Origin of the sequence: Paenirhodobacter ferrireducens, from assembly GCF_004022265.1 — a bacterium.
In the GTDB taxonomy this organism is placed as follows: domain Bacteria; phylum Pseudomonadota; class Alphaproteobacteria; order Rhodobacterales; family Rhodobacteraceae; genus Rhodobacter; species Rhodobacter ferrireducens.
In genome coordinates, this window is sequence record NZ_SAVB01000008.1 from 57,672 (window position 1) to 163,767 (window position 106,096).

A 106,096-nucleotide genomic window follows, 5' to 3' on the forward strand; every position below is an offset into this window, starting at 1 on the left:
GCCCGGGAAGACGGCGCGCGCGCCCTCGCGGCCCTTGAGGAACAGCTTGCGGCGCAGCGGGTGAGTGTCGAACAAAGCCTTGGCGCCGCCGGGGCGGAACTCGCGGGGCTGGAGGCTGAGCGGGCCTCCGTCAAGGCGGAGCTTGAACAGTTCGTCACCCTGCGCGACCGCATCGGCATCCGGCTTGTCGAGAGCCACACCCGCCCGGTCATCGTTGTCCCGGAAGGATACGAGCTGAGGGGCTGGCGGGCGGCCGGGCTGTCCGATCTCGCCCGCTACAACGGCCGGATGTACCGGGTGATGGCGCGGAAATGACGGGGCGCGGCCATGGGGCTGACCGCGCCACCCCGTTACAGATCCATGTTCGAGGCCTTGGCCGTCCCGGTCAGGGCCTCGTTGATCTGGCGATCCGTTTCCTCGCGGGCCTTGCGCGCCCGTGCGAAATCGGTGAGCGAGAACCGGATCTTCGATTGCCCGGCCTTCGAGTCGTAAACGACCTGATAGCTGGCCGAACATCCCGGTGCGATGGGCTTGTCGCTGTTCAGCTTTTTGTAATCCACCTGCATCGTGCCGAAGCCCGAGGACACGCAGGGGACGTATTCTGTCGTCGAGGTCCCGGATCTGGTCGTCTCCTCCATCTCCAGCGGGGCCGCCTGATCCAGCGCGGTCAGCTTCGCGCCCGCCTCGTCCCAGCCGTAAAGGATCGTCATCTTCCCGCCGTGATCGACCTCCACGAGCGAGGGCTCGCCATATTCCCCGGTGAGCTGCGCGAGCAGCTCTTCCGGCTTCGGCAGATCGGCGTTGCTGCCCTGGATCATGCGGCCGACCGAGATGACCCTGCCGCCAAGCGCGCCCAGATCCACCGTGCCGCTGACCTCCTCATAGCCGGCCCCGGACATGCGCGTGCTGAGGCCCACGCCGGCCGTGCCGAACTTTGCCACGGTCGACAGATCGAAGGTCTTGCCTTTGGGCGAGGAGGCACGCAGGTCGACCTTCCCGGTCGACAGCTCCATGCCGCGTTTCGCCATCGCTGCGCGGGCCTCGTCCAGCGTCATACCCGGAACGATCCCGATCACGGCGAGCTTGCCGGAGGCCGGCGGTGCGGAATAGTCCACCTCTTTCAGCGTGTCGGCGGACACCAGACCGGGAAACAGGACGGCGCAGACCGAGGCGGCAAGGCATTTCTTCAACATAATGGACTCCTGACGATACGATGGGGTGCAATCCGCGGCATCGGTGGCTGAAACGCGCCCCGTCATTTCACGAAGCATCCGCGCCCCCCTTCAAAGGACAGCAGGCTCGACACGCCGCCGACCTTCGCATCATCGGTGACGCGCGTGGGTCTGGGCGGTGCTTCACCATCAAGTTCGGCGGACAGGATATTCGCGAAGAAGAAGTTCTTCTTCGCACCGCCCGGCATCGTGCCGCCCATTTCCCATTCGCCGGCGATGGCTTCGAGCTGCCGACTGCCCTCCTCGAAGATCAGGGCATCGGTGTCGGAGAAATTGATCTTCGCGTCCCACATGGCATTGTTCTTGAGATCGCCGTCTCCGTTCGGCTTGTGATGCGTGATCAGAAGATTATCCCGGCCCCACCTGGAGCAGACCTTGAACCCCGCTGCCTTGAAATCGGCACGCGCCTGATCATCCAAGAACATGTCGCCATAGACGCCGACCGCCACCCGCGACTTGATCGGCGCGAGGATCTTGATCGCCTCGTCGATCTTCTCGCGCGAGACCGCGCCGTAGATCAGCCAGACAGCTTTTCCGTTGGACGCCATCGCCCGGTCCAGATCCTGCCGGATCGGAGCCAGATCGAGCCCTTCGGCATAGGCGGGCGACGCGAGGGCCAGCAGAAGCCCGACCACAATTTTCTTCATTATCAATTCCTCAAACCAAAATCGTCGCAGTCGGGACCTATCCGTCGATCAGCCCCGACTTCGCACCGCCGGTGTTCGCGGGCAGACCGAGCTGGAACCGTTCCGCGTGGCTCAGCACGCGCCCGCTGCCATCCGCATAGACACCCGAGTTGCGATAGCTGGCTTCCGCCTCGGCCTTCCGACCGGCCATCGACAGGCGATGCGGCCTCGCCGCTTCCTCCGCCATTCGGGCCGCGTAGTTCGCATCCCGGCGCGCCTGATCTTCGGCCATGGCAGCACTGACAGCGGCGCGCGACAGCTCTCTGGTCGCATCGCTCCACTGCTCGGCACGGAGAATGACCAGCCGCTCGACCAGCGCCTCCCGGCGGGATGCCGGATCGGAAGGAAATCTCTCGTCCACATAAGCCCGGTAGATTGCAGGGCCTTCCCGCAGCGACTCCTGATTGAGAACCCAATAATCCTCGCGCCACAGGTGCGCGGGCATCGGGACAGCAGCCACGATCTCTTCCAGCATGGCCTTCGGCAGAGCCTTCGCCCACGCCTTCGCTTCACGCTTCGCGGCAGCCTGCTCCGCCCGGGTCCGGAACCAAAGTCCCACGCCGGCCAACAGATCGTTTGCAGCAGAGATGGCGTCTTTCATTGCGGACCTCCAATCGTCACCCCCATTTTGGGGTTAAACCCATAATGGGGTCAATAGCTGAACCTGTCGAAATCAAAGGCAGGCGGACTATTGGCGGGCAGCGTTCATTCAGATGCGTATCGCAGTCTTCTGAAGGCGCTGATTGCCCTTCGGACGGAGCGCGCCATGTCGCAGGCCGATCTGGCCGCTAAGCTGCACAAGCCGCCGTCCTTTGTTGGAAAATATGAGCTGGGCGAGCGCCGGCTTGACGTGATCGAGCTGATGGTGATCCTGCGCGAGCTTGATGCAGATTTCGAGAGCTTCTGGACCCACGCCGCGATCACGCTGCCGGATCGGCTGTAACGGCAGCTCTTGCGGGCTATTGACCCGGCCCCCGCTGGTGCGGCACAACCGCGGCCCCGCCTGCAACGGATCTTTCACGATGACGCATTGGTACACTGCCGACCCGCATTTCGGGCACGAGAACATCATCCGGAACGCGCATCGCCCGTTCCGGGACACGAGCCATATGGACTCGGTGCTGATCGAGCGGCTTTGGGAGAAGGTCGGTCCCGAGGATGACCTGTGGATCGTCGGAGATTTCGCCTTCGGCCCGCAGGCCAAGGATGAAAGCTGGCTGCTGACGATCTTCGGACAGCTTCCCGGAGCACGCCGGCATCTGATCGTCGGCAACCACGACGGCGCCCTGACGCAGGCGCTGCCCTGGGACAGCGTAGCGCTTCTGGCCGAGGTGGAGGATCCGTCGGCGGAGCGACCGGTGACGCTCTGCCACTACCCGATGATGACCTGGAACCACGCCCGCAAGGGCGTGCTGCATCTGTTCGGCCATGTGCATGGCAACTGGAAGGGAAGCGCGAACGCGGTCAATGTCGGGGTAGACGTCTGGGATTACTACCCCGTCACGTTGCAGGACGCCGCCCGGCGGGCAAAGGCATTGCCGGCGAACCGCCACTGGAAGGATGTCGAGCCGAGGGCGTGAAGACACGCTGGTCTGGCTCGGCCGGCGACATGGGCAATGAAAAGGGAATAGCAACATTCCGCAATTTGCTTCCGTTCGCACGTCCCGCCGGGCAACCCAGCTAGCGCCCGGCCCAATGCCGACATTCAGGTGTCCTGCGGCGGAAGTCCGGTCCCAGCCCAAAGCGGGCGGAGGTGCCGGGCGCAGCATGGCATGTCTCGCTGGATCGGAGGGCGGGTCGCTGCGGGAACTAGATTGACGGTGTGGCCGAGCGACAACGCCATCGCTCAGCCCATCAGCAGGCAACCCGGACAGATACCCTGTAAACCGACCCAACCCTCACCTCATCTATCCGGCACCTACTTTCGATAAATGTTCAGGCGTAAGTAAACCGAAAGCACAAAAGGATGAGCTTACTTCCGGAAATATGCTTCGGCCGTGTCTATCTTCCTCCTAGCTTCGGAAATTTCACCATCCGTGAACAAGTTAGCCTTCGTGAATATGGCGCGCGCCTTCCCAAAATCATGGGTTTCCGTGAAGAACTCCGCCTGCGTCTCAAGATACATGCGATAGTTCTGCCGCGATTCGTCGCTTCGACCTTGAGTGGTTCGCTCACGCATCCAATTCAGCTCTGTTTGAGCAGGCCCAAATCTTCTTGCGGCAATAAGTATCTGCGCACTTATCCGATGTGCCTCAAACACATTAGGAGTCATGTTAAGTGCCGACCGTATAGTATTCGTTGCGCCAGAAATATCTCCAGTGACGAGCTCAAGTTCGGCGCGCCTCGTGAGAAAGAAGGATCGGCCGTCTTCAGCCGACAGCACCTCCAACTTCCCCAGAATATCCTGAAGCTCCCAATTCTCTTGAGCGTTTTTCCCAAGTTTCCTAATCAGTGCGGCCGCGAGGACATCGTAGATGAATGAGTTCGTGGATCCAGCGGCGAGGACTTCTCTCGCAAATGATTCGGCATCCTCAAGCAACCCGCGTGCAAGACAGATTGACGCAAGCTCGCGAGCGGGAGATGCGCTGCCTGGCGATAGCCGGTAGGCCTCACGGAAGAAATTCTCGGCGATTGGCAAATTCCCTTTCAACCTTTCACGAAAGCCCTTCAAGAAGTTGATGTTGCTCTGCGCAAATGCGTCACCTCCATAACCTTCCAATAACTCGATGCCGCGCGTAAATTCATCATCATCAAATCGCCTGGACGCTGCTAGGCACAGATACCGACATGCCGTAACGCGACCTTTGAAGGAAAGACGTTCAGACCTATTTAGGGCTTCTTTGGCTAGCCTTATAGCTTCCGTATAATCGCCCTGATCGTATTTCTCCTTCATCAACCAAACGAAATGAGATGGGAGAATAAGAGCGGATACGTAGGACTGCGCCTCAATGCCGGAGTCGATCGAAGAGATGATCGCGGTATCAAGAAGCTGAATCGGTGCAGTTCCATCCCCGAAGCGAACATTTAGGCCGTCTGCAATTGCACTCACTGCTCGACGCACCTCCGACGTCGAAGCCGCAGCCCGAGGATCTTTTTCGGCCGCAATTCTCAAGGGGGGGGCAATTTTGTATACAGACCCGGCTGTTTCCAAAACATGAAGGTCGATCAGCCGCTCGAGAGCCTTAGCTACTTGTTCAGGGGCCAAGTCGCATCCGGCGACCAGCGTCTCAAAGTCTAGACTCGGAACCATTGTTAGGACTGCAACTACCTTTCTCTCATCATCGTTTAGCTCAATCTGATGAAGATATTCCGTTCCCTGCCGATGTTTCCAAATATAAAACTCATCCGCTTCCGCCAAGAACACGTCGAGCGTGCGGGCCTGGATTTCCTCAACTATCCGGTAGTGATTGTATGGGTGACCCTCGCTCATCTCCGTCAGTTGATCAACCTGAGCGGGATTTGCCGAAATGCCCGCTGCCGATATAACTTTTGACATTAACCGGCGCGATGTTTTATGGTCGAATGATGTTAGATTGGCATAGGCAACATCATTTCGTCGAAATCGCATTGGCATCATTCTGCGCGCCACAACGGCAAGTGGCGGGTGCGGGCGGTTGGCTATCTCTTTGATAACCGACTCCGCATCCGGGGTGAAATCGCCAGAGTCCTCTAATAGCCCGCCCTCATCCTCCATAATTAAGGCTTCTCCTTGCGAGATAAACGAACTAATTAGATCTGCTACTGTTTTGGCTTTTTTCTCGGGCGCCTGCATCGAGAAGTCAAGGTCATACGCCTGAAGATTTTTTACAGAAATATTTGGATGGGCTGCGAACAAAACCAATCTAAATAATTCTTCAATACCCACATCGGATGGAATAGAAACTTTGGGAAAAACCTGGTTCACTTCAGGAAACTGGTCGGAGTAAAACTTTCGCACAAGAGTGCGGCGTCCAGACCCATAGATTCCAGATACATATAGCGCCTTGGATGGCGGCCGATTTGGGTCAGCTGTTTGCGCCTCCAGTGCTTCAATTTCCCTCTCTCTCCCAATGAATGGATGCGCGCCCATTTGCTTTTCAGAACCAACTGAAATCATGGTTCCTTGAATCAATCTGGCGGCGCTTTCTGGCGATATTTGTTTGCGAACAATATTAAATAGCTTAAGCACAGACGATGCACGCTGGAAGGATGTCTCATCGAGGCATATTGGCAAAATGCGTTGAATCGTTCCCCTTGCGGCGAGCTCTATCGCCAATCCCGTCTCGAAGTCTACATAATGTGAGTCAATCGCCGGGCCGCTAAGAAAAATACAAAATATATCTGCACGATTTAGAGCCTTGATGATTGCTGCTGAGTTCAAGATTCCCGCGTCGAACGTCTCGGAATCAAGCTCGTAGGTTCCAGGCTTCAGTTCATGTGCAACTGCCTCAACGAAGCCTTTGTCTACAGAGGAATGGGAAAGAAACACACGCATCATTTTACCTTTCGTGGACAGCCGGTATCGTCTGATGGGCGGCCTGAAATAGCAAGCATGGGATTATCTGGGCACGCCTGTGCTGCTGAGAAAGACCAACAAGGCAGGGTGCTCGGCACCTCACTCATGATGATCCACCTGCGTCGCCATCTCCGGATCGTTGGCCAGATTGACGCGGCGGTGGGAAGCGCGGTGCCCGGAAAGCATGTCCGCGTCCTGCGCACAGCCGACGTTCGTGTCGCGCGCGGCGAACGGCTGCTCCCCGCCCTTAGTGACTGCGACGAGAGGTGTGACGTCGGCTGCATTTCGCCCCCACCCGCCCCATCAGGCGACACCGCGCCAGGCCTCCAGGTTCGGCTGCACGATCTCATCGCAGAACCGCCGGAAGGTCAGGACGTTTTGATGTCCTGCATATTCGGTCTCTCTGGCGTCCATCAGACTTTCGGGGATCACCAGCTGCACGCCAATCCCTTCCATGTCCTGGATTGCATTGCCGGCGATATTTTCATCCACCGTCGTCAGGTAGAGCCTGCGGTTACCTTTCTCTCGCTCGACCTGTTTCCAGCGCTCGCGCAGTGTCGTTTTGGCGCTCAGGATAAGCCCCGTCGCGGCGAGGGCATCCGCCCTGCTGACGAAGGCTAAAGACGGCAGAATGAAGTCGGGGCGTTTCTTTGCTTCGATCACCACCTGCTTTTCAAACGGGATCTGCCCACCGCGCAGCATGGCCTCGATGTGGTGCTCATAAGAGTAGCCGGCCCGTGACTTTCGTTGCTGGCTCGCAGACAGCATCAGCGCGTCGATCCGGGGCAGCTCGTTGACAAGCTGCCGGATCATCTCTGCGACGGTCATCCCCCGGGGGGCATCGCCCAGAACGATCCGCACCAGGTCGACCGCGCGCTCGCGCCGCTGAAAGGTCCGGAACATTTCCCATTCGATGCTGCGGCTGATCTCGCGCAGGGCATCTCCGGGGCGTTCGATGGCAAAGGGGTCGAGAACTTCCAGTCCATGGATCTCAAGGTACCGTGCAAGCGCCCGGCGGGCGAGGTCCTCGGTCCCGGGCATGGCGGAGGTCCGGGCAAAATCTGCAATCGTCCCGGCCTGCCATGCCGCAATCAGCTCGGAAGCAAAGTCCAGAACGCGGTCCTGTTCCTGTGCCCGGATAGCCGCGGGCTCGAACTCTCCGATCAGAAAATCCGGTGGGATGTCGAGTTGTGCAAGGAGCAGCTCGGCTTCATCGCTCGCGGAATCCACGGTCAGGCATTCGTAAACGGTGCCTTGCTCCTTTCCGTATCGCCCCATGACAAGGAAGGATGCCGGTGAAAGCTGTCCGAAGCACTCCTTCGGCAGCCGGGTCATATGCGTCTCAGGGCCCTTGCTCGTGTAATGCACGATCCGGGCTTTCCTGTTCTGCCTGCCATCCAGAGCCTGAGGCCAGACAGTATCGAACAGGGCCTCCCGGATCGGCCTGGCGGCCGGATCCTCGCGTTCCTTTTCCTCCAGGGCCGGGAAAAAGCCGCCGTCTCGATGGTCCGCCGGAATGTAGATCCCGGCCTGGTGCTTGTTGGCATACCGCGCCCAGTCCCGGTCATTGTTCGAGAGTTTCTTGACAAGGACACGTTCTGCCCGGCCGAGCAGGTCCGTCAGAAGTCCGGCCTGTCCGGAACCCTCGCCGTCGAAATCAAAAATGCCTTGCTCGTTCAAAGTATTAACTGCCTGCTTCTGTTTTCAGGCCTGCAAGTGTCAGCCTCTGACCGTCAGAACACAGCCAATCGGACAGCGAGTCAATCACGGCGTCCGCCGGCAGTTTTCCGCGGCCCTTCAGAGCGCATTCCCAGATCGTGGCGATGCGCCAGCCGCCAGCGAGGAGCATGGCGTCATTCCGGGCGTCCCGCTCCATGTTGCCGGTGATCTTGACGCGCCAGAATTCCTGCCGCGTTGCGGGCCAGCGGAACAAAGGGCAGCCGTGGCCGTGCCAGAAGCAGCCGTTCACGAAGATCACGGCATGATGTTTCGGAAGCACGAGGTCGGGCGTCCCCGGCAGCCTGCGGTCGTGAAGCCGATAGCGAAACCCCCGGGCATGCAGTCCGCGCCGGATCTGCATCTCTGGCCCGGTGTCGACGCCCCGGATGGCCGACATGTTGCGGCTCCGGGTCTTGTCGTCGTGAACGTCAGCCAACTTTCCTCAGCCGTTCTGCGCCGATCAGAGACAGGATATGCGGTGCCATGACCCGCGCGACTTCGGCAAAAACCGGCACCGCGACCGAGTTGCCGAACTGCTTATAGGCCTGGGTGTCCGAGACCGGGATGCGGAAATCGTCCGGATAGCCCATCAGCCGCGCGCACTCGCGCGGGGTCAGCCGGCGCGGGTTCTGGCCCTCGCCGCGGCTGACCAGAATCTCCGAGCCATCCTTGTAATAGCGCGCGGACAGCGTGCGCGAGATGCTGTCGCCATCCACCATCCCGAAGCCAAAGCCGTTTCCCTTGGCCTTATGTTTTTCGGCATAGGCCTGCAGATAGGCCCAGAGCTTGTCGGTCAGAGTGTATTTGTCACTCACCACGGCATCCGGCCCGACGGTGTAGTGGCTTTCCGGGCGCTCCGTTCCGTTTTCGGGGTGCAGGATGTGGCGCAGACGCCTGTTGCCATAGGCCGGCAGCTTTACATCGTCGAAGCTGAACCCGGTGGCTTCCCGGAAGCCAACCATGACGATCCGCTCGCGGTGCTGCGGGACAAAATGCCCGGCATCGATGATCCGGGTCTCAAGGGTATAGCCGAGCTCTTCGGTCAGCTTGCGCCGGATCACGTCGAATGTCCGGCCTTTGTCATGGCTTTTCAGGTTCTTGACGTTCTCAAGCATGAAGGCCGCAGGGCGGTGGTGCATCAGGATGCGCAGCACGTCGAAGAACAGCGTGCCCTGGGTCTCGTCATCAAAGCCATGAGCCCGGCCGAGCGCATTTTTCTTCGAGACGCCGGCAATCGAAAACGGCTGACAGGGGAAACCTGCGACCAGAACATCGTGCGGGGGGATCTCTGCCGCATCAATCGCCCGGATATCCCCGACAGGCGGATGGTTGTCGGGGAAGTTGGCCATGTAGGTCTGCTGGGCGTATTTGTTCCACTCCGACGTGAAGATGCACCGGCCGCCAGCGCTTTCCATCGCGCGCCGCAGGCCACCGATCCCCGCAAACAGGTCGATGAAGGTAAAGGTCTTTCCGGCATCCGCGGCGTTGCGTTTGCGCTCGATCTCCATGTTCAGCAGGCGGATGACGCCTTCGCGGGGGATTTCCTCGCCGCGCTTCCAGCGATAGATGTGCCCCTCAGAGTAACCAAGGGCGCGCGCGGCTTCGGGGACAGAGTATCCGGCCTGGGCCAGAAGTGTCGAGAAATCAGCCTGCATGTGCCCGCGTCCATCTGGGAATTTTTCTGACATAATGTCGCGATGAAGTGTCAGCTGCAAGAACAAACATCGAATTAACGGCGCTTGAAATTGGCCGGACTGGCGCATGCCGTCGTCGGCAACCGGCTCTGGAGCCCGCAATCGCTCGCTGATTTGCGTTGGCGGGGAGCGCCCTTCGGAGAAGGCACGCTCGACGCATTAAAGGCCGGGATCAGTCTTCACTTTCGTCAGGTTTGAACAGGGCATCATAGCAAAGCATGAGGCTGGCGCCGTCCACATCAGTCTCTCCCTCGGAGCGGCCCATGTAGAGCGTGACCAGCGCGTCGGCTTCCTCTGTCGTCAGATCCGGATAGGCTTCGGCGACGTGTCGCGCCACCTTCAGGGTGAGCCGGCTGAAGGCGGTTTTCCAGTCCTGCGAAGGTCCGTAAGGTGCTCCGGTGAACAGCTTGTGCAGGTCTATGCCGAAGCTCACGTATAGCGAGGAGAGGAAATCAGAAGTTGGGGGGCGCTCTCCGGTCTCGTACATCTGGAGGCTCCGCAGTGCGACGCCAAGGCGATCTGCCATTTCTGACTGACGCAGCCCAAGCCTGAGGCGAAGAGACTTCAGGTTTTCGGAGAGGCGCAGCTCATCCTGCCGCTCGGTTTTTCCGATATCCATCGAATCTTCGGCGAGTGTTTCCGCAAAGTGCTGATCTGCCAGTTCAGCCCATTGCTCGTCGGAGAGCTTGTCCTGACCGGGCAGCTTGCGTGGTTTTTTGAACCTAAATTGCTGTTCCGGCATGATTTTTCTCCAATCGCCTCTTATGCGCAGCATTATGCGTATTTTGTGTTGATGCTGCAAGCGATGTTTGCGCAAATACTGTACGCACGATCCTGCACATCTGTCTGATTCGAGGTTCGTCTGTTTCGAAAAATTCATATCCGGAGGTGCGTTTTCGGCGCGCCTCACTCTCTGCGACCATCTCGGGCATGGTTTTGTTTCCGCCCCTGAAAGAGCATCTGGAAGGCCTTTGGCAAATGGGAACTCAGCATCATAACTTCGCTGACATGATTGGATTGGTCGCGGTTGCTGATCTCGCACAGCTGTGGGGCTACTCCGGGCCCAATGATGCCTTCCGGACATTTTGCATGCGCATCGGCGTGCAGCATGTGCCGGGTCGCCCTGGCTGGTTTGATCCGCGCCATGTCCGGCATCGCCTTGATCTGGCCCATGGGATCATCTCTGAGGCACAGGTGAAGGATGAGAAGCCGCAGTCACTGGTTGAGAGAAGGAGGATGCGCCTTGGTACGAAGTAGGCTCCCGAAAGGAGTCCATGCAGTTCGCCGCCCCAAGATTGACGGTGTGACATTTCATTTCTACGCATGGCGTGGCGGGCCAAAGTTCTGGACCGATGTCCAGCACTACCCGACCACTCCCGCGTTCTTCGCTGCATATTCCGATGCGATAGAGAAGCCAAAGCCATCGGCCTATATGACGCCGCAGATGGTGGATGAATTCCTGAGCAGCGCTCATATGCCCCGTGGGGAGCGAACCCGGCAGGATTACCGAAAATGGGCACTGCGTTTCGCCGAAGCCTTTGAGGACGATCCGGTGGAGATGTTCGAGGAGCCCGAGTCCAGGGGCGAGGTGAACGAGTGGCGTAAACGATGGGCGCACTCGCCGCGCCAATATGACTATGCCGGGACCGTAGTTGCGCGGATTCTGAACTGGTTGTGGGAAGAAAAACGTGCGATCCGACAACACCATTGCGCCGGTTTTACCAAAATCTACAAGGTTGATCGCTCGGATATCGTCTGGACAAAAACGCAAAGGTCCACGCTTTGCAAGAAGGCTCCGAAGTGGGTTTGCCGTATCCTCACGACAGCTTGTGAAACCGGCCTGCGTCCAGGTGACCTGATCCGTCTCACATGGTCGCACATCGAGGATACGCCTAAAGGGCGCCGGATCCGCGTTCGTACCAACAAGAGAGGCCGAATAGCAACAATTCCGGTGACACCCGAGATGGCTTCAGTTCTTGATTCAACGCCACGTGACCGGGATCTCATCCTTGTCAGCGCCGGCGGCCGTCCGCTCACCGAGCACCGCGCATCGGAAGGGGTTCGGCAGTGGCGTGACAAGGCCGGTTTGACACCTGCCGCACTTGGATTCGATCTGCGCCTCCAGGATGCGCGTGGAACCGCGGCGACACGCCTGCTTAACGCGGGGCTCACGCTCGCTCAGATCGCGTCTTACATGGGCTGGAGCGTGAAGCATGCAGCAGCTGTTATTGAGCACTATGCTCGCGTGTCACCTGATGAAACAGATGCTGTTCTGGTGAAGCTGGCAGAAGCCACGCAGGGCGCCTGAATGAATGCTATTGTAAACGCGACTGTAAACGTGTCAGTCAACGAGCAAAACGGAGGTCGCTAAGTGATTGAAAAGATTTGGAGGCGGGTACCGGAATCGAACCGGTCTTCACGGATTTGCAATCCGCTGCGTAACCTCTCCGCCAACCCGCCAGCCTCAAGGTTGCCCCCACCTAAACAATCGCGCGCGCTCGCGCAAGTGGTCTTGCACAATCGCCTGCGCGGTGCCGCGGCATCTGTTGCCCCGCCTGTTTTTCTGTGGCACAACCGATCTCAGGCACACCAGACCGAAGAGTTCAAAAGATGCAAGATTTCGCCACGCGACGCACGATGATGGTGGATACTCAGGTCCGCCCAAATGACGTGACGAAATTCCCGATCATCGAGGCGATGCTCGCCGTGCCGCGCGAGGACTTCGTGCCCCCTGCGCGCCGCGAGGCCGCCTATATCGGGGAGAATGTTCCGCTGGCACCGGGTCGCGTCCTGCTCGAGCCGCGCAGCTTTGCCAAGATGCTCGACGCCCTCGACGTCCAGCCCTCCGATCTCGTCCTCGATGTCGGCTGCGGCCTCGGCTATTCGAGCGCGGTGATCGCGCGCATGGCCGAAGCCGTGGTGGCGCTTGAAGAGGGCGACATGGCGACGCTTGCCGAGGCCGCGCTCGCCCGCGTCGGCGCCGACAATGCCGCCGTCGTTGCCGCCCCGCTCGCGGCCGGCTCCGACAAGCACGGCCCCTATGATGTGATCCTTCTCGAAGGTGGGGTTGAGACCGTGCCTGCCGCGATTCTCGGCCAGCTGAAAGAAGGTGGCCGCATCGCCGCGATCTTCATGCAAGGCGCGCTCGGTGTGGCGCGGCTTGGCCGCAAAATCGACGGCGAGATCGCCTGGCGGGACATCTTCAATGCGGCCGCGCCGGTGATCCCGGGCTTCGTCGCGGAAAAAGAGTTCGTGCTCTGAGCCCGGCTTCGCGGTATTCAGGGCTCATATAGACGGATTGGAATATCTGGGCCGTGCTGCGGCCCGGAGCCCGGAGCGCCAAAAGAAGCGACCGGCACGCCCCCAAATGAGGACCCAGGCATGACGCGCAAGATCCTGAAACCGCTTCTTTTCGCCACCGTGGCGGGCCTCGGGCTGATGACGTCCACGCTTGCCGTCTCGGCCGAGACGCTCGCTGATGCGCTGGTCTCGGCCTATCGCAACTCGCACCTGCTCGAACAGAACCGCGCCACGCTGCGCGCCGCTGACGAGGATGTGGCGCAGGCGGTGTCGGCGCTGCGCCCGGTGCTGCAGTGGACCGCCGATTACGGCTATTCGGCGACCGACACGACGATTGCCACCTATCGGGCGCAGGGCAAGAGCTACGACCGGCTCACCGCCTATACCTCGCTTGTCGCGCAGATGACTCTTTATGATTTCGGCCGCACCCGGCTGGCCATCGACATGAAGAAGGAAGCCGTTCTGGCAACGCGCGAGGCGCTGCGCTCGGTCGAGCAGAGCGTGCTGCTGAGCGCGATCAGTGCCTATACCAGCGTCAAAAGCACCGCCGAGCAGGTCTCGATCAACGAGAACTCGGTGCATGTCTATGGTGAGGACCTGAAGGCCGCGCGGGACCGTTTCGAGGTCGGCGAGGTGACGAAGACCGACGTGTCGCAGGCCGAGGCGGCGGAGGCCGCGGCGCGGGCAGCGCTGGCGGCGGCGCGCGGCAACTATCAGATCGCGCGCGAGGCCTACAAGGCGTCGATCGGCCATTACCCCGACAAGCTGTCGCCGCTGCCGAAGGCGCCGACGCTGCCGAAGTCGCTTGATACCGCGCGTGAGACCGCGCTGCGCAATCACCCCTCGATCAAGCAGGCACAGCACACCGTCAGCATGTCGGAGCTGGGCGTTTCGGCCGCGGCGGCTGAGCGGCTGCCGACGATCGACGGTTCGGCCGGCTTCACAAAATACGAAGGCGGCAACAAGGCGACGAATGTCGGCGTCGGCCTGACGCAGACGCTCTATGCCGGCGGCAAACTGTCCTCGGCGCATCGCCAGGCGATCGCGAGCCGCGACCAGGCGAAGGCGGCGCTGAGCGAGGCGGGGGTCGAGATTGCCGATTCGGTGGCCCAGGCCTGGGCGCAGATCGGCGTCTATCAGGCGCAGATCACTGCTTATGACGAGCAGATCTCGGCGGCGAAGATCGCCTATGAGGGCGTGAAGGAAGAGGCGACGCTGGGCGCGCGTACCACGCTTGACGTGCTCGACGCCGAGCAGACGCTGCTTGACGCCCGGGCCTCGCGGATCACCGCAGAGGCCGATCTGCAGGTTGGCTACTATCAGCTGCTTTCGGCGATGGGTCTGCTGACGGTCGAAGATCTGAAGCTCGGGATCCCGACCTATGATCCGGCAGCCTATTACAATGCGGTCGAGAACGCGCCGGTCACCAGCGTGCGGGGCAAGAGCCTTGACCGTGTGATGCAGGCGATCGGCAAGAAGCCCTGATCGACCCGGAAGACCCGACCGGGCCCGTGTCGGCCCGGCCATGACCTGCCCCGGCCTTTGCGGTCGGGGCTTTCTGTCCTTGTCCGGGGCTGGACAGCGGCCCCGCCCCGTCGCAGGATGGCCAGCGTGATGAATGAGCCCGGAACCCATATCGAGATTGAGGACGTCCTGACGTCGATCCGTCGCCTGGTGTCGCAGGATGCGGCCAGCGCGCGAGCCCCTGCCGTACCGCATCGTGCCGCGGCACCGGTGGCGGTGGCGCCGCCGGAGGCCGAAGCCGAGGATGCGGCGCAGGACGCGGCCTGCCTTGTGCTGACGCCCGCGCTGCGGGTCGAACCGGAGGCGGAGGCTGCCGGTGAGGAGGCCGCGCCGGTGGCCGAGGTTCCCGACGCAGACATCGTCGAGGAGCTGAGCCGGCTCGAGACGTCTATTGCGGAAATGGAAGCGGCAGTGGCCGGGCATGGGGCTGAATTCGGCGCACAGGCCGGAGGCGAGGTTTCCTTTGAAGCCGATCCCCTGCCTGAAACCACGCCGGAGCCCGAGCGCGACGTCGCGCCCGAGGCCGGGGACGGTGCCGAGCCTGCGGACCTGTCCGGAGTGGAGCCGCTGCCGGCCGAGCGGCGCGATGACGGCGAAGAGGCCGAGGCGCCCTTCGCCGAGGATGTCGCGCCCGAGGATCTCGAGGCGCTTCTCCTCGACATGGCGGATTTTTCCGAGGCCGAAGTCGGTGTCGGTGTCAGTATCGAGGTTTCGGATCCCGATGCGGAGGGCGTGGCCGTCGAGGAGGCCGAGCCTGCGTCGGATCAGGCCGTGGGGGCTGTTGCCGGGGCGGAGGATGTCGCCGAGGATGACGAGGGCGACCCGGACCTGCGCGACGAGGCCTGGACCGAGGATCAGGGCGCGATGGACTGGGCCGAGGCGGCGCTGAACCTCGCATCGGCCGCCTCCGGCCCGCGTCGCCTGCACCTCTCTGACGCCCTCGAGGAGGATCGCCGGCCGGAGATCCTGCGCTCGAGCTATCAGACGCTGCGCGACGAATACGCGCGCGACGAGGACCTGTCGGGCATCGAGGCGGCGCTGGATGACGAGCCGCTGATGGACGGCGGCCTGATCGATGAGGAGGCGCTGCGGATGCTGGTGGCGCAGCTGATCCGCGAAGAGCTGCGCGGCGTTCTGGGCGAGCGCATCACCCGCAATGTGCGCAAGCTGGTGCGGCGCGAGATCCAGCGCGCGCTGATGGGCGAGGATTACGAGTGATCTGCCGTAGCCGGCCGGTTCCCAGCCCCTGAAATGCAAACGGCGCGCCAGTGGCGCGCCGTTTGATCAGGAGGATCCGCCCGGTCTCAGGCGGCCTCGGCCTCTTCCGCCGCCATGCGACGTTCGCTTTCCTCGCGCGACAGTGCGACCGAGGTGCGCACGCCCTTCGCGACGAATTCCATCAGGCCCTTCACAACGCGCTCGTTCGGGTCGATCCCGGCGCAGGACAGCACTTCGCGACCATCGCGCGAGCGCGCCCAGCGGGCGATCTGTTCCGGGCCATTGCCGTATTTCTTGTCATCGGCGATCGCATCGTCGAGAGCAGCGAGAACGACGGCGGCGAACAGCTTGCGCGCCCTTTGTCCCTGCTCATAGTTGAATGCGGAGCCGTCAACGAAATCGCGCATTATTCCGTCCTTTGTTATTGCTCTTGCGTTTCCTGGCGTGGCGGCCATCTAGGGCGCATGAGGGGCGATTCGATATGGCCTGCGAGGAATGCCTGCCATGCACCATGCGCATATGACGCCCTGTCCAACCCTTGGGGCCGGCCCCTGTTCCATGGCCAGTCGCGCATATATAGGCCCGCTTTGCCACCGATCAAGGCATTTATTTCCGGATTTCAGGCAAACTGCGAAGAAACCGCGGCTTTTCCGCGCAGCGCAGTGCAGCACGGCATGGCGGCGCAGGGCGCCGGGTCATGATCGGGGGACATGTCTCACGACAACGTGAAAACAGCCGGCGCCGGGGGCTATCCGAGGCTCTCTTCGAGGTGCAGCCGCGCCTCGCCGGCGGTCATCCTCCCGTCGGTCCGGTCGAAGCGCAGATGCGCGATCGCCCGCCCGCCGGACTGGGTGAAAAGCGTGCCGGCAGGGCGTCCCTCGGCCTCGATCGGGGTCCCGACCGGCGCCGCGCCGTCGATCGCAAGCCGCACGAGCCCCTTGCGCAGCTCGGTCTTGTGCTTCATCCGCGCCGTGACTTCCTGGCCGACGTAACAGCCCTTGCGGAAGTCGACGCCGTGCAGCCGCTCGAACCCCGCCTCGAGGATATAGGTCTCGGGCGTCAGCTCGATCCCGGTTTCGGGGATCAGATGCGCGACCCGGATCGCGTCCCAGTCGCTGCCGTCGTCGCCCTCGGTCTCGCCGTAAAGCCGCCAGCCAAGCGCCGGGTCGCGCGGGTCGGCGACGGCGCCTTCGGGGGCGGGGCCGGTGCCGCGAAAGACCTTCAGCGCCGAGGGGGTGATCGCCACGTCGGCGCGCAGCTTGTACATTGCGAGCCGCTTCACCGTCGCCTCGGCGATGCGGGCGTCGATGTCGAGAAGGATGGTCTCGCCCCGCGGCACCAGCAGGAAGTCCGCCAGATACTTGCCCTGCGGCGTCAGCAGCGCGGTATAGACCGGGCCGTCCTTCAGCCGCCGCACGTCATTGCTGACGAGGCCCTGCAGGAAATGCTCGCGGTCCGCGCCGGTGATCTCGTAGATCCGTCTTTCAGCCATGGCCTGCTTCTCCGTCATTCGACAAGCTGCATCCGGCACAGGCCGGCATAGGCGCCGCCCCGGGCAAGCAGCTCGTCATGCGTGCCCTGTTCCACCGCCTCGCCCTCGACGATCACCACGATCCGGTCGGCGTCGCGCACGGTCGAGAGGCGGTGCGCGATGACCAGCGTCGTGCGCCCTTCGGAAAGGTGCGAGAGCGCCTGCGCCACCTTTGCCTCGGAAGCGGTGTCGAGCGCCGAGGTGGCCTCGTCGAGAAGCAGGATCGGCGCGTTGCGCAGCACCGCGCGGGCGATCGCCACACGCTGGCGCTGTCCGCCCGACAGCGCCGAGCCGCGCGGGCCGGCGGGCGTTTCGAGGCCAAGCGGCATCGCGTCGGTGAACTCGGTCACATGCGCGACCTCAAGGGCCTTGGCCAGTGCCGCCTCGCTGACGTCGGTGCGGCCCAGAAGCACGTTCTCGCGGATCGTCTCGTCAAAGAGCGCCGCGTCCTGTGCCACCATCGAGAACATGTCGCGCAGCGTGCCGAGATCGAGCGTCGAGACCGGCACGCCGCCCACGGTGACCGCGCCACTGTCCGGATCGACGAGCCGGGTGAGCAGGTTGAAGACGGTGGTCTTGCCGGCGCCCGAGGGGCCGACGAGGGCGGTGGTCTTGCCCGCTTCGGCGGTGAAGCTGAGCCCGCGCAGCACCGGCTTGCCGCCATAGTTCAGCCGCACGTTGTCGAGCCGCACCTCGGTCGTCGCCGGGCGCGGGGCCGGCAGCGCTGGCGAACGGATCTCGGGGGTGATGTCGAAAACGCCATAGAGCCGTTCAAGGCTGGCGGCGGCGGTCTGCCAGGTGCCGGCAAGCCCGCCAAGCCGGCGCAGCGGCTGGAAGGCCAGCGCCATCGCGGTGAAGAAGGACATGAACTCGCCGACGGTGCGCTCGCCCTCGACGATCTCGGGGCCGCCAAGCACGAGGACGGCGAAGAAACCAAGCCCGGTCACCACGTCGATCAGCGCCGGAATCATCGACTGTGACACCGCCATCTTCACCATGGCGCGGCGGATGAAGGCCACCAGCGTCTCGAAGCGGCGCATCTGGTAGGGTTCCATCCGGTTCAGCTTGACCGCCGAGATGCCGTGGAACACCTCGTCGAGGCGGGTGGCGCGGGCGCTGGCCTGATTGCGCATCTGCCGCGTCTTCTTGCGGATGTAGCGCTGCGCCATGGTGGTGGGCAGCACCAGAAGCGGCGCGCCGATCAGCGCGGCGAGCGTCCAGCGCGGGTCGATCGACAGCGCCACGCCGAAGAGCGAGACAAGCGCGATCGCGTCGCGCCCGGCGCCGGTGATGAAGGTGGTCCAGACCCCCTGCACGGCAAGCGTATCGCCCTGCACCCGCTCGATCAGCGCGCCGGGCGGGTTCGCCTGGAAGAACGACTGGTCAAGCGTCAGGATATGCCGCACCAGATCGACCTGCATGTCCGAGGAGGAGCGCTGCGACACGTCCGACAGCAGCGCCCGCGAGCCGACCGACGTGACGGCGCGGATCAGGAACAGCCCGAAGATCGCACCGCCCACCCACCAGATCATCCCGGCCTGGCCCTTTACGAAGACGGTGTCGAACAGCGGCTCCAGCATTGCGCTGAGCGCGCCGAGGGTCGAGCCCTCGATCACCATCAGCACCATGGCGACGACCATCTTCGGCCAGTGCCGGCGCAGGTAGCGGTTCCACATCCGGGAAAAGAGCGTGTGCGAACGATAGGGAGTGTCGGGCCTTGCCACGGGAACCTCGCTGAGGGCGCCGGCGGGCGCGGGGTGAGCCCGATCTAGCGCGAAACCCGCCGCCGGGCAAGTTTGCCCGCCGGCGCCGGCCGGGGGAGGGGCTGCGGGCGTTGACCCGGCGGGGGCGGTTCAGTACCGAGGAAGGATCAGTTTCAGGAGACACCGATGAGCCTTGCGCAGGGCCGTACCTATCTCGCCATTCCCGGGCCCTCGGCCATGCCCGACCGGGTTCTTGCCGCGATGCACCGCGCCGCGCCGAACATCTACGAGGGCGACATCGTCACGATGACGCGGGGCATCGTGGCCGATCTGCGCCGCGTCGCGCTGTCGAGCAGCCATGTCGCGATCTATATCTCGAACGGCCATGGCGTGTGGGAGGCGGCGATCGCCAACCTGTTCTCGCGCGGGGATCGGGCGCTGTCGCTCGCCACCGGGCGGTTCGGCATCAACTGGGCGCTGCATGCGGCCGCCATGGGGGTCGCGGTCGAGACGCTCGATTTCGGCCTGAAGGCGCCGGTCGATCCGGCCCGGGTCGAGGCGGCGCTGCGGGCCGACACCGAGCAGACGATCAAGGTGGTGCTGCTGACCCATGTCGACACCGCGACCTCGGTGCGCAGTGACGTTGCCGCGGTGCGCGCGGCGATCGACGCGGCCGGGCATCCGGCACTGCTGGCCGTCGACTGCATCGCCTCGCTGGGCTGCGACGCGTTCCGCTTTGACGACTGGGGCGTCGATGTGATGGTCGCGGCCAGCCAGAAGGGGCTGATGGTGCCGCCGGGGCTGGGTTTCGTCTGGGTCTCGGACAAGGCGCTCGAGGCGAGCCGGGCGAGCGATCTGAAGACCCCCTACTGGGACTGGGCGCCGCGCCTCAACCCCGAGCACTACTATGAATATTTCGCCGGCACCGCGCCGACGCACCACCTTTTCGGCCTCGTCGAGTCGCTGAAGATGCTGCTCGACGAGGAGGGGCTGGCCCATGTCTGGGCACGGCACGCGACGCTCGCGCGTGCGGTCTGGGCGGCATTCGATGCCTGGGGAGAGGGCGGCGAGATCACGATGAATATCGCCGACCCGGCCGAGCGTGGCCATTCGGTGACGGCTGTGCGGATCGGCGGCGGTGGCGCGGCGCGGCTGCGGACCTGGTGCGAGGAGGAGGCAGGGCTCACCCTTGGCATCGGGCTTGGCATGGCCGAGCCGGGCACGCCCGAGGTGGCGAATTACCTGCGCATCGCCCACATGGGCCATGTCAACGCGCATATGACGCTCGGCGCGCTTGGCGTGATGGAGGCGGGGATGATCGCCCTTGGCATTCCGCATGGGGCGGGCGGCGTGGCCGCCGCTGCGGCCGTCTGCGCACAGGGCTGAGCGCGGGACTAAGGGCAGGCGGCGAGGGGAGGGAACACCCTCGCCGCCTGCGACACGACGCCGGGTCAGGGGAGACCCCGGCGCCGCAAGGCGGAAGGCTCAGGGATTGCCGTGCTTTTCGAGCCACTGCACCATCCAGTCGACCTCGGCCTGCTGGTTGGTGATGATGCCCTCGGCAAGCTTGCGCACGTCCGGGTCATCGCCATAGTCGCGCGCGATCCGCGCCATCTCGATCGCCCCTTCGTGATGCGGGATCATCGCGCGCACGAAGTCGATGTCGGCGTCGCCGGTATAGGGGACGTCCATCGCCGTGTGCATCTTGCGGTTCGCGGCCAGGAACGCCTCGGTCGAGGGGGCGGCATCGGCGGTCGCATTGGCGCCGCTCATCTTCTGGCCCTCGTGGACATCACTGCCGCCGCGGCCCTGGGCATAGGCGCCAAAGGCGATGGCGAAGGCGACGGGGCTGAGCATCGCGATCCGTCGGGTGCGGTTGATTCTGCTCATCTGCAACTCCTGTTCCCTTGGACAGGAGCCTGCGCCCGCGTCGCGCCTGCGGCAAATCACCACTGAGCGAGGGAAACGTGAGTCCCCGTGGACCTCACTGCGCCGCGCGGGCGCGCGAAAGCGCACCGGGAAGGGCCGCGGCAAAGGCCTCGACCTCGGCCTCGGGGCCGCAGGAGACGCGGATGCAGCGATCGAGCGGCGCCACGCCCGGCATCCGCACGAAGATGCCCGCAGAGGTCAGTTCCGCCAGCACGGCACGGGCGAAGGCGCCGTCGCGACCGCAGTCGATGGCGACGAAATTCGTGGCCGAGGGCAGGGGGACGAGCCCGTTTTCCCGCGCGATGGCGCCGATGCGGTCGCGCGAGGCGCCGATCAGTCGCCGCATGTAGGCAAGCCAGGTGGTGTCGGTCAGTGCGGCCAGCGCACCGGCCTGACCGATCCGGCTCATGCCGAAGTGATTGCGGATCTTGTCAAAGGCCGCAATCAGCGGCGCCGCGCCGATGGCATAGCCCACCCGCGCGCCGGCCAGCCCATGCGCCTTCGAGAAGGTGCGCATCCGGATCACCCGCGGATCATCGGCGTCGATCGGCGCTTCGGTGCCCTCGGGGGCGAGTTCCACATAGGCCTCGTCGACAATGAGCAGGCTGCCCTCGGGCACGCGCGGCACCATCGCGGCGATTGTCGCGCCCGGGTGATGCGAGCCCATCGGGTTGTCGGGGTTGGCGATGTAGATCAGCTTCGGCACGATCTGAGCGGCCAGGGCCAGCAGCGCCTCGGGGTCTTCGGCATCGCCCGCATAGGGCACCTTGTGCAGCACGCCGCCAAAGCCCGAGACGTGGAAGTTGAAGGTCGGATAGCCGCCTTCCGAGGTGACGACGGCATCGCCCGGCGCGATCACCAGCCGGCACAGATAGCCAAGCAGCCCGTCGATGCCTTCGCCCACCACGATGTTCTCGGGCCGGCAGCCATGGCGCGCGGCCAGCGCCGCCTTCAGCTCGTAATTCTCCGGGTCGCCGTATTTCCACGCCTCGCCCGCCGCCGCCGCCATCGCGGCGATCGCGCGCGGCGAGGGGCCAAAGCCGTTCTCATTCGCGCCCAGACGGGCAGCGAAGGGATGGCCCATGCGGCGCTCCTGCGTTTCCGGCCCGACGAAGGGCACGGTCGAGGGCAGGGTGTCGATCAACGGGGTGTAGCGAGGTCCGGTCATGATGCGAAATCCCTAGGAGCAAAGCCCGCCTCCGGCAAGGGGGCAGATTTCGTCGCGTCACCCGGGCGCGGGCCCGCTGCCATGCGCTGGTGCACCGCCTATACTGGGAAAAAGGCAGACAGGGAGGAAAACATGGCTCGGCTCACCACGGAAATTCGGGGCGGGATCGCCTATGTCACGCTCACGCGACCCGAGAAGATGAACGCCGTCGATTTCGAGATGATCGACGCGGTGATCGAGGCGGGTGATGGGCTTGCCACGCAGCCGGGGCTGCGCGCGGTCGTGCTGGCGGGCGAAGGGCGGGCCTTCTGTGCCGGGCTCGATGTCGCGAATTTCGCCCGCCTTGCGCAGGGCGGGGCCGAGGATCTGATCCTGCCGCGCAGCCATGGCGCGGCGAACCGGTTCCAGCAGTTTTCGCTGGTGTGGCGGACGCTGCCGGTGCCGGTGATCGCGGCGTTGCATGGCGTGGCCTTCGGCGCGGGCTTCCAGCTTGCGCTCGGCGCCGATATCCGCGTTGCGGCGCCCGGCACGCGGCTGTCGATCATGGAGATGAAATGGGGCCTTGTCCCCGACATGGGCGGCATGGTGACCCTGCCCGAGCTGACCCGCGCCGATGTGGTGCGGCGCCTGACCTATACCGCCGAGGAGATCGGGGCCGAGCAGGCGCGGGACTGGGGCCTCGTCACCGAGATCGCCGAGGATCCCTTCGCCCGTGCCTCCGAACTGGCCGAGACGATCGCGGCGCGCAGCCCCTCGGCGATCCGGGCGGCGAAGCGGCTGATCGCCACCGCCTGGGCGGCGCCCGCCGAAACCGTGCTGATGGCCGAAAGCCGCGAGCAGGTGGAGCTTATCGGCAAGCCCGACCAGCTCGAGGTGATCGCCGCCAATCTGCAGCACCGCGCGCCGGCCTTCTGACCTGCCGATTTTCCTTGGCGCAACTACTCCCGCCGAAGGCTCTGCCCGCGAGCGGGAGCCTCCGGCGGGAGTAGTTGATCGAGGAAAAACAGGAGGGAGCTCAGCCCTTCAGGAACTTGCGCCGCGATTCCTCGGCGATCGCCTGTTTCATCATCAGCTCGGACAGGCGCGCCATCAGGGCGCGGCGCGCCGTCTCGTCGGTTTCTGCGGCCAGCTCGGCGCGGACCGCCTCGACCTGCTTCTTCAGCACGATCTCTTCGGGCAGCACGCCCGCCGCCGCCATCATCCGGAAGCCGACCGCCTCGCCGGCATCGAGAAAGGCCTCGCCGGTGCGGTCGGGGAGGGGCTTGCCCTCCCCTGCAAGGCCCGAGAGCCTGCCCTCGGCCCGCGCCTTGAGCATCCGCCGTTCGGCGAGTTTCTCGAGCCAGCCCGCCATGGCTCAGCCGAGCTCGGCGAGCCGCTTCACCGCGGCGGCGACCTTGGCGGCCTCTTCCTCGCGGGCGGCGAGGTTCTCGCGGGCCTCGTCGATCACCTCCTCGGCCGCGTTCTCGATGAACTTCGGGTTCGAGAGCCGGCCGCGCAGGCCCGCCGCCTCCTTCTCGAGCTTGCCGAGGGTCTTCTCGAGCCGGGCCTTCTCGGCCTTGACGTCGATCACCCCCTCGAGCGGCAGGCCGAGGAGCGCGCCGGCGACCGGGATCGAGATCGCGCCCTTCGGGATCGCGGTCTCGGTCAGGCTGTCGAGACGGGCGAGCTTGAACACCAGCGCCTCGTTGCGGGCAAGCGCGGTGCGCGCGGCCTCGTCGGCCTCGGCCAGCACCATCGGCAGCTTCAGCCCCACCGGCACGCCCATCTGCGCGCGGCTCGAGCGGATCGTCTCAATCAGGTCGATGACCCAGTTCATCTCGCGGTCGGCCTCGGCATCGATCAGCTCGGCGCCATAGATGGGCCAGTCGCCATGCACCAGCATCTTGGCGCGGCCCTCGGCGGGGGCCGTCAGCGCCCAGAGCTCTTCGGTGATGAAGGGCATGATCGGGTGCAGCAGGGTATAGCACTGATCGAGCACCCAACGCATCGTGGCGCGGGTCTCGGCGGCTTCCTCGGTGTCGAAGAGGGGCTTGGCGAATTCCACGTACCAGTCGCAGACCTTGCCCCAGACGAAGGCGTAAAGCGCCTGCGCCGCATCGTTGAAGCGGTAGGCGGCAAAGGCCGCATCGACCGTCTCGCGCACCTTGGCGGTCTCGCCGATGATCCAGCGGTTCACCGTGTGCCGGGGCTGCGGCACGCCGGCGGCGGCCGGGCCCTCGAACACGCCGTTCATCTCGGCGAAGCGGGTGGCGTTCCAGATCTTGGTGCCGAAGTTGCGATAGCCCGCGATGCGGTCCTTCGACAGTTTCAGCACGCCGCCGATCGCCGCCATCGACGTATTGGTGAAGCGCAGCGCGTCGGCGCCGAACTCGTCGATGATCTCGAGCGGGTCGATGACGTTGCCCGCCGTCTTCGACATCTTCTTGCCCTTCTCGTCGCGCACCAGCTGATGCAGGTAGACGGTGTGGAAGGGCACCTGATCGACGACGGCAAGCTGCATCATCATCATCCGGGCGACCCAGAAGAACAGGATGTCGAAGCCGGTCACCAGCACATCGGTCGGGAAGTATTTCGAGGTGCTCTCGTCCCAGTTCGGCCAGCCGAGCGTGCCGATCGGCCACAGCCCCGAGCTGAACCAGGTGTCGAGCACGTCCGCGTCGCGCCAGACCGGATAGACCAGAACGGTCGGATCCTGGCTGACGTTATACTCGGCGAGGCTTGCCGCCAGCGTGTCGATCGCCGCCTGCTTGTCGGCCACCTCGACGATGCGCGCATGGCTGAGCGGGATCGGCAGATCGGCGATCTCGTCCTTGAAGGCCGCCGTCACCGCCTCGAAGGCCGGGGCGCAATGATAGACGTCATTGCGGTGCAGCATGCCGCCCTCGTTCAGGAGCCGGCCGAGTTCCACCTCGTCGAGCGCACCGTCGCCCTCGTCGTCGCGGAAGCCCGGCGCGCCGAGGTCGAGCCCGTACCACACCGGAATCTGATGGCCCCACCAGAGCTGGCGCGAGATGCACCAGGGCTCGATGTTCTCGAGCCAGTGGAAATAGGTCTTCTCGCCGGCCTCGGGCATGATGACGGTGTCGCCATTGCGCACCGCGTCCAGCGCCTTGCCGACGATCTTCTCGGCGTCGACGAACCACTGGTCGGTCAGCATCGGCTCGATCACCACCTTCGAGCGGTCGCCGAAGGGCTGCATGATCGGCTTCGCCTCGACCAGCGGGATCACGTTCGGCTCGCCCTCTTCGCCGGCCTTCGGGTTCGCGACCATCACGGCAAGGCCCTCGGCCGTGACCTGTTCGATCACCGCCTCGCGCGCGGCATAGCGGTCAAGCCCGCGCAGCTCCTCGGGCACGAGGTTGAGCGCGTCGACCTCGGCTTCGGTGAAGGACGCGCCCTTCGAGATCTCCATCGCGCGCTTCGCCGCCTCGGCATAGGAGAGCCCGTCGGTGCGCATCTGCGCGCGGGTGTTCATCAGCCGGTAGAGCGGCAGGCCCGCCCGTTTCGCCACCTGATAGTCGTTGAAGTCATGCGCGCCGGTGATCTTCACCGCGCCCGAGCCGAAGGTCGGATCGGGGTAGGGGTCGGCGATGATCGGGATCTGCCGGCGGTGTTCCTTCGGACCCACCGGGATCTCGCACAGCTTGCCGATCAGCGCGGCATAGCGCTCGTCAGTGCCGTTCACCGCGACCGCACCATCGCCCAGCATGGTCTCGGGGCGGGTGGTGGCGATCGAGATATAGTCGCGCTCTTCCTCGAAGATGACGGTGCCGTCCTCGTCCTTCTCGCGATAGGTGTAGGTCACCCCGCCCGCGAGCGGATACTTGAAGTGCCACATGTGGCCCGCGACCTCGATGTTCTCGACCTCGAGGTCGGAGATCGCGGTCTCGAAATGGGGATCCCAGTTCACCAGCCGCTTGCCGCGGTAGATCAGGCCCTTCCCGTACATCTCGACGAAGACCTTGATCACCGCGTCATGGAAGTTGCCTTCCTCGCCCGCCGGTGCGCCGGGCGCGCCCGACATGGTGAAGGCGTTGCGCGACCAGTCGCAGGACGAGCCGAGGCGCTTGAGCTGGTTGATGATGGTCGAGCCGTACTTGCCCTTCCACTCCCAGACCTTCTTCAGGAATTCCTCGCGGCCCAGTTCGACGCGGCCGGGCTGGCCGGTCTTCGCCAGTTCCTTCTCCACCATCATCTGGGTGGCGATGCCGGCATGGTCCTGACCGGGCTGCCACAGCGTGTCGAAGCCGCGCATCCGGTGCCAGCGCACCAGGATGTCCTGCACCGTGTTGTTGAACGCATGGCCGACGTGCAGCGCGCCGGTGACGTTCGGTGGCGGGATCATGATGCAGAAGGTTTCCGGGCGCGAGGCATTGGCGCCGGCCTTGAAGGCGCCGGCCTCTTCCCATTTCGCATAGATCCGAGGCTCGGCCTCGCGCGCGTCGAAGGTCTTTTCCATCGTCATCGGTCTTGTCCTTTCAGGGCTTGACGGCTGTTTAGCGCGCACACCCCGCAAGGAAAAGCCTTTCCGCGCGCTGCAAGGGGGGCGCTGCCCCCCTCACCCCCCGAGGTATTTATGGCAAGATGAAGGGATGAGAGCGCTTTTCATCTTGCCCGAAATACCTCGGGGGTCCGGGGGCGGCGCCCCCGGCCGTGCCGCCTAGACCGCGCGGTCGAGTTTGGTCGACAGGTGGATCAGGCTTTCCGAGCTTTTCACCCCCTGCATCTCGCCGATCTGATCGAGCACGGCGTCGAGCTGCGCGGTCGAGTTCGCCGCGACCTGCAACAGCAGATCGACCCGGCCCGAGGTGGTCGAGATCCGCTCGACCTCGGGGATCGCCTTCAGCCGGGTCAGGATCGCGGGCTGGGCGCGCGGCTCGATGGTCAGCAGCACGGTGGTGCGCAGCCGCCCGGCCCGCGCCGCCTCGCCCAGCTTGACGGTATAGCCCGCGATGATGCCCGTCGTCTCCAGCCGCTCGAGCCGCGCCTGGATCGTCGAGCGCGCCACCTTCAGCCGTCGCGCCAGTGTCGCCACCGACATCCGGGCATCGCCCGAGAGCAGGCCGAGGATCGCCGTATCGAGTTCATCCATGGGAGTGCCTGCAAATTGACCGAATATCTCGTCATTATAACGATGATATGCCGCACATCTACTCTTTTGATCGGTGAAAACGTGCCCCATTTAGCGCAAACTGAAAAGACAGGAAAAGGGCGCCTCATACGCACCTGGCCTGGTTGGTTGAAACGCTGTAAGCGTCTCCCGACCCGTGAAGCCGGGGCAAGAGGTGGCTGCAATTCTGTTGGCGAGGGAGAAGCCGATGGGACTGTCGAAGACGATCTGGGCGGCGCCGTCCGAAATCATCCGTCACAAGCAACCCGAGCACCCGGTGCTGGTGTTCTCGCCCGCCGCGTTGCAGGCGAGCGCGCGGCGCTTCATCCGGGGCTTTCCGGGTATCGTGACCTATGCCGTGAAGTCGAACCCCGACGAGATGGTGATCCAGAACCTCGTGGCCGCCGGCGTGCGCGGTTTCGACGTCGCCTCGCCGTTCGAGATCGACCTCGTCCGTCGTCTCGCCCCGGGAGCGGCGCTGCATTACCACAACCCGGTGCGCGCGCGGGCCGAGATCGCCCATGCGGTGAAGGCCGGGGTGAAGACCTGGTCGGTCGATTCCGGGTCCGAGCTCGAGAAGCTGATTGAGATGGTGCCGGCCGAGGGCTGCGAGATTTCGGTGCGCTTCCAGCTGCCGGTCGCGGGGGCAGCCTATCATTTCGGCGCCAAGTTCGGCGCGACGGCCGAGGCTGCGGCCGAACTTCTGAAGCGGGCTGCCGCGGCGGGCTTCATCCCCTCGCTCACCTTCCATCCGGGCACGCAATGCACCGATCCGATGGCCTGGGACGCCTATATCCGCACCGCGGCCGGGATCTGCACTGCGGCCGGGGTGACGGCGGCGCGGCTCAATGTCGGCGGCGGCTTCCCGAGCCATCGTCAGGAGGCGGCTGCGCCGGCGCTCGAGGCGATCTTCGCGCTGATCGACCGGGTCGCGACCGAGGCCTTCGGCGCCGATCGTCCGGTGCTGGTGTGCGAGCCGGGCCGCGGGCTGGTGGGCGATGCCTTCACCCATATCACCCGGGTGAAGGCGCTGCGCGACGGCACGCATGTGTTCCTGAACGACGGCGTCTATGGCGGGCTGGCCGAGCTGCCGCTGATCGGCAACATTGACCGCATCGAGGTGATCTCGCCCGAGGGGGCGCGCCGTGTTGGCGCACCGGTCGGCCGCACCGTCTTCGGCCCGACCTGCGATTCGGTCGACCGGCTGCCGGGGGAATTGCCGCTGCCGGGCGATCTGGCCGAGGGCGATTTCATCGTCTTTCATGGCATGGGCGCCTATTCCTCGGCCACCAACACCCGGTTCAACGGCTTCGGGGCGATGGAGATCGTCACCGCGCTGTCGCTGAAGGGCTGAGGGCGCGACCTTCGCCGGCGCCCCGAGCCGCGCACGACATCGTCAATGACCGTTTACCGACCTTGCCCTATGCTCGGGGCAAGGTCTTTTCACGCGAGGGGGAGATGGGCGCGGATTTCGCCACCCGCATCCCGGGAGGCTCCGGGTGATGCGCGGGTTGATCGAACGGCTGGTGGCCTTTGCGCGCCACCATCTGCACCGGCGACAGCCCGAGGCGGCGCCGCCCGCACCGCGCACGCGCGGGCCTGTCGATCACGTGCTGCTGCTCGACGGCACGCTCGGCGCGCTCGACCCGGCGCGGATCACCTCGATCGGGCTGATCTGGCGGTTCCTGCGCCGGCGGGTGCCGCGCGCCTCGATCTACTATGGCAAGGGGCTGCAGTTCCGCGAATGGCGCGACCTGACCGATGTCTGGTTCGGCTGGGGGGTGAATGCGCAGATCCGCCGTGCCTATGGCTGGCTGGCGATGCGTTATCGGCCCGGCGACCGGATCTTCGTCATCGGCTATTCCCGCGGCGCCTTCGCGGCGCGCTCGCTGGCGGGGATGATCGAGCGGGTCGGCCTCTTGCGCCCCGAGGAGGCGACCGAGCGCAATGTGACCCTGGCCTGGCGCCATTACGAGGGGGTGCTGTCGCCCGAGGCCTTCCGTCACGCCCATTGCCATGCCGAGACGGCGATCGAGATGGTCGGCGCCTTCGACACGGTGCGGGCGCTGGGCGTGCAGTTTCCGTTGCTGTGGATGCTGAGCGAACCGCGCTATCGTTTCCACGATCACCGGCTCGGTCCCTCGGTGCGGCACGGCTTTCACGCGCTCGCCCTGCACGAGACCCGCTCGGTGCTGGAGCCGCTGCTCTGGGCAAGCGAGAACACCGGCGCGGCGCGGATCGAACAGGTCTGGTTTCGCGGCTGCCATGGCGACATCGGCGGCCAGCTGGGCACGTTCGAGGCGGCGCGGCCGCTCGCCAACATCCCGCTGGTGTGGATGCTCGACCGCGCCGCGGAGCTGGGTCTTGCCCTGCCCGCGGGCTGGCGGGAGGAGTTTCCGACCGACCCGCTTGCCCCCTCGGTCGGCAGCTGGGGCGGCTGGGGCAAGTTGTTCTGGCTGCGCGCGCCGCGGGTGATCGGCCGCGACCCGTCCGAGAGCGTGCACGACACCGCCTTCATCGCCGGGCGGGAATGGTGGCTGACGATCCGGCCGTGGCTCTCCGAGAAGGGCGCCCGCATCCGCCGGCTCGGGCAGAGGCGCTCAGTGCGCCTCGCCCATGACGAAGCAGGTGGCGGTGCCGACGGCATAGAGCCGGTCGTCGGCCACGCCGCGGATCTCGCCGCGCGCGACCCCGGTTGAGCGGCCGAGGTGCTCGAGCCGGCCGATGCCCGCCACCTCGGTGCCCAGCGGGATCGCACGCAGCATGTTCACCTTGTATTCGAGGGTCGTCTGGAACTGGCCGCGCGGCAGGCCGGTGATGACGGCGCAGGTCAGGCAGGTGTCGAGGATCACCCCGTACCAGCCGCCATGCGTGCCGCCGAAGGCGTTGGTGTGGCGGAACTCGGGCGTGCCGCGGACCTCGACGAGGCCCTTCTCGACCGCGGTGATACGATAGTTCATCGACTGCGCCAGCGTCGTCGTCGGCACCTCGCCCGCCAGCATCTTGCGCATGAACTCGAGCCCGGTCATCGCGCGCAGCGCCTCGAGGGGCAGGAAATCGCCGGGGTCTTCGGCATACATCGGTTGGGTCATGGTCTCTCTCCCTTGTCGGGAGGCAGCCTGCCGTCTCGCATGCGCAGCGAAAAGGGGGCGCGAGGCCCCCTTTGTCAAAGTTCCGTGACGTCACGCGAGGCTCAGGCGGCCGCGGCCGCCGGCACCACGCCAAGCGCCGCGCAGACCGCCTGCGTCATCTGCGGCCGGTTCAGCGTGTAGAACTGCAGGTCCTCGACCCCGCCAGCGATCAGGGCCTCGCACAGTTCGATGCACAGATCGGTGGCGTGCTCGCGCTCGCGCCCGGCGGCGATCGCCGCCTCGAAGCCCTCGGCCACGCCCGCGGGAATCGCCGCGCCGCAGCGGCTGGCAAAGCCCTTCGCGCCCTTCCACGACTGGATCGGCAGGATGCCCGGGATGATCTTCGCGGTGATCCCTTCCTTCACACAGGCATCGCGGAAGCGGAAGAAGGTGTCCGCCTCGAAGAAGAACTGGGTGATCGCCGAGCTTGCGCCGGCCTCGGTCTTGCGCTTGAGCCAGCGCACGTCGGCCAGCGCGTCGGTGGCCTCTGGGTGCGGCTCGGGATAGGCGCCGCAGCGGATGGTGAAACGGCCGTCGGCGGCCAGCGCCTCGATCAGCTCGACCGAGCTGGCAAAGCCCTCGGGATGCGGGGTGAAATGCATGGCCCCCTTCGGCGGGTCGCCGCGCAACGCCACGATCTCGGTCACGCCGGCCTCGGCATAGGCGTCGACGATCTCCAGCGTCTCGGCCTTGGTCGCATCGACGCAGGTCAGGTGTGCGGCGACGTTCAGCCCATAGTTCTTGTGGATCGTCGCCACCGCCTCATGCGTCAGCTTGCGCGTCGTGCCACCGGCGCCATAGGTGACCGAGACGAAGCCCGGTTTCAGCGGGGCGAGCGCCTGCACCGTTTCCCACAGGCGGAACGACGCGTCGAGAGTCTGCGGCGGGAAGAATTCGAAGCTGACGGTCGGCGTGGTCATGGCGGCATCCTTGTTTTCTGCTGCCCTTGTGCCCGATTCCGGGATGTGAGACAAATTCATAATACTCAAGAACGTTATGAGTCTGTCAACAAGATGCACCTGGAGCTGCGACACCTGCGCACGATGAAGGCGATCCATGACGCGGGCGGGCTCGCCCGCGCGGCGGAGGTCCTGCACATCACGCAATCGGCGCTGAGCCATCAGGTGAAAGGGCTCGAGGAACAGGCGGGGGTCGAGCTGTTCGTGCGCCGCTCGAAACCGTTGCGGCTGTCGGCCGCCGGGATGAAGCTCCTGCGGCTGGCCGAACGCGTGCTGCCCGAGGTCGACGCCGTCGCCGACGAGTTCGAGGCGCTGCGGGCCGGCCGCGCCGGGCGGCTGCATATCGCGATCGAGTGTCATGCCTGTTTCGACTGGCTCTTTCCGGTGCTCGAGGCCTTTCGCCGCGACTGGCCCGAGGTCGACATCGACATCCGTCCGGGGCTCGCCTTCAACGCGCTGCCGGCGCTTGCACGCGAGGAGGTGGATCTGGTGATTTCCTCGGACCCTGAGAAGATCGCGGGCATCACCTTCAATCCGCTCTTCGACTATTCGCCGACCTTCATCGCCGCCTCGACCAGCCCGCTGGCCGCGAAACCCTATGTCACCGCCGAGGATTTCGCCGATCAGACGCTGATCACCTATCCGATCGACCGGACGCGCTCGGACGTGTTCTCGTTGCTGCTGGGCCCCGCGCGGGTCGAGCCGAAGGCGCATCGGCAGGTCGAGCTGACCGCGGTGATCCTGCTTCTGGTCGCGGCCGGGCGCGGCGTTGCGGTGCTGCCCGACTGGGTGCTGCGCGAGGTGAAGTATCAGCCCGACTACATCACCCGCCCGGTGACCGAGAAGGGCTTGCGCAAGCGCCTTTACGCCGCGACCCGGGACGAGGATCTGGGCGAGGGCTACATGGCCGACTTCCTGCGTCTGGCGCGGACCGAGCCGGTCAAGCTGCAGCGCGCGTGATGTAACCGTCACAATTCCGGGCGTGACGGAATGCCGCGGCGGGGGCTAGATCGGCGGGCAACCCCGAGGGACCGCCCGATGACCGCCATGCCGCAGCCAGCCCGTGCCAACGCGGGCGCGACCGTCTTCCCGATCCTGATCGCGATCTCGCTGTGTCACATGATGAACGATGTGATGCAGTCGATGCTGTCGGCGATCTATCCGATGCTGAAGACGGATTTCGCCCTCGACTACTGGCAGATCGGGCTGATGACGCTGGCCTTCCAGGGCACGGCCTCGCTGCTTCAGCCGGTGATCGGCATCTTTACCGACGCCCGGCCGCAGCCCTGGTCGCTGCCGCTCGCCTCGGTCTCGACCTTCCTCGGCGTGATGGTGCTCGCCTTCGCGCCAAGCTGGCCGCTGCTGATCGTCGGCGCGATGCTGATCGGCTTCGGCTCGGCGATCTTCCACCCCGAGTCGAGCCGGGTGGCGCGGCTCGCCTCGGGCGGGCGCTTCGGGCTCGCGCAATCGGTGTTTCAGGTGGGCGGCAATTTCGGCACGGCCATCGGCCCGCTGCTTGCCGCCTTCGTCGTGTTGCCCTTCGGGCGCGGCTCGGTCGCCGTCTTCGGCCTGCTTGCGGTGATCGCCGGCACCATCCTGACCCGGGTCAGCCGCTGGTATGGCACGCATCTGAAGACGCGCGCCCGCAAGGCGATGGACAAGACCTTGCCGCTGCCGCGCAACCGCGTGGTGCTGGCGCTGACGGTGCTGGCCTTCCTGACCTTCACCAAGAACATCTACATGGCCTCGATGAGTTCGTATTACACCTTCTACCTCATCGACACCTTCCACGTGGACACCCGCACCGCGCAGCTGATGCTGTTCCTGTTCCTCGGCGCCGTTGCCGCGGGCACGGTGCTGGGCGGGCCGGTCGCCGACCGCTGGGGGCCGATGGCGGTGATCTGGGTCTCGATCCTCGGCGTGCTGCCCTTCACCTTGGCGCTGCCGCATGTGGGGCTGGTTGCCTCGGGCGTGCTGACGGTGCTGATCGGGCTGATCCTCGCCTCGGCCTTCTCGGCGATCGTGGTCTTCGCGCAGGAACTGCTGCCCGGCCGCGTCGGCATGGTGGCGGGCATCTTCTTCGGGCTCAGCTTCGGCATGGGCGGCATCGCCGCGGCGGCGCTTGGGGTGCTGGCCGACCATCACGGCATCCGCTTCGTCTATCTGATCTGCTCGGGTCTGCCGGCGCTTGGCGTGCTCACCATCCTGCTGCCGCGACGGCGCGAGTTCCTGCGCGGCTGAATCCGCCCGGACCGGGCCGCAAACCCCTTGGATTCCGGCCTCCGCCCGTGTAAGGCAGCGGCCTGAACCGAAGGAGCGAACCGATGCAAGGCAGCGCCAACCTCAATCTGATGATCAAGGCCGCGCGCAAGGCCGGCCGCTCGCTGGTGAAGGATTTCCGCGAGGTCGAGAACCTGCAGGTCTCGGCCAAGGGGCCGGGCGACTTCGTCAGCCGCGCCGACCGCGAGGCGGAACGGATCATCAAGGAAGAGCTGCGCGGGGCGCGCCCTTCCTATGGCTGGCTCGGCGAGGAGACCGGCGAAGAGGCGGGCGAGGACCCGACCCGGCGCTGGATCGTCGATCCGCTCGACGGCACCACCAACTTCCTGCACGGCCTGCCGCACTGGGCGGTGTCGATCGCGCTCGAGCACAAGGGCGAGATCGTCTCGGCGGTGATCTTCGACGCCGCCAAGGACGAGCTTTACTGGGCCGAGAAGGGCTCGGGCGCCTTCATGAACGAGATGCGCCTGCGCGTTTCGGGCCGCAACCGGATGATCGAGTCGATCTTCGCCACCGGCGTGCCCTTCGGCGGCCGCTCGACCCTGCCCGCGACGCTGCAGGATCTGGCCCGGCTGATGCCGGTCTGTGCCGGCGTGCGCCGTTTCGGTGCCGCCTCGCTCGACCTCGCCTATGTGGCGGCGGGCAAGTACGAGGGCTATTGGGAGCGTGGCATCAAGGCCTGGGACATCGCGGCCGGCCTGCTGCTGGTGAAGGAAGCCGGCGGTTTCGTCGGCCCGGTGCGCGAAGGCCGCGACATCTTCGAGACCGGCAGCGTGATCGCCGCGAACGGCGAGCTGTTCGAGCCGCTGTGCAAGGTGCTGCGCGCCGAATGAGATCCGGCCCCGCCGCGGCATGACCGCGGCGGTCACCGTTGCGCCCGGCCTCAGTCGCGTTTCGGGATCAGCAGCCCGCGCTGCACCGCCGGACGGGCAAGGAAGCGCTCGAGATAAGCCGGCACATGGGCCAGATCGGCCCAGCCGGCCAGATCGGCGGCCTTGTAGAAGTCGCGCAGCGTGCGCAGCCAGGGCGCGATGGCGATATCGGCGATGGAATAGTCGCCCGCCACCCAGTCCCGGCCCGCAAGCCGCCCGTCGAGCACCTTCAGCAGCCGTGCCGCCTCGGTGCGGAAGCGTTCCTTCGGGCGCGGATCCTCGATCTCCTTGCCGGCGAAGGTGTGGAAATAGCCGAGCTGGCCGAGCATCGGGCCAAGCCCGCCCATCTGCCACATCAGCCATTGCAGCACCTCGTAGCGCTGCGCCTGCGGCAGCAGCATCCCGCTCTTCTCGGCCAGATAGATCAGGATCGCGCCGCTTTCGAACAGGCCGAGCGGTTCGCCCCCGGGCCCGTTCGGATCAAGGATCGCGGGGATCTTGTTGTTCGGTGCGAGCGACAGGAATTCGGGCGTCATCTGGTCGTTCGTGTCGAAGCGCACGAGATGCGGCTCGTAGGCGAGGCCGGTCTCCTCGAGCATGATCGACACCTTCACCCCGTTCGGTGTGGGCAGCGAGTAAAGCTGGATCGCCTCGGGGTTTTCCGCGGGCCAGCGCCTAGTGATCGGGAATTGCGTGAGATCGGTCATCGACACCTCCTGTTTGCGCCGAGCCGAGCACATTTCCGCTGCAAGGAAAAGATGCAGCCGCAGCAGGAGCATGCTACCCTGCGCCGGTCTGCGCCTGCCACAGGGGCGCTGAGAGGGGCATAACATGTTGCAAGAGTTCAAGAATTTCATCGCCCGCGGGAATGTCGTCGACATGGCGGTGGGCATCATCATCGGCGCGGCCTTCACCGCGATCGTCAATTCTCTGGTGGCGGATCTGATCAACCCGATCATCGGCGTCGTCACCGGCGGGCTCGATTTCTCGAACCTGTTCATCAACCTCGGTGCGGGTGACTATCCCTCGCTTGCCGCGGCGAAAGAGGCCGGCGCGCCGGTCTTCGCCTATGGCGCCTTCATCACCGCGGTCATCAACTTCCTGATTATCGCCTTTGTCGTGTTCCTGCTGGTGAAGCTGGTGAACCGGGTCAAGGACGCTGCCGAGAAGAAGGAAGCCGCCGCTCCCGCCGGCCCGAGCGAGCTCGACGTGCTGCTGGAGATCCGCGACGCGCTGAAGAAGTGATCCGGCACCGGCCGGAAGGGGAGGGGCCCGGTCCGCATGACCGGGCCCTTTGCGTCACAGCCCAAGCGCCTCGGCGCCAGAGATCACCGGCAGGCCAAGGGCGGCGCCGACCGGGGCGCAGGTCAGCCGCCCGGCGTGCACGTTCAGCCCGTCGAGGAGATGTGCGTCCTCCAGGCAAGCCTGCCGCCAGCCCTTGTCGGCGAGCGCCAGCACGAAGGGCAGGGTGGCATTGCCAAGCGCCTGCGTCGCGGTGCGGGCAACGGCGCCCGGCATGTTCGCCACGCAATAGTGGATCACCCCGTCGACTTCGTAGATCGGGTCTTCATGCGTCGTCGGGCGAGAGGTCTCGAAACAGCCGCCCTGGTCGATCGCCACGTCGACGAGCACGGCGCCCGGTTTCATCGTCTTCAGCATCGCCCGCGTCACCAGTTTCGGCGCTGCGGCGCCCGGGATCAGCACGGCGCCGATCACCATGTCTGCCGTCGCAACGAGTTCGGCAGTGGCGGCGCGGTCGGAATATTGCGTCGTCAGCCGCCCCATAAAGACGTCGTCGAGATAGCTTAGCCGCGGGATCGAGCGGTCGAGCACGGTGACATGGGCGCCCATGCCGGCGGCGACGCGCGCCGCCGCCGTGCCGACCACACCGCCGCCGATGATGACCACATGCGCGGGGCGCACACCCGGCACACCGCCCAGCAGCACGCCGCGCCCTCCATTCGCCTTCTGCAAAGCCCAGGCCCCGACCTGCGGTGCAAGCCGCCCCGCCACTTCCGACATCGGGGCCAGCAGCGGCAGCCCGCCCTTGCTGTCGGTCACCGTCTCGTAGGCGATGCAGGTCGCCCCCGAGGCGAGCAGGTCATGTGTCTGCGCCGGGTCCGGCGCGAGATGCAGATAGGTGAACAGCACCTGCCCCGGGCGCAGCATCGCGCGCTCGCCCGGCTGCGGCTCCTTCACCTTCACCACCATCTCCGCCGCCGCCCAGACTGCGGCGGCATCGGCGGCGATCTGCGCGCCTGCGGCGACATAATCGGCATCGGTGAAGCCCGAGCCGATCCCGGCACCGGCCTCGATCAGCACGGCATGGCCATGCGCCACGGCCTCCTGCGCGGCCGAGGGCGTCAGGCCGACGCGAAATTCCTGGGGCTTGATCTCCCTCACACATCCGATCTTCATCCGGTCCTCCTCCGATCCGAAATGCTCCTCCACCCCAGCCTGCGCCCGGGCGCGCAAAATTGCATCGAAAAGCGGTTGCGTTTTTCGGCCATGGGCGCGCATATCTTCGACCGTATGCCCTTCGCGGCGAAGAAGATTGCGTGACCATGACCCTTGACGCGACGGATCGTCGAATCCTCACCGTCCTGCAAAAGCAGGGGCGGATCTCCAATGCCGAGCTGTCCGAGCGGGTGAACCTCTCGGCCTCGGCCTGTCACCGGCGGGTGCAGCGGCTCGAGGAAGAGGGCTATATCCGCGACTATGTCGCGCTGCTCGATGCCCGCAAGCTCGGCCGGCCGACCACCGTCTTCGTCGAGATCACGCTGTCGGGGCAGGCGGACGAGGTGCTCGAGGCCTTCGAGCGCGAGGTGAAGAAGATCCCCGACGTGCTCGAATGTCACCTGATGGCGGGCTCGGCCGATTACCTGCTGAAGGTGGTAGCCGAGGACACCGAGGATTTCGCCCGCATCCACCGCGCGAAACTGGCGCGGCTGCCCGGTGTGCAGGGGATGCAGTCGAGTTTCGCGCTGCGCACGGTGTTCAAGACCACGGCGCTGCCGGTCTAGTCGCGCCAGAACCGCGGCAGGAACAGCACGAAGATCGCCAGCATGCCGAGCCGGCCGAGCAGCATGGCGAGGATCATGATCCAGGTGGCGGTGTCGTTGAAATCGACCATCGTGCCGGTGCGGGCCACCATCGGGCCGAGGCCGAAGCCGATGTTGCCAAGGCAGCCCCAGATCGCGAACAGCGACGAGGTCAGGTCGACCCCCGCCATCGACATCAGCACCGAGAGCACGCCGAGCGTCAGGATATAGCCCGAGACATGCAGCATCAGCGGGCCGAGCGTCTCCTCGTCGAGCGTTTTGCCGTCATAGCGCGGCTGCACCACCCGGTGCGGCGAATGGAGTTGCCGGATCGCGGCGCGGATCACCGACAGCACCACCTGCACCCGGAACACCGACAGCGCCCCCGAGCTCGACCCGGTGCAGCCGCCGATCAGGCCGAGCAGAAAGGCCACCACCATCGCGAAGGTGCCCCAGGGTTCGACCCCGCTGACGCCGAAGCCGGTGCCGGTCAGGATCGAGGCGAAGTCGAAGGTGGTCTCGCGCACGACCTGCTCGATGGGCAGGCTCTCGCGCCACAACCGGTAGCCGATCATGATCGTGCTGAAGAGGACGAACCAGCGCAGGAAGGCGCGCACCTGACTGTCGTGCCACAGCGGCCGCGTCTGGCCCTGCACCAGCTGGAAGAAGCGGATGTAGGGCATGGCGCCGAGCAGCATGAAGACCGTGCCGGCATATTGTGCGGGCACCGGCCAGACCGCGAAATTCGCGTCATAGGTGCCGAAGCCGCCGGTGGCGATCGCCGCCATCGCGTGGATTGCGGCGTCGAAAAGCGGGATCCCGCACAGCACGAAGACCACGGTGCAGATCACCGTCAGCCCGGCATAGACTTCGAGCAGCGAGATCGCGATATCGCGCGCGCGCGGCAGCACCTTGCCGAAGGTGTCGAAGCCCTCGGTCTGGAAATAGCGCATGCCGCCGATGCGCATGACCGGCAGGAAGATCATCGCGACGAAGGCGATGCCGAGCCCGCCCATCCAGTTCAGCATGCCGCGCCACAAGAGCACCGAGCGCGGCAGCTCCTCGAGCCCGGTCAGCACCGTGTAGCCGGTGGTGGTGATGCCCGAGACCGCCTCGAAATAGGCATCCGTCAGGCTGATCGAGGGCTCGCCATGGATGAAGGGCAGGGCGCCGAAGGCCGGCACCACCAGCCAGATCGCCGCGGTCAGCAGATAGGCCTGACGCAGGGTGAGCGGTTGCGGCTTTTCCGGACTCGCGGCGAGGGCCAAAAGCGTGCCGAAGAGAATCGTCTCGAGCGCCGCCTCGAACACCGCAAAGCCGTTCGGGTCGGCGGCCAGGACATCCACTGCCACCGGCGCAAGCATCGCGACCCCGAGCGCAAGCAGGATCAGGCCGAGATGATGAAAGACGGGTCCGAAATCGGTCATCGTGGTGCCAGCGATGCAGGCGGGCGGTGCGGCAGGCAATTCACGAAACCGTGAGATTGCCCCGGTGATGCCCTGCTGCGGTGGGTTCAACCTGTTCAAAAGAACCAAAAACCCCCGATGGCAGGGCCACGGGGGTCATCAGTGCGGGCAAGCCCGCCAGCGGTTCCAGTCGCTTAGAGCGCGCCTTCACGCTGCGCCTTTTTCCGCGCCAGTTTCCGGGCACGGCGAACGGCCTCAGCTTTCTCGCGCGCTTTCTTGACGGAGGGCTTCTCGAAATGCTGCTTGAGCTTCATTTCACGAAACACACCCTCGCGCTGAAGTTTCTTCTTCAGAGCACGAAGCGCCTGTTCGACGTTGTTGTCGCGAACGCTGACCTGCATGTGGTGTCACCACCTTCCTAAGTTAGAGTTGCATCAGATTGCAGGAGCGGGCCATATAACAGGGGACCGGAGTTTTGTCCACTCCCCGAAACGGGGCGTGGCGAAGGAATATGCCATGAGAAATGACCATCTCGACGTTGCGCGGATGCGGGCCGAGCTGCTTGCCGCGATCGAGCCGCACGTGCCCTTCGACGGCTGGTCCGAGCCCGCCTTCCGACAGGCGGTGGCGGATGTCGGGGTCGACCCGGCGCTGGCTCGTCTCGTCTGCCCGCGCGGTGCGGTGGATCTCGCCGTGGAATATCACCGCGCCGCCGACCGGGCGATGGTCGCGGCGCTCACGGATGCCGACCTTTCCGGCATGAAATTCCGCGACAAGGTCGCCCATGCGGTGACCCTGCGCCTTGGCCTTGTCGATCCGGAGCTTGTGCGTCGCGCCGCCTCGCTGTTCGCGCTGCCGCAGCATGCAGCGACCGGCGCCCGGCTGGTGTGGGAGACCTCCGATGCGATCTGGCGCGCCCTTGGCGACGAAAGCGAAGATTACAACTGGTACACCAAGCGGATGACGCTGTCGGGCGTGTTCTCCTCGACCGTTCTGTTCTGGCTGGGCGACGAGAGCGAGGGGCTGGCCGAGACCCGCGCCTTCCTCGATCGCCGCATTGCTGACGTCATGCAGTTCGAGAAGGTGAAGGGCGCGGTCATCCGCCTGCCGGGGCTGAAGGGCCTGCTCGGTGCGATCCGCGCGCCCCAGCCCGCCCCGCTGCCCGGCCATGAGGAGCACGCGCAATGACCCTTCCGCTGCAGATGCAGGCAATCGAGATTTCGGCCCCCGGCGGTCCCGAGGTGCTGAAACCCATCTCGCGCCCGGTGCCGCTGCCCGGTCCGGGCGAGATCCTGATCGAAGTGGCCTTTGCCGGGGTGAACCGCCCCGATGCGCTGCAACGTGCGGGCGCCTATCGTGCCCCGCCCGGCGCCTCGGACCTGCCCGGCCTCGAATGTGCGGGACGGATCGCGGCGCTCGGCCCCGGTGTCTCCGGCTGGCAGGTGGGCGATGCGGTCTGCGCGCTGCTGCCCGGTGGCGGCTATGCCGAATATGCGGTCTGCCCTGCCGCCCATGCCCTGCCGGTGCCCGAGGGCGTCAGCCTGCGCGACGCCGCCTGCCTGCCCGAGACCTGCTTCACCGTCTGGTCGAACGTGGTGATGCGCGGCGGGCTGAAGGCGGGCGAGCGTTTCCTCGTCCACGGCGGGTCCTCGGGCATCGGCACGACGGCGATCCAGATCGCGCGCAACCTGGGCGCCCGGGTCTTCGCCACCGCCGGCTCGGCCGAGAAATGCGCCGCCTGCGCGGCGCTCGGCGCCACCGCGATCAACTATCGCGAGGCCGATTTCGTCGAGGTCCTGCGCGCCGAGGGCGGCGCGAACCTGATCCTCGACATGGTCGGCGGCAGCTATATCCCGCGCGACGTCAAGGCCTTGGCCGATGACGGCCGGCTCGTCTTCATCGCCTTCCTCGAAAGCCCGAAGGCCGAGCTGAACTTTGCCCAGGTGATGCTGCGCCGGTTGACGATCACCGGCTCGACCCTGCGCCCGCAATCGGATGCCGCCAAGGCCGCGATTGCGGCCGAGCTGCGCGCGCAGGTCTGGCCGATGGTCGCCGCCGGCCGGCTGCGCCCGATCCACGACAGCACCTTCGCGCTGACCGAGGCCGCCGCCGCCCATGCCCGCATGGAAAGCTCGGCCCATATCGGCAAGATCGTGCTGCAGGTCCGTTGAACCCACCCCACGGAGGCACCATGACCAAGGGATATTTCGAGACGCTGCCGGGCCTGCCCGCCGACGTTCTGGCGATCGAGGCCAAGGGCACGATCGACGCCGAAGCCTATAGCCGCGACCTGATCCCGGCGATCGAGGCGAAGATCGCGGCCGAGGGGCGGCTGAAGCTCCTCTATGTCATCGGCGCCGAGTTCGAGAGCTACACCGCCGGCGCCGCCTGGGAAGACGCGAAGGTCGGGATGCTGCACCTGGGCGATTTCGCCCGCATCGCGCTCGTCAGCGACGTCGAATGGATCCGTCTTGGCGTGAAGGCCTTCGCGCCGATGATCCCGGGCGCGGTCAAGGTCTTCGCCCTTGCCGACCTCGCTGCAGCGAAAGCCTGGATCGCGGCGGATGGCCATGACGAGACCGGCAGCCCCGGCATCGCCGCCGATTACACCATCCCGCCGCTCGAGGACCGGATCCCGGAAGAGCCCTGATCCCTTTCTCCTTGCGGAAAATACCTCCGGGGGTGCGGGGGCAGGCAGCCCCCGCGCGTGCCACAGATACCCACGCCCAAAGGCTCAGCGCACCCGCTCCATCAGCGCGTCGTTCATCGTGCAGTCGCGGATCACGTCGGCGCCGCAGCGGCGCGGGCGCAGATCCTTCGTCAGGCAGATCCGCGCTTCCTGGATCCGGCCGGCGTTGCAGGTCACGGTGATCTCGTCGCGGGCAAGCCCCGGGTTCGCCTCGAGAAACGCCTCTTCGACCACGGCCGCGGGCAGTTTCACGTCGCGGCCGAGGCGGCGGAACACCTCGGGGATGGCGATCGTGCCATAGGCGCGGCGGGCGAGCGCGAAATAGTCGCCGGCCGACAGCCCCGAACAGCGCCCGTGCTTCTTCCACTGATACCAGGCGGCGCCGTCCGAGCCCATCACGTCTTCCATTGCCGCCGAGGCGCTGCGTGCGGGATCGCGTGCCGTGGTGCGGCAATAGCTCGGATAGCCGCGCTCATCCTGCGGCCAGAGCCCGTGCAGAACGAAGCTCGCATCGGTCGCCGGATCGCATTGCGCCGCACCGCGTCCAGCGCCGTCGGTCGCGCACCAGCCGGGTGCCCAGCTCAGCGACAGCACGTAATAGTCGAAATCGCCAGCCCGTTCGCCCTCGGCCAGTGCCGCACTCGCCCAGAACAGGCAGCCGAGAACCGCCGAAATCCGCATTTTCACTTCCCCTGTTGCCGTTTCCGCCCTATATAGCAGACCAATTCCCCACCAGAAATGGACCGCGGCCGGGGACCCCCGCGCCGCAGCCGGTTTCTCGGCCCGGGAGAGATATGTGCAAAGGACCGATCAGATGACGACGAACAAGCCCCTGATGGCCAAGGCAACCGCCGTTTGGCTGGTGGACAACACGACGCTGAGCTTCAAGCAGATCGCCGATTTCTGCGGCATGCACGAGCTCGAAGTGCAGGGCATCGCCGACGGGGACGTGGCGGTGGGCGTGAAGGGCTTCGACCCGATCGCGCACAACCAGCTCGACCAGAAGGAAATCGACAAGGGCGAGGCCGACCCGCTCTACAAGCTGAAGCTCAAGTTCAACGCCGCTGCCGTCGGCGAGGACAAGCGCCGCGGCCCGCGCTACACGCCGCTCTCGAAGCGTCAGGACCGCCCGAACGCGATCCTGTGGCTGGTCAAGTTCCACCCCGAACTCGCCGATGCGCAGATCGCCCGTCTCGTCGGCACGACGAAGCCCACCATCGCCTCGATCCGCGACCGGACGCATTGGAACATCCAGAGCATGACCGCGATCGATCCGGTGGCGCTTGGGCTGTGCCGGCAGTCGGAGCTTGACAGCGAAGTGCAGAAGGCCGCGAAGAAGCGCGCCGCCGAGGGCGTGATGTCGGATGACGAGCGTCGCAAGCTGGTCTCGACCGAGCAGTCGCTGGGCATGACCGAAGAGCCGCGTTTGCCCTCCTCGATCGCCGGGCTCGAGAACTTCACCCTCGGCACCGCCGAGGAAGAGCGCGAGAATCCGAAGGACTTCTCGGACGCGGACAGCTTCTTCAACCTGCCGCATGGCGAGGACGACGAGGACGAGGAAGACGATCGCGATCCGCGCCGCTGATCCTGCGTCGATCCGCATGCGCAGGGCCGTCCCGCCGGGGCGGCCCTTTTCGCTGCCGGCCTCCCGGGGAGTGTCAGGCGCGGGCAGAGAGCGAGGCGAGGATTGCGTCGAGGTCGGCACGCGCCCGTTCCGCCTCGGCGGCGTCGCGCGGCGCGGCGATCAGCTCGGCCAGGCGATAGGCTTCCTGCACATGCCGCAGATTGCGCCGCGCTTTGTGCGGGGCGGGCATGGGGAAGGCGAGGACGGTTGTTTCTTTGCTCAAGGTGCGATTCGTGCCTGACTGTCCAAGGGGCATAGCCGTCGCGGCGCCGTTTTTGCAAGACACATGCAAAAAAATAGGCAACTGCCTTGATCCGCGTCAAATCGTCACGAGGATTTTGCTGCGGGCGAAGCAGCTGGCTCCGCCCGCGGCCGCGCCGCCTCAGATCGAGAGGCAGATGTATTTCAGCTCGAGGTAATCCTCGACGCCGTGGTGCGATCCCTCGCGGCCGAGGCCGGACTGCTTGACACCGCCGAAGGGGGCGACCTCGGTCGAGATGATGCCGGTGTTCACCCCGACGATGCCGTATTCCAGGCCTTCCTGCACGCGGGTGATCCGGCCGATGTCGCGGGCGTAGAAGTAGGAGGCCAAGCCGAAGATCGTGGCGTTGGCCTTCTCGATCACCTCTTCCTCGGTCTCGAACTTGAACAGCGGCGCGACCGGGCCGAAGGTTTCCTCGGTGGCGACCTTCATCTCCTGCGTCACGCCGGTGACGACGGTCGGCTCGAAGAAGGTGCCGCCAAGCGCGTGACGCTTGCCGCCGGTGACGACCTGACCGCCGCCCTTGACCACGTCGGCGATGTGATCCTCGACCTTGGCCACGGCCTTGTCCGAGATCAGCGGTCCGGTGGTGATGCCGGCCTCGAGCCCGTCGCCCACGTTCAGCTTGGCAACCGCCGCGGCCAGCTTTTCGGCGAAGGCGTCATAGACCCCGGCCTGCACGTAGATGCGGTTCGCGCAGACGCAGGTCTGACCGTTGTTGCGGAACTTCGACATCATCGCGCCCTCGACCGCGGCGTCGAGATCGGCATCGTCGAAGACGATGAAGGGCGCGTTGCCACCCAGCTCCATCGAGCATTTCATCACCTGATCGGCGGCCTGACGCATCAGGATCCGGCCGACCTCGGTCGAGCCGGTGAAGGTCAGCTTGCGCACGGTGTGGTTCTCGCAGAACTCCTTGCCGATGTCCGAGGCCTTCGACGAGGTGATGACCGAGAAGATGCCCTTCGGCAGGCCGGCGCGTTCGCCCAGAACCGCCAGCGCCAGCGCCGACAGCGGGGTCTCGGCAGCCGGGCGGGCGACGAAGCCGCAACCGACGGCAAGCGCCGGGCCGCATTTGCGGGTGATCATCGCGTTCGGGAAGTTCCACGGCGTGATCGAGCCGACGACGCCGATCGGCTGCTTGATCACCTGGATGCGCTTGTCGCGCATGTGGCCCGGGATCGTCTCGCCGTAGATGCGCTTGGCTTCCTCGCCGAACCATTCGATGAACGAGGCGCCATAGGCGATCTCGCCCTTCGCCTCGGCGAGCGGCTTGCCCATCTCGGCGGTGAGGATCGCGCCCAGATCGTCCTGGTTCGCCATCATCAGCTCGAACCACTTGCGCAGCACCTGCGCGCGTTCCTTGGCGGTGCGCGCGGCCCATTCCTTCATCGCGATGCGGGCGGCCTCGATCGCGCGGGCGGTCTCGGCGCGGCCGAGGTCGGGCACGGTGCAGATCACGTCGCCGCGGGCGGGGTTGAGCACCTCGAAGGTGGTGCCGTCATCGGCGTCGACCCATTCGCCGGCGACATAGGCCTTGGTGGCAAGAAGGGTGGGGTCCTTGAGAAGGGATTTGAGATCGGTGGCGGTGTCGAGCATGGGTATCTCCCTGTGTTGGGCGTGGCGGCAAGGAAGCATGCGGGGCCGGCCCTTGTCCATCCGTCGCAGTGGCAACCCGCGCCGGCGCAGGTGACCGATCTGCGCGGTCTGCCTGCCAATATGGTGCATGGGGCCGCGGTGGAAAGGGCTCAGCCGAAGCGCGCGGTCCAGCTCGGCTGCAGGTCGCCCGGCATCGCCGTGGCGGCATGGACCGCGCGGGCGATGGCGCGGGCCAGACAGCTTGCGGCGGCATGGCCGAGCAGGAAGGTGTCGGCGACCGGATCGGCGAGCGGCTTGGCGCCGGTCGCCGCCGCAAAGACCAGATCGCCGTCGATCGGCGTGTGCGAGGGCACGAGCGCGCGGGCCATGCCGTCATGCGCCGCCGTCGCCATCCGCTGCGCCTGCGCCTGGCTCAGCGCCGCGTCGGTGGCGACGATGGCGATGGTGGTGGCCTCGCCCATCCGCTTCTTCGGCGCGGGCTCGGCAGCGGCGGGGTAGAGCAGTGCCGCACCGCGGCCGCCGAACTCGCCCTCGAGCTCCCAGGGTGCGGCCCAGAAATGCGGGCTGTCCTCGACCGTGGCCGAGCCGAGCGCGTTCACCGCGACCAGCGCGCCGACGGTCATCCCGTTTTCCAGCACCGCCGAGGCCGAGCCGAGCCCGCCCTTGAGCGTGCCGGTGAGCGCGCCGAAGCCCGCGCCCTCGCTGCCGATGGCGAAGTCGGGGCTTGCCGCCTCGAGCGCCGCGCGGCCGAGCGCGGAATAGGGGTTGGTGCCCCAGCCCTTGTCGCCGCCGTTCAGCAGGTCGAACAGGATCGCCGCCGGCACGATCGGCACGCGCATGTCGCCGACGGCAAAGCCGCGGCCGCGCGCGCGCAGCCCCTCGGCGACGCCCGAGGCCGAATCGAGCCCGAAGGCCGAGCCGCCCGACAGCACGATCGCATCGACCTCCTGCACCAGCCGGTCGGGGGCAAGCAGATCGGTCTCGCGGGTGCCCGGCGCGCCGCCCATCACCTGCACGGCGGCGGTGAAGGGGTGGTCCGCCAGCAGCACCGTGCAGCCCGAGCGCAGCCGCCCGCTGTGCGCATTGCCGACGCGCAGCCCCTCGATGTCGGTGATCAGATTCTTCGGTCCCGGCTGCATGACGCTCTCCTCGCTGCGCTGCAGCATTATGCGCCCGAGGCGGGGGGCGGATCAAGCGTGCTCCACGTCTCGGGCAGCCGCGGCGTCGCGGCGAGCAGCCGGCGGGTGTAGGGATGGCGCGGCGCGGTGAACAGATCCGCAGTCGGCCCTTCCTCGACGATCTTGCCCGCCTGCATCACCAGACAGCGCGTGGTGACGGCGCGCACCACCGACAGATCGTGCGAGATGAAGAGATAGGACAGCCCATGCGCGGCCTGCAGCCGGGCGAGCAGCGCCAGAACCTGCGCCCGCACCCGTACATCGAGCGCCGAGACCGCCTCGTCGAGCACGATCAGTCGCGGCCGGATGATCAGCGCGCGGGCGATGGCAAGGCGTTGGCGTTGACCGCCCGAGAATTCGTGGATGTAGCGGTCGCGGTCCGCGGGCGAGAGGCCGACATCGCTGAGCGCGGCGTCGATCCGCGCCTCGGCATCCGGCGGGCGGCCGGTCAGGTGGAAGGGCTCGGCGATCAGCCGCGCCACCGTCTGGCGCGGATCGAAGGAGCCGTAGGGGTCCTGGAACACCACCTGCACGGCGGCGCGCTGCGCGGGCGGCATGCGCGGCGAGACCGGCGCGCCGGCGAGCGTGATGCGCCCGCCCGAAAGCGGATCAAGGCCAAGGATCGCGCGGGTGAGAGTCGACTTGCCGCAGCCCGATTCGCCCACGAGCCCCAGCGATTCCCCGGGATGCAGCGCGAAGGACACGCCATCGACGGCATGCCGCGCGGGGGCGGGCGCGAACAGCGCGGGCCGGGGCAGGCGGTAGCTGCGGCGCGCGTCCTCGACCCGCAGCAGGGCGCCCGCGTCGGGTTTCGGGTCTTCTTGGCAGGAAAAAGCCCCCGTCGCTTTTCCTTGGTCCAAATACTCATCGGACAGCGGGGCAAGGCGCGCGGCGGCCAGAAGGGCGCGGGTGTAGGGGCGGGCAGGGGCGCGGAACAGCGCCTCGGTCGGCCCCTCCTCGACGATCCGGCCGTCCTGCATCACCGCGACGCGGGCGGCCATCTGCGCGGTCACCGCGAGGTCATGGGTGATCAGCAGAAGCGCCATCCCCTCTTCGTGCGCGAGCTCGCGCAGCAGGTCCAGCACCTCGGCCTGGGTGGTGACGTCGAGCGCGGTGGTGGGCTCGTCGGCGATCAGCAGCTGCGGGCGCAGCGCGATGGCCAGCGCGATCGCCACGCGCTGGCGCTGGCCGCCCGACAGCTCGTGCGGGAAAAGCGTCAGCGGAAAGCGCGGTGCGGGCAGGCCGACGCGGTCGAGGCGGTCGCGGGCAATCCGCCGCGCCTCGCTGCGGGCAAGGCCGCGGTGCACGATCAGCGTCTCGGCCACCTGATCGCCGATCGTCATCAGCGGGTTCAGTGCGGTCATCGGCTCCTGGAAGATCATCCCCACGCCGGCGCCGCGCAGCCGGCACAACTCGCGTTCGGCAAGCGTGGTGATCTCGCGCCCGGCCAGCCGGACCGAGCCGGTGGCTTGCGTCCCCTCGGGCAAGAGCCCCATCACCGCCAGCGCCGTCATCGACTTGCCCGAGCCCGATTCGCCGACAAGGCCGAGGATCTCGCCCGCCTCGAGCCGGAGCGAGACCTCGTGTAGCACCACGGTGGTGCCGATGCTGACGCCGAGGCGCTCGATCGCAAGCAGGCTCATGTCAGCCGCCCCCGCAACCGCGGGTCGAGCGCATCGCGCAGCCCGTCGCCCAGAAGGTTCAGCCCGAGCACGGTGAGCACGATCGCCAGCCCCGGGAACAGCGCCACATGCGGGGCAAGCGCCACCATCGTCTGCGCCTCGGCGAGCATCCGGCCCCAGCTCGCGGTGGGCGGCTGCGCACCAAGGCCGACATAGCTCAGCCCCGCCTCGGCGAGGATGCCGAGCGAGGCCTGGATCGTCGCCTGCACGATCAGCAGGCTGGCGATGTTGGGCAGCACATGTTCGGCCGAGATCCGGGCGCGGCCCTTGCCCGCCACCCGGGCGGCGCGGATGTAGTCGAGCGTCCACAGGCTGAGCGCGGCGCCGCGGGCGGTGCGGGCGAAGACCGGGATGTTGAACAGCCCGATCGCCAGCGTCGCGTTCAGCGCCGAGGGGCCGAGCGTCGCGGTGATCAGGATCGCGGTGACGAGGGCAGGGAAGGCGAAAATGAGGTCGTTCAGCCGGGCGAGCGTGGCGTCGAGCAGGCTGCCGCGGCTGGCCGCCGCGGCGAGCCCGAGCGGCGTGCCGATGCCGGCGCCGATCGCCACGGCGGCCAGCGCCACGGCGAGCGAGGTGCGCGCCCCCGCCATCAGCATCGACAGGATGTCGCGGCCGAAATGGTCGGTGCCCATCCAATGCGTGGCCGACGGCGGCTGCAGCCGCGCGCCGATCGCCATCGCCGCGGGGTCCCAAGGCGTCCAGACGAGCGACAGCGCGGCCGCGGCGACGGCCAGCCCGCTCAGCCCTGCGCCGATCAGCAGCGCGGGCCTCATGCCGGCCTCCGCAACCGCGGGTCGACCAGCGCATAGGCGAGGTCGGTGACGAAGCTGACGACGATCACCGCAACCACCAGCAGCATCACCGCGCTTTCGACGACGATCAGATCCCGCTGGGTGATCGCCTGGAAGATCAGCCGGCCCAGCCCGGGCAGATAGAACACGTTCTCGATGATGATCGCGCCGGCGAGCAGGAAGGAGAATTGCATGCCAAGCACGGTCAGCACCGGGATCAGCGCGTTGCGCAGCGCGTGGCGGGTGAGGGCGGCGCGCCGGCTCAGTCCCTTGGCGCGGGCGGTGCGGATGTAGTCCTGCGCCATCGCCTCGATCAGCGCCGAGCGCAGGATGCGGGCAAGGATCGCGGCCTGTGGCAGGGCGAGGGCGATGGCGGGCAGGATCAGCGCGCGCAGCGCCGCGGCGGGATGGGCCCAGCCCGGGAACCCGCCCGCCGGCAGCAGCTGCCAGCGCAGTGCGAAGAGCGCGACCAGCATCATCGCGAACCAGAAGTTCGGCACTGCGATGCCGATCTGTGCGAGCCCGGTGACGGCCAGATCGGCGCCCTTGCCGCGGCGCGCGGCGGCGATCAGCCCGGCGGGCAGGGCAAGCGCCGTCGACAGGATCAGCGCCAGCCCGGCGAGCGGCGCCGACAGGGCCAGACGTTCCGCGATCAGCCCGGAGACCGGGGTCTTGTAGGTATAGCTGATGCCGAAATCGCCCTGCAGCAGCCCCGCGAGCCAATGCAGATAGCGCCAGCCGAGCGGCTCGTTCAGGCCGAGCTGGTCGCGCAGCGCCGCCACCGTGTCGGGGGCGGCGTTCATGCCGAGCATGTAGGAGGCCGGATCGCCCGGCACCACCTCGATCGCCGCAAAGATGACGAGGCTCGCCGCCAGAAGCGAGGCCGCGAGCGAGAGGGTGCGAAGGAGAAGGAAGCGCGCCATTGCCGCAAGCTTGCCCGCTGCGCCGCAGCGGTCAAGCCCTGTCAGGCGGCCGAGCCGCCGACGGTGAGCCCGCCGATCAGCAGCGAGGGCATGCCGACGCCCACCGGCACCCATTGCCCGGCCTTGCCGCAATTGCCGATGCCGGGGTCGAGCGCCATGTCGTTGCCGATCGCGCGGATCCGGTGCAGTGCGGTCGGCCCGTCGCCGATCAGCGTCGCGCCCTTGACCGCGGCACCGACGACGCCGTTCTTCACCCGATAGGCCTCGGTGCAGTTGAACACGAACTTGCCGTTGGTGATGTCGACCTGCCCGCCGCCGAAGCCCACGGCATAGATCCCGTCCTTCAGATCTGCGAGGATCGCCTTCGGATCGGCATCGCCGCCGAGCATGTAGGTGTTCGTCATCCGCGGCATCGGCGCGTGGGCAAAGCTCTCGCGCCGGCCGTTGCCGGTGGGGGCGACCCCCATCAGCCGGGCGTTCTGCCGGTCCTGCATGTAGCCCACCAGCACCCCGTCCTCGATCAGCACGTTGCGCCCCGAGGGCGTGCCCTCGTCATCGACGGTGATCGAGCCGCGCCGGTCGGGGAGGGTGCCGTCGTCGAGGATGGTCACCCCCTTCGCCGCCACCTGTTGCCCCATCAGCCCGGCGAAGGCCGAGGATTTCTTGCGGTTGAAATCGCCCTCGAGCCCGTGGCCCACGGCCTCGTGGATCAGCACGCCCGGCCAGCCCGGGCCAAGCACCACGTCGAACTGCCCGGCGGGCGCGGGTTCGGCCGACAGGTTCACCAGCGCGATGCGCAGCGCCTCGCGCGCGACGGGCTGCCAGCTTGCCGGCTCGATCAGCCCGGACAGACCGAAGCGGCCGCCGCCGCCATGCCCGCCCGATTCGCGCCGGCCGTTCTCCTCGACGATGACCGAGATGTTGAGCCGCGCCATCGGCCGGATGTCCTGCACGAGGCCGCCTTCGGGGCGCAGGATGAATACCTCCTGATGCGAGGCCGCCATCGAGGCGGTGACCTGCACCACGCGCCGGTCGAGGCCGCGGGTGAAGGCGTCGATTTCCGACAGGATGTCGATCTTCGCGCCGAAGCCCGCGTCGGCCATCGGGTCGGCGTCGGTGTAGAGGTGGCGGTTGGTGCCGGCGGGCGGGGGCGCCATCACGCCACCGCCATCGCCCACGGCGAGCCGCGCCGTTTCGGCCGCGCGCTTCAGCGCCGGCTCGGAAATCTCGGTCGAATGGGCATAGCCCGCGACCTCGCCGTTTACCGCGCGCAGCCCGAACCCCTCGGAGGCGTCATAGGAGGCCGTGCGCAGCCGCCCGTCATCGAAGACCAGCGCCTCGGAGCGCCGGCGCTCGAGGAACAGCTCGCCGTCCTCGGCCCCCGCGGTGGCCCCGCGCAGCACCGCAAGTGCGGCGGCCTCGTCGATCTGCGTCTCGAAGGGGGCGAAACGGTCCTCGGTCATGGCGATCCTCTCTGACGGCCCGGTGCGGCGCAGTGTCGCAGCTTTTGCTTGCCGGACCGGGCTGAATGTGTATGCAATACCTACATAACGTCCGGATCGGTGAAGGGAAGCACCGGTTTGGGCGGGGCGGCTGGGGAGAGCCGTCCGAGGGAGGAAAACATGCGACTTGCGAGGCTCTGCCGCCCTTTGGCGGCCGGTTTCCTGCTGGCCTGTGTCAGCGGGCAGGTGATGGCTCAGGACATGATCACCGGGTTGCCGGTGATCGGTCAGCCGCATCTTGGCGGGGTGGGGTTCCAGCCCGCCTCGTCCGAGCTGGCCCAGGATCAGCAGTGGCTTGACCACATGCTGCTGACGATCATCACCGCGATCTGCATCTTCGTCTTCGCGCTGCTGATCTATGTGATGATCCGCTTCAACAGCCGGACGAACCCGGTGCCGAAGCGCTTCACCCACAACACCCCGCTCGAGATCGCCTGGACGCTGGTGCCGATCCTGATCCTCGTGGTGATCGGCTCGTTCTCGCTGCCGATCCTGTGGAAGCAGCAGGAGATCCCGAAGGGCGACATCGTCATCAAGGTGACCGGCAACCAGTGGTTCTGGAGCTATGAATACCCCGACGAGGGGATCAGCTTCGACGCCATGCCGCTGGAAAAGGCGGACCTTGCCGCGAACGGCTATGACCCGGATCAGTATCTGCTTGCGGTCGACAACGCGGTGGTGGTGCCGCTCGGCAAGCGCATCGTGATGCAGTTGACCGGCGCCGACGTGATCCACAGCTGGACGATCCCGGCCTTCGCGGTGAAGCAGGACGCGGTGCCCGGCCGCATCGCGCAGCTGTGGTTCGATACCGAGCGCGAGGGCGTCTATTTCGGCCAGTGCTCCGAGCTCTGCGGGCAGGGCCACGCCTATATGCCGATCGTGGTGAAGGTCGTGCCTGCCGAGATCTATGACCGCTGGCTCGCCCGCGCCAAGGCCGATTTCCCGGCCGGCGAGCGCATCGACGTCACCGCCTGGCACGCCGGGCGGCTGCAGGTCGCGGCGAACTGAGGGGGCGGGGATGAGCGACACCTCCTTTTCCTCCGCCGCCCCGGGCGAGGCGGGGCTGCGTGATTTCCTCGCGCTGCTGAAGCCGCGGGTGATGTCGCTCGTGGTCTTCACCGCCTTCGTCGGGCTGGTGGTGGCGCCGGTGCCGGTGCATCCCTTCGTGGCGGCGGTGGCGATCCTGTTCATCGCGCTCGGCGGCGGCGCCGCGGGGGCGCTGAACATGTGGTATGACGCCGATATCGACCGGCTGATGCGCCGCACCGAACGCCGCCCGGTCCCTGCGGGCCGGGTCAGCGAGGGCGAGGCGCTTGGCTTCGGGCTGGCGCTTGCGGGCATCTCCTGCGTGATGCTGGCGCTGGCCGCGAATGTCTTCGCGGGGCTGTTCCTGGCCTTCACCATCTTCTTCTACGTCGTCGTCTATACCGTCTGGCTGAAGCGGCGCACGCCGCAGAACATCGTGATCGGTGGCGCCGCCGGGGCCTTTCCACCGATGATCGGCTGGGCGGTGGCGACGGGCGGGATCTCGGCCGAGAGCCTTTTGATGTTCGCGCTGATCTTCCTGTGGACGCCGCCGCATTTCTGGTCGCTCGCCCTCTTCATGCGCGACGACTATTCCCGCGCCGGGGTGCCGATGCTGACGGTGACGCATGGCCGGCCGGCGACGCGCGGTTGGATCCTCGCCTATACGCTGGCACTGATTCCGGCCTCGCTCGCGCTTGCCTTCAGCACGGTCGGCGGGCCGCTGTGCCTGGCCGTCGCCGTCATCCTCGATGCGCTGTTCCTGCGCGGCGCGCTGCGGCTGTGGCGGCGCGACGAGGCCGTGGCCGAAGCGGATGGTTTCGCCGCCGAGAAACGCCTCTTCCGCTTTTCGCTCTTGTGGCTTTTCGGCCATTTCGCCGCGCTTCTGGCCGAGCGCGCGCTGCATCTGACGGGCTGGGGAGGCTGGGCATGACGATCGCACATGTGCACGAGCTGCATCGGCGCCGGCTGGGCCGCAACCTCGGCCTCGGCGCGGCGCTGCTGCTGTTCGTCGTGCTGGTCTTCGGGCTGACCTTGGTCAAGGTCGGGCAGGGCGACCGGATGCACGCGAATGACGCGCCGGGGGCGGCCCGGGCGGTCGCCGGGGGGCAGCCATGAGCGGGCGGGCGAACACGCGCCTTGCCGCGCGGCTGGTACTGGTGATCCTCGCCATGGGCGCGGCCGCCTGGGCCGCCGTGCCCTTCTACAGCTGGTTTTGCCGCACCACCGGCTATGGCGGCACCACCAATGTCGCCACGGTCGGTCCGGACGCGGTGCTCGACCAGACCATCGAGGTGCGTTTCGACGCCAATGTCGCGAAGGGCATGCCGTGGAAGTTCCGCCCCGCGCAAACCAGCATGACGCTGCGCATCGGCGAGACCGGGCTTGCCTTCTTCGAGGCCGAGAACACCTCGGACCGCACCGTCGCCGGCACCGCCGCCTATAACGTCGCCCCCGATACCGCGGGCTATTACTTCGACAAGATCCAGTGCTTCTGCTTCACCGAGCAGGTGCTGGCGCCGGGCGAAAAGGTCGAGATGCCGGTCTCCTTCTATGTCGACCCGGCGATGGTGAAGAACCCCGACACCGCCCGGATCCGCTCGATCACGCTGTCCTACACCTTCTTCGAGACCGACCTGCCCGAGCGGCAGGCCGCCGTTCCCGCCGCGCCCACGCCCGTCAACTGACAGGAGCCCCGACATGGCCCACAGCCGCAACCACGACTATCAGATCCTGCCGCCGTCGATCTGGCCGCTGCTGAGCGCGCTTGGCGCCTTCGTCATGCTGTTCGGCGCCGTGCTCTGGATGCAGCACGTCACCCCTTATGCCTTCGTCGCGGGGCTTTTGCTGGTGCTCTACTGCATGATCGGCTGGTGGTCCGACGTGGTGCGCGAGGGCGAGGCGGGCGAGCACACGCCGGTGGTGCGGATCGGGCTGCGCTATGGCTTCATCCTGTTCATCATGTCCGAGGTGATGTTCTTCGTCGTCTGGTTCTGGAACTTCTTCAAGAACGCGCTTTATCCGCTCGGCCCCGACTATCCGCTGAAGGACGGGGTCTGGCCGCCCGCGGGAACCGAGCTGTTCGACCCCTGGCACCTGCCGCTGATCAACACCGTGATCCTGCTACTCTCGGGTGTCACCCTGACCTGGGCGCACCATGCGCTGGTGCACGAGAACAACCGCCGCGACGCGATCAACGGGCTGGTGCTGACGGTCATCCTCGGCCTCAGCTTCACCGCGCTGCAGGGCTTCGAATACCTGCACGCACAGCAGGCGATCGGCACCGGCTCGCTCTACTGGGACACCTTCTTCATGGCGACGGGGTTCCATGGCGCCCATGTCATCATCGGCACCATCTTCCTGCTGGTCTGCCTGATCCGGCTGACCCGCGGGCAGATGACGCCCGAGCAGCATGTGGGCTTCGAGGCGGCCGCTTGGTACTGGCACTTCGTCGATGTGGTGTGGCTCTTCCTCTTCGCCTCGATCTATATCTGGGGCAGTGCCTGAGCCGACCGGCCGGCGCGACAGCTGACGCGGGGGGCGTTCCCCCGCGTCTTGCGTTCGAGAGGTGTCATGCGTCGTTACGTCTTCCCGCTGCTGCTTGGCCTGATCGGCTGTGCGATCCTGGTTTCGCTGGGCGTCTGGCAGGTCGAGCGGCTGCACTGGAAGCAGGCGATGCTCGCCGCGATCGAGGCGCGGATCGGCGCCGATCCGCAGGAGCTGCCACCCGAGGGCACCGACACGCGGGGGCTGAAGTATACCCCGGTGCGGCTGATGGGGGCGACGACCGGGGCCGAGATCCGGGTGCTGAGCGGCGAGAAGGGCACGGGGCCGGGCTTCGAGGTGATCTCGGCCTTCGAGACCGGCGACGGCCGGCATGTGCTGCTCGATCGCGGCTTCATCCCCGAGGAGCGGGCGGGCGATCCGCGTCCGACCACGGCGATGATCGTCACCGGCACGCTGCACTGGCCCGAGGAGACCGACGCCTATACCCCCGCGCCGGACACGAAGACCGGGATCTGGTTCGCCCGCGACGTGCCGGCGATGGCTGCGGCGCTTGGCACCGAGCCGGTCCTTGTCGTCGCGCGCACGGTTCAGGGCGACGCGCAGGGCGTGGTGCCGCGCCCGCTGGGCACCGAGGGCATCCCGAACGATCACCTCGAATACGCGATCACCTGGTTTTTGCTGGCGATCGTCTGGGCAGGGATGACAGCGTTCCTGTTGTGGCGTATCAGGCGGGGACGGAATTGAAGGGCGAAAGATGCGCTATATCTCCACCCGGGGGCAGGCCCCGGTTCTGAGCTTCGGCGAGGCGATGCTGACGGGCCTTGCACGGGACGGCGGGCTCTATGTGCCGGAAACCGTGCCGGTGATGACCGCGGACGAGATCGCGGCGCTTGCCGGGCTGAGCTATGAGGAGGTCGCCTTCCGGGTGATGCGCCCCTTCACCGGCGACACCTTCACCGAGGCCGAGCTGAAGGGCGCCATCGCGCGCGCCTATGCGGGCTTCGGCCATGCCGCGCGCGCGCCGCTCAAGCAGCTCGCGCCGAACCACTTCCTGCTCGAGCTGTTCCACGGCCCCACCCTCGCGTTCAAGGATTTCGCGATGCAGGTGATCGGCCAGCTGTTCCAGATCGAACTGGCGAAACAGGGCCGCCGCATCACCATCGTCGGCGCCACCTCGGGCGACACCGGCTCGGCCGCGATCGAGGCCTTCCGCGGGCTCGACAATGTCGATGTCTTCATCCTCTTCCCGCATGGTCGGGTGAGCGAGGTGCAGCGCCGGCAGATGACGACGCCGATCGAGGGCAATGTCCACGCGTTGGCCGTCGACGGCGATTTCGACGACTGCCAGGGCAAGCTGAAGGACATGTTCAACGACTTCGCCTTCCGTGACGAAGTGGGCCTTGCCGGCGTCAACTCGATCAACTTCGCCCGGGTGCTGGCGCAGATCGTCTATTTCTTCACCTCGGCCGTGGCGCTTGGTGCGCCGCATCGCAAGGTCAGCTTCACCGTGCCGACCGGCAATTTCGGCGACATCTTCGCAGGCTTCCTCGCGAAGGAGATGGGCCTGCCGGTCGAGCGGCTGGTGATCGCGACGAACCAGAACGACATTCTCGACCGCTGCCTGAAGGCGGGCGATTACACCAAGCACGGCGTCACCCCCTCGATCAGCCCCTCGATGGACATCGAGGTCAGCTCGAACTTCGAGCGTGCGCTGTTCTGGGCCTATGGCAAGGACGGCGCTGCCATCGCTGAGCTGATGGATGAGCTGAAGACCAGGGGTACCTTCACCGTCTCGGCCAATGCCATGGCGCATCTGCGCGACACCTATGACAGCGGCTCGGTCGGTGAGGCGCGCACGCTCGAGGTGATCGGCGAGACGCTGAAGGAGACGGGCGAACTCGTCTGCCCGCACAGCGCCGTGGGCGTCGGTGTGGCAGCCGGGGCGATCGAGCGCGATCCGGGCACGCCGATGGTGACGCTGGCCACCGCGCATCCCGCGAAATTCCCCGATGCGGTCGAGGAAGCCACCGGCCTCCGCCCGGCACTGCCGCCGCGCATGGCCGACCTCTTCGAGCGGCCCGAGCGCGTGACCCGCGTGGCGAACGACCTTGCCGCGCTCGAGGCGCTGATCCGCAAGGAGCGGCGCGCATGATCGAGACCACGACGCTGCCGAACGGGCTTCGGATCATCACCGAGCCGATGCCCGGGCTTGCCTCGGTCTCGGTCGGGATCTGGGTCATGGCCGGCGGCCGCCACGAGCGGCCCGAACAGAATGGCATCGCCCATTTCCTCGAGCACATGGCCTTCAAGGGCACGAAGACCCGCAGCGCGCTGCAGATCGCCGAGGCGATCGAGGATGTGGGCGGCTATATCAACGCCTATACCTCGCGCGAGATGACGGCCTTCTATGCCCGCGTGCTGGGGCCCGACGTGCCGCTTGCGCTCGACGTCATCTCGGACATCGTGTTGAACCCGGTCTTCGACCAGCGCGAGATCGAGGTCGAGCGCAACGTGATCTTGCAGGAGATCGGCCAGACCCTCGACACCCCCGACGACATCATCTTCGACTGGCTGCAGGAAGCGGCCTATCCGGATCAGGCGATGGGCCGCACCATCCTCGGCCCGGCCGAGAAGGTGTCGCGTTTCGGCCGAGAGGATCTGTCGCGTTTCGTGGGCGAGCATTACGGCCCCGACCAGATGATCCTGGCCGCCGCGGGCGATGTCGATCACGCCGCGATCGTGAAACAGGCCGAGGCGATCTTCGGTGGCCTGTCGCCGGTGCGCCAGCCGGCGCCGCAGCTGGCCCGCTGGGTCGGCAGCGAACGGCGCGAGCTGCGCGACCTCGAGCAGGTGCATTTCGCCCTCGCCTTCGAGGGGCCGACCTATCGCGACCGCGACCTCTACACCGCGCAGGTCTACACCACCGCCATGGGCGGCGGCATGTCCTCGCGCCTGTTCCAGAAGATCCGCGAGGAGCGGGGGCTGTGCTATTCGATCTTCGCGCAGGCCGGCGCCTATGACGACACCGGGATGATCACCATCTATGCCGGCACCTCCGAGGAGGAGGTGGCGAGCCTTGCCGCATTGACCATCGACGAGCTGAAGCGCGCGGCCGAGGACATGACCGAGGCCGAGGTGGCGCGGGCGCGCGCGCAGATGAAGGCGGGGATGCTGATGGGGCTTGAAAGCCCGTCGAGCCGGGCCGAGCGTCTGGCGCGCAACCTGGCCGTCTGGGGCCGGGTGCCGCCGCTCGACGAGATCGCGGGGCTGATCGACGCGGTCAGCACCGCCGACGTGCGCCGCTACGGCGAGGAGATGATCACCCGGGACCGCACCGCGCTTGCCCTTTACGGGCCCGCGGCCAGCGCCCCGGATCTTGCGGGGTTGCGCCAGAGGCTCGCTGCCTGATGCTCGTCCGTCGCCGGAAGCCGAAGGTCGAGACGGAACGCATGACGCTCCGCCTGCCGATGCATTCGGACTACCGGGACTGGGCGCTGCTGCGCGAGGAAAGCCGGGCCTTCCTGACGCCGTGGGAGCCCGCCTGGTCGCCCGATCACCTCGGGCGCAAGGCCTTCACCAACCGCGTCTACTGGGCGGCGCGGGCGGAGAGCGCGGGCACGGCACTGCCCTTCTTCCTGATCCGGCGCGAAGACGGGCGCGTCCTTGGCGCGATCACCCTCGACAACATCCGCCGCGGCCCGGCGCAGGCCGGCACCATCGGCTACTGGATCGGCGAGCGCTATGCCCGGCAGGGCTACATGCGCGAGGCGATCCGCGCCGTCGTGCATCATGCCTTCCACGTCCTCGACCTGAGCCGGGTCGAGGCCGCCTGCCTGCCCGAAAACGCCGCCTCGCGCGGGGCGTTGGAGAAATCCGGGTTCAAATACGAGGGCGTGGCGCAGAGCTATCTGCAGATCAACGGCCGCTGGCGCAACCACGTGCTCTATTCCAACCTGCGCGCCGACCGGCGCGGGCGCACCGACATCGGCTGAGACGGCCCCGGCGGGCCCGACAGAAGAAGGAGACCGCGATGCTGACCCCGGCAGATCAGGCATTTCTTGACCGGCTGCGTGCCGAGGGCGTCGAGGTGGGCGAGGCGGAGCCGCGCTACCTCGAGGAACCGCGCGGGCGCTGGCCGGGGCGCGCCGCGGGCGTGGCGCGGCCGCATTCGACGGAGGAGGTGGCGCGGGTGCTGCGCGCGGCCGCGGCGGAACGGGTGGCGGTGGTGCCCTATGGCGGCGGCACCGGGCTTGTCGGCGGGCAGGTGAAGGGCGAGGGCCCGCTGCCGCTGGTGCTCAGCCTCGAGCGGATGACGGCGCTGCGCGCGATCGACCCGCAAAGCCTCGTGGTCGAGGCGGGCGCAACGCTGCAATCGGTGCAGGAGGCGGCGCAGACGGTGGGGCGGCTCTTCCCGCTGACCATCGCCGCGCAGGGCACGGCGCAGATCGGCGGGTGCCTGTCGACCAATGCGGGCGGCGTGCATGTGCTGCGCTATGGCAATGCCCGCGCGCTCTGCCTCGGGATCGAGGCGGTCCTGGCCGACGGCACGGTCTGGAACGGGCTCACGCGGCTCAGGAAGGACAACACCGGCTATGACCTGCGCGATCTGCTGATCGGCGCCGAGGGCACGCTCGGCGTCATCACCGCGGCGGCGCTGCGGCTCTTCGAGCCGCCGGCGGTCACGGGCCTTGCCTTCTTCGCGCTGCCCTCGCCTGCCGCGGCGGTGGCGCTTCTCGGTCTGGCGCAGGGCCGCTTTGCCGGCTGCGTCTCGGCCTTCGAGCTGATCTCGCGCCAGGGGCTCTCCTTCCTGCGCGAGGTCGGGCCCGAGGTTCACATGCCCTTTGCCGAAGACCCGGACTGGATGGTGCTGATCGAGCTCGGTCTGCCCGCCGGCATGGACGCCGAGGCGGCCTTTGTCGAGCTCTTCGAGGCGGCGGAAGATCTGGTTCTCGATGCGGTGATCGCGCAATCGGGGGCGCAGGCCGCGCAGATGTGGGAGCTGCGCGAGAGCCTGCCGCTTGCCAACCGCCGCATCGGCGCGATCTCGAGCCATGACATCTCGGTGCCGGTGGCCGCGATCCCCGATTTCGTCGCCGAGGCGGGCGCGATGCTGGCCGCCATGGGCGATTTCCGCATCAACTGTTTCGGCCATGTCGGGGACGGCAACCTGCATTACAACGTCTTCCCGGCGCCGGGGCGGAACCGCAGCGAATACGACGCGCAGAAGGATGCGGTGAAGACCGCGGTGCATGACCTCGTGGTGCGCGGCTACAACGGCTCGGTCTCGGCCGAGCACGGCATCGGCCGGCTCAAGGTCGGCGACCTCGAGCGTTATGCCGATCCGGCGAAGCTGATGATGATGCGGTCGATCAAGACGGCGCTTGATCCCTTGGGCATCCTGAACCCCGGCGCGGTGCTGCGCGGCTGAGGGCTCAGGCGCCCTCGAACTCGCACAGCACGCTGATCGGCAGGCCGAGGCTTTCGAGCAGCTTGCGGCCACCGAGTTCCGGCAGGTCGACGATGAAGGAACAGCCGACGATCTCGCCGCCGAGCCGCTCGATCAGCTGCGTGCCGGCGCGGCAGGTGCCGCCGGTGGCCAGCAGGTCATCGACGATCAGCACCTTCTCGCCGGGCGCGATCGCGTCCTCGTGGATCTCCATGATCGCCTCGCCATATTCGAGCTTGTAGGCCTGGCTGATCGTCGCACCGGGCAGCTTGCCCTTCTTGCGCACCGGCACGAAGCCCTTCGAGAGCTGGTGCGCGATCGCGCCACCGAGGATGAAGCCGCGCGCCTCGAGCCCCACCACCTTGTCGATCTGCTCGCCGGCCCAGGGGGTCAGCATCTGGTCGACCGCCATGCGGAAGCCCTTCGGATCGGCAAACAGCGTGGTGACATCGCGAAACAGGATCCCCTCGTGCGGGAAGTCGGCGATGGTGCGGATGTAATCCTTGACGGTTTTCATTCTCGGCCTTTCAGGACGCGGCCCATCACGGGCATCAGCTGGGCGACGAGCGCGGGGTCGCGCTTCGCCGGATGGGTCATGATCGCGCTGTCGAGCGCGTGGGTGCAGCCCGCGGCGCAATCCTCGGCGGGGCCGGCGATACGGGCGGGGAGTGCCGCGACAAGGGCGCGCGCCTTGTCGGCATTGGCGATCGCCGTGGCCACCACCTGCGCCACGTCGACGGCGTCATGCTCGGGGTGCCAGCAGTCATAATCGGTGATCATCGCGATGCAGGCATAGCAAAGCTCGGCCTCGCGGGCGAGCTTGGCCTCGGGCATGCCGGTCATGCCGATCACGTCGGCCCCCCAGCTGCGATAGAGCCGGCTTTCGGCAAGCGTCGAGAATTGCGGCCCCTCCATCGCCACATAGGTGCCGCCCTCGTGCACGGTCAGGCCGAGGTCCCGCGCCGCGCCCGCGCAGAGCGCCGACAGGCGCGCGCAGGTCGGGTGCGCGAAGGGAACGTGCCCCACCAGCCCCGGCGCGAAGAAGCTTTTCTCGCGCGCGAAGGTGCGGTCGATATACTGGTCGACGATCAGGAAATCGCCGGGCGCATAGGCCTCCTTCAGCGAGCCCACGGCCGAGACCGCGATCAGATCGGTGACGCCGAGGCTCTTCATCGCGGCGATATTGGCGCGATAGGGCACCGAGGTCGGCGTGTGCACATGGCCGCGGCCGTGGCGCGGCAGGAAGACCATCTCGACCCCGCCGAGCGTGCCGGTCAGCACCGCGTCCGAGGGCGGGCCGAAGGGCGTGTCGACCGTGACCCAGGCCGCGTTCTCGAGCCCGGCGATCTCGTAGACGCCCGAGCCGCCGATCACCCCGATCTTCCGTTCCATCGCCCGCTCCTTGCTGCTGCGCGGCGAAGATTAGGCGCGTGGCGCGGGCAAGAAAAGGGCGGATTGCAGGAGGAGGCGGGGAAGGGAGGGGGCGCTGCCCCCTCGGCCTCACCCCGGGATATTGGGGGCGATTGGAAGCGGAAAGCGATCGTGCCTCAGCCCCCCGGCGGGCGGTCGAGCTCGAAGGTGTCGCGCACCGCGGCGTAATCCTTGTAGCCGAGCCGGCTGAGCCGGTCGGGCGGCAGATAACGGCCGTCGGTCAGGCAATCGGGGCGGATGTGGATGCCCGTCACCTCGCCATGGATCAGGAAGTTCGACTTGCCGAGCAGCGGGATCACCTGCACCAGCCGGCATTCGAGGGCGGCCGGGGCCTGCGCGACGCGCGGGCAGTCGATGGTCTCGCACTCGGCCTTCTCGAGGCCCGCGACGGTGAACTCGTCCGTTCCCGCGGGCAGCGGGGCCGAGGAGGCGTTCATCGGCCCGATCAGCTCGGAGGAGACGAGGTTGACGCAGAACACCCCGCTTTCGCGGATCTGCGCGAGGCTGTCCTTGGTGTCGCCGCGATCAGGTTTCGCCGCGGTCGAGGCGAAGGCGACCTGCGGCGGGGTATAGGCCACGGCGTTGAAGAAGGAATAGGGGGCGAGATTGTCGCCGAGGCTGCCGCGCGTCGCGATCCAGCCGATCGGGCGCGGCGCGACGATCGCGTTGAACGGATTGTGCGGCAGGCCGTGGCCATCGGCGGGGCGGTAGAACATGGCGGCAGGGATCCCTTTGATTTGAACCTGACATTATCGCGTGTTAGGCGCGTCTGACGAGGGATTCGGGGGCGCCATGTATCAGCTCGAGGAAGAGACCGAGGCCGACTGGTGGGAAGTCGAGGCGCTTTACGACCTGTGCTTCGCGCCGGGGCGCACGGCGCTGTCCTCCTATCGGTTGCGCGACGGGGTCGAGAAGGTCCATCCGCTGTGCCTGACGCTGCGCGAGGACGGGGTGCTGGCCGCCGTCATCCGCTACTGGCCGGTGAAGGTCGGCGGGCGGCGCGTGCTGCTGCTGGGCCCGGTCGCCGTGCACCCGACGCGGCAGGGCGAGGGGCTCGGTGGCATCCTGATGCACGAAAGCCTGGCCGAGGCGCGCCGGCTCGGCTGGGAGCGGGTGCTGCTGGTCGGCGATCTGCCCTATTATCAGCGCTTCGGCTTCTGGAAGATCGACGGTGTGATCATGCCGCCGCCGACCAACCCCGAGCGCGTCCTGGCGCTTGAATTGCAGCCCGGCGCCTGGGAGGGCGTGCGCGGCCCGGTGGAAAAGTTCACCGCCTGATTGGCGCCGGCCCGCCGCGCCCCCATATCGGGCAAAACGGAGGATGCGATGCCGCCCGAGATCCTGTTGCCCGTCACCGATCCGAAACTCGTGACCGAGCTCGATGCCCTTGCCCGGCGCCATCGCGGCGCCTCGGGGCCGGTGATGCAGGTGCTGGGCTTTCTCGGCGGCTCGGCCGAAGGGCTGGTGAACCGGCTGCCGGCGGGCGTGCGCACGGGGCTCGAGGGCGCGACCGAGCGCGCGCTCGACACCGCGATGGCGGCGGCGAGCCGCTCGCGCGGCGTGGTGGCGGACCGGCCCGACTGGGTGAACACCGCGCTTGCCACTGCCATGGGCGCAGCGGGCGGTTTCGGCGGGCTGCCCGGGGCGCTGGCGGAGCTGCCCTTCACCGTGACCATGCTGCTGCGCGCGATCCAGGGCATCGCGGCCGAGCACGGCTTCGACCCGGCCTCGGACGAGGTGCGGCTGGAATGTCTGCGCGTCTTCGCCTCGGCCGGGCCACTCGCGCGTGACGACGGCACCGACATGGGCTTCTTCACCGCCAAGGTGACGATCACCGGCTCCGGGCTGTCGGGGCTGATCGCCCGGGTCGCGCCGCGGCTGTCGGTGGTGCTGGGCGAGAAGCTTGCCGCGCAGACGGCGCCGGTGCTGGGCGCGGTGGCGGGCGCCGCCGTCAACTATGCGTTCACCAGCTATTATCAGGAAATCGCCCGCGTGCATTTCGGGCTCAAGCGCCTTGCCCGCGACAGCGGCGAGGATGAGGGGCTTCTGCGCGAGGAGCTGGTGGCGCGGATCACCGCCCGCCGCTGAAAAAGACGCCTCCGGCGGGAGTATTTCCGCCAGGAAAAGCCCGGGGGCCCTGAAGACCGCGAGGGGGCTTTTTCCTGGCCCAAATACTCCTCTTTCCCCACCGCCCGCGCGGCATGGGGCCTCAGAGTGTGGCGAGATAGGCCATCACCGCGGGGCGCACGCTTTGCGCGCCGGCCTTGCGCGCCTCGAGGATCACGCGGCGCAGCGCGTCGAGATCGGCACGGCGGATCAGGTGCTTGACCGGGCCGATCGAGGCCGGGCGCATGCTGAGCGTGCGGATGCCGAGCGCGGCGAAGGTCAGCGCCTCGACCGGGCGGCCGGCATCCTCGCCGCAGAAGCTCAGCGCCGTGTGCGACACGTCGCAGCGCGCGATGATCCGTTCGATGAAGGTCAGGAAGGCGCTGTCGAGCGTGTCGTAACGGCGCCGCACGCGTTCGTTCTCGCGGTCGGCGGCGAAGAAGAACTGCTTCAGATCGTTGCCGCCGATCGAGATGAAATCGCAGGCCTCGAAGAAGCTGTCGGGGGCGAAGGCGAGCGAGGGCGTTTCCAGCATCGCACCGATCTTCAGTACGGCCGGCACCGGGCGGCCGCGTGCGGCCTCGCGGTCGCGTTCGTGCAGAAGCGCGGCCTTCGCCTCGTGGAACTCGTCGGGGGTGGCGATGAAGGGGAACATCACCGAGAGCGGTCGGCCCTCGGCCGCGCGCAACAGCGCCTGCAACTGCATCCGCAGCACACCCGGCTTGTCGAGCCCGACGCGGATCGCGCGCCAGCCCATGGCCGGGTTCGGCTCGTCTTGCGGCTTCATGTAGGGCAGGACCTTGTCCGAGCCGATGTCGAGCGTGCGGAACTGCACGTGCTTGCCATCGGCCGCGTCCATCACCCGCTTGTACAGCGCAGCAAGCTCCCCGCGCCGCGGCACGCGCGAGCGGATCAGGAATTGCAGCTCGGTGCGGAACAGGCCGACGCCATCGGCGCCCGAGTTCATCAGCGAGGGCAGGTCGGCCATCAGCCCGGCGTTCATCATCAGTGCCACGGTCTTGCCAGACAGGTCGGTGGCCGGCAGGTCGCGCAGGTCGGCGTAGCGTTTCTGCGCCTCGGCAGCCATCGCGATCTTGTCGCGGAAGGCGACGGCGACGGTTTCTTCGGGGCGCAGATGGACGATGCCCTGATCGCCGTCGACGAGGATCGGATCGCCGTTCAACGCTTCCGTGGTGATCCGCTTGGCATGGATCACCAGCGGGATCGCCAGCGCGCGGGCGACGATTGCGGCGTGGGAGCCGACCGAGCCCTCTTCCAGCACCACGCCCTTCAGCTGCCGGCCATAGTCCAGAAGCTCGGCCGGGCCGATGTTGCGCGCGATCAGCACCGGATTCTCGGGGAGTTCCGCCCCGGTGTCGCGGCCCTGGCCGGTCAGCAGGCGCAGCAGCCGGTTCGACAGGTCGTCGAGGTCGTGGAGACGTTCGCGCAGGTAGGGGTCGGGGGATTGCTCGAGCCGGGCGCGGGCGCTCGACTGTTCCTTCTCGACCGCCGCTTCGGCCGAGAGGCCAAGCGCGATGTCCTCGCCCATCCGCCGCACCCACCCCCGCGAATGCGCCAGCATCTTGTAGGCCTCGAGCACCTGGCGCTGGTCCTTGTCCATCGCCACCGAGGCGGTCAGCATCTCGTCGATCTGCGCCTGCAGCGAGATCACCGCCTCCTCGAGGCGATGCTGCTCGGCCTCGGGGTCGTCGCCCACGGGGTTCGTGACCACGACGCGCGGCTCGTGCAGCCAGACCCGGCCCTCGGCGGCGCCTTCCTGGCCGGTGGTGCCGCGGAACATGACAGGGAAGCGATGCGTGGCGCCGATGCCGTTATGCTCGCCGGTGAAGGCGCCGAGCTCGGTCATTTCCGCGAGCACCATTGCCACCACCTCGAGCCCGTAAAGCTCGTCTTCGGAGAATTCGCGGGCCTCGCGCGACTGCACGACCAGCACGCCGAGCCGCTCGCCCACGCGCTGGATCGGCACGCCGAGGAAGCTCGAATAGATCTCTTCGCCGGTCTCGGGCATGTAGCGGAAGCCGGGCTCGGAGGGCGCGTCGCCGGTGTTCACCGGCACCCCGGTGCGCGCGACGCGGCCGACGAGACCTTCGCCAAGCCGCATCCGGGTGTGGTGCACCGAATCGGGGTTGAGCCCCTCGGTCGCGCACAGTTCGAGCGTCTCGGGGTCGCGGAACAGGTAGATCGAGCACACATGCGTGCCCATCGAATCCGCGATCAGGCTGGTGATCCGGTCGAGCCTGTCCTGCCCCCCGCCTGGGGTGGCAAGCGTGTCCCGCAGACGCCGCAGCAGGCTACGGCTGCGGCTGTCGCTCTCGCTGCGATCCGGCATCGACCTCGCGCGCCCCGCTTCTTGCATTCAGGGGCCTGACCCGGTCAGATCAGGCCGCTTTTTCCAGTCCGAAAGCATCATGGAGGGCCTGCACGGCCAGTTCCATATATTTCCGGTCGATCAGCACCGAAATCTTGATCTCGGAGGTGGTGATGACCTTGATGTTGATGTTTTCCGCAGCGAGCGCATCGAACATGCGTGCCGCGACGCCGGCGTGCGAACGCATGCCGATGCCGACGACCGAGACCTTCGCCACATCGGTGTCGATGATCAGCTCGTCATAGCGGATCAGATCGGCGGCCTTCGCATCCTCAAGCGCCTTCTGCGCGCGGGCGACCTGATTGATCGGGCAGGAGAAGGTCATGTCGGTGACGGCGCCGCTGTGGTGCTCGTCATAATCCTTTTCCGAGATGTTCTGCACGATCATGTCGACGTTCACGCCGGCTTCGGCCAGCGGCCCGAAGATCGCCGAGGCGACGCCGGGGCGGTCCTCGATGGTGAAGAGCGTGATCTTCGCCTCGTCACGGGAAAAGGCGATACCGGAGACGGCTTTCGATTCCATGATTTCATCCTCACCGCAGACAAGGGTTCCAGAATTTTCATCGGTGTCCTCGAAGGAGGACAGCACCCGCAGGCGCACATTGTAGCGCATCGCCAGCTCGACCGAGCGGGTCTGCAGCACCTTCGCGCCGAGCGAGGCGAGCTCGAGCATTTCCTCGAAGGCGATCTTGTCGAGCTTGCGCGCCTTCGACGAGACGCGCGGGTCGGTGGTGTAGACGCCGTCGACATCGGTGTAGATATCGCACCGTTCCGCCCCGAAGGCGGCGGCGAAGGCGACGGCGGTGGTGTCCGAGCCGCCGCGGCCGAGGGTGGTGATCCGGCCCTCGGGCGACAGGCCCTGGAAGCCTGCGACCACGGCGACCTTCATGCCCTCGGCGAATTTCGCGTCGATATTGGCGCTCGGGATGTCGACGAAGCGGGCCGAACCATGCGCCGAGGTGGTGTTGATCGGCACCTGCCAGCCCTGCCAGCTGCGCGCCGGCACGCCCATCTCCTGCAGGCGCAGCGCCATCAGACCGGCGGTGACATTCTCGCCCGAGGCGACGACCGCATCATATTCGCGCGCATCATAGAGGGGCGAAGTCTGCTCGACCCAGCCGACGAGTTCGTTGGTCTTGCCCGACATGGCCGAGACGATGACGATGACGTTATAGCCACGGTCGACCTCGCGCTGCACCTTCGCCGCCGCATTCGCGATCCGGTCGAGGTCGGCCACCGAGGTGCCGCCGAATTTCATGACGAGAAGCGGCATGATACCCCCCCTGAAACGCCGCGGCCCTCTGCCCCGGACTTTGCGCTTCTGCTAGCGGAAGGGGGCGGCGCTTGCAAGAGCGCGCCTGTGCCGCAAGGCGTGATCTGGCCGTCGTGCGATTGTCACGCCGCTGTCACCCGGCGGGCGTAGCCGGAACCGCGGGAAGCGAGGAGGATCGCGATGAGTCTTGCAGAGGTTGAAGGGCGCGAACGGCGCGCACAGGCGCGGGGGCTCTACCGGGCGCTCGAAGGACTGCGTGCCGACATGGCGCGACGGGCCGAGACCACGCTCGAGGCCTGGGACGGCAAGATCCTGCGGCCCGAATTCATGCCCTCGGCGCGCAACCTGGCCGATTATCTCGCGTTGCGGCGCGGCGACCTGGTGCCGTTCCAGGCGCCGCTGTCCTCGCTCGGGCTGTCCTCGCTCGGCCGCTCCGAGGCGCATGTGCGCCCCTCGCTCGATGCGGTGCTGGCGTCGCTCGCGCTCATCGGCGGCGAGGGGGTGGCCGAGTATCCGCCGGTCGAGATCTTCGCTGCCGGCCCGGCGCGGCTCGCGGCGCGCCGCGATGCACTCTTCGGCGCGCGCCGCGGCAATCCGAACACCCGGATCATGGTCACCCTGCCCTCGGACGCGGCCGAAGACGCCGCGCTCGTCGCCACGCTGATCGCGTCCGGCGCCGATTGCATGCGGATCAACTGCGCCCATGACGGGCCCGACGCCTGGTCAGCGATGATCGGCCACGTGCGCCGCGCCGCCGCCGCGGCCGGGCGGAGGGTGCCGGTGCAGATGGACCTGCCCGGGCCGAAGCTGCGGGTCGAGACGGTGGCGCCCGGCAGGGGCGAGAAGGGCGCGAAGAAGGAAAAGCTCGAGCCGGGCGAGACCGGGCGGCTGTTCGAGGGCGACCGCTTCGAGGTGGTCGAGACGCTTTCGACCAAGCCCGGCCTGCCGCAGATCACCCTCAGCCATCCGGCGCTGATGGCGGCGATGGAGGTGGGGGGCGCGCTCTGGATCAACGATGGCAAGATCCGCGCGAAGATCCTCGAGGTCAGCCCGGGCCGGGTGCTGGCCGAGATCACCGGCACGCCGGGCAAGGGGGCGAAGATCAAGGCCGAGAAGGGGGTGAACCTGCCCGGCGTCGACCTGCGGGTGCCGGCGCTGACCGAGGAGGACCTCGGCCATCTCGACTTCGTTCTGGGCCACGCCGACATCATCGGCTTTTCCTTCGTGCAGACCGGCGCGGACCTGCGCGCGCTTTTCGCCGCGCTCGCGGAGCGGGCGGAACCCGTGGGCGAACACGCGGGCCCCTCGCTGATGCTGAAGATCGAGACCCCGCTTGCGCTGCGCAACCTGCCGGCGCTGATTGTCGAGGCGGGTGGGCGGATGCCGGTCGGCGTGATGATCGCCCGCGGCGACCTCGCCGTCGAGATCGGCTTCGAGCGGCTCTCCGAGATCCAGGAGGAAATCCTGTGGCTGTGCGAGGCGGCGGAGGTGCCGGTGGTCTGGGCGACGCAGGTACTCGAAAGCATGGTCAAGGATGGTCAGGCGAGCCGCGCCGAGATGACCGATGCGGCGATGAGCCAGCGTGCCGAATGCGTGATGCTGAACAAGGGGCCGCATCTTGACGACGCGGTCCTTTTCCTGCGCGACGTGCTGGTGCGGATGGATCGCCATACCAACAAGAAATCGCCCCGGCTCGGCGCGCTCGGCCTCTGGCACGACCTCTGAACCTGTGCGGTCGGAGGGGCCGGGCAAGGGGGGCAACGCCCCCGCTTGCCTCAGAACGGGATCGGCGCGCCGTCCCAGGCCTCGAAACAGCCGGTGGTGTCGGGTCCGAGCGCGGCAAAGCGTGCGGCAAGGCCTGCGGCCGAGGTTTCGGCCTCGATCTGCGCCCCGGGGCCGCCCATGGCGGTCTTCACCCAACCCGGGTGATAGATGCCGACCGAGATCTCCTCGGGTTTCAGATCGACCGCAAGATTGCGCCCGAGGTTCAGCACCGCCGCCTTCGAGGCGCGGTAAATGTAGCTGCCGCCGGGGGCGTTTGCATCCGAGGCCATCGCCGAGGACAGGATCGCGATCTTGCCCTTCGCCGCACGCAGGTTCGGCAAAAGCGCCTGGATCGTCAGGAAAACGCCGGTGACATTGGTGGCGAAGCCCTGCGCCCAGAGGGGGGCGGCATAGCCGGTCTCGAGCTCCTGGCCCTTGTCGGGGTAGATCCCGGCGTTGCAGACGAGCAGGTCAAGCGGCAGCCCGTTCAGCCGCTGTGCCAGCGCCACCGCGCTTTTGGGCGCGGTGACGTCGAGCGGCAGCAGGTCGCCCTCGGGCTGGCGGGCGGTGCCGAAGGCGGCGCGGCCCGCCTCGCGATAGTGCGCGAGAAGCGCGGCGCCAAGGCCGCGGTTCGCGCCGGTGATGAGAATGGTCATGTGCTTCTCTCCCTTGTCCTTTTTCCCCAGAATGCGCCTTGCGGCGGCGGCTGCAAGGGGGTCAGTTCGTCTTGCGCGGCGGCAGGAAGGGCAGGGGCGTCACCGCGATCCCTTCCTCGAGCAGGGCGCGGGCCTCGTCCGGCCGGGCCTCGCCGCGGATCGCCCGCTCCGGTTTCTCGCCGGCATGCATCGCGCGGGCTTCGTCGGCGAAATCGCGCCCGACGTCATCGGAATTTTCCTCGATCACCCGGCGCATCTCGGCCAGTGCCGCCTCGAGCGCGCCCTGCGGTGTGCTGAGCGGATGCGCGGCGGTCGCGGGGGCGGTCTCCGCGGTGGTGTCGCGGGCGGGGCGCAGGGCGGGGGTCATCAGCGCCTTCTCGACCACGGCCGAGCCGCAGACCGAGCAGGCCACCATCCCGGCCGCGCGCAGCTTCTCGAACGCCTCGGCGGAGGCGAACCAGCTGTCGAAGCTGTGGTCCTGATCGCATTTGAGCGTATAGCGGATCATCGGCGGCCTGCGGGAAAGGGATTTCCCTGAGATAAGCGAAGCGGGGCCGAATGCAAGCCCGGGCCGGCTCAGCCGCGCGGCAACGCGCGCAGCAGCGTCGCAAGCTCGGGCTCGGCCACTGATTTCGCGGCCTTCTTCGCGGTCATCCATTTGCGCCGGCGCTGGCCCTTCTCGGGGAATTTCGCCGCCAGCCGCTCGACCCGCACCGGGTGCACCTCGACGCGCGAGGGCATCGGTTTGCCGGAAACGAGCTCCTTCAGCGCGCCATAGCTGCCGAGCGCCGCGCCGGCGAGATGGCCGACGACGCCCGCCTCTTCCCAGGCCTCGGTCAGCGCCGTCTCGCCCCCCGATTTGCCCGCCATCGGCCAGCCCTTGGGCAGGATCCAGCGCCCCGTGTCGCGAGAGGTGATGAGCAGCACTTCAATGCGCCCGGCCTTGCGGCGGGTGCAGAGGGCTGCGAACTGGACCGGAACCGCTCCCTGCGCGTCGCGCAGGAGGGCCAGCTTTCTTTCGAATTTCATGGCCTCGCCCGTGGTTGCGGCTGCTGTGCCGCTTGATCTTCTTGTGAACAAAAAAATAGGACGAAATGCCGCAGATTTCCATAACAGCCATGTAACGGTTCGGCGAAGAATTGCTGAAATTGTAGGGAAGTGCCCGTTTCAGCGGCGTTTCGGGGCGTCGATCCGCGCAAGAAGCGCCTGTGCCAGACGGGCGGGGGCGCCCTCGGCGGCGAGCGCGGCAAGGGCGCGGCGTGCCGCGCGGGCAAGATCGGCCTGCGCTGAGGGGGCAAGCGTGAATCCGGCAGCGAGGCTGTCGGCGTCTTCCACCCGGATCGCGCCCCGGGCGGCATCGAGGGCGGCGAAGGCGTCGGCATGGTTGAAGACCGAGGGGCCGTGCAGCAGCGCGCAGTCCTGGGCTGCGGGCTCGAACGGGGTGTGGCCGCCCTTTTCGACAAGGGTGCCGCCGATGAAGCAGATCCCCGCCGCGGCATACCAGTTCGCCATCTCGCCCATGGTGTCGGCGAGCAGCACCGGCGCCGCGGCGGGCTCGCCCGTCGAGCGGGTGGCGAAGGCAAGGCCGCGGGCGGCGATCAGCCGCGCGATCTCGGGCCCGCGCCGCGGGTGGCGCGGCGCGAGGATCAGCCGGAGTGACGGATTTGTCGTCCGCGCGCGGGCGAAGGCGTCGAGGACGATCTCCTCCTCGCCCGCGTGCGTCGAGGCGGCGAGCAGGGTCGTTGTGCGCGGCCAGCCGAGGCTGAAATCGGGTTCGGGCAGGCGCACGGCAGTCTTCAGGTTGACGACCGGCAGCGTCGCACGGGCGGGCAGGCCGAGGGCGCGGAACTCGGCCTCGGAGGCCGGGTCCTGCGCCGAAAGCGCGGTGATCGCGCGCATCAGCCGGGGGCCGAGCCCGGTCTTGCGCCAGCGCCGCGCCGAGCGTGCCGACATCCGTGCGCCGATCGCCAACACCGGCAGGCCGCACGCGGCACAGCCGAGCAGCCGGTTCGGCCAGAGTTCGTTCTCGACCACGATCAGCGCCGCGGGGCGGTGCCGTGCGAGAAACCGGGCCAGCGCCCAGCGGGTGTCGAGCGGCGCGGCCCGCACCGCGATCCGCTCGTCCCCCCAGCCAAGCGCCATCGCCCGGGCGGTGACGGTGTTCGTGGTGACCAGAAGCCGCAGCCCCGGCCGCGCGGCAAAGAGCGCGGCGATCAGCGGTTGCGCCGAGATCAGTTCGCCATTCGAGGCGGCATGGAGCCAGATCGCCCCCGGTGCCGAGGGCGCGCCGCCGCCAAGCCGTTCGGCGAGTGCCGCAGCGGGCTCGGCACCGCGCAGCACCCGCAGCCCGAGCCGGATCAGCAGCACGGGCAGGGCAAGCGACAGGAGCAGGCGATAGAGGAAGAGCACAGGGCAGATCCGGGGTGAGGTCGCGGCATCAAAGCGGGGCGGGGCGGCGGATGCAAGGGGGCGCGGCCGAAACGCAACTGCCCCCGGACGGGCCGGGGGCAGCGGGTCTTGTGCGACAGGGCAGGGGGCTCAGCCCGCAGCCAGCCGTTTCTCGCGCGCCTTTTGCATCGCCGCGTCCGAGGGCGCGATGAAGGTGTAGAACATCGGCACCACGAAGAGCGTGAACATCGTGCCGATCAGCAGGCCCGAGAACATCACGATGCCCATGGCCTCGCGCGCGGCGGCGCCGGCGCCCTTGGCGATGACCAGCGGCACGACCGCGAGCGCCATCGCTGCGGTGGTCATCAGGATCGGCCGCAGACGGGTCTTGGCGGCAAGCACGATCGCCTCGCGCCGGGTGTGGCCGTGTTCCTCGCGCTGCTGGTTCGCGAATTCGACCATCAGGATGCCGTGCTTGGTGATCAGCCCGACGAGGGTGATCAGCCCGACCTGGCTATAGATGTTCAGCGTGCCGAGCCCGAGGTTGAGCGGCAGGATCGCACCGAAGATCGTCAGCGGCACCGACATCAGGATGATGAACGGGTCGCGGAAGCTTTCGAACTGCGCCGCCAGCACGAGATAGATCACCAGCACCGCGGCGCCGAAGGCGAGCGCGATGGTGTTCCCCTGGCTCACCTCAAGCCGCGACTGGCCCGAATAGTCGATGAAGAAGCCCTCTGGCATCACCTCCTGGGCGATCTGCACGATCGTGGTGAGCCCGTCGCCGGTCGACTGGCCGGGCATCGGCAGCGCCGAGATCGTGGCCGAGTTCAGCTGGTTGAACTGCTCGACCGCCGAGGCCATCACCCCGGTTTCGATCTTCACCACCGAGGACAGCGGCACCATCTCGCCGGTCGAGGCGCGGACGAAATACTGGCCGAGCTGTTCGGGGTTCGAGCGGAACGACTTCGGCACCTGGGTGACGATGTCGTAGGAGTTCGAGTCGCGGTCGAACTGCGCCACGGCCGGGCCGCCGACCAGCAGGCCGAGGGTGTTGCCGATCTCGGCGACCGAGACGTTCAGCGTCGCGGCGCGGTCGCGGTCGATCGTCACCCGGACCTCGGGCGCATCGAAGTTGAGCGAGTTCTGCACCATGATGAACTTGCCAGACTGCTGCGCCTTGATGCGGATCTCCTCGGCCACCTCGGAGACGCGGTCGGGGGCGTGGATCGACTGGATCACCACCGAGATCGGCAGCCCGCCGCCGGTGCCCGGCAGGGTGGGCGGCGCGAAGGCAAAGCCCTTGAGCCCGGTCGAGGCGTCGATCGAGGCCTGGATCTGCGTCTGGATTTCCTTCTGGCTGCGGGTGCGGTCGGCCCAGTCCTTCAGCGCCCAGATGTAGATGCCCTGGTTCTTCTGGCCGCCGAACCCGGCGATCGAGAAATAGGTGCGCAGCTCGGGGATGTCCTTGGTGTCGGCGCCGATCCGGTCGATGTATTTCGCGGTGTAATCCGAGGTCGCATAGCGCGGCCCGGTCACCATCGCGATCACCGCGCCCTGGTCCTCTTCCGGCGCGAGCTCGGTCGAGGTGTGGATGAACATGAAGCCCATCACCGAGATCAGCACGACGACGATCATCACCGTCACCGGCCGATAGTCGAGCGAGCCGTTGACTCGCCGTTCGTACCAGCCGGCGAAGCGTTCGAAGGTCTTGTCGATCCAGGCCTGGAAACCCGAGGCATGGCCCGATTTCAGGATCCGCCCCGACATCATCGGGGTGATGGTGAGCGCGATGATGCCGGACAGGATCACCGAGCCCGCCAGGGTGAAGGCGAACTCCTTGAAGAGCGCGCCGGTCAGCCCGCCGGTGAAGCCGAGCGGAGAGAGCACGGCGGCGAGAGTGATCGTCATCGCGATCACCGGGCCGGTGATCTCCTTCATCCCCTGCACCGCGGCCGGGATCGGTTTCATCCCGTCCTCGATATGGCGGTGGATGTTCTCCACCACCACGATCGCGTCGTCGACGACGAGGCCGATCGCCAGCACCATGGCCAGCAGCGTGAGCAGGTTGATCGAATAGCCAAGCGCCAGCAGCACCGCCATCACGCCGATGAGCGAGAGCGGGATGGTGACGATCGGCATCAGCACCGAGCGCAGCGAGCCGAGGAAGAGCAGGATCACCACGATGACGATCGCCACGGCCTCGCCGATGGTCTTGAACACCTCGTCGATCGAGGCCGAGATCTGCTCGGTCGTGTCATAGACGAGTTCGATCTTCATCCCGTCGGGCAGGGCGTTGTTGATCGCCGGCAGCTCGTCACGCACCGCCTGCGCAGTGTCGAGCGGGTTCGCCGCGGGGGTGGGCGAAAGCCCGATGAAGGTGCCCTGACGGCCGGCGAAGGTGACGATCTCGCCCGAGTCGTCCGAGGCGAGCTCGACCTTGGCGACGTCGCGCAGCCGCACCACCTTGTCGCCGGTGGCACGGATCGGCAGCGCGCCGAAGGCCTCGGGCGACTGCAGCGTCGATTTCAGCGTGATCGACTGGGTGACGTCGATGTTCTCGGTCTTGCCCGGTGCCGACAGGAAGTTCGAGGCCTTGATCGCCGCCAGCACTTCGGAGGCGGTGACGTCGCGCGCGGCGAGCTTGTCGGGGTCGATCCAGACCCGCATCGTGTAATTCGCGGCGCCGATGATGCTGACCTCGGCGATACCCGAGATCGTCGACATCCGCGGCTTGATCACGCGCTCGAGGTATTCGGTCAGCTGCTCGGGCGTCATGTTGGGGTTGATCGCGGCGAGATACATCAGCGCGAAGGTACGCCCGGTGCCCTTCACGATCACCGGGTCATCGGCTTCGGAGGGCAGCTTGCCGCGCACCTGCTGCACCTTCGACAGCACTTCGGTCAGCGCGGCATCGGGGTTCGAGCCGAGCTTCATGTTGACGGACACCACCGAGGCCGAGTTGACCGACGAGGAGGTGACGTAATCGATGTTCTCGGTCGTGGCCACCGCCTCGGCGATCGGCGCGGTGATGAAGCCCTGGATCAGGTCGGGCGAGGCGCCGGCGTAGGTGGTGGTGATCGTCACCACCGTCTCGTCGACCTTGGGATATTGCCGGACCGGCAGGTTGAAATAGGCCTGGATGCCGAGCAGCAGCATGAAGGCGCCGACCACCGTCGACAGGACGGGGCGTCGGATGAAGATTTCGGTGAAATGCATCGCGCGTCCCTCAGTTGCCGGCGGCCGGAACGGCGGTGCCGTTCTCCTCGGCGATCTTCACGACCGCGCCCGAGGTCAGCTTGTTCTGTCCGGCATCGACGATCTTGTCGCCCGCCTCGACGCCCTTGACGATCTCGATCTTGTCGCCGGCGCGGCGGCCGAGGGTGACGAAGACCTGACGCGCCACGAGCTGCGCCTCGCTCGCGCCCTCGGGCGTTTCCGAGCGCACCACGAAGACCGAGTCGCCGTAGAGCGTCGAGGAAACCACCGTCTGCGGCAGCGCGATGATGCCCTCTTCCTCGGGCAGGTTCACCCGCACCCGCAGGAACTGGCCCGGGGTCAGGGTGGTGCCGGCGTCGGGCAGCTCGGCGCGGATGGTGACGAGGCGCGAGTTCGGGTCGATCTTCGGCTCGATGCCGGTGACGGTGCCGGCCAGCACGTCCTCGCCCGATTCCGGGGTGACGGTGACCGACATGCCGGGCTTGACGATGCCCGCCTGCTGTTCCGACAGGGTGAAGTCGACGCGCATATGGCGGATGTCCTGCAGCGTCGCATAGACGGTGCCGGGGGTGACATACTGGCCGACCTCGATCTGCGGAATGCCGATAGTGCCGGCGAACGGCGCATTCAGCTGCTTGGTTTCCAGCACCGCCTGCAGTTTCGCCACCGTCGAGCGGGCCGAGACCGCCTCGGCCTCGGCGCTGTCGAGCGTGGTATTGGCCGAGACGCCGCGGTCGCGCAGCTCGCGCGCGCGGGTGAGCGTGGTTTCGGCCAGATCGAGGGCGGCCTGCGCGGCGGCGAGATCGGCGCGCTCCTGGCGGTCGTCGATCTGCACCAGCAACTGGCCCTGCTCGACATGGTCGTTCGCCGCGAAGCGGATCTCGCGCACGATGCCCGAGGCCTCGGTCGCCAGATCGACGCCGCGGGCGGCCGAGGCGGTGCCGATCGCCTCGATCCCGGGCGTCCAGCGTTGCGGCACGGTATCGGTGACCGAGACCGCGACCGGCGCGGGCTTCATCGTTGCGAAGAACTGGGCGATCATCTTCGAACGGAACAGATTGAAGCCGACGATGCCGCCGCCGATGAGAACAAGTGCGAGAATCGCGATGATGAAACGTTTGATCATTGTCTGTCCCGGTTCGCTTCAAACAGAGAGCCAGCGTGGCACGTCCTGCCGCACTGGCTCCTTCCTGAACTCTAGGGTTCAGGAACTGGAGTGGAAGTCAATTGCTCTTGGAGGAGATCTGGCTGCCGTTGCAGAAAAGACAAGAGCCAGCCGCCAGGATCACGGCGGGATTGCGGAAATCGGCAGGGCATTGCCCGAAAGTCGCCCTTTCGCAGGCGCCGGAAAACCGTCATAAGCGGAACGGTTTTCCTCAGACGCAGCCCGGTGCGACACAGGAAGATACGGCCGAGGCCGGGGAACGGACGCGAGAGAGGGTAACGATGGACTATGAACCGATTTCGCCGGTGGCGCTGGCGCTGCAGGCCACCCGCATCGGCTTCGAGGCACAATCCGTGATCGCGATGCGCCTGGCCGGGATGGCAGGTCTGTGGGCGACGCCGCCGTCGGAATTTGCCCTGATGGTGGCGGAGAAGGCCCAGGCCGCCCTCGAGGCGGCGGAAGCCGCGGTGGTGGCTGCGCTGCGCGGTCAGGGCCCCGATGCGATGCTCGAGGCGAGCATGGTCGAGATCGGTCGCCACACCTCGGGCAATCTCGAGCGGCTGAGCCGCATGGGGCCGGCTTGGGGGCCGGTGTTCTGGTAAGCCCCGCGGCGGTGGCCCCGGCCATCCCTCGGTTAATTAACGCTCTGTTAACCGTGAATCGGGACACTGGCGGGGTTCAGCCCTCTGCGAGGTCCGATGCGCCTGCCCGCTCTGATCCTGCCTGTCGCCCTGATGCTGATGGCCTGCGGTGCGCAGCCGGGGCCGATGTTCTTCGGTGCCGAGCGGCATGACCTGACGCTCGACGGCATCCACCTCGTCGTCTTCCGCAAGGAGGATCATGTCGAGGTGATCCGGCTTGGCTATCTCTCCCGTGCCGAGCGCGATGCGGTGCCGGCGCTGATGGAGCGCGCGGCGGCGCAGGCGACGGGCTGCATGGTGGTCGGCCCGGGGCGGGGGATGTGGTCATCCCCCTCGCTGATCGGCGACAGCGGCGAGGCGACCTTCGAGCTTGCCTGCTAGGACTGCGACAGCACGCCGCGGGGGTGCAGGCTGCCCCGGCGCGCCGATCTGACCCAGATCAAGGTTCGCCCGGCGCAAATGATGATCTGTGGATGCATGAAACGCGCCTGAACGGAGACCTTTCCCATGATCCGCCTGATGGGCATCATCTACGCGCTTGCCGGCCCGACCCTTGCCGGTGTCCTCATCATCGCCGCGCTGACCATGAACATGTTCGACATGAAGTCGATGCTGGCCGCGGCGGCCATCGGCTTTGTCGTGGCGATTCCCGCCGCCTGGCTGGTGGCCCGGCAAATCGTCGCGAACGCCTGACATCGCGGCAAAGGTCCCTGCAACTGAGGTTGCAGGGCGCCTTTTCACTGGAATTGCAGGCTTGTCGGGGGCAATGCTGCATGGCAGCACTGTGCTATCCGAAACCGGAGGTCATCATGCCCGCCCCGCAAGGCTATTCCCGCCTGCACATCGTCCTGCACTGGCTTGTCGCCGTGCTCCTCATCCCGCAATTCCTGCTCAACGACGCCGTTGGCGAAGCCTTCGACGCCGGCCTCGAAGGCGAGCAGATCACCGCATCGATCCTCGCTCCGCTGCATGTGGCGACCGGGATCACCATTCTCGTTCTGGTGCTGTGGCGGATCGCCCTGCGCTTCAAGAACGGCGTGCCCGCGGCCCCGGCGAACGAACCGGCGATTCAGAAGCTGATCGCCTCCGCCACGCATCTGGGGCTTTACCTCGTGCTGATCCTCACCGTCGCCGCCGGCGCGGTGGCCTGGTTCGGCGGGGTCGAGGATGCGGGCGATCTGCACGGGGCGCTGACCACCGTGCTGCTCGTGCTGATCGGCCTGCATGTCGTTGGCGCGCTCTACCAGCAGTTCGTCGCCAAGACCAATATCATCGACCGGATGCGCACCGCGCGTCTGTGATCCTCTCCGTCGACGCAAGGGGCCGCTCCGGGAACCGGGGCGGCCCTTCTCCTGCCCGTAGTCCTCAACGCGACAGGAAGGCCTCGACCGCCGCCTCGACCTCGCGCGGGCGCTCGGCATGCAGCCAGTGCCCCGCCCCCTCGATGCCTTCGAACTCGGCCTTCGGAAACAGCGCCCGGATCGGCGCGTGATACTCGGGCCGGACATAGGCCGAGTTCTTGCCGTAAAGGAACAGCGCCGGCCCGGCAAAGGGATGGGCGGTGGCGGGCAGCGGGTCGGGCCAGGCCAGGATGCTGTCGAGGCTGTTCTTCAGTGCCTCGAGGTTGAACTTCCAGCGCACCGGGCCGTTGCGCAGCTCGAGCGACTGCAGCAGAAAGGCGCGCGTCGAGGGATCCTGCACCCGCTCGCTCAGCCGCCGGTCGGCCTCCGAGCGCGAGGTGATGTCGTCGATCCGCATCGACTGCATCGCGTCGATCAGGTAGCCGTGCGCGACGCCGTGGTCATAGTTCACCGGCGCCATGTCGGCGACCACGATGCGGTTCACCAGCCCGGGCCGGGTCAGGGCGAGCATCATCGTCGCTTTGCCGCCCATCGAATGGCCCATCACGTCGCAGGCCCGCCCCTGTGCCGAGATCACCCCGGCAAGGTCATTGGCCATCGCGGGATAGGAATGCTCGCCCGACCAGAAGCTGTCGCCGTGGTTGCGCATGTCGAGCGCCAGAACGAGCCGCTTTTCCGACAGCCGCTTGGCGACCACGCCCCAGTTGCGGGCGGAGCCGAAGAGGCCGGGGACGATGAGGAGCGGGGGCAGCTCGGTGTCGCTGCCATGGGCGATGACGTTCAGCATGGCGCATAGGTAGCGCGGCCCGCGCCGCTGTTCCAGTGGCAGCATTGCGGGGGGACGTTGCACGGGGGCGCCGGCACGGCTAGGCTTTGCGCCAGGAGGAGCGCCGATGGATCCGATCACCCTACGTCAGATGACCGGGCGCGTCTCGCAGCTTCTGGCCGAACGGCTGGGGGCGCGCGGACGCACGCTGCGCGACCGGCTCAAAAGCCGCTCCCGCGCCTTGCCCCGCAGGGTGCGCCGGGCGGCGGAACTGCTGGCCGAGGCCGAGGCGCTGGCCGCTTCGCCGCGGATGATGCGGCAGGCCGACATGGGCGAGATCGCCGAAGCCTATGACATCTGCGTCAACTACCTGCGTCCGCTCGGCAGCGGGGCGCGGGCGCAGGGGCTGCTGCGCTCGATCGCGGCCTCGGTGGTCTTCGGCCTCGTGGTGGTCGGGGCGCTGGTGCTGGCCGTGGGGCGGCTACGCGGTCTGTTCTGATCGGGCCGGCGCCGGCGCGCGGCCAAGCGCCGAGCGGCTGGCGATGGTCACCGTGACGAAGGCGACGTAGAGCAGCAAATACCACGCGCCGAGCTTGCCCCAGTTCACCACATGGCGCCCGGCATGGCCGGCATACAGCCAGGTTCCGCTCAGCGTGCCGACGTTTTCCGCGATCCAGAGCGCGAGGCTGACCAGAACCGCGGTGACCGGCATCGGCATCCACCAGCGCCGCTCCGAGATCCGGAAGCTGACCCGGGTACGCCCGAAGATCACGACCGAGAGCACGAAAAGCGCAATGCGGATGTCGGGCAGGAAATGGTGGGCGAAGAAGTTCACGTAGATCGCCGCGGCGAAGGCGACGGTCAGCCAGAACGGCGGATAGGGCGCAAAGCGCATGTCGAAGATGCGGATCACCCGGGCGATGTAGCTGCCGACCGAGGCATACATGAAGCCCGAGAAGAGCGGCACCGACATCACCTTGAAGAAACCGGGCTCGGGGTAGGTCCAGGAGCCCGCCGCGACCTTGAACCACTCCATCGCGGTGCCGGTCAGGTGGAACAGCAAGATGACCCGCGCCTCGTCCCAGGTCTCGAGCCCCTTCCACAGGAACACCGCCTGCACCAGCAGCGCAAAGACGAACAGCGCGTCATAGCGGGCAAGCGGCCAGTCCGCGGACCAGATCGTCCGGCTGAGCATGATCGCCCCGAGCAGCAGGCCTCCGAACAGGCTCGCCCAGCCCTGCTTGAGCACGAACATGACGAATTCGGCGAGGGCGAAGGGAAGACGGGCCCGGGCCCAGTCCCCCAGCCTCCGTTCGAGACGGGTACTGGCGGCAGCATGCGGTGACATGAACACTCTTGCAAAAAGGTCGAAATGAAAACGGGGCCGGACAAGCCGGCCCCGGGACGTGATCCGATCGGATCAGAGCGTCGGGTAGATCGGGAAGCGCGCGAGCAGCGTCGCGACCTTGGCCTTGACGGCCTCTTCGACCTCGGCGTTGCCCTCTTCCCCATTCGCGGCAAGCCCGTCGACGACTTCGACGATCAGCCGGGCGATCTCGCGGAATTCGGCCTCGCCGAAGCCGCGGGTGGTGCCGGCCGGGGTGCCGAGACGCACGCCCGAGGTCACGGTCGGCTTTTCCGGGTCGAACGGGATGCCGTTCTTGTTGCAGGTGATGTGGGCCCGGCCGAGCGCCTTCTCGGTCGCATTGCCCTTCACGCCCTTCGGGCGCAGGTCAACCAGCATCACATGGGTGTCGGTGCCGCCGGTGACGATGTCGAGGCCGCCCTTCATCAGCTCGTCGGCGAGCGCCTGCGCGTTCAGCACGACCTGCTTGGCGTATTCCTTGAACTCGGGACGCAGCGCCTCGCCGAAGGCCACGGCCTTGCCGGCGATGACATGCATCAGCGGACCACCCTGGATGCCCGGGAAGATCGCCGAGTTCACCTTCTTGGCGATCTCTTCGTTGTTCGTCAGGATCATGCCGCCGCGCGGGCCGCGCAGCGTCTTGTGGGTGGTGGTGGTGACCACATCCGCATGCGGGAAGGGCGAGGGATGCTGCCCGCCGGCCACGAGGCCCGCGAAATGCGCCATGTCGACCATCAGCCACGCGCCGACCTCGTCCGCGATCTTGCGGAACTCGGCGAAGTCGATCTGCCGCGGGATGGCGGAGCCGCCGGCGACGATCAGCTTCGGCTTGTGCTCATGGGCAAGCGCGCGGACCTGCTCGTAGTCGAGCCGGCTGTCCTGCTTGCGCACGCCGTACTGGATCGCGTTGAACCACTTGCCCGACTGGTTCGGGCGCGCGCCGTGGGTCAGGTGACCGCCGGCATCGAGGCTCATGCCGAGGATGGTGTCGCCGGGCGCGAGCAGCGCGTTGAACACGCCCTGGTTCGCCTGGCTGCCCGAGTTCGGCTGCACGTTGACGAATTCGCAGCCGAAGAGCTGCCTGGCGCGCTCGATCGCCAGGTTTTCGGCGACGTCGACGAACTGGCAGCCGCCGTAATAGCGCTTGCCCGGGTAGCCCTCGGCATACTTGTTGGTCATCACCGAGCCCTGGGCCTCCATCACCGCCTTCGAGACGATGTTTTCCGAGGCGATCAGTTCAATCTCGTCGCGCTGGCGGCCGAGTTCGTCGGTGATCGATTTCCAGATATCGGGGTCGCGGGAGGAAAGGCTTTCGGTAAAGAAGCCGGCGTCGCGTTGGGCGGTCATGGGCGTCTCCTGAACGGGATGGTCGCGGCCCGTTTATCGCAGAAATTCCGAGGCCGAAAGCGCTCAAAACGACGTCAGGACGTTTTGGCGCGGCATCCGTGCCCCCATTCGCGTCTTGTGTTTCCGATCGTCGCTTGTCACATCAGGACGGAAACCCGGGGGGCGCAGATGAACAGGCCGAACCACATCCATTTCGCCGCCGCCAATGCCGAAGCGGCGCAGGCCGCACTCGGGGAGTTGGTGGAACGCTACGGCCAGGTGCCGCGCTATGCGGCCGACGTGATCGTGGCGCTTGGTGGTGACGGCTTCATGCTGCAGACGCTGCACGCGGGGGCGGGGCTGCCGGTCTATGGCATGAACCGCGGCACCGTCGGCTTCCTGATGAACGACTATTCCCCCGACGACCTGCCGGCGCGGCTTGCCCAGGCCGAGGAAGAGGTCATCAACCCGCTTGCGATGCGGGCGATGACGGTCGACGGGGTGCTGCACGAGGCGCTGGCGATCAACGAGGTCTCGCTGCTGCGTGCTGGGCCGCAGGCGGCGAAGCTGCGCATTTCGGTCAACGGCAAGCTACGGATGGAGGAGCTGGTCTGCGACGGGGCGATCCTGTCGACGCCCGCGGGCTCGACCGCCTACAACTATTCCGCGCACGGGCCCATCCTGCCGATCGGTTCTGATGTGCTGGCGCTGACCGGCATCGCCAGCTTCCGGCCGCGGCGCTGGCAAGGCGCGATCCTGCCCTCCTCGGCGATCGTGCGCTTCGACGTGCTCGATCCGGCGAAGCGGCCGGTGATGGCCGATGCCGACTCGCGCTCGGTCAAGCCGGTGCTCTGGGTCGAGATCCGTTCCGAGCCGAAGGTCGAACACCGCATCCTCTTCGATCCCGGCCACGGGCTCGAGGAACGGCTGATGCGCGAGCAGTTCGCCTAATCCTTCCGCCAGGTGTCGAGCTTGCGATAGAGCGTCGAGGGCGCCACATCGAGTTCGCGTGCCGCGCGCGGCACCGATCCGTCGTGCCGGGCGAGACTGTCCTCGATCACCAGCCGCTCGATCTCGGCCAGGCTGCGTCCGGCGAGCGTGGTCATGTTCAGCCCGGGGCAGGGCGGTGGGTGCTCGGCGGGGAGGCGTATCTCCTCGGGTAGCATCTCCTCGGTCAGCTCGTCGCCGTCGTGGGTCACCGTGACGGCGCGCAGCACGTTCATCAGCTCGCGCACATTGCCGTTCCACGGCTGGGCGCGCAGCACTGCCTCGGCCGCGGGCGAGAGCCGGGTGAAGGCGCGGCCCTCGAGGATGGCGAAGCGGCGCAGGGTCTCGGTGGCAAGGGGGGCGATGTCGTCGGGCCGCTGGCGCAGCGGCGGCATCTCGATCGGCACGACGCGCAGCCGATAGTAGAGGTCTTCACGCAGCCGCCCGTCGCGCACCGCCTGCAACGGCTCATGCGCCGAGGCGGCGATCACCCGCAGGTCGACGCGCTGTGGTTGCGCCGCGCCGAGGGGCTGGATCGTCGCGCTTTGCAGGAAGCGCAGCAGCTTCGGCTGCAGCTCGGGGGCGAGATCGCAGATCTCGTCGAGGAACAGCGTGCCGCCATCGGCCAGCGCCGCGGCACCGGGCCGGTCGGTGACCGCGCCGGGAAAGGCACCGCGCAGATGGCCGAAGAGCTCGGATTCAAAGCGCTCGGCCGGGATCGCGCCGCAGTCGAGGGGGATGAAGGGCGCCGCGGCGCGGGGCGAGAGCGCATGGATCGCCTGCGCACAGAGCTCCTTGCCGGTACCGCTCTCGCCGGTGACGAAGACCGGCGCCATCGAGCGCGCGGCCGAGCGGATCCGGGCATAGACCGCGCGCATCGGGCCCGAGGTGCCGATGAAGCCGGCAAGAGGCGCCTCGCGCCCGGGCACCGCCTGCGGTCGCGACAGCTGGGCCGCGGCGCGGGCATTGCCGAGCGTGGTCATCAGCTGCGCCTCGGAGACCGGCTTGACGAGGAAGTCATGCGCCCCGGCGCGCATCGCTTTCACCGCGCGCTGGGTCGAGCTGTCGGCGGTGATCACCACCACCGCGGTATGCGGCTGCAGCGCCAGCATCTCGCGCATCAGGTCGATGCCATCGCGGTCGGGCAGCATCAGGTCGAGCAGCACGACCGCCGGGTCGGTCTTGCGAAACAGCGCCAGCCCCTCGGCCGCGGAGGCGGCCGAGAGGGTGACGAAGCCCGCGTTGCGCAGATGCGCGTCATAGATCGACCGGAGCGAGGGCGTGTCCTCGATCAGCAGGATGTCGGCGGTGCGCGGCGGGCCGGAGGCTTCGTTCACGGGCAGTCTCCCGCCCGGTCCTCGCGGGCGCTCAGTTCGTTGGCGGTGAAGGCGATGAGCTGCGCGATCCGCTCGCAGACCGCATGGCCAAGCAGCGCCGTGGTCTCGGCCCGGCCCTTGCGCAGGCCGGAGACGAGTGCGGCGGCGCAGTCGTAAAGCGACTGCGCCCCGAGCTCGCCCGAGATCGCGGTGAGGATATGCATCTCGCGCCGGATCGCCGCCGCGTCGGCACGGCCAAGCGCCGCGCGCAGCCGCGCGTCGATGCCACGCAGATCAGCCAGAAGCCGGTGCAGCAGCTCGCGCCCGCCATCCTCGCCGGCAATCGCCAGCAGCCGGGCGAAGCGCGCCGCGTCGACGATCAGCAGCCCGTCGACGAAACCCGGGTCGGTCTTGGCAGACTCGGGTTGCGGCCGCGGGTCGCGTTGCAAGGTGCGCTCGACGGCCGCGGCGAAGCGCGGAATGCTGATCAGCGGTTTCAGAACCACCGCGTCGGCGCCCATGGCAAGCAGCGCCTCGCGGGTCTCGGGCCGGGCGTCGGCGGTGCAGGCGAGGACCGGCAGCCGGCGCTGCGCCTCGCTGGCGCGCAGGGCAGCGATGACGCCGCGACCGTCGAGCTCGGGCATCTCGATGTCGATCACCACAAGGTCATAGTCGCGCGCGGCGAGCAGGGCGAGCGCCTCGCGGCCGTGGTCGGCGGTGATGCAGGTCGCCCCCATATCGTCGAGCATGTGGCAGATCACCGCCTGATGAGTGCGGCTGTCATCGGCGACGAGGACACGCAGCCCGCTCAGATCCGGCAAGGTCGGCCCCTCCTCGACGAGCAGCGGCAGGGTCGAGAGCATCGGCACGATCAGTGTGACGGTGGCGCCGCCGCCGGGCCGGTTGTGCAGCTCGATCCGGCCGCCGAGCCGCTCGGCCATGTCGCGGGCGATGGCGAGACCGAGGCCGTAGCCGGGCCTGTTCGGGGTGGAGCCGCGCTGGCCGGGCTCGAGCAGCCGGCCGAGCAGTTCGGGCGGAAAGCCCGGACCGTCGTCGCGCACGCGGATCTGCAGAAAACCGCCGGGGGTCAGGCGGAAGGATACCTGCACCATGCCCCTGCGCGCATATTTGAACGCGTTCGACAGCAGGTTCGAGATTGCGCGATCCAGCGCCAGCCGATCCACCACCAGAACCGGCGGCATGTCGGGGGCGAGGGTGAGCTGCAAGGTGATGCCCCGTTCGCGGGCATGGCCCGACCAGCGGATCTCGAGCTCCCGCAGCAGCCGGGCGGTCTGCACCTGTTGCGCACCGACCGCCTCGGCCTCCGCGGCCGCGAGCACGAGCCCTTCGTCGAGCAGCCGCGCGGTGAGGTCGCTTGCGATCCGCACCCGCTCGATCTGGCGCCGCGCGGCATCATCAAGCCTTTCGCGGCTGACGAGGCGCAGGGCAGCGAGGATGTCGGCGACGGCGGCGCGCAGATCGTGCCCGAGCAGGGCCATCTGTGCAAGTTTCAGCTGCGCATCAGGCGCAGGACCGGGCGGAACGGAAGGCGTGTCATGCGTCTTCATGTCGAAACCTTTCCCCGAAAGCCCGGGGTTTGCATCATAAAAGCAGAATCCGGAGAAATGTTTACGGGGAAAATGGCGCTTTCCGTCACACGACGCGGCGGAAAGCGGCGGAGCAAAGCGGCGGAGCCCTGAGCGGGCCCCGCCAGTCCGGTCATGCCGCCGGGTAGCCGATCGACTTCAGCGCCGCGGTGATCTCGTCGAGGATCGCCGGGTCGTCGATCGTCGCGGGCATCTTGTAATCCTGTCCGTCGGCGATCTTCACCATCGTGCCGCGCAGGATCTTGCCCGAGCGGGTCTTCGGCAGCCGGTCGACGACGACCGCAGTCTTGAAGGCTGCGACCGGGCCGATCTGGTCGCGCACGAGGGCAACGCATTCGCGCACGATTGCCTTCTCGTCGCGGGTGCAGCCCTTGTTCAGGCACAAGAAACCGATCGGGGTCTGGCCCTTCAGCTCGTCGGCGGCACCGATCACCGCACATTCGGCGACGTCGGGATGCGAGGCAAGCACCTCTTCCATTGCTCCGGTCGACAGCCGGTGGCCCGCGACGTTGATCACGTCATCGGTGCGCGCCATGATGTAGAGATAGCCGTCCTCGTCCTTGTAGCCCGCGTCGCCGGTCTCGTAATAGCCCGGGAAGTGGCTCAGATAGCTCTTCTTGAAGCGGTCCTCGGCATTCCACAGCGTCGGCAGCGTGCCCGGAGGCAGCGGCAGCTTGATCGCGATCGCGCCGAGCTCGCCGTCCTTCAGCGGGTGGCCGCCCTCGTCGAGGATCTGCACGTCATAGCCGGGCATCGCCACCGAGGGCGAGCCGAGCTTCGTGGGCAGCAATTCGATGCCAAGCGGGTTCGCCGCGATCGCCCAGCCGGTTTCCGTCTGCCACCAATGGTCGATCACCGGCACGCCGAGGTGCTCCTGCGCCCATTTCACCGTGTCCGGGTCGGCGCGCTCGCCGGCCAGGAACAGCGCCTGCATCTCGTGCAGCTTGTAGCGCTTGATCCAGTCGCCGTTCGGGTCCTCGCGCCGGATCGCACGCAGAGCGGTCGGCGCGGTGAAGAAGCTCTTGATCCGGTTGTTCTGGATCACCCGCCAGAACACGCCCGGGTGCGGCGTGCCGACGGGCTTGCCCTCGAACACCACGGTGGTCGCGCCGGCGATCAGCGGGCCATAGCAGATGTAGCTGTGGCCGACGACCCACCCCACGTCCGAGGCGGCCCAGAACCGGTCGCCCGCCTCGATGTTGTAGATGTTCTTCATCGTCCAGTTCAGCGCGACGAGATGGCCGCCGGTGGCCCGGATCACCCCCTTCGGCGCGCCGGTCGTGCCCGAGGTGTAGAGGATGTAGGCCGGGTGGTTGCCCTCGACCGCCACGCATTCGGCCGGGCGCACGCCATACTGGAAGCCGTGCCAGGAGAAGTCGCGGCCCTCGACCAGCTTCGCCACTTCCTGCTCGCGCTGGAAGATCACGCAGAACTCGGGCTTGTGGGTGGCGATGTCGATCGCCTCGTCGAGAAGCGGCTTGTAATGCACGACGCGGTTCGGCTCGAGGCCGCAGGAGGAGGCGATGATCGCCTTCGGCGTGCAGTCGTCGATCCGCACCGCAAGTTCATGCGCCGCGAACCCGCCGAAGACGACTGAGTGAATCGCGCCGATGCGGGCGCAGGCGAGCATCGCCTCGAGCGCCTCGGGGATCATCGGCATGTAGATGATGATGCGGTCACCCTTTTCGACGCCGCGCATGCGCAGCGCGCCGGCGAGTGAGGCCACGCGCTTTTGCAGTTCCTTGTAGGTGATGCCCTTGGTCGAATGGGTGATCGGGCTTTCGTGCATGATCGCGATCTGGTCGCCGCGACCGGCCAGCACATGGCGGTCGACCGCGTTCCAGCAGGTGTTGACCATGCCATCCGAGAACCATTCGTAGATCGGGGCCTTCTCGTCGAAGAGCGCCTTCGTGGGTTTCTCGACCCAGTCGATCTGCTCCGCCGCCTGCATCCAGAACCCTTCCGGGTCGGCCTGCCAGGCTGCGTAGACGTCCTTGTATGCCATTGTATGCCTCCTCCAAGCTGGTTTTCTTGTTACGGAGGCTAAGAGATTCCTGCAAGATTGTTACCGGGGAATGCGGCATTCCGACCGGAAAATTTTGCAGTTCCTCGGGCAATGCTTGCGCAAACTTTTGCAAAGCAGTGGTTTTTGTTGGCGCCGCGTGAGCGGTATAACGCAATTTGCAAAGTTTCTTCGCTTTGCATCCGGTGCGGGGCGCTTGTGCCCCGCACCGGCCGGGGTCAGCCGTAATGCGCGACCGGCGTGCCGGCGAGCGCCGAGATGTTCAGCAGCCCGCGCGTGGTGATCGAGGGCGTCACGATATGCGCCTTGTTGCCCATCCCCATCAGGATCGGGCCGACCTCGAGCCCGCCGGCCTTTGCCTTGAGGATGTTGCGCACCCCCGAGGCGGCGTCGGTATTGCCGAAGATCAGCACGTTCGCCGCGCCCTCGAGCCGGCTTTCGGGCATCAGCCGGTGCCGGATCTCGGGCGAGAGGGCGGCGTCGATGTGCATCTCGCCCTCATAGGCGAAATCGGGCTCGCGCGCGTCGAGCAGCGCCATCGCCGCCCGCATCCGCCGCCCCGAGTCGATGTCGAGGTTGCCGAACTGGCTGTGCGAGCACAGCGCCACCTTCGGCGCCAGCCCGAAGCGGCGCACGTGCCGCGCCGCGCCGATCACCGCGGCGGTGATCTCCTCGGGGGTCGGTTCGTGGTGGACATGGGTGTCGGCGATGAACAGCGGCCCGTCCTCGAGGATCATCAGGCTGAGCGCGCCGACCGGGTGCAGTCCGTCGCGCGCCAGCACCTGACGGATATAGTTCAGGTGCCACAGATATTGCCCGAAGGTGCCGCAGATCATGCTGTCGGCGTCGCCGCGATGGACGGCGATCGCGGCGATCGCGGTGGTGTTGGTGCGCAGGATCGCGCGGGCGAGGTCGGGGGTCACGCCGCGCCGCGCCATCAGCCGGTAATAGGTCTCCCAATAGTCGCGATAGCGCGGGTCGTTGTTCGGGTCGACGACCTCGAAATCGGTGCCCGGGCGCAGCGGCAGGCCGATGCGGTCAAGCCGCGCCTCGATCACCTCGGGGCGGCCGATCAGGATCGGCCGGTCGGTGGTCTCCTCGATCATCGCCTGGGCGGCGCGCAGCACGCGCTCGTCCTCACCCTCGGCGAAGATGATCCGGCGCGAGGCGGTGGCTGCCGCCTCGAACACCGGGCGCATCAGCAGCGCCGACTTGAACACCGAGCCCTCGAGCGCGCGCTTGTAGGCGGCGAGGTCCTCGATCGGGCGGGTGGCGACGCCGGTCTCCATCGCGGCCTTCGCCACCGCCGAGGAGACGACGCCGATCAGCCGCAGGTCGAAGGGCTTCGGGATCAGGTAGTCGGGGCCGAAGGTCATCTTCTCGCCGCGATAGGCCGCCGCCGCCTCGGCCGAGGTGGTGACACGGGCAAGCGCCGCGATGCCCTCGATGCAGGCAAGCTGCATCTCGTCGTTGATCGTCGTCGCGCCGACGTCGAGCGCGCCGCGGAAGATGAAGGGGAAGCACAGGACGTTGTTGACCTGGTTCGGGAAGTCCGAGCGGCCGGTGGCGATGATCGCGCCGGGGGCGACCGAGCGCACCTCGTCGGGCAGGATCTCGGGGGTGGGGTTCGCCAGCGCGAAGATGATCGGGCGGGGCGTCATCTTCGCCACATGTTCGGGCTTCAGCACGCCGGGGCCGGAAAGGCCAAGGAACATGTCGGCGCCGGCGATCACGTCATCGAGCGTGCGCAGGTCGGATTTCTGCGCATAGGCCGCCTTTTGCGGGTTCATGTCCTCGGCGCGGCCCTCGTAGACGAGGCCGTGGATGTCGCACAGCCAGACGTTCTCGCGCTTGACGCCCAGCTTCAGCAGCATGTTCAGGCAGGCGATGCCGGCCGCACCGCCGCCGGTCGAGACGATCTTGATCTCGTCGAAGCGCTTGCCCGAGATCCGCAGCGCGTTGGTCGCCGCCGCCCCCACCACGATCGCGGTGCCGTGCTGGTCGTCGTGGAAGACCGGAATGTTCATCCGCTCGCGGCAGATCTTCTCGACGATGAAGCAGTCGGGGGCCTTGATGTCCTCAAGGTTGATCGCGCCGAAGGCGGGTTCCATCGCGCAGACGATCTCGGCCAGCTTTTCCGGGTCGGGCTGGTTCAGCTCGATGTCGAAGGCGTCGATATTGGCGAATTTCTTGAAGAGGACCGCCTTGCCCTCCATCACCGGCTTCGCGGCAAGTGGGCCGATGTTGCCAAGGCCCAGCACCGCGGTGCCGTTCGTCACGACGGCGACGAGGTTGCCGCGCGCGGTGTAGCGCGCCGCGGTCGTCGGGTCCGCCTTGATCTCGAGGCTGGCATCGGCGACGCCCGGGGAATAGGCACGGCTCAGGTCGCGGCCATTGGCGAGCGGCTTCGTCGCGCGGATCTCGAGCTTCCCGGGCTTCGGAAATTCGTGGTAGTCGAGCGCGGGATGACGCGCGGGTTCGTGCCGTGACTCGTCCATGAGGGCCTCCCTGAAACTGGTTTAGCTTTAAACTATTCGGCCTGTCGCTGCAAATAGGCCCGTCGGCGCAAGGCCGCAAGGGGGCATCCCGCGCACTGCATGGCGGCTTGCATCGCTTCGGGAGGCGGCGCAAGCTTCGGGCCAGTTGAACCGTTTGGACAAATCACCCCGGAGGCCCCGATGTCCCTTGTCGAGCTGGCGCGCGAGGTGCGCGAGAATGCCTACGCGCCCTATTCGCATTTCAAGGTGGGCGCGGCGGTGCGGGGCAAGTCGGGGGCGGTCTATCGCGGGGTGAATGTCGAGAATGTCGCCTATCCCGAGGGCACCTGCGCCGAGGCCGGTGCGATCGCGGCGATGGTCGCGGCGGGCGAGACCGAGCTTGTCGAAGTGGCGGTGATCGCCGACAGCCCGACCCCGGTGCCGCCCTGCGGTGGCTGTCGGCAGAAGCTGGCCGAGTTCGGCCGCGCCGAGACGCCGGTGACGCTCGCCACCACCTCGGGGGCGCGGCTCGACACCACGATCGGCGAGTTGCTGCCGGGCCGTTTCGACGCAAGCCACATGGATAACGCCTGATGGACGCACGCTCGATCATCGCCGTCGTGCGCGACGGGCAGGGGCTGACGACGGAGGCCGCGGCCTGGTTCGCCGCGGGACTGGCTTCCGGCGAGGTGTCGGACGCGCAGGCGGGCGCCTTCGCGATGGCGGTGTTCCTGAAGGGCATCGGCACCGAGGGGCGCGTCGGGCTGACGCGGGCGATGCGCGACTCGGGGCAGGTGCTCGACTGGGATCTGGCCGGGCCGGTGATCGACAAGCATTCGACCGGCGGCATCGGGGATTCCGTTTCGCTGTTGCTCGCGCCGGCGCTGGCCGCCTGCGGTGTCTATGTGCCGATGATCTCTGGGCGGGGGCTCGGTCACACCGGCGGCACGCTCGACAAGATGGAGGCGATCCCGGGCTATCGCGCGCTGCCCGGCGTCGAGGCGCTGAAGAAGGTGGTGGCCGAGGTCGGCTGTGCCATCGTCGGCGCCACCGACGAGATCGCGCCGGCCGACAAGCGGCTTTACGGCATTCGCGACATCTCGGGCACGGTCGAGAGCATCGACCTGATCACCGCCTCGATCCTGTCGAAGAAGCTCGCTGCGGGGCTCGACGGGCTGGTCCTCGACGTCAAGGTCGGCTCGGGTGCCTTCATGGCGCGGATGGAGGATGCCGAGGCGCTGGCGCGCAGCCTTGTCGCCACCGCGAATGGTGCGGGCTGTCGCTGTTCGGCGCTGATCTCCGACATGAGTCAGAGCCTTGGCCATTCGGCGGGCAATGCGCTCGAGGTGCTCGAGGTGATGGAGACCTTGACCGGATCGGCGGTGAACGAGGCGCTGTGGGATGTGACCGCGGCACTGGGCGGCGAGGCGCTGGTGCTTGCCGGCAAGGCCGAGACGATGGACGACGGCGCGGCGATGATCGACCATGCGCTCGAGACCGGGCGCGCGGCCGAGGTTTTCGGCAAGATGGTCGCGGCACTGGGCGGGCCGCTCGATTTCGTCGAGCGCTATCCCGACCGTCTGCCCTCGGCCCCGGTTCTGGTGCCGGTGCCGGCGCCGCGCGCGGGCTTCGTGACCCGGGTCGATGCGCGCGCGCTTGGCGAGGCGGTGGTGCGGCTGGGCGGCGGGCGGCTCGTCGGCACCGACCGGATCATCCCCTCGGTCGGGCTCTCGGGCCTTGCGGTGATCGGCGAGGAGATGGACCCGGGCGAGCCTTTGGCCCTTGTCCACGCGACGACGGCCGACAGGGCCGAGGCGGCGGTGGCGGCGGTGCGCGCGGCCTATGGGCTGAGTGCCGAGATGCCCGAGGAGCCGCCGCTGATCCATGGCCGCATCGGCCCGGAGGATGTGTGAGATGACCCGTGCGTTCCTGATCGTGATGGACAGCGTCGGCATCGGCGGCGCGCCGGATGCCGCGAGTTTCTTCAACGACGGCGAACCCGACACCGGGGCCAATACCGTGGGCCATATCGCCACGGAATGTGCTGCGGGGCGGGCCGAGGCGGGGCGCTCAGGCCCGCTGAAGGTGCCGCATCTCGATGCGCTCGGGCTCGGCGCTGCGGTCACGCTCGCCTCGGGGCTGTGCCCGCCCGGGCTCGGCGCGCCGCCCCGCGGGCTTTGGGGCGCGGCAAGCGAGGTCTCGAAGGGCAAGGACACGCCCTCGGGGCATTGGGAGCTGGCGGGCGTGCCGGTGCCGTGGGACTGGCACTATTTCCCCGAGGTCGAGAACAGCTTCCCGCCCGATCTGGTCGATTTCGTCGCCGCGCAGGCCGGCACCGCGGGGATCCTGGGCAATTGCCATGCCCCCGGCACCGCGATCATCGAGCGGCTCGGCGAGGAGCACATGCGCAGCGGCTGGCCGATCTGCTACACCTCGGCCGACAGCGTGTTCCAGATCGCCGCGCATGAAGAGACCTTCGGCCTTGCCCGCCTGCTGCAGCTGTGCCGCGATATCGCGCCGCGGCTGCATGCGATGAAGGTCGGGCGGGTGATCGCGCGCCCCTTCGTCGGCCGTCCGGGCAATTTCGTGCGCACCCCGAACCGGCGCGATTTCGCCATCGAACCGCCGGCGCCGACGCTGCTCGACTGGGCCTATGATGCCGGCCGCACCACCCATGCGATCGGCAAGATCGGCGACATCTTCAGCCATCGCGGCATCAGCGCGCTGCACAAGGGCAAGAACGACGCCGACCTGATGGGCCATCTGCTGCGGCTGGCCGACGAGGCCGGGGAGGGCAGCCTGACCTTCGCCAACTTCGTCGAGTTCGACAGCCTCTATGGCCATCGCCGCGATGTTTCGGGCTATGCCCGGGCGCTTGAATGGTTCGATGCGCAGGCCGGCCGCTTCCTCGCGCGGCTGCGGCCGGGCGATCTGGCGATCTTCACCGCCGACCACGGCAACGACCCGAGCTGGCACGGCACCGACCACACCCGCGAGCGGGTGCCGGTGCTGGGACACGGTGTCGGCTTGCGGTCGGTGGGGCAGGTGGCCTATTCGGACGTCGGAGCCTCGGTCGCGGCGCATCTCGGTTTGCGCGCCTCGGGACCCGGGCACAGCTTTTTGCAAGAACAAGACTGAGGGATGCCATGGACGAATTCGTGACGGTGGTCGACCACCCGCTGGTGCAGCACAAGCTCACGCTGATGCGCGAGAAGGACACGTCGACCGCGGGTTTTCGCCAGCTCTTGCGCGAGATCAGCCTGCTTCTGGCCTATGAGGTCACCCGCGGGCTCGAGCTGACGACGAAGACGATCGACACGCCGCTGTGCAAGATGGAAGCGCCGATCCTCGAGGGCAAGAAGCTCGCGCTGATCTCGATCCTGCGGGCGGGCAATGGCCTGCTCGACGGTATCCTCGAGCTGATCCCTGCGGCGCGCGTGGGCTTTGTCGGCCTCTACCGCGACCCCGAGACGCTGCAGCCGGTGCAGTATTACTGCAAGGTGCCGAACATGCTCGAGGACCGGATGGTGATCGTGGTCGATCCGATGCTGGCCACCGGCAACAGCTCGGTCGCGGCGGTCGATCTGATCAAGGCGCAGGGCGCGAAGAACATCCGGTTCCTGTGCCTGCTCGCAGCCCCCGAGGGCATCGCGCGGATGCGCGAGGCGCATCCCGACGTGCCGATCGTGACCGCCTCGATCGACGAATGCCTGAACGATCACGGCTATATCGTGCCGGGCCTAGGGGATGCGGGCGACCGCATGTTCGGCACAAAATAAGGCCTTTTTCCTTTACTCGCGGGCAATCCTGCGTCATTTTCCCTGAGAGGTGATTTGGGGGTAATGATGCGGTTTGGCGGGGTTCTGACGACGACGCTGCTGATGGCGGTGCTTGGGGCCCCGGCCGCATGGGCGGGGCTCGAGACCAACGGGCCGGCCGAATTTCCGCCGGCCTCCTATCAGGGGCGCCAATATGTCGACAGCGCCGGCTGCGTCTTCGTCCGTGCAGGCTATGGCGGCAGTGTGAACTGGGTGCCGCGGATCGGCCGCGATCGCAAGCAGCTGTGCGGCTACAAGCCGTCGCTGCCGGCGGGGGCGCCGGTTCTCGACGTGGCGAAGAGCGCGCCGGCTCCCGCACCTACACCTGCCGTGCCGGCACCCGCTCCGGCCAGGGTTGCCGCCGCTCCGGCGCCGGTTCCGGCCGCTCCGGCCCGGCCGATGCGTGCGGCCTCGCCGTTCGAGCCGACGCCCGGCGTGGGCAAGCCGATGCCCACCATTGCGCTCACCAACACCCCGCCGCGGATCGGCCGTCCGGCAACGCCCGCCCTGGCTCCCGTCGCGATGCCTGCGCCCCCCGTGGCCGTGCCGACCCCCGGTCCGGTCAAGATGGCCGCGGCCCCCGCGCCCGGCCGCTATGTCTCGCCCTATGCCCTGGGCGGCGACTGGAGCGGCACGGCCCCATCGTCGCCTGCCGTGACACCCGCCCCCTATGGCGCGCCGGTGACCATCCTTGCCGCCGAGACGGTGCAGGGCGCCGCCACGACCTGCCCGAACCTGTCGCCGGTGGCGCAGCGCTATACGCTGTCGGACGGGCGCAGCGTGGTGCGCTGCGGCCCGCAGACCGAGGACCCGGTGGGCTTCATCAACCGCGCTGCGGTACCGGGGCTGGTCGTCGCCTCGACCACGCCGGTTGCCGGGACGAGCCGTGCCATGGCCGCGCCGCGGGTCTCGCGCGCGCCGGTGACCCAGCCGATCGCGCCGCTGCCGATGACCGCGCAACAGGGTTATGCCGCCTCGAGCCCCTATCAGGGCACGCTGGCGCCCGCGCCCGACGCGGTCTATCTGCGCCATCCGGCCGGGCCGACGACCCTTGCGCCGGTGATCGTGGCGACGAAGGTCGGCCCCTCGGGCTACAAGCCTGCCTTCGACGACGGCCGGCTGAACCCCTATCGCGGCCCGCGCGCGAGCACCGGCGACGTGCAGCAGGCACAGGTCTGGACCAACCAGGTGCCGGCGCGGCCGCTGACCGCCACCACCCCCGCCAGCGCGCGGGTGATCGTGTCGACGCCGATGGTGCAGTATCGCGAGGCGGCGCAGGTGCTGCCGGTCTCGGCCCGGCCCTCGACGAAATCGGTGGCGCCGGTGGCAGCGCCCGGGGCCGCCGCGGCCGTGCGCTACGTGCAGGTCGGCACCTTCGGGGTGGCCGGCAATGCCGAGGCCGCCAAGGCGCGGCTGCGCGCCCTTGGCCTGCCGGTCTCGAGCGCGCGGATCACGCGCGCGGGCAAGCCGATGACCATCGTCTACGCCGGGCCGATGCCGGGCGGTGATGCCGGTGCGGCGCTTGGCAGCGTGCGCGCCGCGGGCTTCGGCGACGCGATCCTGCGCTGACGATCGCCCTTCCGCGGATGCTCAAGGCGGCCATCGGGCCGCCTTTTTCGTCAGTCGCAGATCCCCTGCAGTGCCACCCATTGCTCGTCGGCCAGCACCGGCTCGGGCGCGGGGCGGCCCTTGAACGGGTCCGCCTCGATCAGTCCGAGCACGCTTTCCCCCGAGGGGTCGCGGGCATAGGCCCAGGGGGTCGAGGACACGCCCGCCGCGCCGAAGGCCGCGAGCAGCGCCGCCTCGGGCGGCAGCGGCGGCTGGGTCTTGAGCAGGTGCGCGCCATAGCCCGAAACGGCATTTGCCGGCAGATCGCCGGTGATCAGCAGGCTGAAGGCGGCGCGCACACCCGCCCAGCGGAGGAAGTCGAGTAGCGGGTCCTGTCCCGTGGCGGCGAGGTTCGCCTCGAGTACCGCGCCGGCTGCAACCTCGGGCGTATCGGGGCCGGCGATGGTGTCGCGGCCAAGCGCGACGATCTTGCCCGGCAGACGACGCCCGCCGGTCAGCCCGCGCGGCAGCACCGCGACCTGCGCGGTGTCGGGCAGGCGCTCGGCCAGGGCCGCAAGCGCCGCATCGCCCGCCTTCGAATGACAGGCCGCAGCCCCCGTCGCGCGTTCGAGGTCGACCAGCACGGCGCGGCCGATCTCGGTGCGCTTCGCCATCGGCGCGACGCGCGCGGCCTGCGCGGTCAGCGCACCGGGCAGCCAGACGAGGGCGGCCAGCACCACGACGCCAATCGTGCCCGCCGTCAGCATCCCGCGCAGCCGGCCCGGATGCGGGCGCCGCGCCTCGATCGCGCGCTGGACCTTCTCGATCGCGTCGATCAGGGTCGCGTCCTCGATCTCGAGCTCCTCGCCTGGTTCCTCGGAGGGGGCATAAAGCGCGGGCCGCTTGCCGGGGTTGAGCCGCACCAGCGCGGCAAGCGACCAGTGCGCCAGTGCCCGCGCCGAGCGGTCATCGGCGATCACCAGTGTCGCGTCACCGAAGGAGACGATCACCGCGCGCCGCTGTGCCTCGGCCCCCTCGCGCCAGATGCCGGGGGCTTCGAGCCTCAGAAATTGCTTGAGTGCGGTCATCCGGTCCGGGTCTGCCTTGTTTCGGGCAGGATAGCGAATCGGGGTCCGGGGTCAATCGCAGGGCCGAAAGAAGAGCGGGGGACCGAAGCCCCCCGTCCTGCGCATCGCGGAGGCGATCCCGTCAGTCGAGCAGCTTCGCGACGGCGCGCAGCTCGAATTTCTGGATCTTGCCGGTCGAGGTCTTGGGCAGGTCGGCGAAGACCACGCGCTTCGGCGTCTTGAAGCCGGCCAGACGCTCGCGGCAGAAGGCCATGATCTCCTTGTCGGTGACCGAGGCGCCTTCCTTCAGCTCGACGAAGGCGCAGGGCACCTCGCCCCATTTCTCGTCGGGCTTGGCCACGACCGAGGCGAGCGACACGGCGGGATGCGCCGCGATCACGCCCTCGACCTCGACCGAGGAGACGTTCTCGCCGCCCGAGATGATGATGTCCTTCGCGCGGTCGGTGATCTTGATATAGCCATCGGGGTGCATGAAGGCGATGTCGCCCGAGCGGAACCAGCCGCCCTCGAAGGCCTCCTGCGTCGCCTGCGGGTTCTTGAAATAGCCCTTCATCACCGAGTTGCCGCGCATCACGATCTCGCCCAGATGGACGCCGTCGCGGGCGACCTCGTGGCCGTGGTCATGCACGGTGATGGTTTCCATCATCGGCATCAGCACGCCGGTGCGGGCTTTGATCTCGGCGCGTTCCTCGCCCTCGATGCCCTTCCACTCGGGCTTCCAGGTGCAGACGGTGGCGGGGCCGTAGACCTCGGTCAGGCCATAGACCTGCGTCACGTTGAAGCCCAAGGGCTCGATCGCGGCGAGGGTCGCGGCGGGCGGCGGGGCGCCCGCGGTGAACACCTCGACCACATGGTCGAAGGGGCGGCGATCGCTGTCCTTGCAGTTGATGAGCGTGTTCAGCACGATCGGCGCGCCGGCGAAATGGGTCACGCCCTCGTCGGCGATCGCGTCATAGATCGCCTTCGCGGTGACGTCGCGGCAGCACACCGTGGTGCCGCCCAGCATCGGCATCATCCACGGGTGGGTCCAGCTGTTGCAGTGGAACAGCGGCACGATGGTCAGCAGCACCGGATAAAGCTGCATCTGCCACGAGATCGCGTTGCCCATGGTGGCAAGATAGGCGCCGCGGTGATGATAGACCACGCCCTTCGGCTTGCCGGTGGTGCCCGAGGTGTAGTTGAGCGCGATGCTCTCCCACTCGTCCTGCGGCATGATCCAGTCGAACATCGGATCGCCCATGGCGATCAGGTCCTCGTATTCGAGGTAATGGCCGCCCGCGGCGAAGCCATGCTCGGGGTCGGCGACCTCGATGATCTGCGGCGGCGTGCCGTGCATCTGCTTCACCGCATCCTCGGCAAGCTTCAGGAACTGCGTGTCGCACAGCACCATCTTCGCGCCCGAATGCTCGAAGATATAGGTGACGGTGTCGACGTCGAGGCGGGTGTTGATCGCGTTCAGGATCGCGCCGCAGGCGGGCACGCCGAAATGTGCCTCGACCTGCGGGGCGGTGTTGGGCAGGATCGCCGCCACCACGTCACCCGGGACGATGCCGCGTTCCTTCAGCGCCGAGGCGAGCTGGCTCACCCGGGCGTGGAACTCGACGTAAGTGCGGCGGGTGGTGCCATAGACCAGCGCGGTGCGTTCCGGAAAGACCTCGAGCGCGCGGTTCAGATGCGACAGCGGCGTCAGCGGCACGAAGTTCGCCGCGCATTTGTCGAGCCCTGTTTCGTCTGCAAGCCAACCCATCGGTTCTCCTCCCCGGTCGTCAGATTGTGAAATATTCCGCAAAATTTCCGCGATCATTGGCAACTGTTGCGCGAAAGGGAAGGGGGCGCGGCGCACGTCACGCGAAAGTTTACGTTACGTCATTTCGTGATTGCGCTAGCAGCCGCAGCGGGGCTGCGGCCCCCCCTTCTGCGGGGCGCGCGAAGGCGTTAGGCTGGCGCGATGATCGTCTCGCCCGGCCGCCGTTACATCTTCGTCCACATCCCGAAGACCGGGGGTACGGCGCTTGCGCTGGCGCTCGAGGCACGGGCGATGGCGGGTGACATCCTGGTCGGCGACACCCCCAAGGCGCGGCGCCGGCGCGGGCGGCTTGCGGGCGTGCAGACGGCGGGGCGGCTATGGAAACACGCGACGCTGGCCGATGGCGTGGGGCTTTACACCGAGGCCGAGGTACGCGACTGGTTCACCTTCACGCTGGTACGCAACCCTTGGGACCGGATGGTCAGCTATTACGCCTGGCTGCAGGCACAGCGCTTCGCGCATCCGGCGGTCACGCTGGCGCAGAGGCTCGATTTTCCGGCCTTCCTTGCCCATCCCTTCACCCGCGCCTCGATCGGTGGCGCGCCCTATGGCAGCTATCTGCGGTTGGCGGACGGCCGCGACTGCGCCCGCGCCTTCCTGCGGCTCGAGCATCTCGACGAGGATGCCGCGCCGCTCGAGTCGCATCTGGGCTTTCGCCTCACGCCGCTCGAGCGGGCGAATGCCTCGGAGCGGGGGCGCGACTGGCGGCCCTATTATGGCGACCGCGAAGCCGAGATCGTGGCGCAGATCTGCGCCGAGGACATCGCGCGCTTCGGCTACAGCTTCTGAGAACGGAAAACGCCGGAGACCCGAAGGCCCCCGGCGTCGACTGTCGTGTTACGCCCTGGCTCAGGCAGCTTTCGCCGCGATGCCCGAGCCGTAGCGGCCATAGAAGCTCTCGCCGGTGGCGGCGAGATCGCGCAGCAGCGCCGGCGTCTCGAAGCGGGCGCCGAAGCGGGCGGTGAGATCGTCGCAGATCTCGGCCGCACGCGCCGCGCCGAGGATGTCGAGCCAGCTGAACGGGCCGCCCGACCACGGCGCGAAGCCCCAGCCGAGGATGGCGCCGACGTCACCCTCGCGGATGTCCTCGAGCACGCCCTGCTCGAAGGCACGCACTGCTTCCAGCACCTGCGCCATCAGCAGACGGTGCTGCACCTCGTGCAGGTCGGGCTGTTCGGCGGCCTCGGGATACTTGGGCGCCAGCCCCTCCCAGAACCCGCCGCGCTTGCCGGCCTCGTCATAGGTGTAGAAGCCCGCCTTGTTCTTGCGGCCAAGGCGGCCCTGATCGGCCATCCAGAAGATCACCTCGTCCACGGCCGCGTCCGGATAGGCGTCGCCCATGGCGGTCTTGGTCGCCTTGGCGATCTTGACCCCCAGATCGATCGAGGTCTCGTCGACGAGCTGCAGCGGGCCAAGCGGCATGCCGACAAGCTTCGCCGCGTTCTCGATCAGCGTGGGGCTCACGCCCTCGGCCAGCATCCGGATCCCCTCGTTGATATAGGGGATGATGCAGCGGTTGGCGTAGAAGAAGCGCGCGTCGTTGACGACGATCGGCGTCTTGCGGATCTGGCGCACGAAATCGAGCGCCTTTGCCACCGCGACCGGGCCGGTCTGCTCGCCCTTGATGATCTCGACCAGAAGCATCTTGTCGACCGGCGAGAAGAAGTGGATGCCGATGAACTGCTCGGGGCGCTTGCTGGCCTTCGCCAGCATCGAGATCGGCAGGGTCGAGGTGTTGGTGGCGAAGATCGCGTCCTCGGGGATCACCGCCTCGGCCTGCGCCGTGACGCCGGCCTTGACGGTCGGGTCCTCGAACACCGCCTCGACCACCAGGTCACAGCCCGCAAGGGCGGCGTAATCGGTGGTGGCGGTGATGCGGGCGAGCACCTCGGCCTTCTTCTCCTCGGTCACCTTCTTGCGCGAGATGCCCTTGTCGAGCAGCCCGGTCGAATAGGCCTTGCCGCGCTCGGCCGCCTCGATCGTGCTGTCGATCAGCACCACCTCGATGCCGGCGTTCGCCGAGACATAGGCGATGCCCGCGCCCATCATGCCGGCGCCGAGAATGCCCACCTTCTTCACCGTCTGGTCGGCGACCTTCGGCCGGTTCGCGCCCTTTTCCAGCGCTTCCTTGTTGATGAAGAGCGAGCGGATCATCGCCGTCGAGGACGGGTTCATCAGCACGTTGGTGAACCAGCGCGCCTCGATCTTCAGCGCCTGATCGAAGGGCACCAGCGCGCCTTCATAGACCGCGCTCAGCAGCGCCTTCGCCGCCGGATAGACGCCCATGGTCTTGCCATGCACCATCGCCGAGGCACCGACGAAGGTCATGAAACCCGCCGGGTGATAGGGCGCGCCGCCGGGCATCTTGTAGCCCTTCGCGTCCCACGGTTTCACCAGATCGGCGTCCTTGGCGTTCAGCACCCAGTCCTTCGCCGCGGCGACCGGATCCTCGGCCACCTCGTCGATGATGCCGGCCGCGCGGGCCTTCTTCGGATCGCTCAGCTTGCCTTCCAGCAGGAACGGCGCCGCGACCATCGCGCCCATCTTGCGCACGAGGCGGGTGGTGCCGCCCGCGCCCGGGAAGATGCCGACCATGATCTCGGGCAGGCCGATCTTCGCCTTCGGATTGTCGGCGGCGAAGATGCGGTGGGTCGACAGCGGCAGCTCGAGCCCGATGCCAAGCGCGGTGCCCGGCAGCGCCGCGGCGATCGGCTTGCCCCCCTTCAGCGTCTTCGGGTCCATGCCCGCGCGCTCGATCTTGCGCAGGACCTTGTGCATCTGCATCACGCCCTCGAAGATCGCCTGCGCGCCGCCCTCGCGCATCTGCGCGATGACGTTCAGGTCCATGCCGCCGGCAAAGTCCTTCTTGCCCGAGGTGATGACGACGCCCTTCACGGCTTCGTCGGCAAGCGCCGTGTCGATGAAGCTGTCGAGAAGCGCAAAGCCCTCGAGGCTCATCACGTTCATCGACTTGCCGGGCACGTCCCAGGTGATGACGGCGACGCCGTCGGCACCGAGCTCGTAGGTGAAATCAGCCATTTCTCTCTCCCTTCGGCGCGAGGTCGCGGGGACCCGCCCAATCGCTGCCGTCCTGATAGGTGAAGCGGGCCTTGTCGCCCGCGATGTGCAGTTTCATGTCGACGTCGGAATAGGTGGCGACCTCTTCGGTGGCCTTCGATCCGACGATCAGGAAGCGCGTGGGCGCATCGGAGCGGTTGACGAAGCGGTGGCCGTTTGCCACCCCCGCCTTCCATGCCGCGCAGTCGCCCGGGCGCATCACGGTCTCGCCCTCGTCCTCGACGAGGATCAGCTCGCCCTCGAGCACCATGCCGAACTCGTCCTCGTTCAGGTGCCAGTGCCGCAGCGAGGCCACGGCCCCCGGCTCGAGCGTGACGATGTTCACGCCGAACTGGGTCAGCCCGGCGAGATCGCCGAGCCGGATCGAGGAACGCCCCGCCATCTGCCCGGCGTAAGGCGCCGGGTAGAGCGAGCCGGTCTTCACCGGCGCCTTGGCAAGGTCGAGCTTCGGCATCAGACGCGCTCGATGATCGTGGCGGCGCCCATGCCCGAGGCGATGCACAGCGTGGCAAGGCCGGTCGACAGGTCGCGCCGTTCAAGCTCGTCGAGCACCGTGCCGATGATGATCGCGCCGGTGGCGCCGAGCGGGTGGCCGAAGGCCATCGCGCCGCCGTTGACATTGACCTTGTCGGGCGAGACGTCGAAGGCCTGCATGAAGCGCAGAACCACCGCCGCGAAGGCCTCGTTCACCTCGAAAAGGTCGATGTCCTTGATCGACATGCCGCTGTCACGCAGGATCTTCTCGGTCACCGGGACGGGGCCGGTCAGCATGATCGTCGGATCGGTACCGATCTTCGCCGTGGCGCGGATGCGGGCGCGCGGCTTCAGCCCGTGGGCGATGCCGAATTCCTTGTTGCCGATCAGCACGGCGGCCGCGCCATCGACGATGCCCGAGGAGTTGCCGGCGTGGTGGATGTGGTTGATGTGGTCGAGATGGGGATATTTCAGCATCGCCACCTTGTCGAACCCCGGCATCACCTCGCCCATGTCCTTGAACGAGGGTTTCAGCGCGCCAAGGCTTTCCATCGTGGTCTGCGGCCGCATGAACTCGTCATGATCGAGGATCACGAGGCCGTTCTGGTCCCGCACCGGCACGATGGATTTCGCGAACCGGTTCTCGGCCCAGGCCTCGGCGGCGCGGCGCTGGCTTTCGACGGCCAGCGCGTCGGCCTGCTCGCGGGTGAAGCCGTATTCGGTGGCGATGATGTCGGCCGAGATCCCCTGCGGCACGAAATAGGTCTTCATCGCGAGCGAGGGGTCGACGGCGATCGCGGCGCCGTCCGAGCCCATGGCGACGCGGCCCATCATCTCGACGCCGCCGGCGATATAGGCCTGGCCCGCGCCGCCCTTCACCTGGTTCGCGGCGAGGTTCACCGCCTCCATGCCGCTCGCGCAGAAGCGGTTGATCGCCAGGCCCGGGATCCGCTCGTCGAGATCCGACAGCAGCACCGCGGACCGCGCGAGGCAGCCGCCCTGCTCGCCGACCTGGGTGACATTGCCCCAGATCACGTCCTCGACGGCATGGCCCTCGAGCCCGTTGCGTTCCTTCACCGCGTTCAAGAGCCGCGCCGACAGCGCGACCGAGGTCACTTCGTGCAGGCTGCCGTCCGGGCGGCCCTTGCCGCGGGGCGTGCGGCAGGCGTCATAGATATAGGCTTCGGTCATCTTTCCTCCTCAGGCCCGGTCCGACGGGTTGCCGGGCATCATCTCGTAAGGGTGCTTCCAGCCGGGCAGGGCCGCGATGCGGTCGAGCCAGGCGGAAATCGCGGGAAAACGGTCGCGCTCGAACCCGAAGGGCTCGGGGTAGTAGAGGTAGCCGCAGCAGGCGGTATCGGCCAAGCTGGGGGCCGTGCCGGCCATCCAGTCACGTCCCTCGAGGTGCTGCTCGAGCGTCGCCAGCGCCGCCCGCACCCGGCCGGAAAGCCAGCGGATCGCCTCGGCGGGGCGCTTCTCCTCGGGCAGGAAGTTCATCAGGAAGCGCAGCGTGCCGAATTGTGCGCTGCCCTTGTGGTTGTCCCAGAAGAGCCAGCGCAGGATCTCGTCGCGGTCGCCCTCCATCAGCTTGCCGCGGCGTTCGGCGACATGAAGCTGGATCACCGCCGATTGCGTCAGGGTGAGGCCGTTCTCGACGAAGACCGGCACCTCGCCCATCTCGTTCAGTGCCAGGAACTCGGGGCGTCGCGCGCCGCCATGGAAGAAGTCGACCCAGACCGGGGTCCAGTCATAGCCCGCAAGGGCCATGGTCAGCGCAGCCTTGTAGGCGTTGCCCGATTCCCCGAAACAATACAGCGTGGCGGTCATCCGATCCCTCCCAAGATCATGGTCATATTGGCAATGAATTGACGTGCGCGTAAGTCCCCGGGCCCGGATGTGGCGCAACGTCACCAGGCCGGGACGCTGCGTCGGGGACGTCGCAGTGAGTATTTAGGCCAAGAAAAAGCGCCGGTAAGACTTTCTTCAACAGCACCTGCCACGCTGGCCCTGCGGTACAGGCTGGAGAGCCGATGACCGCCCAAGGAAAAGCCGCCCCGGTCGCGCGTGAAGCTCTCACCGTGGAATCGGACCGATTCCCGTGGCCGGGGCGCACAGGAGCTCCCTGTGCTTTTTCTTGGCCCAAATACTCACCTTCCGACCGGGCCGCCGGTGCGCGCTCAGGCCTTGCGATCCTCGAGCTCGGCCTTGAAGAGGCGCAGCCGGGCGGTCAGGTTCTCGTGATGGGTGACCGAGCCGAAATGCTCGAACAGGAACACCAGCGCCTCGTCGGGGGTCAACCCTGCTTCGGCGGCAAAGCGGTGCAGCACGCGATAGGCGTCATTCGTCAGCGAGACCGGAAAGCGGCGGGTCAGGCGCAGGCGCTTGGGCATCAGTCTTCCTCGGCTTGGTTCGAGACCACCACGGCGAGCCATTTCTCGCGCGTGGTATGTGCCGGCAGGGTGGGCAGCGCATCGAGCCATTCCAGGCGCGCCTCGATCCCGCCCTGATCCTGTGGGACGAAGGGGAAGTCGGGGTGCAGGCAGCCGGCCATGAATTCGTAGGTGTCGTCGGTGCGCATGTAGAGCGGCGTGCCGCAGGCCTGACAGAAACCGCGGCAGGAGATGTTCGAGCTTGCCCATTCCGCGGCCTGCCCCTGCCAGGTCACGCGGTCGTCCGGCACCTGATAGAGCGGCGCGAAGGCGTTGCCGGTCGCGCGCTGGCACATCCGGCAGTGGCAGATCCCGGTGGCGCCCGGGCCTGCGGAAATCGTGAAGCGCACGGCGCCGCACTGGCAGCCGCCGCGGGCCTCGGGGTAATCGCGTGGGGTCGGGTGCATCGGCGCCTCCTGTCGCGGGTCCGCCCGAGCCTAGAGCGCGCCGCGCCCCGAGGCCAGCCCCTTGCGGGGGCAGGGGGCAAGGTCCTATGTCTGCCCCAGGGGCCGCGCCGGCCCGGGAGACAGGCAATGCGTAACGCGGCACTGGTGCTGGGCATCATCGGCGGGCTGATCGCCCTGATCGTGGGCTTCTTCGGTTATGGCTATACCGAGGTGGTGCGCAGCCATGCCGAGGTGGGCGAGATGTTCGGCGAGGTGCAGAACCCCGAGCTGATCCGGCTGGCGAGCTTCCTCTCGCCGCTTCTGGCGATCGCCGGCGGGGCGATGGCGAAGATCCGCGCGCTCTGGGGCGGGGCGCTGATGCTTTTGGGCGGCGGGCTGATGTATTACGCCTTCGGCTTCGGCGTCTTCACCATGTTCCCGATCGGGTTCTGTCTGGTGGGCGGGCTGCTGGCACTCGCCGCGGGCAAGCCGGATGAGCCGAAGGCGCATTTTTGAGGGAGGAAGTGTGGCGGTTTGTGCTTTCTGCCAGAGTGATGCGGAGCTTTGCGCATCTCACTCCATTCCGGATGGTTTCTTTCGACTTATCTCACGTCAGAATAGTGGCAAACTTATACAGATTCCTGCTGGGGCTGGGAATATTCATTTTAGTAATGAGACCGGAAAGGCGAAGTTGCTCTGTAAGGTGTGCGAAGCTTATTTTAATAAAGAATTCGATTCTCCTCTCGTTAACGCCTTCAAGATGTGGGATCTCCAGATCATTGAAAGGGGCTTGACTGCCGGATATAATTTTTCAACAGAGCATATTGCACAAGCACTCGCCTCTATCTTCTGGAGTGAGCACCTCCCCGAAAATTGGACAGTGACGGAAGCTACGATCTGACGTCTGCTGGTCTCCAAGAACGAGGAGATCAGAACATGTCGAAACGCAGAAATCACGACGCGGGCTTCAAGGCTCGCGTGG

The 106,096-nt window shown here is 67.2% G+C and carries 104 protein-coding genes and 1 tRNA gene (1 of these 105 running past the window's edge); 47 read left to right on the forward strand and 58 right to left on the reverse strand.

The annotated features are described in order from the left end of the window. Nucleotides 1–315 carry the final stretch of a hypothetical protein gene (locus EOW65_RS07875; RefSeq protein WP_128148419.1) on the forward strand. Its footprint begins 432 nt before the window's first position, so the window shows 315 of its 747 coding nt (coding positions 433–747); the start codon falls outside the window, past its left edge; it ends in the stop codon at nt 313–315. 35 nt (nt 316–350) lie between these two features. Here EOW65_RS07875 and EOW65_RS07880 read toward each other — a convergent pair whose 3' ends face one another. The 3 genes from EOW65_RS07880 to EOW65_RS07890 all read right to left on the reverse strand — a co-directional run bounded on the left by EOW65_RS07880 (nt 351) and on the right by EOW65_RS07890 (nt 2,519). After that, entirely contained in the window at nt 351–1,193 is an 843-nt protein-coding gene (locus EOW65_RS07880) for a hypothetical protein (protein ID WP_128148420.1), read from the reverse strand. A 62-nt stretch (nt 1,194–1,255) separates the two neighbouring features. Beyond that, nucleotides 1,256–1,879: a hypothetical protein gene (locus EOW65_RS07885; RefSeq protein WP_128148421.1), complete on the reverse strand. Its 624-nt coding sequence runs from the start codon at nt 1,877–1,879 to the stop codon at nt 1,256–1,258. 37 nt (nt 1,880–1,916) lie between these two features. Further along, a complete protein-coding gene (locus tag EOW65_RS07890; protein WP_128148422.1) occupies nt 1,917–2,519 on the reverse strand; it encodes a hypothetical protein in 603 nt (200 codons plus the stop codon). Nucleotides 2,520–2,609: 90 nt separating this feature from the next. Between EOW65_RS07890 and EOW65_RS20115 the strand changes: the two genes are divergently transcribed. Together EOW65_RS20115 and EOW65_RS07900 are read left to right on the forward strand one after the other, a co-directional pair. Next, entirely contained in the window at nt 2,610–2,861 is a 252-nt protein-coding gene (locus tag EOW65_RS20115; RefSeq protein WP_276319598.1) for a helix-turn-helix domain-containing protein, read from the forward strand. A gap of 79 nt (nt 2,862–2,940) precedes the next feature. After that, on the forward strand, nt 2,941–3,498 hold the full coding sequence (locus EOW65_RS07900; RefSeq protein ID WP_128148424.1) for a metallophosphoesterase: 558 nt from the start codon (nt 2,941–2,943) through the stop codon (nt 3,496–3,498). Between the two features lie 392 nt (nt 3,499–3,890). Here EOW65_RS07900 and EOW65_RS07905 read toward each other — a convergent pair whose 3' ends face one another. The 6 genes from EOW65_RS07905 to EOW65_RS19945 form a co-directional block, all read right to left on the reverse strand. Next, nucleotides 3,891–6,392: a toll/interleukin-1 receptor domain-containing protein gene (locus EOW65_RS07905; RefSeq protein ID WP_164880031.1), complete on the reverse strand. Its 2,502-nt coding sequence runs from the start codon at nt 6,390–6,392 to the stop codon at nt 3,891–3,893. Between the two features lie 324 nt (nt 6,393–6,716). After that, the gene (locus EOW65_RS07910) at nt 6,717–8,093 is read right to left on the reverse strand and encodes a type II restriction endonuclease (RefSeq protein ID WP_128148426.1); all 1,377 of its coding nucleotides are present in this window, start codon (nt 8,091–8,093) and stop codon (nt 6,717–6,719) included. A gap of 4 nt (nt 8,094–8,097) precedes the next feature. Then, nucleotides 8,098–8,568 (reverse strand): very short patch repair endonuclease, encoded by a 471-nt coding sequence (locus tag EOW65_RS07915; RefSeq protein ID WP_128148427.1) that lies wholly within the window; start codon nt 8,566–8,568, stop codon nt 8,098–8,100. After that, nucleotides 8,561–9,787 carry a DNA (cytosine-5-)-methyltransferase gene (gene dcm / locus EOW65_RS07920; RefSeq protein ID WP_128148428.1) on the reverse strand — a complete coding sequence of 409 codons (1,227 nt, stop codon included), beginning with the start codon at nt 9,785–9,787 and terminating at the stop codon, nt 8,561–8,563. Before dcm ends, EOW65_RS07915 begins: the two co-directional genes overlap by 8 nt. A 211-nt stretch (nt 9,788–9,998) precedes the next feature. Next, nucleotides 9,999–10,568, reverse strand: a complete 570-nt coding sequence (locus tag EOW65_RS19940) for a helix-turn-helix domain-containing protein (RefSeq protein ID WP_164880032.1) — start codon at nt 10,566–10,568, stop codon at nt 9,999–10,001. Nucleotides 10,569–10,732: 164 nt separating this feature from the next. After that, nucleotides 10,733–10,999, reverse strand: a complete 267-nt coding sequence (locus EOW65_RS19945; protein ID WP_164880033.1) for a hypothetical protein — start codon at nt 10,997–10,999, stop codon at nt 10,733–10,735. A gap of 130 nt (nt 11,000–11,129) precedes the next feature. Between EOW65_RS19945 and EOW65_RS07930 the strand changes: the two genes are divergently transcribed. Beyond that, on the forward strand, nt 11,130–12,134 hold the full coding sequence (locus tag EOW65_RS07930) for a tyrosine-type recombinase/integrase (RefSeq protein ID WP_240664577.1): 1,005 nt from the start codon (nt 11,130–11,132) through the stop codon (nt 12,132–12,134). Nucleotides 12,135–12,212: 78 nt separating this feature from the next. Here EOW65_RS07930 and EOW65_RS07935 read toward each other — a convergent pair. Further along, a tRNA-Cys gene (locus EOW65_RS07935) sits at nt 12,213–12,286 on the reverse strand. A 150-nt stretch (nt 12,287–12,436) separates the two neighbouring features. Here EOW65_RS07935 and EOW65_RS07940 point away from each other — a divergent pair. The 3 genes from EOW65_RS07940 to EOW65_RS07950 all read left to right on the forward strand — a co-directional run bounded on the left by EOW65_RS07940 (nt 12,437) and on the right by EOW65_RS07950 (nt 15,868). Continuing rightward, a complete protein-coding gene (locus tag EOW65_RS07940) occupies nt 12,437–13,087 on the forward strand; it encodes a protein-L-isoaspartate O-methyltransferase family protein (protein WP_128148430.1) in 651 nt (216 codons plus the stop codon). 120 nt (nt 13,088–13,207) lie between these two features. Beyond that, the gene (locus tag EOW65_RS07945; protein ID WP_128148431.1) at nt 13,208–14,611 is read left to right on the forward strand and encodes a TolC family outer membrane protein; all 1,404 of its coding nucleotides are present in this window, start codon (nt 13,208–13,210) and stop codon (nt 14,609–14,611) included. A 129-nt stretch (nt 14,612–14,740) separates the two neighbouring features. Then, nucleotides 14,741–15,868, forward strand: a complete 1,128-nt coding sequence (locus EOW65_RS07950) for a hypothetical protein (RefSeq protein WP_128148432.1) — start codon at nt 14,741–14,743, stop codon at nt 15,866–15,868. Nucleotides 15,869–15,954: 86 nt separating this feature from the next. Here EOW65_RS07950 and EOW65_RS07955 read toward each other — a convergent pair whose 3' ends face one another. The 3 genes from EOW65_RS07955 to EOW65_RS07965 all read right to left on the reverse strand — a co-directional run bounded on the left by EOW65_RS07955 (nt 15,955) and on the right by EOW65_RS07965 (nt 19,075). Further along, a complete protein-coding gene (locus EOW65_RS07955; protein WP_113900578.1) occupies nt 15,955–16,275 on the reverse strand; it encodes a DUF6280 family protein in 321 nt (106 codons plus the stop codon). Nucleotides 16,276–16,616: 341 nt separating this feature from the next. Then, complete coding sequence (gene ygfZ, locus EOW65_RS07960) at nt 16,617–17,360, reverse strand: CAF17-like 4Fe-4S cluster assembly/insertion protein YgfZ (RefSeq protein ID WP_128148433.1); 744 nt, start codon at nt 17,358–17,360, stop codon at nt 16,617–16,619. 14 nt (nt 17,361–17,374) lie between these two features. Beyond that, the gene (locus tag EOW65_RS07965) at nt 17,375–19,075 is read right to left on the reverse strand and encodes an ABC transporter ATP-binding protein (protein WP_128148512.1); all 1,701 of its coding nucleotides are present in this window, start codon (nt 19,073–19,075) and stop codon (nt 17,375–17,377) included. Nucleotides 19,076–19,288: 213 nt separating this feature from the next. Between EOW65_RS07965 and EOW65_RS07970 the strand changes: the two genes are divergently transcribed. After that, entirely contained in the window at nt 19,289–20,488 is a 1,200-nt protein-coding gene (locus EOW65_RS07970; protein ID WP_128148434.1) for a pyridoxal-phosphate-dependent aminotransferase family protein, read from the forward strand. A 99-nt stretch (nt 20,489–20,587) separates the two neighbouring features. On the opposite strand, the gene copM is transcribed toward EOW65_RS07970, so the two are convergent. Then, on the reverse strand, nt 20,588–20,992 hold the full coding sequence (gene copM, locus EOW65_RS07975) for a CopM family metallochaperone (protein WP_240664579.1): 405 nt from the start codon (nt 20,990–20,992) through the stop codon (nt 20,588–20,590). 94 nt (nt 20,993–21,086) lie between these two features. Continuing rightward, nucleotides 21,087–22,199, reverse strand: a complete 1,113-nt coding sequence (locus EOW65_RS07980) for a pyridoxal phosphate-dependent aminotransferase (protein WP_128148435.1) — start codon at nt 22,197–22,199, stop codon at nt 21,087–21,089. A gap of 132 nt (nt 22,200–22,331) precedes the next feature. Here EOW65_RS07980 and EOW65_RS07985 point away from each other — a divergent pair, with 132 nt between their 5' ends. Continuing rightward, the gene (locus EOW65_RS07985) at nt 22,332–23,114 is read left to right on the forward strand and encodes a crotonase/enoyl-CoA hydratase family protein (protein ID WP_128148436.1); all 783 of its coding nucleotides are present in this window, start codon (nt 22,332–22,334) and stop codon (nt 23,112–23,114) included. 100 nt (nt 23,115–23,214) lie between these two features. Here the strand turns inward: EOW65_RS07985 and EOW65_RS07990 are convergent, their stop codons facing one another. The 3 genes from EOW65_RS07990 to EOW65_RS08000 all read right to left on the reverse strand — a co-directional run bounded on the left by EOW65_RS07990 (nt 23,215) and on the right by EOW65_RS08000 (nt 27,291). Next, nucleotides 23,215–23,550, reverse strand: coding sequence for a DnaJ family domain-containing protein (locus EOW65_RS07990; RefSeq protein WP_128148437.1), 336 nt, complete (start codon nt 23,548–23,550; stop codon nt 23,215–23,217). Nucleotides 23,551–23,553: 3 nt separating this feature from the next. Beyond that, nucleotides 23,554–26,664: a valine--tRNA ligase gene (locus EOW65_RS07995; protein ID WP_128148438.1), complete on the reverse strand. Its 3,111-nt coding sequence runs from the start codon at nt 26,662–26,664 to the stop codon at nt 23,554–23,556. A gap of 195 nt (nt 26,665–26,859) precedes the next feature. After that, entirely contained in the window at nt 26,860–27,291 is a 432-nt protein-coding gene (locus EOW65_RS08000) for an Lrp/AsnC family transcriptional regulator (protein WP_128148439.1), read from the reverse strand. Nucleotides 27,292–27,517: 226 nt separating this feature from the next. On the opposite strand from EOW65_RS08000, the gene EOW65_RS08005 reads away from it, so the two are divergent. Continuing rightward, nucleotides 27,518–28,663 carry a type III PLP-dependent enzyme gene (locus tag EOW65_RS08005; protein WP_128148440.1) on the forward strand — a complete coding sequence of 382 codons (1,146 nt, stop codon included), beginning with the start codon at nt 27,518–27,520 and terminating at the stop codon, nt 28,661–28,663. 148 nt (nt 28,664–28,811) lie between these two features. Beyond that, nucleotides 28,812–30,008 (forward strand): DUF2235 domain-containing protein, encoded by a 1,197-nt coding sequence (locus EOW65_RS08010; protein ID WP_128148441.1) that lies wholly within the window; start codon nt 28,812–28,814, stop codon nt 30,006–30,008. Here EOW65_RS08010 and EOW65_RS08015 read toward each other — a convergent pair. Then, complete coding sequence (locus tag EOW65_RS08015; protein WP_128148442.1) at nt 29,910–30,401, reverse strand: PaaI family thioesterase; 492 nt, start codon at nt 30,399–30,401, stop codon at nt 29,910–29,912. The genes EOW65_RS08010 and EOW65_RS08015 overlap by 99 nt on opposite strands. A gap of 101 nt (nt 30,402–30,502) precedes the next feature. Further along, nucleotides 30,503–31,360: a methylenetetrahydrofolate reductase [NAD(P)H] gene (metF, locus tag EOW65_RS08020; protein WP_128148443.1), complete on the reverse strand. Its 858-nt coding sequence runs from the start codon at nt 31,358–31,360 to the stop codon at nt 30,503–30,505. 93 nt (nt 31,361–31,453) lie between these two features. Here metF and EOW65_RS08025 point away from each other — a divergent pair, with 93 nt between their 5' ends. The 3 genes from EOW65_RS08025 to EOW65_RS08035 all read left to right on the forward strand — a co-directional run bounded on the left by EOW65_RS08025 (nt 31,454) and on the right by EOW65_RS08035 (nt 34,512). Continuing rightward, nucleotides 31,454–32,359 carry a LysR family transcriptional regulator gene (locus EOW65_RS08025; protein ID WP_128148444.1) on the forward strand — a complete coding sequence of 302 codons (906 nt, stop codon included), beginning with the start codon at nt 31,454–31,456 and terminating at the stop codon, nt 32,357–32,359. Between the two features lie 78 nt (nt 32,360–32,437). Then, entirely contained in the window at nt 32,438–33,640 is a 1,203-nt protein-coding gene (locus tag EOW65_RS08030) for an MFS transporter (RefSeq protein WP_128148445.1), read from the forward strand. Between the two features lie 83 nt (nt 33,641–33,723). Continuing rightward, complete coding sequence (locus EOW65_RS08035) at nt 33,724–34,512, forward strand: inositol monophosphatase family protein (protein ID WP_128148446.1); 789 nt, start codon at nt 33,724–33,726, stop codon at nt 34,510–34,512. A gap of 50 nt (nt 34,513–34,562) precedes the next feature. Here the strand turns inward: EOW65_RS08035 and EOW65_RS08040 are convergent, their stop codons facing one another. After that, the gene (locus EOW65_RS08040; RefSeq protein WP_128148447.1) at nt 34,563–35,258 is read right to left on the reverse strand and encodes a glutathione binding-like protein; all 696 of its coding nucleotides are present in this window, start codon (nt 35,256–35,258) and stop codon (nt 34,563–34,565) included. A gap of 124 nt (nt 35,259–35,382) precedes the next feature. Between EOW65_RS08040 and mscL the strand changes: the two genes are divergently transcribed. Next, nucleotides 35,383–35,796 carry a large conductance mechanosensitive channel protein MscL gene (gene mscL, locus EOW65_RS08045; RefSeq protein ID WP_128148448.1) on the forward strand — a complete coding sequence of 138 codons (414 nt, stop codon included), beginning with the start codon at nt 35,383–35,385 and terminating at the stop codon, nt 35,794–35,796. Nucleotides 35,797–35,850: 54 nt separating this feature from the next. On the opposite strand, the gene ald is transcribed toward mscL, so the two are convergent. Next, nucleotides 35,851–36,969: an alanine dehydrogenase gene (gene ald / locus EOW65_RS08050; protein WP_128148449.1), complete on the reverse strand. Its 1,119-nt coding sequence runs from the start codon at nt 36,967–36,969 to the stop codon at nt 35,851–35,853. Nucleotides 36,970–37,115: 146 nt separating this feature from the next. Between ald and EOW65_RS08055 the strand changes: the two genes are divergently transcribed. Next, nucleotides 37,116–37,574, forward strand: a complete 459-nt coding sequence (locus EOW65_RS08055) for an Lrp/AsnC family transcriptional regulator (RefSeq protein WP_113900560.1) — start codon at nt 37,116–37,118, stop codon at nt 37,572–37,574. On the opposite strand, the gene EOW65_RS08060 is transcribed toward EOW65_RS08055, so the two are convergent. Both EOW65_RS08060 and rpsU read right to left on the reverse strand, forming a co-directional pair. Continuing rightward, the gene (locus EOW65_RS08060; RefSeq protein WP_128148450.1) at nt 37,571–39,019 is read right to left on the reverse strand and encodes a TrkH family potassium uptake protein; all 1,449 of its coding nucleotides are present in this window, start codon (nt 39,017–39,019) and stop codon (nt 37,571–37,573) included. The genes EOW65_RS08055 and EOW65_RS08060 overlap by 4 nt on opposite strands. 173 nt (nt 39,020–39,192) lie before the next feature. Next, nucleotides 39,193–39,399, reverse strand: coding sequence for a 30S ribosomal protein S21 (gene rpsU, locus EOW65_RS08065; RefSeq protein ID WP_011748553.1), 207 nt, complete (start codon nt 39,397–39,399; stop codon nt 39,193–39,195). A gap of 115 nt (nt 39,400–39,514) precedes the next feature. Here rpsU and EOW65_RS08070 point away from each other — a divergent pair, with 115 nt between their 5' ends. The 3 genes from EOW65_RS08070 to EOW65_RS08080 are packed head-to-tail and all read left to right on the forward strand — an operon-like array spanning nt 39,515 to nt 41,648. Then, nucleotides 39,515–40,186: a COQ9 family protein gene (locus tag EOW65_RS08070; protein WP_128148451.1), complete on the forward strand. Its 672-nt coding sequence runs from the start codon at nt 39,515–39,517 to the stop codon at nt 40,184–40,186. Continuing rightward, nucleotides 40,183–41,169 carry an NAD(P)H-quinone oxidoreductase gene (locus tag EOW65_RS08075; RefSeq protein WP_128148452.1) on the forward strand — a complete coding sequence of 329 codons (987 nt, stop codon included), beginning with the start codon at nt 40,183–40,185 and terminating at the stop codon, nt 41,167–41,169. Before EOW65_RS08070 ends, EOW65_RS08075 begins: the two co-directional genes overlap by 4 nt. 20 nt (nt 41,170–41,189) lie before the next feature. Beyond that, entirely contained in the window at nt 41,190–41,648 is a 459-nt protein-coding gene (locus tag EOW65_RS08080) for a SpoIIAA family protein (RefSeq protein WP_128148453.1), read from the forward strand. An 84-nt stretch (nt 41,649–41,732) separates the two neighbouring features. On the opposite strand, the gene EOW65_RS08085 is transcribed toward EOW65_RS08080, so the two are convergent. Beyond that, nucleotides 41,733–42,368, reverse strand: coding sequence for a ribonuclease T2 family protein (locus tag EOW65_RS08085; RefSeq protein WP_128148454.1), 636 nt, complete (start codon nt 42,366–42,368; stop codon nt 41,733–41,735). A 133-nt stretch (nt 42,369–42,501) separates the two neighbouring features. Between EOW65_RS08085 and EOW65_RS08090 the strand changes: the two genes are divergently transcribed. Further along, nucleotides 42,502–43,272 (forward strand): DUF1013 domain-containing protein, encoded by a 771-nt coding sequence (locus tag EOW65_RS08090; RefSeq protein ID WP_128148455.1) that lies wholly within the window; start codon nt 42,502–42,504, stop codon nt 43,270–43,272. Nucleotides 43,273–43,345: 73 nt separating this feature from the next. On the opposite strand, the gene EOW65_RS19950 is transcribed toward EOW65_RS08090, so the two are convergent. The 7 genes from EOW65_RS19950 to tldD form a co-directional block, all read right to left on the reverse strand. After that, a complete protein-coding gene (locus EOW65_RS19950) occupies nt 43,346–43,501 on the reverse strand; it encodes a hypothetical protein (RefSeq protein WP_164880034.1) in 156 nt (51 codons plus the stop codon). 192 nt (nt 43,502–43,693) lie between these two features. Further along, nucleotides 43,694–45,172, reverse strand: coding sequence for an NAD-dependent succinate-semialdehyde dehydrogenase (locus tag EOW65_RS08095; protein WP_128148456.1), 1,479 nt, complete (start codon nt 45,170–45,172; stop codon nt 43,694–43,696). Nucleotides 45,173–45,321: 149 nt separating this feature from the next. Next, complete coding sequence (locus EOW65_RS08100) at nt 45,322–46,311, reverse strand: P1 family peptidase (protein WP_128148457.1); 990 nt, start codon at nt 46,309–46,311, stop codon at nt 45,322–45,324. A gap of 26 nt (nt 46,312–46,337) precedes the next feature. Beyond that, nucleotides 46,338–47,993, reverse strand: coding sequence for an ABC transporter ATP-binding protein (locus EOW65_RS08105; RefSeq protein WP_128148458.1), 1,656 nt, complete (start codon nt 47,991–47,993; stop codon nt 46,338–46,340). Further along, complete coding sequence (locus EOW65_RS08110; RefSeq protein ID WP_128148459.1) at nt 47,990–48,805, reverse strand: ABC transporter permease; 816 nt, start codon at nt 48,803–48,805, stop codon at nt 47,990–47,992. Before EOW65_RS08110 ends, EOW65_RS08105 begins: the two co-directional genes overlap by 4 nt. Then, the gene (locus EOW65_RS08115) at nt 48,802–49,746 is read right to left on the reverse strand and encodes an ABC transporter permease (protein WP_128148460.1); all 945 of its coding nucleotides are present in this window, start codon (nt 49,744–49,746) and stop codon (nt 48,802–48,804) included. The genes EOW65_RS08110 and EOW65_RS08115 overlap by 4 nt, the downstream gene beginning before the upstream one ends. 41 nt (nt 49,747–49,787) lie before the next feature. Next, nucleotides 49,788–51,209 carry a metalloprotease TldD gene (gene tldD, locus EOW65_RS08120; RefSeq protein WP_128148461.1) on the reverse strand — a complete coding sequence of 474 codons (1,422 nt, stop codon included), beginning with the start codon at nt 51,207–51,209 and terminating at the stop codon, nt 49,788–49,790. A 159-nt stretch (nt 51,210–51,368) separates the two neighbouring features. On the opposite strand from tldD, the gene coxB reads away from it, so the two are divergent. The 10 genes from coxB (at nt 51,369) to EOW65_RS08170 (ending at nt 60,207) form a co-directional block, all read left to right on the forward strand. Then, on the forward strand, nt 51,369–52,256 hold the full coding sequence (gene coxB / locus EOW65_RS08125) for a cytochrome c oxidase subunit II (protein ID WP_128148462.1): 888 nt from the start codon (nt 51,369–51,371) through the stop codon (nt 52,254–52,256). 10 nt (nt 52,257–52,266) lie between these two features. After that, entirely contained in the window at nt 52,267–53,205 is a 939-nt protein-coding gene (gene cyoE, locus EOW65_RS08130; protein WP_128148463.1) for a heme o synthase, read from the forward strand. Continuing rightward, nucleotides 53,202–53,390 carry a hypothetical protein gene (locus EOW65_RS08135; protein WP_128148464.1) on the forward strand — a complete coding sequence of 63 codons (189 nt, stop codon included), beginning with the start codon at nt 53,202–53,204 and terminating at the stop codon, nt 53,388–53,390. The genes cyoE and EOW65_RS08135 overlap by 4 nt, the downstream gene beginning before the upstream one ends. Continuing rightward, nucleotides 53,387–53,959 carry a cytochrome c oxidase assembly protein gene (locus tag EOW65_RS08140; RefSeq protein WP_128148465.1) on the forward strand — a complete coding sequence of 191 codons (573 nt, stop codon included), beginning with the start codon at nt 53,387–53,389 and terminating at the stop codon, nt 53,957–53,959. The genes EOW65_RS08135 and EOW65_RS08140 overlap by 4 nt, the downstream gene beginning before the upstream one ends. Before the next feature lie 13 nt (nt 53,960–53,972). Then, the gene (locus EOW65_RS08145) at nt 53,973–54,779 is read left to right on the forward strand and encodes a cytochrome c oxidase subunit 3 (protein WP_128148466.1); all 807 of its coding nucleotides are present in this window, start codon (nt 53,973–53,975) and stop codon (nt 54,777–54,779) included. Nucleotides 54,780–54,845: 66 nt separating this feature from the next. After that, entirely contained in the window at nt 54,846–55,523 is a 678-nt protein-coding gene (locus tag EOW65_RS08150) for an SURF1 family protein (RefSeq protein ID WP_128148467.1), read from the forward strand. Between the two features lie 10 nt (nt 55,524–55,533). Then, nucleotides 55,534–56,931, forward strand: coding sequence for a threonine synthase (gene thrC, locus EOW65_RS08155; protein WP_128148468.1), 1,398 nt, complete (start codon nt 55,534–55,536; stop codon nt 56,929–56,931). After that, a complete protein-coding gene (locus EOW65_RS08160) occupies nt 56,928–58,187 on the forward strand; it encodes a M16 family metallopeptidase (protein ID WP_128148469.1) in 1,260 nt (419 codons plus the stop codon). Before thrC ends, EOW65_RS08160 begins: the two co-directional genes overlap by 4 nt. Further along, complete coding sequence (locus tag EOW65_RS08165) at nt 58,187–58,771, forward strand: GNAT family N-acetyltransferase (RefSeq protein ID WP_128148470.1); 585 nt, start codon at nt 58,187–58,189, stop codon at nt 58,769–58,771. Before EOW65_RS08160 ends, EOW65_RS08165 begins: the two co-directional genes overlap by 1 nt. 38 nt (nt 58,772–58,809) lie before the next feature. After that, nucleotides 58,810–60,207 (forward strand): FAD-binding oxidoreductase, encoded by a 1,398-nt coding sequence (locus tag EOW65_RS08170; protein ID WP_128148471.1) that lies wholly within the window; start codon nt 58,810–58,812, stop codon nt 60,205–60,207. Nucleotides 60,208–60,211: 4 nt separating this feature from the next. On the opposite strand, the gene EOW65_RS08175 is transcribed toward EOW65_RS08170, so the two are convergent. The 3 genes from EOW65_RS08175 to EOW65_RS08185 all read right to left on the reverse strand — a co-directional run bounded on the left by EOW65_RS08175 (nt 60,212) and on the right by EOW65_RS08185 (nt 62,372). Continuing rightward, complete coding sequence (locus EOW65_RS08175) at nt 60,212–60,742, reverse strand: adenine phosphoribosyltransferase (RefSeq protein ID WP_121531774.1); 531 nt, start codon at nt 60,740–60,742, stop codon at nt 60,212–60,214. Next, nucleotides 60,739–61,617: an S-methyl-5'-thioadenosine phosphorylase gene (locus EOW65_RS08180; protein ID WP_128148472.1), complete on the reverse strand. Its 879-nt coding sequence runs from the start codon at nt 61,615–61,617 to the stop codon at nt 60,739–60,741. Before EOW65_RS08180 ends, EOW65_RS08175 begins: the two co-directional genes overlap by 4 nt. A 155-nt stretch (nt 61,618–61,772) precedes the next feature. Continuing rightward, nucleotides 61,773–62,372 (reverse strand): flavin reductase family protein, encoded by a 600-nt coding sequence (locus tag EOW65_RS08185; protein ID WP_128148473.1) that lies wholly within the window; start codon nt 62,370–62,372, stop codon nt 61,773–61,775. 76 nt (nt 62,373–62,448) lie between these two features. Between EOW65_RS08185 and EOW65_RS08190 the strand changes: the two genes are divergently transcribed. Beyond that, on the forward strand, nt 62,449–62,934 hold the full coding sequence (locus tag EOW65_RS08190; protein ID WP_128148474.1) for a GNAT family N-acetyltransferase: 486 nt from the start codon (nt 62,449–62,451) through the stop codon (nt 62,932–62,934). Between the two features lie 48 nt (nt 62,935–62,982). Continuing rightward, nucleotides 62,983–63,744, forward strand: coding sequence for an EcsC family protein (locus tag EOW65_RS08195; protein WP_128148475.1), 762 nt, complete (start codon nt 62,983–62,985; stop codon nt 63,742–63,744). 121 nt (nt 63,745–63,865) lie between these two features. Here the strand turns inward: EOW65_RS08195 and ptsP are convergent, their stop codons facing one another. Both ptsP and EOW65_RS08205 read right to left on the reverse strand, forming a co-directional pair. After that, nucleotides 63,866–66,112, reverse strand: a complete 2,247-nt coding sequence (ptsP, locus tag EOW65_RS08200; protein WP_128148476.1) for a phosphoenolpyruvate--protein phosphotransferase — start codon at nt 66,110–66,112, stop codon at nt 63,866–63,868. A gap of 49 nt (nt 66,113–66,161) precedes the next feature. Then, entirely contained in the window at nt 66,162–67,424 is a 1,263-nt protein-coding gene (locus EOW65_RS08205; RefSeq protein ID WP_128148477.1) for an aspartate kinase, read from the reverse strand. A 180-nt stretch (nt 67,425–67,604) separates the two neighbouring features. Between EOW65_RS08205 and EOW65_RS08210 the strand changes: the two genes are divergently transcribed. Then, nucleotides 67,605–69,149 carry a pyruvate kinase gene (locus tag EOW65_RS08210; RefSeq protein ID WP_128148478.1) on the forward strand — a complete coding sequence of 515 codons (1,545 nt, stop codon included), beginning with the start codon at nt 67,605–67,607 and terminating at the stop codon, nt 69,147–69,149. Between the two features lie 50 nt (nt 69,150–69,199). On the opposite strand, the gene EOW65_RS08215 is transcribed toward EOW65_RS08210, so the two are convergent. The 6 genes from EOW65_RS08215 to EOW65_RS08240 all read right to left on the reverse strand — a co-directional run bounded on the left by EOW65_RS08215 (nt 69,200) and on the right by EOW65_RS08240 (nt 76,577). Continuing rightward, on the reverse strand, nt 69,200–69,844 hold the full coding sequence (locus EOW65_RS08215; protein ID WP_128148479.1) for an SDR family NAD(P)-dependent oxidoreductase: 645 nt from the start codon (nt 69,842–69,844) through the stop codon (nt 69,200–69,202). A 61-nt stretch (nt 69,845–69,905) separates the two neighbouring features. Further along, the gene (locus EOW65_RS08220) at nt 69,906–70,352 is read right to left on the reverse strand and encodes a DUF1178 family protein (RefSeq protein WP_128148480.1); all 447 of its coding nucleotides are present in this window, start codon (nt 70,350–70,352) and stop codon (nt 69,906–69,908) included. 68 nt (nt 70,353–70,420) lie between these two features. Then, entirely contained in the window at nt 70,421–70,873 is a 453-nt protein-coding gene (locus EOW65_RS08225) for an NUDIX hydrolase (RefSeq protein ID WP_128148481.1), read from the reverse strand. Nucleotides 70,874–71,011: 138 nt separating this feature from the next. After that, entirely contained in the window at nt 71,012–72,253 is a 1,242-nt protein-coding gene (locus EOW65_RS08230; protein ID WP_128148482.1) for a 3-deoxy-D-manno-octulosonic acid transferase, read from the reverse strand. Nucleotides 72,254–72,382: 129 nt separating this feature from the next. Then, a complete protein-coding gene (locus tag EOW65_RS08235) occupies nt 72,383–75,451 on the reverse strand; it encodes an efflux RND transporter permease subunit (RefSeq protein WP_128148483.1) in 3,069 nt (1,022 codons plus the stop codon). Nucleotides 75,452–75,461: 10 nt separating this feature from the next. Next, the gene (locus EOW65_RS08240; protein WP_128148484.1) at nt 75,462–76,577 is read right to left on the reverse strand and encodes an efflux RND transporter periplasmic adaptor subunit; all 1,116 of its coding nucleotides are present in this window, start codon (nt 76,575–76,577) and stop codon (nt 75,462–75,464) included. Between the two features lie 320 nt (nt 76,578–76,897). Between EOW65_RS08240 and EOW65_RS08245 the strand changes: the two genes are divergently transcribed. The 4 genes from EOW65_RS08245 to EOW65_RS08260 all read left to right on the forward strand — a co-directional run bounded on the left by EOW65_RS08245 (nt 76,898) and on the right by EOW65_RS08260 (nt 78,558). Further along, nucleotides 76,898–77,218, forward strand: a complete 321-nt coding sequence (locus EOW65_RS08245; protein WP_113899815.1) for an antibiotic ABC transporter — start codon at nt 76,898–76,900, stop codon at nt 77,216–77,218. Between the two features lie 96 nt (nt 77,219–77,314). Further along, complete coding sequence (locus tag EOW65_RS08250) at nt 77,315–77,638, forward strand: hypothetical protein (RefSeq protein ID WP_128148485.1); 324 nt, start codon at nt 77,315–77,317, stop codon at nt 77,636–77,638. 126 nt (nt 77,639–77,764) lie between these two features. Further along, nucleotides 77,765–77,950 carry a hypothetical protein gene (locus EOW65_RS08255; protein WP_113899813.1) on the forward strand — a complete coding sequence of 62 codons (186 nt, stop codon included), beginning with the start codon at nt 77,765–77,767 and terminating at the stop codon, nt 77,948–77,950. Between the two features lie 116 nt (nt 77,951–78,066). Then, a complete protein-coding gene (locus EOW65_RS08260) occupies nt 78,067–78,558 on the forward strand; it encodes a cytochrome b (RefSeq protein WP_164880035.1) in 492 nt (163 codons plus the stop codon). A 64-nt stretch (nt 78,559–78,622) separates the two neighbouring features. Here EOW65_RS08260 and EOW65_RS08265 read toward each other — a convergent pair whose 3' ends face one another. Continuing rightward, on the reverse strand, nt 78,623–79,405 hold the full coding sequence (locus tag EOW65_RS08265; protein ID WP_128148487.1) for an alpha/beta fold hydrolase: 783 nt from the start codon (nt 79,403–79,405) through the stop codon (nt 78,623–78,625). Nucleotides 79,406–79,511: 106 nt separating this feature from the next. Between EOW65_RS08265 and EOW65_RS08270 the strand changes: the two genes are divergently transcribed. Beyond that, nucleotides 79,512–79,883: a hypothetical protein gene (locus EOW65_RS08270; RefSeq protein ID WP_128148488.1), complete on the forward strand. Its 372-nt coding sequence runs from the start codon at nt 79,512–79,514 to the stop codon at nt 79,881–79,883. Here EOW65_RS08270 and EOW65_RS08275 read toward each other — a convergent pair. Next, nucleotides 79,866–80,639, reverse strand: coding sequence for a DUF817 domain-containing protein (locus tag EOW65_RS08275; protein WP_240664581.1), 774 nt, complete (start codon nt 80,637–80,639; stop codon nt 79,866–79,868). The two genes, EOW65_RS08270 and EOW65_RS08275, sit on opposite strands and share 18 nt — an antisense overlap. Nucleotides 80,640–80,804: 165 nt before the next feature. Continuing rightward, nucleotides 80,805–82,097 (reverse strand): serine hydroxymethyltransferase, encoded by a 1,293-nt coding sequence (glyA, locus tag EOW65_RS08280; RefSeq protein WP_128148490.1) that lies wholly within the window; start codon nt 82,095–82,097, stop codon nt 80,805–80,807. Nucleotides 82,098–82,265: 168 nt separating this feature from the next. Here glyA and EOW65_RS08285 point away from each other — a divergent pair, with 168 nt between their 5' ends. Beyond that, nucleotides 82,266–83,027 carry an NAD kinase gene (locus EOW65_RS08285; RefSeq protein ID WP_128148491.1) on the forward strand — a complete coding sequence of 254 codons (762 nt, stop codon included), beginning with the start codon at nt 82,266–82,268 and terminating at the stop codon, nt 83,025–83,027. Here EOW65_RS08285 and EOW65_RS08290 read toward each other — a convergent pair. The 4 genes from EOW65_RS08290 to EOW65_RS08305 all read right to left on the reverse strand — a co-directional run bounded on the left by EOW65_RS08290 (nt 83,024) and on the right by EOW65_RS08305 (nt 90,507). Then, nucleotides 83,024–84,400, reverse strand: a complete 1,377-nt coding sequence (locus EOW65_RS08290; RefSeq protein WP_128148492.1) for a sigma-54-dependent transcriptional regulator — start codon at nt 84,398–84,400, stop codon at nt 83,024–83,026. The two genes, EOW65_RS08285 and EOW65_RS08290, sit on opposite strands and share 4 nt — an antisense overlap. Next, a complete protein-coding gene (locus EOW65_RS08295) occupies nt 84,397–85,947 on the reverse strand; it encodes a hybrid sensor histidine kinase/response regulator (protein WP_128148493.1) in 1,551 nt (516 codons plus the stop codon). Before EOW65_RS08295 ends, EOW65_RS08290 begins: the two co-directional genes overlap by 4 nt. Nucleotides 85,948–86,098: 151 nt before the next feature. Further along, nucleotides 86,099–87,991, reverse strand: a complete 1,893-nt coding sequence (locus tag EOW65_RS08300) for a propionyl-CoA synthetase (protein WP_128148494.1) — start codon at nt 87,989–87,991, stop codon at nt 86,099–86,101. A gap of 236 nt (nt 87,992–88,227) precedes the next feature. Further along, on the reverse strand, nt 88,228–90,507 hold the full coding sequence (locus EOW65_RS08305) for an NADP-dependent malic enzyme (protein ID WP_128148495.1): 2,280 nt from the start codon (nt 90,505–90,507) through the stop codon (nt 88,228–88,230). 180 nt (nt 90,508–90,687) lie between these two features. On the opposite strand from EOW65_RS08305, the gene EOW65_RS08310 reads away from it, so the two are divergent. The 5 genes from EOW65_RS08310 (at nt 90,688) to EOW65_RS08330 (ending at nt 95,873) form a co-directional block, all read left to right on the forward strand. Continuing rightward, complete coding sequence (locus EOW65_RS08310) at nt 90,688–91,080, forward strand: cytidine deaminase (RefSeq protein WP_128148496.1); 393 nt, start codon at nt 90,688–90,690, stop codon at nt 91,078–91,080. Then, the gene (locus EOW65_RS08315; RefSeq protein WP_128148497.1) at nt 91,080–92,399 is read left to right on the forward strand and encodes a thymidine phosphorylase; all 1,320 of its coding nucleotides are present in this window, start codon (nt 91,080–91,082) and stop codon (nt 92,397–92,399) included. Before EOW65_RS08310 ends, EOW65_RS08315 begins: the two co-directional genes overlap by 1 nt. Nucleotide 92,400: 1 nt before the next feature. Further along, nucleotides 92,401–93,624: a phosphopentomutase gene (locus EOW65_RS08320; protein WP_128148498.1), complete on the forward strand. Its 1,224-nt coding sequence runs from the start codon at nt 92,401–92,403 to the stop codon at nt 93,622–93,624. A gap of 8 nt (nt 93,625–93,632) precedes the next feature. Continuing rightward, nucleotides 93,633–94,265: a uracil phosphoribosyltransferase gene (gene upp, locus EOW65_RS08325; RefSeq protein ID WP_121531829.1), complete on the forward strand. Its 633-nt coding sequence runs from the start codon at nt 93,633–93,635 to the stop codon at nt 94,263–94,265. Between the two features lie 63 nt (nt 94,266–94,328). Continuing rightward, the gene (locus EOW65_RS08330) at nt 94,329–95,873 is read left to right on the forward strand and encodes an SPOR domain-containing protein (RefSeq protein WP_164880036.1); all 1,545 of its coding nucleotides are present in this window, start codon (nt 94,329–94,331) and stop codon (nt 95,871–95,873) included. Between the two features lie 50 nt (nt 95,874–95,923). On the opposite strand, the gene EOW65_RS08335 is transcribed toward EOW65_RS08330, so the two are convergent. Both EOW65_RS08335 and EOW65_RS08340 read right to left on the reverse strand, forming a co-directional pair. Beyond that, complete coding sequence (locus EOW65_RS08335) at nt 95,924–96,940, reverse strand: hypothetical protein (RefSeq protein ID WP_128148500.1); 1,017 nt, start codon at nt 96,938–96,940, stop codon at nt 95,924–95,926. 121 nt (nt 96,941–97,061) lie between these two features. Next, a complete protein-coding gene (locus EOW65_RS08340; RefSeq protein WP_128148501.1) occupies nt 97,062–98,687 on the reverse strand; it encodes an AMP-binding protein in 1,626 nt (541 codons plus the stop codon). Nucleotides 98,688–98,888: 201 nt separating this feature from the next. Here EOW65_RS08340 and EOW65_RS08345 point away from each other — a divergent pair, with 201 nt between their 5' ends. Beyond that, nucleotides 98,889–99,536, forward strand: a complete 648-nt coding sequence (locus tag EOW65_RS08345) for a sulfotransferase family 2 domain-containing protein (RefSeq protein WP_128148502.1) — start codon at nt 98,889–98,891, stop codon at nt 99,534–99,536. A gap of 60 nt (nt 99,537–99,596) precedes the next feature. On the opposite strand, the gene EOW65_RS08350 is transcribed toward EOW65_RS08345, so the two are convergent. The 6 genes from EOW65_RS08350 to EOW65_RS08375 form a co-directional block, all read right to left on the reverse strand. Then, nucleotides 99,597–101,786, reverse strand: coding sequence for a 3-hydroxyacyl-CoA dehydrogenase NAD-binding domain-containing protein (locus EOW65_RS08350; RefSeq protein WP_128148503.1), 2,190 nt, complete (start codon nt 101,784–101,786; stop codon nt 99,597–99,599). Continuing rightward, nucleotides 101,779–102,279, reverse strand: a complete 501-nt coding sequence (locus EOW65_RS08355) for a cupin domain-containing protein (RefSeq protein ID WP_128148504.1) — start codon at nt 102,277–102,279, stop codon at nt 101,779–101,781. The genes EOW65_RS08350 and EOW65_RS08355 overlap by 8 nt, the downstream gene beginning before the upstream one ends. Further along, nucleotides 102,279–103,490, reverse strand: coding sequence for an acetyl-CoA C-acetyltransferase (locus EOW65_RS08360; RefSeq protein ID WP_128148505.1), 1,212 nt, complete (start codon nt 103,488–103,490; stop codon nt 102,279–102,281). Before EOW65_RS08360 ends, EOW65_RS08355 begins: the two co-directional genes overlap by 1 nt. A gap of 9 nt (nt 103,491–103,499) precedes the next feature. Next, on the reverse strand, nt 103,500–104,126 hold the full coding sequence (locus EOW65_RS08365; protein WP_128148506.1) for a glutathione S-transferase family protein: 627 nt from the start codon (nt 104,124–104,126) through the stop codon (nt 103,500–103,502). A gap of 350 nt (nt 104,127–104,476) precedes the next feature. Then, a complete protein-coding gene (locus EOW65_RS08370; protein ID WP_113899791.1) occupies nt 104,477–104,689 on the reverse strand; it encodes a hypothetical protein in 213 nt (70 codons plus the stop codon). After that, nucleotides 104,689–105,135 carry a GFA family protein gene (locus tag EOW65_RS08375; protein ID WP_128148507.1) on the reverse strand — a complete coding sequence of 149 codons (447 nt, stop codon included), beginning with the start codon at nt 105,133–105,135 and terminating at the stop codon, nt 104,689–104,691. Before EOW65_RS08375 ends, EOW65_RS08370 begins: the two co-directional genes overlap by 1 nt. A 126-nt stretch (nt 105,136–105,261) precedes the next feature. Between EOW65_RS08375 and EOW65_RS08380 the strand changes: the two genes are divergently transcribed. Both EOW65_RS08380 and EOW65_RS08385 read left to right on the forward strand, forming a co-directional pair. Further along, nucleotides 105,262–105,630, forward strand: a complete 369-nt coding sequence (locus EOW65_RS08380) for a hypothetical protein (protein ID WP_128148508.1) — start codon at nt 105,262–105,264, stop codon at nt 105,628–105,630. Beyond that, entirely contained in the window at nt 105,608–106,015 is a 408-nt protein-coding gene (locus EOW65_RS08385; RefSeq protein ID WP_128148509.1) for a hypothetical protein, read from the forward strand. Before EOW65_RS08380 ends, EOW65_RS08385 begins: the two co-directional genes overlap by 23 nt. Nucleotides 106,016–106,096: the final 81 nt, after the last annotated feature.

Excerpts from the sequence above, each read along its gene's own strand:
- EOW65_RS08060 (WP_128148450.1), bottom strand. The coding sequence starts at position 39,019 with ATGACCGATTTCGGACCCGTCTTTCATCATCTCGGCCTGATCCTGCTT.
- EOW65_RS08225 (WP_128148481.1), bottom strand. The coding sequence starts at position 70,873 with ATGAAATTCGAAAGAAAGCTGGCCCTCCTGCGCGACGCGCAGGGAGCG.
- EOW65_RS08185 (WP_128148473.1), bottom strand. The coding sequence starts at position 62,372 with ATGTTCTACCGCCCCGCCGATGGCCACGGCCTGCCGCACAATCCGTTC.
- glyA (WP_128148490.1), bottom strand. The coding sequence starts at position 82,097 with ATGACCGCCCAACGCGACGCCGGCTTCTTTACCGAAAGCCTTTCCTCC.
- metF (WP_128148443.1), bottom strand. The coding sequence starts at position 31,360 with ATGACCACGCCGACCGTCAGCTTCGAATTCTTCCCGCCGCAGACTCTC.
- EOW65_RS08240 (WP_128148484.1), bottom strand. The coding sequence starts at position 76,577 with ATGATCAAACGTTTCATCATCGCGATTCTCGCACTTGTTCTCATCGGC.
- EOW65_RS08250 (WP_128148485.1), top strand. The coding sequence starts at position 77,315 with ATGCGCCTGCCCGCTCTGATCCTGCCTGTCGCCCTGATGCTGATGGCC.
- EOW65_RS08165 (WP_128148470.1), top strand. The coding sequence starts at position 58,187 with ATGCTCGTCCGTCGCCGGAAGCCGAAGGTCGAGACGGAACGCATGACG.
- EOW65_RS08110 (WP_128148459.1), bottom strand. The coding sequence starts at position 48,805 with ATGAGGCCCGCGCTGCTGATCGGCGCAGGGCTGAGCGGGCTGGCCGTC.
- rpsU (WP_011748553.1), bottom strand. The coding sequence starts at position 39,399 with ATGCAGGTCAGCGTTCGCGACAACAACGTCGAACAGGCGCTTCGTGCT.
- EOW65_RS08260 (WP_164880035.1), top strand. The coding sequence starts at position 78,067 with ATGCCCGCCCCGCAAGGCTATTCCCGCCTGCACATCGTCCTGCACTGG.
- EOW65_RS08315 (WP_128148497.1), top strand. The coding sequence starts at position 91,080 with ATGGACGCACGCTCGATCATCGCCGTCGTGCGCGACGGGCAGGGGCTG.
- EOW65_RS07950 (WP_128148432.1), top strand. The coding sequence starts at position 14,741 with ATGAATGAGCCCGGAACCCATATCGAGATTGAGGACGTCCTGACGTCG.
- EOW65_RS08340 (WP_128148501.1), bottom strand. The coding sequence starts at position 98,687 with ATGGGTTGGCTTGCAGACGAAACAGGGCTCGACAAATGCGCGGCGAAC.
- copM (WP_240664579.1), bottom strand. The coding sequence starts at position 20,992 with ATGAGCAGAATCAACCGCACCCGACGGATCGCGATGCTCAGCCCCGTC.
- EOW65_RS08005 (WP_128148440.1), top strand. The coding sequence starts at position 27,518 with ATGGGACTGTCGAAGACGATCTGGGCGGCGCCGTCCGAAATCATCCGT.
- EOW65_RS08310 (WP_128148496.1), top strand. The coding sequence starts at position 90,688 with ATGTCCCTTGTCGAGCTGGCGCGCGAGGTGCGCGAGAATGCCTACGCG.
- EOW65_RS07980 (WP_128148435.1), bottom strand. The coding sequence starts at position 22,199 with ATGACCGGACCTCGCTACACCCCGTTGATCGACACCCTGCCCTCGACC.
- EOW65_RS08195 (WP_128148475.1), top strand. The coding sequence starts at position 62,983 with ATGCCGCCCGAGATCCTGTTGCCCGTCACCGATCCGAAACTCGTGACC.
- upp (WP_121531829.1), top strand. The coding sequence starts at position 93,633 with ATGGACGAATTCGTGACGGTGGTCGACCACCCGCTGGTGCAGCACAAG.
- EOW65_RS08055 (WP_113900560.1), top strand. The coding sequence starts at position 37,116 with ATGACCCTTGACGCGACGGATCGTCGAATCCTCACCGTCCTGCAAAAG.
- EOW65_RS08265 (WP_128148487.1), bottom strand. The coding sequence starts at position 79,405 with ATGCTGAACGTCATCGCCCATGGCAGCGACACCGAGCTGCCCCCGCTC.
- tldD (WP_128148461.1), bottom strand. The coding sequence starts at position 51,209 with ATGACCGAGGACCGTTTCGCCCCCTTCGAGACGCAGATCGACGAGGCC.
- EOW65_RS08350 (WP_128148503.1), bottom strand. The coding sequence starts at position 101,786 with ATGGCTGATTTCACCTACGAGCTCGGTGCCGACGGCGTCGCCGTCATC.
- EOW65_RS08320 (WP_128148498.1), top strand. The coding sequence starts at position 92,401 with ATGACCCGTGCGTTCCTGATCGTGATGGACAGCGTCGGCATCGGCGGC.
- EOW65_RS19950 (WP_164880034.1), bottom strand. The coding sequence starts at position 43,501 with ATGCCCGCCCCGCACAAAGCGCGGCGCAATCTGCGGCATGTGCAGGAA.
- EOW65_RS08085 (WP_128148454.1), bottom strand. The coding sequence starts at position 42,368 with ATGCGGATTTCGGCGGTTCTCGGCTGCCTGTTCTGGGCGAGTGCGGCA.
- EOW65_RS08115 (WP_128148460.1), bottom strand. The coding sequence starts at position 49,746 with ATGGCGCGCTTCCTTCTCCTTCGCACCCTCTCGCTCGCGGCCTCGCTT.
- EOW65_RS08285 (WP_128148491.1), top strand. The coding sequence starts at position 82,266 with ATGAACAGGCCGAACCACATCCATTTCGCCGCCGCCAATGCCGAAGCG.
- EOW65_RS07995 (WP_128148438.1), bottom strand. The coding sequence starts at position 26,664 with ATGACGATGGAAAAGACCTTCGACGCGCGCGAGGCCGAGCCTCGGATC.
- EOW65_RS08105 (WP_128148458.1), bottom strand. The coding sequence starts at position 47,993 with ATGAGCCTGCTTGCGATCGAGCGCCTCGGCGTCAGCATCGGCACCACC.
- dcm (WP_128148428.1), bottom strand. The coding sequence starts at position 9,787 with ATGCAGGCTGATTTCTCGACACTTCTGGCCCAGGCCGGATACTCTGTC.
- EOW65_RS08335 (WP_128148500.1), bottom strand. The coding sequence starts at position 96,940 with ATGACCGCACTCAAGCAATTTCTGAGGCTCGAAGCCCCCGGCATCTGG.
- EOW65_RS08150 (WP_128148467.1), top strand. The coding sequence starts at position 54,846 with ATGCGTCGTTACGTCTTCCCGCTGCTGCTTGGCCTGATCGGCTGTGCG.
- thrC (WP_128148468.1), top strand. The coding sequence starts at position 55,534 with ATGCGCTATATCTCCACCCGGGGGCAGGCCCCGGTTCTGAGCTTCGGC.
- EOW65_RS07945 (WP_128148431.1), top strand. The coding sequence starts at position 13,208 with ATGACGCGCAAGATCCTGAAACCGCTTCTTTTCGCCACCGTGGCGGGC.
- EOW65_RS07890 (WP_128148422.1), bottom strand. The coding sequence starts at position 2,519 with ATGAAAGACGCCATCTCTGCTGCAAACGATCTGTTGGCCGGCGTGGGA.
- EOW65_RS07905 (WP_164880031.1), bottom strand. The coding sequence starts at position 6,392 with ATGCGTGTGTTTCTTTCCCATTCCTCTGTAGACAAAGGCTTCGTTGAG.
- EOW65_RS08030 (WP_128148445.1), top strand. The coding sequence starts at position 32,438 with ATGACCGCCATGCCGCAGCCAGCCCGTGCCAACGCGGGCGCGACCGTC.
- EOW65_RS07985 (WP_128148436.1), top strand. The coding sequence starts at position 22,332 with ATGGCTCGGCTCACCACGGAAATTCGGGGCGGGATCGCCTATGTCACG.
- EOW65_RS08015 (WP_128148442.1), bottom strand. The coding sequence starts at position 30,401 with ATGACCCAACCGATGTATGCCGAAGACCCCGGCGATTTCCTGCCCCTC.
- EOW65_RS08345 (WP_128148502.1), top strand. The coding sequence starts at position 98,889 with ATGATCGTCTCGCCCGGCCGCCGTTACATCTTCGTCCACATCCCGAAG.
- EOW65_RS08010 (WP_128148441.1), top strand. The coding sequence starts at position 28,812 with ATGCGCGGGTTGATCGAACGGCTGGTGGCCTTTGCGCGCCACCATCTG.
- EOW65_RS08090 (WP_128148455.1), top strand. The coding sequence starts at position 42,502 with ATGACGACGAACAAGCCCCTGATGGCCAAGGCAACCGCCGTTTGGCTG.
- EOW65_RS08180 (WP_128148472.1), bottom strand. The coding sequence starts at position 61,617 with ATGGAACGGAAGATCGGGGTGATCGGCGGCTCGGGCGTCTACGAGATC.
- EOW65_RS08210 (WP_128148478.1), top strand. The coding sequence starts at position 67,605 with ATGAGTCTTGCAGAGGTTGAAGGGCGCGAACGGCGCGCACAGGCGCGG.
- EOW65_RS08375 (WP_128148507.1), bottom strand. The coding sequence starts at position 105,135 with ATGCACCCGACCCCACGCGATTACCCCGAGGCCCGCGGCGGCTGCCAG.
- EOW65_RS08205 (WP_128148477.1), bottom strand. The coding sequence starts at position 67,424 with ATGCCGCTTCTCGTCATGAAATTCGGCGGCACCTCGGTGGCCGACCTC.
- EOW65_RS07940 (WP_128148430.1), top strand. The coding sequence starts at position 12,437 with ATGCAAGATTTCGCCACGCGACGCACGATGATGGTGGATACTCAGGTC.
- EOW65_RS07955 (WP_113900578.1), bottom strand. The coding sequence starts at position 16,275 with ATGCGCGATTTCGTTGACGGCTCCGCATTCAACTATGAGCAGGGACAA.
- EOW65_RS08385 (WP_128148509.1), top strand. The coding sequence starts at position 105,608 with ATGAGCCGAAGGCGCATTTTTGAGGGAGGAAGTGTGGCGGTTTGTGCT.
- ald (WP_128148449.1), bottom strand. The coding sequence starts at position 36,969 with ATGAAGATCGGATGTGTGAGGGAGATCAAGCCCCAGGAATTTCGCGTC.
- EOW65_RS08245 (WP_113899815.1), top strand. The coding sequence starts at position 76,898 with ATGGACTATGAACCGATTTCGCCGGTGGCGCTGGCGCTGCAGGCCACC.
- EOW65_RS08080 (WP_128148453.1), top strand. The coding sequence starts at position 41,190 with ATGACCAAGGGATATTTCGAGACGCTGCCGGGCCTGCCCGCCGACGTT.
- EOW65_RS08040 (WP_128148447.1), bottom strand. The coding sequence starts at position 35,258 with ATGACCGATCTCACGCAATTCCCGATCACTAGGCGCTGGCCCGCGGAA.
- EOW65_RS08175 (WP_121531774.1), bottom strand. The coding sequence starts at position 60,742 with ATGAAAACCGTCAAGGATTACATCCGCACCATCGCCGACTTCCCGCAC.
- EOW65_RS08140 (WP_128148465.1), top strand. The coding sequence starts at position 53,387 with ATGAGCGGGCGGGCGAACACGCGCCTTGCCGCGCGGCTGGTACTGGTG.
- EOW65_RS08220 (WP_128148480.1), bottom strand. The coding sequence starts at position 70,352 with ATGATCCGCTATACGCTCAAATGCGATCAGGACCACAGCTTCGACAGC.
- EOW65_RS08160 (WP_128148469.1), top strand. The coding sequence starts at position 56,928 with ATGATCGAGACCACGACGCTGCCGAACGGGCTTCGGATCATCACCGAG.
- coxB (WP_128148462.1), top strand. The coding sequence starts at position 51,369 with ATGCGACTTGCGAGGCTCTGCCGCCCTTTGGCGGCCGGTTTCCTGCTG.
- EOW65_RS08190 (WP_128148474.1), top strand. The coding sequence starts at position 62,449 with ATGTATCAGCTCGAGGAAGAGACCGAGGCCGACTGGTGGGAAGTCGAG.
- EOW65_RS08370 (WP_113899791.1), bottom strand. The coding sequence starts at position 104,689 with ATGCCCAAGCGCCTGCGCCTGACCCGCCGCTTTCCGGTCTCGCTGACG.
- ptsP (WP_128148476.1), bottom strand. The coding sequence starts at position 66,112 with ATGCCGGATCGCAGCGAGAGCGACAGCCGCAGCCGTAGCCTGCTGCGG.
- EOW65_RS08275 (WP_240664581.1), bottom strand. The coding sequence starts at position 80,639 with ATGTTCGTGCTCAAGCAGGGCTGGGCGAGCCTGTTCGGAGGCCTGCTG.
- cyoE (WP_128148463.1), top strand. The coding sequence starts at position 52,267 with ATGAGCGACACCTCCTTTTCCTCCGCCGCCCCGGGCGAGGCGGGGCTG.
- EOW65_RS08380 (WP_128148508.1), top strand. The coding sequence starts at position 105,262 with ATGCGTAACGCGGCACTGGTGCTGGGCATCATCGGCGGGCTGATCGCC.
- EOW65_RS19940 (WP_164880032.1), bottom strand. The coding sequence starts at position 10,568 with ATGCCGGAACAGCAATTTAGGTTCAAAAAACCACGCAAGCTGCCCGGT.
- EOW65_RS08095 (WP_128148456.1), bottom strand. The coding sequence starts at position 45,172 with ATGCTCGACACCGCCACCGATCTCAAATCCCTTCTCAAGGACCCCACC.
- EOW65_RS08235 (WP_128148483.1), bottom strand. The coding sequence starts at position 75,451 with ATGCATTTCACCGAAATCTTCATCCGACGCCCCGTCCTGTCGACGGTG.
- EOW65_RS07970 (WP_128148434.1), top strand. The coding sequence starts at position 19,289 with ATGAGCCTTGCGCAGGGCCGTACCTATCTCGCCATTCCCGGGCCCTCG.
- EOW65_RS08145 (WP_128148466.1), top strand. The coding sequence starts at position 53,973 with ATGGCCCACAGCCGCAACCACGACTATCAGATCCTGCCGCCGTCGATC.
- EOW65_RS08270 (WP_128148488.1), top strand. The coding sequence starts at position 79,512 with ATGGATCCGATCACCCTACGTCAGATGACCGGGCGCGTCTCGCAGCTT.
- EOW65_RS08360 (WP_128148505.1), bottom strand. The coding sequence starts at position 103,490 with ATGACCGAAGCCTATATCTATGACGCCTGCCGCACGCCCCGCGGCAAG.
- EOW65_RS07965 (WP_128148512.1), bottom strand. The coding sequence starts at position 19,075 with ATGTGGAACCGCTACCTGCGCCGGCACTGGCCGAAGATGGTCGTCGCC.
- EOW65_RS08295 (WP_128148493.1), bottom strand. The coding sequence starts at position 85,947 with ATGAAGACGCATGACACGCCTTCCGTTCCGCCCGGTCCTGCGCCTGAT.
- EOW65_RS07900 (WP_128148424.1), top strand. The coding sequence starts at position 2,941 with ATGACGCATTGGTACACTGCCGACCCGCATTTCGGGCACGAGAACATC.
- EOW65_RS08025 (WP_128148444.1), top strand. The coding sequence starts at position 31,454 with ATGCACCTGGAGCTGCGACACCTGCGCACGATGAAGGCGATCCATGAC.
- EOW65_RS08035 (WP_128148446.1), top strand. The coding sequence starts at position 33,724 with ATGCAAGGCAGCGCCAACCTCAATCTGATGATCAAGGCCGCGCGCAAG.
- EOW65_RS08000 (WP_128148439.1), bottom strand. The coding sequence starts at position 27,291 with ATGGATGAACTCGATACGGCGATCCTCGGCCTGCTCTCGGGCGATGCC.
- EOW65_RS08300 (WP_128148494.1), bottom strand. The coding sequence starts at position 87,991 with ATGGCATACAAGGACGTCTACGCAGCCTGGCAGGCCGACCCGGAAGGG.
- ygfZ (WP_128148433.1), bottom strand. The coding sequence starts at position 17,360 with ATGGCTGAAAGACGGATCTACGAGATCACCGGCGCGGACCGCGAGCAT.
- EOW65_RS08330 (WP_164880036.1), top strand. The coding sequence starts at position 94,329 with ATGATGCGGTTTGGCGGGGTTCTGACGACGACGCTGCTGATGGCGGTG.
- EOW65_RS08170 (WP_128148471.1), top strand. The coding sequence starts at position 58,810 with ATGCTGACCCCGGCAGATCAGGCATTTCTTGACCGGCTGCGTGCCGAG.
- EOW65_RS07880 (WP_128148420.1), bottom strand. The coding sequence starts at position 1,193 with ATGTTGAAGAAATGCCTTGCCGCCTCGGTCTGCGCCGTCCTGTTTCCC.
- EOW65_RS08365 (WP_128148506.1), bottom strand. The coding sequence starts at position 104,126 with ATGACCGCCACGCTGTATTGTTTCGGGGAATCGGGCAACGCCTACAAG.
- EOW65_RS08075 (WP_128148452.1), top strand. The coding sequence starts at position 40,183 with ATGACCCTTCCGCTGCAGATGCAGGCAATCGAGATTTCGGCCCCCGGC.
- EOW65_RS08255 (WP_113899813.1), top strand. The coding sequence starts at position 77,765 with ATGATCCGCCTGATGGGCATCATCTACGCGCTTGCCGGCCCGACCCTT.
- mscL (WP_128148448.1), top strand. The coding sequence starts at position 35,383 with ATGTTGCAAGAGTTCAAGAATTTCATCGCCCGCGGGAATGTCGTCGAC.
- EOW65_RS07885 (WP_128148421.1), bottom strand. The coding sequence starts at position 1,879 with ATGAAGAAAATTGTGGTCGGGCTTCTGCTGGCCCTCGCGTCGCCCGCC.
- EOW65_RS08135 (WP_128148464.1), top strand. The coding sequence starts at position 53,202 with ATGACGATCGCACATGTGCACGAGCTGCATCGGCGCCGGCTGGGCCGC.
- EOW65_RS08215 (WP_128148479.1), bottom strand. The coding sequence starts at position 69,844 with ATGACCATTCTCATCACCGGCGCGAACCGCGGCCTTGGCGCCGCGCTT.
- EOW65_RS08355 (WP_128148504.1), bottom strand. The coding sequence starts at position 102,279 with ATGCCGAAGCTCGACCTTGCCAAGGCGCCGGTGAAGACCGGCTCGCTC.
- EOW65_RS08305 (WP_128148495.1), bottom strand. The coding sequence starts at position 90,507 with ATGGACGAGTCACGGCACGAACCCGCGCGTCATCCCGCGCTCGACTAC.
- EOW65_RS19945 (WP_164880033.1), bottom strand. The coding sequence starts at position 10,999 with ATGGGCCAGATCAAGGCGATGCCGGACATGGCGCGGATCAAACCAGCC.
- EOW65_RS08100 (WP_128148457.1), bottom strand. The coding sequence starts at position 46,311 with ATGCAGCCGGGACCGAAGAATCTGATCACCGACATCGAGGGGCTGCGC.
- EOW65_RS08070 (WP_128148451.1), top strand. The coding sequence starts at position 39,515 with ATGAGAAATGACCATCTCGACGTTGCGCGGATGCGGGCCGAGCTGCTT.
- EOW65_RS07990 (WP_128148437.1), bottom strand. The coding sequence starts at position 23,550 with ATGGCGGGCTGGCTCGAGAAACTCGCCGAACGGCGGATGCTCAAGGCG.